This window comes from Agrobacterium sp. 22-214-1, from assembly GCF_053522465.1.
Window position 1 is genome coordinate 115,344 of the sequence record NZ_JBNWCK010000004.1, and the last position, 113,250, is coordinate 228,593.

Genomic DNA, 113,250 nt, shown 5'->3' on the forward strand with positions numbered 1-113,250 from the left:
CGTCACCCCGTCGGACAGCCTCGCCATCATCGCGGCCAATGCCAGACTGGCCCCCGGTTATGCCGCCGGCATTTCCGGCATTGCCCGTTCGATGCCGACGAGTGCGGCAGCGGACCGTGTGGCCGAAAAGCTTGGCCTTGGCATGTATGAAACGCCGACCGGCTGGAAATTCTTCGGCAATCTCATGGATGCCGGCAAGGTGACGATCTGCGGCGAAGAAAGCTTCGGCACAGGCTCCAACCATGTGCGCGAAAAGGACGGCCTGTGGGCCGTGCTTTACTGGCTGAACATTGTCGCCGCGCGCAAGGAAAGCGTGAAGGACATCGTCACAAAGCACTGGGCCGAATATGGCCGCAACTATTATTCCCGCCATGACTATGAGGAAGTGGATTCGGACGCCGCCAACACGCTGGTCGCCACCCTGCGCGAAAAACTCGCCACGCTTCCCGGCACCAGTTATGGCAATCTGAAGGTCGCGGCGGCGGATGATTTTGCCTATCACGATCCGGTCGACCAGTCGGTCAGCAAAAATCAGGGCATCCGCATCCTGTTCGAAGGCGGTTCGCGCATCGTGCTGCGCCTTTCCGGCACGGGTACTGCGGGCGCCACGCTTCGCCTCTATGTCGAGCGTTACGAGCCGGATGCGGCGCGTCACGGCATCGAAACGCAGGAGGCGCTCGCCGACCTGATTTCCGTTGCCGATACGATCGCCGGCATCAAGGCCCATACCGGCCGTAGCGAGCCGAGCGTTATTACCTGAGGGTTTTGTTCAGTTGCATCCGCCGTTGCTGGAGAGGCGCAGAATCGAAAAGACGGGAGGCGGCCACAAGGCCGTCTGAGAGTAGTAACAGACCTCTCGCCAAATTCGACGTCATCCTCGGCCTTGTGCCGAGGATCTGCCAACGTATCGTCCAATCAATGCGTAGCAGATGCTCGGGACAGGCCCGAGCATGACGGAGGAGAGGTTTTGGGTTCGCCATCGATCACAGGCGGACGTATACCGCCTTCCATTACCGGCCACCTTCTACCCTTACGAAGAAGAAACAACTATCCCCCGGAGAGACAGACCATGCAGACACCTTCCGTTTTCCCCAAAGGTGCAATCCACACGGAAAACGGAACGGAATTCACGGTCTATTCCCGGCACGCCTCCCAGATCGATCTCTGCCTTTTCGATACCAAGGGCGAAAAAGAAACGGCCCGTTTGCCGATGACGCGCGGTGAAGATGACGTTCACCGGTTGACCGTCTCCGACGCCGGCCCTAGCACGCGATACGGCTTTCGCGCTCACGGCATTTACGCTCCTGAACACGGCCTCTGGTTCGATCCTGCAAAGCTGCTGCTCGACCCCTATGCCACAGAGATCGACCGCCCCTTCCGGCACGACCCCGCACTTTACGCCTTTGGTTCGGAGACCGGCGGGATCATGCCGAAGGCGATCCTTTCGCAGCATGAGCCGGTCCGGCGTCAACCGCCGCTTTTTGCCGAAGGCGGGCTGATTTACGAACTCGCCGTCAAATCCTTCACCCGGCTGCATCCTGAAGTGCCGGAAGAGATCAGGGGCACCGTTGCCGCACTTGCCCATCCCGCCATTGTCGCGCACCTGAAAAAGATCGGCGTCGATGCGGTGGAATTGATGCCGATCACCGCCTGGATCGATGAGCGCCACCTGCCGCCGCTCGGCCTTTCCAACGCCTGGGGTTATAATCCCGTCGGCTTCATGGCGCTCGATCCGCGCCTCTGCCCCGGCGGCGTGCGGGAATTGCGGGATACGGTTGCGGCGCTGCATGCGGAGGGCATCGGCGTCATTCTCGATCTGGTCTTCAACCATACCGGCGAAAGCGATATCGAAGGTTCGATCCTGTCGTTGCGCGGGCTCGATAACCTCACCGCCTTTCGCCATCCGCCGGGAAAACCGGGCGTGCTGGTCAACGATACCGGCACCGGCAACACGGTTGCCTGCGATCATCCCTATATTCGCCAGCTCATCATCGATTCCCTCCGGCATTTCGTTCTGAATGCCGGGGTGGACGGCTTCCGTTTCGACCTCGCGCCCGTGCTCGGGCGAACGGCCAATGGCTTCGACATGGCGAGCGAAACGCTCGCGGCCATGCATTCGGACCCCTTGCTTTACGACCGCCTGCTGATCGCCGAACCATGGGATATCGGACCCGGCGGATATCAGCTCGGCAATTTCCCCGAAAGCTTTCTGGAGTGGAACGACCGCGCCCGCGACGATGTGCGCCGCTTCTGGCGCGGCGACGCCCGCACCACCGGGGCGCTGGCAGATGCGCTTTCCGGGTCTTCGCCGATCTTTTCCCGCCATGGCCGCTTGAACAGCCGCAGCGTCAACTTTCTCGCCGCCCATGACGGCTTCACCCTGTTCGATCTCGTCAGCCACGAACACAAGCACAATGAGAAAAACGGCGAGAACAATCGCGACGGCCACAATGAAAACCACTCCTGGAACAATGGTTTCGAAGGCCCGACGGATGACCCTGCCATTGTCGCCGCCCGCATTGCGGATGTGAAGGCGCTGCTTTCCACCCTGTTCGTCAGCCGCGGCGTCTTGATGCTGACCGCCGGCGATGAGGGCGGCCGCAGCCAGCATGGCAACAACAACGCCTATTGTCAGGACAATGACATCACCTGGGTCGACTGGTCTTCGCTTGTCCCCGAACTGATCGATCACACGGCATTTCTCGCAGCGCTTCGCAAACGCTTCAGCGTCTTTTCCGAGACCGGCTTCTTTTCCGGCAGCGGCGATGTGACATGGCTTGCCCCGGGCGGGGAACCCATGGCGGTTACGGACTGGGAAAGCCCGAATGGACCCGCCTTCGCCATGGTGCTTTCAACGTCGGACCGCGAAACGGGCGACGAGGTCGAGCTTGCGGTTCTCATCAATCGCGGTCGCGAGGTCGTTCCTTTCACGCTGCCCGGCGATGGGTGGTATGCGATCGGCACGGATTTCGGCAATCCCGCCTTCCTGCCCGCCCGTTCCGTGGTGTTTTATCTGCGCAGTTGATCCCTTCGCGTCGCCAGCCGTATAAGTCCCTGGAAACAATGCGGACGAGGTAACATGACAAAAGAAATTGCGCTGGCGGAGATGAAAAATCTGGTCGGCACGGAAATGGGCGTCTCCGACTGGATCACCGTCGATCAGGCGATGATTGACGCCTTCGGAAAGGCGACGCTGGACGAACAGTTCATCCACACCGACCCGGAACGCGCCAAAGCGGAAAGCCCCTTTGGCGGCACCATCGCGCATGGATTCCTGACGCTGTCTCTGCTTTCGGCGCTGAATTACGATGCCCTGCCCCGCATTCGCGAACAGACCATGGGCATCAATTACGGCTTCGATGCCGTTCGTTTCGTTACGCCGGTCAAAAGCAGTGCGCGGGTGCGCGGCCGCTTCACACTGGCGGAGGCGCGTTTTCGCGGCGCGGCCATGTTGATGACGACCTATGACGTGACGGTGGAAATCGAAAACGAGAAAAAGCCGGCACTTACCGCCCGTTGGACCACCATCAGCCAGTTCAACCCGGAGGACAGGCCGGAAGACGCCTGAAACCGCCGCAAGGGAGAGACCGCATGCATGACGAAGCCGTAAGGAATGCGTTTCTCGTGCAGGCAAGAGCCTGCGACAGCCTCGGCTCGCCCTTTACCGCGCGGCTCTGCCGCACCATGGCAGCAAGGCTCGACCGCCATACCGAGGTGGGCGAGCGGATCTTGTCCTGGCCCGGCGATGTCGGCCCCTCGGGCGATTCCGTTCCCCTGCGGCTGGCGGGCGCCCTGCATGCGCTCGCCATCGAGGAAAAGATCGCGCCGCTTGCCGATATCCCGCCGGAAGACGAAGTAGCGCTCTGGCAGGCCTGCGGCAGCGCCCTGCGTTTTCATTCCGCCTTCATCCTCGAAAGGTTGAAATCACCGCCGCAGACCAACGAGGTTCGCCGTTCCGCCGTTCTGCTGCCGGGCTTTCTTTCGATTGCGGCACTGACCGGCAAGCCGCTGGTGCTTTCCGAAGTTGGAGCCAGCGCTGGCCTCAACCTGCAATTCGACCGTTACCGATATCACCTCGGCGATCTCGCCTGGGGTGAGCAATCCGATGTTTTCCTGTCACCGGAATGGCGCGGCGACACACCCGCCCATGAGCGGATCGAGGTTATCGAGCGCGCCGGCTGCGATCTCAACCCGCTCGACCCGTCATCCGCCGAAGATCGCCTGCGGCTGATGTCCTATGTCTGGGCCGACCAGACAGACAGGCTGGAGCGAACCGCCGCCGCCCTGCGGATAGCGGTGGAACATGGTCTGCATGTCGAGAAGGCAGACGCGGTCGACTGGCTGAAACGCCGCCTTGCCACGCAATATCCGGGCGCCACCCACGTCGTCTATCACTCAGTCGCCTGGCAATATCTGCCCGATGGATTGAAACAGGCCGGCGAGGATGTGATTGCCGAAGCCGGAACCCGCGCCACGTCGGATGCCCCGCTTGCCCGGCTGCAAATGGAAGCGGATGCGACGCCGGGCGGTGCCGCCATTACCCTGCAGATCTGGCCGACCGGCGAGAAACAGGAAATCGGCCGGGCCGATTTCCATGGGCGATGGGTGGAATGGCGAGACTGGATGGCGGGTTAAACCGCCACGTCCTCAGCCGCCTCCTGCAGCAGCCCGCCGACATATTCCGCAAAGGAGCGCCAGCATTCCACCCGGAACGTATCGTCCGCCGTGCGCAGCAGCACCACTTCCGCCTTGCCGAAAACGGTGCGCGAGCACGCGCCGACCGGGAACTTTGCGAGAGAAAGATCCTGCGGGCAGCCGGCATTGAGTGCCGCTTCCGCACCGGCACCGGAGACGATGACGGCCGTATTGCGGTGGGAAACATCGGTTGCAGAAAACAGGCCGGAAACGCCGGCGAGAGCCGCCATCAGGTTGCTCTCGCCCTGATCGATCACCAGCCATTCATCCGGGCCGAGCCACAAAGCGGACCGCAGGCCCGAGGTGACGGAGCTTTTCGGGCGGGCCGGCAGGGCTAGACCGAGCGCTTCCGAAAGTGCCGGCAGGGCGCTTTCCCGGGCGCGCAGCGAGAGCCGCGAGGCGGAAGCAGCGGGTTTCAGCGAAACGAAGGGAGAGCCGCCGTGAAAATCCTCGAGCACGGATTTGCGTTTTGCGTGAAGTTTGTCAGCCATTGAGACGGGCTCCTTCCTTGTCGAGGAAGACCATGTCGGTCACTTCGACGGCAATGGTTTTATCGGCGAGCGGAATATAGAGCGTTTCGCCCATGCGCGCCCTGCCATCCGCCACCAGCGCGAAAGCGATGGAATGGCCGAGATTTTCCGACCAGTAGGCGGAGGTGACATGGCCGAGCATGGTCATGGGTTTCGGCTGGTTTGGATCGACAACGATCTGGCCGCCCTCGTCCGGAACGGTCAGCCGGTCTTTCGTCTTCAGGCCGACAAGCTGTTTGCGGCCGGAGCGCGTGAGATCGGGGCGTTTCAGACCGCGAATGCCGACGAAATCCGTCTTCTTCTTGGAAACGGCCCAGGCAAGCCCGGCATCGTCAGGCGTCACCGTGCCGTCCGTATCCTGCCCGACGATGATATAGCCCTTTTCCGCACGCAGGATATGCATGGTCTCGGTGCCATAAAGGCAGCCGCCGACGGCTTCCGCCCTTTCGCGGATCGCCGACCAGACGGCTGCGCCATAATCGGCCGGAACGTTGATTTCGAAACCGAGTTCGCCGGTGAATGACACGCGGAAGAGCCGTGTCGGCACGCCGCAGAAGGTGCCTTCGGCCACCGCCATATGCGGGAAGGCTTCCGGAGAGAGATCGATGCCCTCGACGAAGGGAGCGATAACCTCGCGCGCCTTCGGCCCCTGCACGGCAATCACGGCCCATTGTTCGGTGGCCGAGGTGAGCCAAACATTGAGATCGGGGAATTCGGTCTGGAGATAATCTTCCATATGCTGGAGAACGCGCGGCGCACCGCCCGTGGTCGTCGTCACGTGGAAACGGTCTTCGGCAAGGCGGCCGACGACGCCGTCGTCGTAAACGAAGCCGTCTTCGCGGGTCATGATGCCGTAACGGCAGCGGCCGGGTTTCAGCGTGTCCCAGGCATTGGTGTAGATGAGGTTCAGGAACTTCGCCGCATCAGGGCCGACCACCTCGATCTTGCCGAGTGTGGAGGCATCGAACACGCCGACGCTTGTCCGAACCGTCTTGCATTCGCGGTTGATCGCCTCATGCATGTCCTCGCCCGCCCGCGGGAAGAACCAGGCGCGTTTCCAGTTGCCAACATCCTCGAACACCGCACCGGCCGCAAGCTCTTCCTCGTGCATCGGCGTCTTGCGGGCCGGATCGAACAGCGCGCCGCGCGAATGGTTGATGAGCGTGCCGAAGGTGACCGGCGTATAGGGCTGGCGGAAGGTGGTGAGACCGACCTTGGGCAAATCCCGGCCGAGCGCCTCCGATGCGATGGCAAGGCCGTGCATATTGGACATCTTGCCCTGATCGGACGCCATGCCATTGGTGGTGAAGCGCTTTATATGCTCGACGGAATGCATGCCTTCGCGCACGGCGAGGCGGATATCCTTGGCGCAGACATCGTGCTGGAAATCGATGAAGGCCTTGACGCCGGTGCCCTCACCCGCGCCTTCGGCCGTACCGATCATGCCGCCTGTCCAGGTCCGCGCATTCTCACCGGAAAACTCCACGCCGCCGCCACCGGCAGCCGCAGCCTCGGCAATCAGCGCGGAAAGATCGTCCGTGCCGTTGCAGGCGCCGATGGAAACACCGTTCTGCACATGGATATCCGGCAGGAAACGCTGGTTAGCCGCGTCAAACTTCAGTTTGCCGCGCGATTGCGAGAAGAGATGCACCGAAGGCGTCCAGCCGGCCGAAACCACAAGCGCATCGATGGCGATCTTGCGCTTGTTGGAGCCGCCATTGCGGCCAACGGTCATCGAGGAGACGCGCAGGCGGCCGGCGGTGTTGTAAACGCTATGGCCCGCCAGCACTTCGATGCCGAGCGCCCGCGCCTCATCCAGCAGGCGCTGATCCGGGTTCTCGCGGCAATCGACGATGGCGGCGATTTTCACCCCGGCCTTTTTCAGATCGAAGGCCGTCTCATAGGCCGAATCATGGGCGGTGTAGACCCCGACATTTTGGCCCACGGCGACGCCGTAATGGTTGAGATAGGTGCGTGCGGCCGAGGCCAGCATGATGCCGGGGCGGTCATTATTGGCAAAGACCATGTGGCGTTCGATCGCACCCGCCGCCAGCACGACCTTTTTGGCGCGCACCTGCCACAGCCGCTCACGCGGCTGGTGTCTGGCGGGCGTGGCGAGATGATCGGTCACCCGCTCGGCCAGCGCCACGAAATTGTGGTTGTAATAACCAAAAGCGGTGGTGCGGGTCAGAACCCGCACATTGGGCAGGGACTTCAGTTCGGCAAGAACCTTCTGCGCCCATTCGTAACCGGGCAGACCGTCGATGACCGTGCCAGTGTCGAAACGCAGCGTGCCGCCGACCTCCGCATTTTCATCGACCAGAATGACGCTGGCGCCGGTTTTCGCGGCAGCAAGCGCCGCCGTCAGACCGGCAACGCCGGCGCCGGCCACCAGCACGTCGCAATGGGCATAACGACCGGAATAATGATCCGCATCCGGCTCGCTCGGCGCCTTGCCGAGACCGGCGGCGCGGCGGATCAGCGGTTCGTAAATCCTGTGCCAGGCGGCCTTCGGCCACATGAAGGTCTTATAATAAAAACCGGCCGCGAACATCGGCGAAAGGAGATCGTTGATGGCGCTCAGATCGAAGGACAGCGACGGGAAACGGTTCTGCGAGGCGATGATCGCGCCGTCGAACACTTCCTGCACCGTGGCGCGCACATTGGGCTGCTTGCGCAGGCTGTCGCGGGAAACGTCGATCAGCGCATTCGGCTCTTCCGGCCCGGCGGAAAGGAAGCCGCGCGGCCGGTGATATTTGAACGAGCGGCCGATCAGATGCACGCCATTGGCCAGAAGCGCGGAGGCGACCGTGTCCCCCTCCAGCGCCTGATAAATCTTGCCATCGAAGGTGAAGCGCGCGGTTCTGGCCGGGGTGAGACGACCGGCCCCCTTGATACGATAATCGCCACTCATTGCCCGGCTCCCTTTTCTGCGGAAAGGACCGTCTCAGTATCGGGTTTCGGCTCACCCGCCTTGTAGGTCATCAGGAATTTGTCGCTGACCGAATCGCGGGCGGCGTTGAAGAAGCGGCCGCAGCCGTGAATGTGACGCCAGCGCTCAAAAACGAGGCCCTTGTCATTGTCGCGAATGAAGAAATATTCGGCGAAGGCCTCGTCGGAAATATCGGCGATGTTTTCCGGCCGGGCGATATGGGCTTCGCCCGCCCAGCGGAATTCCAGTTCGGAACGGTCTTCCCCGCAATAGGGGCAATGGATCAGAAGCATCGTCGCTCCACCTAGAGAGAATTTTCCGGAAGCGCTGTTCCGGCGGGTTGGTCACACAGCCGCTTTCCCATGGCTACGAAAGGGGAAAGCCGCTTTAAAAGCTGCTCGAAATTATCGAAAGGGCGTAGCGCCGAGGCCCGGCCCATATTGACGATGGCAACCGCCATCATGTCGGTGTCGATTGCGAAGGGGTAATCCTGCTCGCCATCCTCCTTCTCGCCGACAAAATAAACCATCTTGTTCGCGAGACTCGGAGCGCAGAGAAGCAGGCCTTTTTCCGCCATGAATGGCCAGTCTTTCTCACCCTGCATCTTCGCAATCTTCTGGCTGCGAAAATCCCTGGCCTCCGGAATGACGCTGCCGACGGGCACGGCCAAGGCCGCGCCTGATATGGTGATCGCAAGCATGGCCGCCGCCAGCATCAATGTGCCACCGCGGCAGCGGCAGCCTCATCGATAAGACGGCCGGTACGGAATCGGTCGAGCGTCAGCCCCGCCGCCAGACGATGCGGTTCACCCCGCGCGATGAGATGCGCGAAAAGATTGGCCGAACCCGGCGTCGCCTTGAAGCCGCCCGTGCCCCAGCCGCAATTGACGAAGAGGTTCTGCACCGGCGTCACGCTCTGGATCGCCGAGCGGTCGGGCGTATTGTCGGTAATGCCGCCCCATTGGCGCATCATCTTGACGCGGCGGAAGATCGGGAAAAGCTCGCAGATCGCGTCGAGCGTGTGGGTGATGATCTGCAGGCCGCCGGTCTGGGAATAGGAGTTATATTGATCGGTGCCCGCGCCGATGACCAGCTCGCCCTTGTCGGATTGCGAAATATAGGCGTGGACCGTGTTGGACATCACCACGCAGGGGAAAATCGGCTTCAGCGGCTCCGAAACCAGCGCCTGCAGCGGGTTGGAATGCAGCGGAACGCGCACATCCGCCATTTTCATGATGACGGAGGAATGACCGGCAGCGGAAACGCCGATCTTCTTCGCACCGATGAAACCGCGATTGGTCTCCACACCCGTCACCGCCCCGTCCGGCCCACGGCGAATGCCCGTAACCTCGCAGTTCTGGATGATGTGCACGCCGCGATCGGAAGCCGCGCGGGCATAACCCCAGGCCACCGCATCGTGGCGCGCCGTGCCGCCGCGGCGCTGGAGTGCTGCGCCATTGATCGGATACCGCGCATTGCCTGATATATCGAGCGGCGGGCAATAGGCTTTCGCCTGCTCCGGCGTCAGCCACTCATTGTCTATGCCGTAAAGACGGTTGGCATTGATATGGCGGCTGAAGGACTGCCGGTCATGAATATTGTGCGACAGCATCATCACGCCACGCGCCGAATACATGACGTTGTAATTGAGATCCTGGCTCAGGCCTTCCCACAATTTCAGGGAATGCTCGTAAATATCCATGCTCTCTTCATAGAGATAGTTGGAGCGGATGATGGTGGTGTTGCGGCCGGTATTGCCGCCGCCAAGCCAGCCTTTTTCCAGAACTGCGACATTGGTAATGCCGTGTTCCTTGGCAAGATAATAGGCAGCTCCCAGCCCGTGGCCGCCGCCGCCGATGATGATGACATCGTAATCCTTGCGCGGCTCGGGCGAGGCCCATTGCGCATCCCACCCCTTATGACCCCTGAGCGCCTCACGCGCCACGGCAAAAACGGAATATTTGCGCATTCGCAATCTGCTCCTCAAGAACCGGCCAGAGGCCGGAAACATGGCTCCGGCCCTTATCATACACATGGCAAATCGGGATGGGAGGCAATATCCATTTTGCGACGCCGCAATGATTTTGTTTCGACATCGCAGGCAGAAATCCGGACAAGCCGCATTTTGCTGGGTGATTATGCGCTACCGGCTGGACTTGCTGCAAATGATCTGTTATTGCACGTCACCAATCGCCCGGCTCGACAGCCGAACGAACGATTTTTCATTTGCGTGCGAATGCCTTATTCACATAGCAAATTAACCAAACCAAAGGAACGGGATTCACGTGCAGGTACTAGTCCGCGACAATAACGTTGATCAGGCGCTCCGCGCCCTGAAGAAAAAGATGCAGCGCGAAGGCATTTTCCGTGAAATGAAAATGCGCGATTACTACGAAAAGCCCTCCCAGAAGCGCGCTCGCGAAAAGGCTGAAGCCGTTCGCCGCGTTCGCAAGCTGGCACGCAAGCGTGCACAGCGCGAAGGTCTGGTTGCAGGCCCCCGCGCAGGCCGTTAATAGGCCGTCTTTTGGACGTTTTTGAATGCTTGTTGGGCGGGGGCGATCAATTCGCCGCCGCTCTTTGTGTTTGTGGCCGGAGAACGCTCTTGAAAACGACCGTGAGACCGGCCTGCGAGGGAACCCACACCGAATGATCGCTGTCGACGCCTGTGTTGTGAAAAACTCCGATGCCTCCACGCGCCGGGTGCCATTGAAAAACAACAGAGGGTTCCGCGCTTCTCTGGTCGTCTGTACCGTCCTTGCCGGTCTTTCCGGCTGCGCGACATCCAACCAGACGGAAGATGTGTTCAGGATCGACCGTGCCCAGGGTTCGCAGGAAAACATCGCCTCGCTCACCTCGGTCATCAACGCCAATCCGCAGGATCCAGAAGGCTATAACGTCCGTGGTTCGGCTTACGGCCGCGCCGGCGATTCGCGCCGCGCCATCGAGGATTTCAACAAGGCGCTGCAGCTCAACCCGCGCTTTTATCAGGCCTATGCCAACCGCGCGCTGGTCTATCGCAACTCCGGGCAGCAGCAGCAGGCCCTGCAGGACTACAACGCCGCCCTGCAGATCAATCCGAGCTACGATGTAGCGCTGATCGGCCGCGGCAATCTTTACCGCCAGTCCGGGCGTGTGAACGAAGCCTTCAACGATTTCTCACGCGCCATCGAGCTTGAAACCACCGACGGACGCGCCTGGCACAATCGCGGCCTGATCTACCAGCTGCGCAACCAGCATGCCCAGGCCATCGAGGACTTCTCCAAGGCAATCTCGCTGTCGTCGACCTCGCCGGAACCCTATAACGGCCGCGGCCTTTCCTATGTCGCCTTGAACGACGATGAAAACGCCTTCGCCGATTTCAACCACGCCATTTCTCTGGATGGCAATGTGGCGGAATCCTGGGCCAACCAGGCGCTTGTTTATGAGCGTCGCGGCGAGATGGCCAAGGCCGCCAAGTCCTATGGCCATGCGGCCCGGCTCGACCCGAAATACAAGCCCGCACTCGACGGCGTTGCCCGCACACGCGGCGCCGGCGCTTCCTGATCAAACGGGCATGAACAAAAAAGCCGGCAGGTTTGATACCTGCCGGCTTTTTTTATGGAAAACGCTGAGGCCTCAATGGCTGTCGCGGCGCGCCTCTGGCGTGGCGTCGCCCGCCCACAATTCCGCCTGCACGGCGTTTTGAAATTCCATGACCTCGCGCCGCATGGCGGCGTCCTCATAGCCAAGCGCCATCAGACGAGCAGCCAGCTCACGGCACTCCCTGCGCCAGAAATCATTCGCCTCCACACCATGCAGCCGGTCGAGCATGGTTGCACATCTTTTTACGTCGGCAATACGGTTCTTTGCCGGAAAGGCGATTACTTCTGAACTCGTTGTCACGCGGGCACCTTGCTCTTGCTGAGGAATCAATACCGACTTTTTAAAGGCGAGATGGTTAACGAAGTCTGCAGAGGGCGTAAGACAGCCAACAATGGCCGCAAGAGAACGATTTTACGCCTCTCAAAAGCAGAAAATCGCCTGGTAAGGCAGCCCCGATTGGGGGAAGTCATCGATTACCGAGGAATTTACCAATCAAGATTACCGAAATTTCATGCCGCAACCGTTAGAAGAAGTATATGTGTGTTGAAACAGCACCGGTCTCATCGTATATTTCTTGCAAAGAAGAAAAATGCCGCAGCGCAGTCAAAAATGGAGAAATCGTTCTCGGGAGGAGAGCACCATGTATGCACCTCGTGTTTTTTTCAGCATGATCGGTGCATTGCTTACCTTTGCGGTTGCGACATATTTCATCCACGGCTCGTTCTATACGGCGTTCATCCAGACCTTCATCTGCGCGGTCATTCTGCAAGTCGGTTATTTTGTTGGGATTCTCGTTCTGGTCGCCCGGGAAAAGCGGCGCATGCGCGAAACCTTCGCGCGGGATCGTGGCGCCGAGGCAATGCAGGCGGACGCCGTAAAAAGCCCGCCGCCGCACGGTGCAAAACTGACCGATATGTGAGCTTTCACGCAGCTTCATTTATTGCGTCGCAAAAAAATCGCTTGCATCCATACCCGTGACACTTTCTGCTGGCCAAATCCTGACGGTTGGTCAAAGCAGAAGGACAATACATGGTGAGCGGTTCACAGCCCATTTGCGTCATCATCGCTGCGAAAAATGCATCCGAAACAATCGATATCGCCATACGTTCCGCCCTTGTGGAGCCGGAGGTCGGCGAAGTCGTGGTGATCGACGATGGTTCCACCGACACGACGAGCGATGTGGCGCATGCGGCGGATGACGGCACGGGACGTCTGCGGGTCGTGCGATTCGAGGTCAATCGAGGCCCTTCGGCTGCGCGCAACCACGCCATCTCGATTTCATCGGCGCCACTCATCAGCGTTCTCGATGCGGACGACTTCTTTTTCAGGGGCCGTTTCGCCGCCATGCTGGCCGATGACGACTGGGATTTGGTGGCCGACAATATCGCCTTCATCCAGCAATCGGTCCCCGGCGCATCCTCCATGCAGCCGGCCCGCTTCGAACCGCAGGCACGATTTCTGTCGCTGACGGAATTCGTGGAAGGCAATATTTCCAGGCCCGGCGTCGAACGCGGAGAAACCGGGTTTCTGAAGCCGGTCATACGCCGCGCTTTTCTCGACAAACATGCACTGCGTTACGATGACGGCCTGCGGCTCGGTGAAGATTACGAGCTTTACGTGCGGGCGCTGGCCGCCGGCGCGCGCTACAAGGTCATCCGTCATTGCGGTTACGGCGCGATCGTGCGCGGCAACTCGCTGAGCGGCCGCCACCGCACCGAAGATCTTCGCCGCTTATATGAGGCGGACAAGGCCATTCTCGCCGGCTGCCGGCTTTCGGCAGAGGAAACGGCGATCCTGCGCGAACACGAAAAACACATCCGCGCCAAATTCGAGCTTCGCCATTTTCTCGATGCGAAAAAGCAGAAGGGAATGGGCGGCGCGCTGAGCCATGCCCTTGCGCGGCTCCCCGCCCTGCCCGCCATCACGCGCGGCATCTGGAGCGACAAGACCGCCCGATTCCGTAAATCGCCACCGGTGCGGGATGTGCGTTATCTGCTGGACGGTACGCCGGTTTCGTAGGGGAAAAGGCGACCTCCGCCAATTTCTCGCCGTCATCCTCGGGCTTGGCTTGTCCCGAGGATCTACTGACGTATCGTATGATCGGTCGGTTGCAGATGCTCGGGACAGGCCCGAGCATGACGATAGAGACCCTAGAGGATGGCATCCCCAAGCGAAGGCGGCAGAAAATTCTCTGCCGCATCCACTCTTCGCCCTCAGAGATAATCCCGCTTCACCGTTTCCAGAACGGCGGCGAAACGCTCCTTGCGCTCTTCCAGCCGGCCATCCGGGCTGAGACGCGGCTCCGCGCGGCTTGCCTGCCAGAGCGCCAGTGTGGAAGGCGCGGCCAGCACCTGCTTGGCCAATTTGCGCAATGACCGGGGCTGCGTTTCCTGCGGCCGCACCAGCACGTCACCCTCATGCGCCGGGCCTTCATGCGCCGGAACGGAACCGGCCTCGGCAATGACGGGGCCGGGCGGCGGCGGGAAGCTCATGCCCCAGAAGCGCGAGCCCTTTTTCGCCGCCTCGGCGCGGGTCGAAACCGGCACATAGCGCGGCTGATATTCGACACCCACGCTGCCGGCCCAGTCGCTCCATTTGAAGCTGTTGATCGACGGCGAGGTGCTGACCGCCACCCATGGCACGCGGAAGGCATCGGCAAGGATTGCGCCATGCATGGATTCGGCCACGATGAATTCCGACTGGGCGATGGCGCGGATCACCGCTTTCGCCTCGCCGCGCGGGTCGAGATAGGTCAGTCCCGCCGGTTCGCAGACGGTTTCCCACATGCCGAATTCCGCCGATTCCCAGTGCGGAACGAAGGTCTTTTTGTAGAGCTTCGGCAGGCCTTTGAAATCGGGCATCTCGGTGACCATAACGGCCGGGTCGACAATGCCCTTTTCGGGCGCGAGCCCGAGCTTGGCGGCGGTTTTTTCGCCGCGCACGCAGCGAATATCCCAGAACTCGGTGCTGGTATCCGGCACAGCGCCATAACCATAACCGCTGCCGATCACCAGCTTGCGCTGCTTTGCGGGCAAAAGAACGTCGTTCAGCACGGTACCGACGCCGACGAGCATGACATCGTCATGCACATCGCGCAGGCCCGGAAGCAGAAAATCCCACAGCCACAGGTTGAGGTCGTCACCGAAATTTCCGTGATGAGATTCCCAGTGGTAAGGTTTCATGAGGTCACTCCTGGGTGAAAAAACATATAAATTCTTGCGGGCGAGAATTCGCTCATCGCGAGCGGACGATTTTTCCAGCACCGAGCTCGAAAGCGGCGCGCAGCAGTGCCGGATCGCGCATCGCCCATTTCAGGAGCAGCCCGAATTCGGGCGCCTTGCGCCGTTTCAGATTGCCCGCCTGGCTCCACAGCGCCTGTTTGCGCGCCGTGTTTTTATAGGAAGCGATGGAGGCGACATCGTCCGGCCGGCGTGAAAAACGCCCCTCCAGCGTATCGAGCGCCACCCAGGTATTGAACTGCTGGCGCAGGAATTCCGGCGAGGTATTGTCGATGCTGTGGAAGATATTGACCCCCATTCCGCGCATCGCGCCAGCGTCGTCACAGAGCAGTGTCCGCTTCGATGCCAGGATGGAATCGCAGAAAAACAGCACGTCTTCCGCCGCCAGACGAAGCGCCGGGTCAAAGCGGATTTTCTCAAAAAGAGGACGGCCGATCACCATGCAGGAGAGATGCAGGAAGCTCCAGTTGCGCAGCATCACACTTGCCAGATCCGGCAGTTCGATCACCAGCGGCCTCTCGGAAAGCCTTGCCGCACCCTCATTCTTCTCCAGCTCGGAAATGGCGAAATGATAATAAAATTCGTCACTTGCCTGCATGGATGCCCAGTAGCACTCGCCGCCATAGGTCTGAAGCGCAAAGGCCGCATTCTGCAGATGATCGGGTGCCCAGATATCGTCGGAATCAAGAAAGGCGACATAGTCGGTGCCGTCAGGCACATTGTCCAGACCGGTGTTGCGAGCGCCGCCAGGGCCGGCATTGGCCTGTTTAATGACGAGAATCCGGTCTTTCTCACCCTGCGAAAGTTCCGCAAGTTCCTGATCGATCGGGTATGGCGATTCGTCATCGACGATGACAAGATCGAAATCCTGGTAGGTCTGCGCAAAAACCGATGCGAGTGCACGTCCCAGAACACCGTGCTGCTTTTGGTAGTAGGGAATGACGACAGTAAATCTTGCCATTGTTTCGCCCCTTGCGTTGATCAAGAAGTGTCGGGCCCGATCCTAAAAGCGGCCCCGATGGTATCGGCAACTCCCAACCGGCTTCCTCCCGCCGGCCTCCAGAAACAGGATGCTTGTATGCCCCCAGCGCCAAATGTAAAGACCATCACCACGAATGTCGGCTGGAGCGTTTTATCAAAAACAGGGACATTCGGGCTTAAATTTGTCACGGTCCCAATTCTCGCAAGACTGCTTTCCCCGGAGGAATTCGGGGTGGTTGCGGTAGGACTAACGGTTGTACAGTTTCTGACCATGATCGCCGGCGCGGGGCTCACCTCTGCCCTGATCGTCGAAAAGGAAGAGGATATGGAAACGATCCATACCGTCTTCTGGGCCAATCTTGCCATCTCCTGCACCATGGCCGCCGTCCTCTACATCTTCGCGGAATTTTTCGGCCGGCTGCTGGGCGCGGTGGAAAGCGCTTACCTGCTGCGCATCATGGCGTTCCTCATTCCGCTGCAGCTTGCCGGCGATGTCGCCTATTCGCTGCTGGCGCGACGGATGAATTTCAGCAAGGACGCGCTGTGGAGCATGGCGTCGGAAAGCATTGCGGCCATCGTCGCGGTCGCGCTCGCCTTCATGGGCTTCGGCGTCTGGGCGCTGATCATCCAGCTTTTTGCCGCGGCCTTCATCCGGCTTGTCGGGCTTTATGCCGTTTCCCGCTATTGCCCGCGTTTCGTCATGAAACCGCGCCGGCTGGTGCCGCTTCTCGGCTTCAGCTCGGGGCTGATGGGCTCGGAAATCGCCAATTTCGTCACCTTCCAGTCGCCGATGGTGGTCATTGCCCGGCATCTTGGGCTGGCGGATGCCGGCGCCTATTCCGCCTCCAACCGCTTTGCCAGCATTCCCAACCAGGTGGTTCTGTCAGCCGTCATGGGTGTCCTGTTTCCCGCCTTCAGCCGTATGATGGACGACCCGCAACGCCGGCGCGATGCGCTGATGTTCAGTACGCAGGTGCTGACCGTGCTCCTGGCACCGATGATGTTCGGCCTCTGGGCCGTGGCGGAGCCGGCCATGCTTGTCATCTTCGGGCAGAACTGGGCCTATGCCTGGCCGGTCCTCGGTCTGCTCGCCCTGTCCAAGGCCATTTTGACGCCGTGCAGCACCTTCATCCCGTATTTGAAGGGAGCAGGTTACGGCCGCGTGCTGTTCTGGTCGGCAACGATCCGCGCCATCGTCACCACCGTCGCGGTCTGGCTTGCCGCGCTTTATGGAACCCTGATCGACGCGATGGTGTGGCTCTGCATCGTCAATGCGGTAACGCTGGTCGCCTATTCCTGGGCGGTGTTCAAGGCAAGCGATACGCCCTTCTTCCGCGGCCTTTATGTCAGCAGCCGGCCGATGATCGCGGCGCTGGTGATGGCCGTTTCGGTGCGTTATCTGCTTCACCTTCTGGCTGAGCGCGTTCCCAATGCCACGCTTCAGGTTCTCATCGGCGCTGCCGTCGGCGGTGTCATCTATGCGGTGCTGATCCTGCTGACCGAACGGGCGCTGCTCGGGAAAATTCTCGGAATGGTCAAATCGCGGCGTATGCGGGATACCGCAACTCAGGGTTAGTTCAACCGCAGAAAAACGCGCCTCATTTCCGCCGTTAACCGGCCTTTTCCGCGGTGATTTTCCTCACCGCGGCAGGGCGGGATGGCGGTTCTTTTTGCAGCGCAATATCACGACAAATGACAATTTCACACGGTTGGGCGATTTTTAACGATGGCCATATTTATAAAAATTCCAGTAATTTCAGATATTTGAATTTTTACAGCGACAGGAATGACCGGAACGCCAGACATTCACCCGCAAAATCTAAGCTTGTGTTTTTCCCGCGTCGCCACATTTTATCCCAAAGTCGAAACCAGACTTTCCAGTGCGGGCTTAAGTTCGCTCTGGTTGCAACGCGGCGTGGGTGGACGCCGCCCAATAGGGGTGACTGATGTGACTGTCGATCAGAACCTATCCTCCCGTATCAATTTGATGCGCATATTGCTGATCTCCGGGATCGTGTTCGTCCATGTGCCGCACGATGCCGAAACCAGCCCTTTTCTCGGCCTTTACGGCTTCTTCGACTGGCTGCGGGTTTTTCTGGGCGATGCGCTGTTTCGCATCGGCGTGCCCTGTCTCAGCGCCATTTCCGGTTACCTGCTGTTTCGCCGCGGCATGAGCGGTTTCGATTATCCGGCGACGATCCGCTCCAAGTCGAAAACCGTGCTGCTGCCCTTCCTTCTGTGGAACGGCGCGCTGTTTGCGGCCGTATTGCTGATCCAGCTCTTCGATGTCGGCGTGGGGTATTTCCCCGATCTGTGGAATGCGAGCCCCCGTGAAATCATCAGCCACGGAACGGCGCTTGAGGAACTGCCGGTGAATGTGCCGCTTTATTTCCTGCGCGACCTTTTCGTCTGCATCCTGCTGTCGCCGGTGCTCGCCTTTCTGATGCGCCGTTTCGCCCTGCCGACGCTCGCCATTCTGCTCTTCATCACCGCCATGCCAGACCTGACGATTTTCATCGTCCAGAAGAAATCCATTCTTTTCAGCTTCTCGCTCGGCATTGCGCTCGCGCTTCATCGTATCGACGTCAAGGCGCTGGACCCCTATGCCGTGCCGATCATGGCGCTGACCTTTGCCGCCTCGGCCATATTGGCGACCGGACTTTATTTCACCGGCCCGGAATTCACCTTCTGGCTCAACATGTCGCGCAATCTGCTTGCCGTCTTCGGCGCGCTCGGTTTCTGGGCGTCTTCCGCCCTGTTGATCCGCAGTCGGCTTGGCCAGCGGCTTGCCGAAACCGGCAGCCTGAGCTTCTGGATTTTCTGCGCCCATTATCCGCTGCTCGTCATCATGTGGATGGTGTGGAACAAGGGCGGGCCGGATTTCTACCCCGCCTTCTATATCAGCGCGACGCTCTCCGCCTTCGTCATTCTGGTGATCAGCAATGCCCAGACCCGCAAATACCTGCCGGCCGTCTATGCCGTGCTGACCGGAAGCCGCAGCGGCAAAGGCAAGACGAAGGCCGACTTTGCGGCAAAACGGGCCGCCATGATCGGCCCGCCCACATCCGAAACGCTTTATTCGCAACGACAGAGGTGAACCAATGACAACATTTGTCACCCGCGTTCAGACACGCATTCTTCTCGCCGCAGCCCTTCTGGCCGCTCCCTTTGCGACGCCGGGCCACGCACAGGAAGGCAATGGCGCATCCTTCATCGAGAACTTCGATTCCATGGACAGAAGCTTCTGGTACGTGTCCGACGGCTGGAACAATGGTGCGCATCAGAACTGCACCTGGTCGAAGAAACTGGCGACGGTGGAAAACGGCCAGCTGACACTCGGTTTCGAAGAAGCCAAGGCCGGAGACCGCAAATTCGCCTGCGGTGAAATCCAGACCAAGGGGCGTTATCGCTACGGCACCTATGAGGCACGCATGAAGGCCGCCACCGGCTCGGGCCTGAACTCCGCCTTCTTCACCTATATCGGCCCGACCGACAAGAAGCCGCACGATGAAATCGACTTCGAGGTTCTGGGCAAAAACACGGGCAAGGTGCAACTGAACCAGTATATTTCCGCCAAGGGCGGCAATGAGAAGCTGGTGCCGGTGGAAGGCGGAGCCGATGCCGGCTTCAACGATTACGCCTTCGTCTGGGAGCCGCAGCGCCTGCGTTATTACGTCAACGGCAAGCTCGTCCATGAAGTGACGGACGAGTCGAAAATTCCCCAGAATGCTCAGAAGATCTTCTTCAGCCTGTGGGGCACCGACACGCTGAAGGACTGGATGGGCCGGTTTTCTTATGCAGGACCATCGCAAATGATCGTTGACCGGTTTGCCTTCACGGCGCTCGGCGACAAATGCCAGTTTCCGGAATCCATCGCCTGCGCCCTCAACTGATTTTTTTGAACCAAACCGTCATCCGCGGCGTCTCTGACGCATGAACCAACCGGACCCTTGCATGACCCATGTTCTATATCTCGCGCATGATCTGTCGGACCCCGCCATTCGTCGGCGGGTGCTGACCCTGCTTGCGGGCGGGGCGCGGGTGACGCTGGCGGGTTTCCGGCGCGGACAGAACCGACTGGCGGAGATCGAAGGCGTCGTGCCGGTCGTACTCGGGGAAACCGCCGACGGGCAGTTTCTACAGCGCATGGCGGCGGTGGCGAAAGCCAGCCTTTCGCTCGGCAAGACATTGAGCGGCATCCCCGCCCCCGACGTCATTCTTGCCAGAAACCTGGAAATGCTGGCTCTGGCAAAGCGAGCCATGTCTATCTATGCCGGGCAGCCGGCGCTGGTTTATGAATGTCTCGACATTCACCGCCTGCTTCTCAACACGGGCAAGCCCGGACAGATGCTGAATGCCGCGCAGCGTTATTTCGCACGCAACGCAAAGCTGCTGATCACCAGCTCTCCGGCCTTTGTGGAGCATTATTTCAAGCCCGTGTCGGGCCTCGACCTTCCCCTCCTGCTGCAGGAAAACAAGGTGCTGGCGCTCGACGCCACCGTTGCCGCCACGCCGCAGCCACGCGCCCCCGCCCCCGGCGAACCGTGGAAAATCGGCTGGTTCGGCGCGCTTCGTTGCCGCAAGTCGCTGGAAATCCTTGCCGAATTTGCCCGTCGAATGGAGGGCAAGGTAGAAATCATCCTGCGCGGCCGGCCGGCCTATTCGGAATTTGCCGATTTCGACGGCTTCGTGGCCGCCGCCCCGCATGTGCATTTCCATGGGCCTTACAAGAACCCCGAAGACCTTGCCGCCATCTATAACGAGGTGCAGTTCACCTGGGCGATAGACTTTTTCGAGGAAGGCCAGAATTCCAGCTGGCTGCTGCCCAACCGGCTTTACGAGGGCTGCCTTTATGGCACCCTGCCGATTGCACTTGCCGGCACGGAAACCGCCCGCTTCATCGAAAAGCGCGATATCGGCTTTATCCTGCAAAATGCGGGCGCTGGCGATCTCGCCGCACTGTTTAATCGGATGAACCCGCAAACCTATGCGGATGCCTTCAACACCCTCTCGGCACTCGACAGGAAACAATGGCTGACCGACCGCGACGATTGCCGTCTGCTGGTGCAGCAATTGTCCTCTCTCGCCAAATCCGCTTCCGGCCATGCCCGTGAAGCGCAGTTTTCACCCGTGTAGTGCGTAGGGGGTAAATCATGGAAGGTCTTGGTCATTCCGGCATCAGAACGCTGATCGTCATTCCCTGCCTCAATGAGGCGAAGACGATCGAGGGGCTGCTTGTCAAATTCACCGGCGCGATGCAGGGGCGTCTTTTCCGCATCGTGGTTGCCGATGGCGGCAGCACGGATGGAACCCCCAATATCGTTTCCGCCTTCGCGGCGGCGGATGACCGCGTGACGCTTCTTCCCAATCCGAAGCGCATCCAGAGCGCCGGCATCAATCTTGCCGTCGCCACCTTCGGCGAGGATTTCGACTACCTCATCCGCATCGACGCCCATGGCGATTATCCCGATGATTATTGCCAGCGGCTGATCGAGGATGCCGAGCGCACCGGCGCGGATTCCGTCGTCGTCGCCATGGATACGGTCGGCCACGGCCTGTTTCAGAAGGCGACGGCCATCGCCCAGAATTCCAAGCTCGGCAATGGCGGCTCCAAGCACCGCGAAGGCGCGAAAGGCCACTGGATAGACCATGGCCACCACGCGCTGATGCGGATCGCCGCTTTCGACGCGGTCGGCGGTTATGATGAAAGCTTCAGCCATAATGAGGATGCCGAGCTGGATTTTCGCTTGCGCAAATCCGGTTTCCGCATCTGGATGACCGACAAGACCCGCATGACCTATTATCCGCGCGCGAGCGTCATGCCGCTCTTCAGGCAATATCTCGCCTATGGCCGCGGCCGGGCGAAGAACCTCCTGAAACATCGCTCGATCCCGAAAATCCGCCAGATGATCCCGCTCGCCGTACTGCCGGTTTTCATCCTCGCGCTGCTGTCGCTTGTGCATTGGGCGGCACTTATTCCGCTCGGCCTCTGGATCGCCGCATGTGTGGGTTATGGCTTGTGGATGGCAATAGGTCAGAAAAACCCATACGGCCCGCTCGCCGCCTTTTCGGCGATGGTGATGCATCTGGCCTGGTCCACCGGCTTCTGGCTGGAGCTCCTGAAATTCCGGGGAAGAAAGGCTGTCTCATGACCGACAACACCGTCACCCGCACAGATGATTCGAAAACCGTCGATATCGGCATCTGCACCTACAGACGCCCGGCACTTATCGCCACACTTCTGTCACTCTTCGAGCTGGAGGCGCCGGAAGGCGTGAGAGTTCGGCTGATTGTTGCCGATAATGACGAGGAGCCAAGCGCCAGGGCGAGCGTCGATCGCCTGCGCGAAACCGCCCCCTTCGAGATCACCTATGTGCATTGCCCGAAATCGAATATTTCGATTGCCCGCAATGCCTGCCTGTCGGAATGCAAGGCGGATTATCTGGCCTTTATCGACGATGACGAGACCGCCCCGCCGCATTGGCTCTCCGCCCTTCTGGAAAAGGCCGACGAGACCGGCGCGGAAGCCGTCCTCGGCCCGGTGACGGCGGTTTACCGGGACAATGCGCCGGGCTGGATGAAACGCGGCGATTTCCACTCGACCGTTCCGGTCTGGGTCAATGGCGAGATCATCACCGGCTATACCTGCAACACATTGCTCAAGATGGATGCGCCCTCAGTGAAGGGTCGGCGCTTCGCGCTGGCGCTCGGCCAGAGCGGTGGCGAAGACACCCATTTCTTCTCGCATCTTCACGCCGCCGGCGGCCGCATCGTTTTTGCAGAAGACGCCATGCTGTCCGAACCGGTGCCGGAAAATCGCGCAAGCTTCATGTGGCTTGCCAAACGCCGCTTCCGCTCCGGCCAGACCCACGGCCGCGTGCTGGCGGACAGGAAACCCGGTATACGCCGCGTGGTGCAGGTGCTGAAAGCGGGATCGAAGGTGCTGTATTGCGCCGTCTTCGCCGCCTTGAACGGTTTCAACGCCGTGCGCCGCAACCGTTATGCGTTGCGTGGCGCATTGCATATGGGCTCGATGAGTGGCGCTTTCGGCGTGCGTGAAATCCGCCAGTATGGCGCGGTGGAGGCGATCTGATGGAGAACCTTGCCTCGCCGCCGGATATCAGCTTCGTCATCGCCGCCTATAATGCCGCCGATACGATTGAAGCCGCCATTCAAAGCGCACTCGACCAGCAGGGTGTGACGCTGGAAGTGATCGTCGTCGACGACCGCTCCGCCGATGACACCATTGCGCTCGTGGAAGGTATCGCCATCATCGATCCGCGCGTCCGCCTGCTTGCTCTTGCCGAAAACCTCGGTCCGGGCGGTGCACGCAATGCCGGCATCGAAGCCGCGACCGGACGCTGGATCGCTGTGCTCGATTCCGACGATGTCATTCGCCCGGAGCGCTCCGCCTGCATGATGTGCCGGGCGGAAGCCGCCAATGCGGCGATTGCGGTCGATAATCTCGATGTCGTCTATACCGACGGCAGGGCCACGGAGACGATGTTTCCGGAAGAATTTCTGGAGGAACGGCCGGTTCTCACGCTCGAGGATTTCATTTCCTCCAACATCCTGTTCCGCGCCACCTTCAATTTCGGCTATATGAAACCGATGTTCCGGCGCGATTTCCTGAATGTCGAGGGACTGCGTTTTCGCGAGGATATCCGCATCGGCGAGGATTATATCCTGCTCGCCTCGGCGCTCGCCGCCGGCGGTCTCTGCGTCATCGAACCGAAGCCGGGTTATGTCTACAATATCCGCGAAGGCTCGATTTCGCGCGTGCTCGAACTGCACCACGTCGAAGCGATGATGCGGGCGGATCAGGAATTCCTGAGCCATTACACTTTGCTGCCCGCCGCCATGGATGCGCAGCAGGCGAGAGCCCGCAGCCTGCGGCTGGCGCATAATTTTTTGACATTGGTGGAAAACATCAAGAGCCGCTCGGTACTCGGCGCCTTGAAGACCACGATAAGGGATCCTGCCGTGCTGGGGCACTTAAGAATGCCGATAGCGGTGCGGCTGAGGAGGCTGCGGGACGCCATGTTTGCGCCCGCAGCGAATACAGGGGTGAAAAGACAGATTTCGTGAAAGTGACGCGTGGACGAAATCTGCGCGGGGACTGGGGACAGATCAAACCTTGATGAAGGAGAACGCGATGGACCTGAACAAAACTGTCAGAAAAGCCGTCATTCCCGTAGCTGGCAACGGCACACGGTTTTTGCCCGCCACCAAGGCGATGCCGAAGGAAATGCTGACGATCGTGGATCGTCCGGTCGTGCAATATGCCGTTGACGAGGCCATGCAGGCGGGCATCGAGCACATTATTTTCGTGACGAGCCGCAACAAGACCGCCATCGAGGACTATTTCGACAGCGCGCCGGAACTCATCAATACGCTCACCCGCTCCGGCAAGACCGTGCAGGTATTGCAGCTTGAAAAGATGCTGCCGGTTGCCGGCACCGTCAGCTATACGCGCCAGCAGGTGCCGCTCGGTCTCGGCCACGCCGTCTGGTGTGCGCGCGAACTGGTGGGCAAGGAGCCTTTCGCCCTGCTTCTGCCTGACATGGTGTCCTATGGCGCACGCGGCTGCATCGCCGGGCTGATGGAGCTTTACGATGAAGTCGGCGGCAATATTCTCGGCGTCGAGGAATGCCTGCCGGAAGAAGTCTCGTCCTATGGCGTCGTCGGCGTCGGCCAGAAGGTCAATCACGGCTTCGCCGTCACCGAAATGGTCGAAAAGCCGGAACCATCCAAGGCGCCTTCGAATTATTACCTGAATGGCCGTTACATCCTGCAGCCGGAAATCTTCGATATTCTCGCCAAACAGGAACGTGGCGCGGGCAATGAAATCCAGCTGACCGACGGCATGAAGCGGCTTGCCGAAAAGCAGTCTTTCCATGCGCAGAAATATAGCGGCCGCACTTTCGACTGCGGCAGCAAGCAGGGCTTCATCGCCGCCAACGTCGCCTTTTCGCTGATGCGCGCCGACATGGAAGCCCAGGTTCTCGCTTCGGTGAAGGAACTGGTGGCGAACCACGAAAGCCGCGTCCAGGCGGCCTGACTTTAATCGCGCCGCCGGGGGAGGCGGCCGGCGCACCAATAACGGGAGGCGGGAAGGCGAGCATTTGTTCGGCTTCCCGCGTACCAATTTAATTCACAAGGTAGGTCCATGCACCACAAGACCTTTAAATCCAACATCGGTTTTCCGGAGTCCGGCAAGGATTCCGATACGTTCATCGACCTCGACCGCCTGTGGGCCGCCGTGGTGCGTCGTGCCAATGTCATTGCCGCTTCGGTCATCGCCGCCGTGGTTCTGGCCGGCCTTTATCTGGTGCTTGCGACCCCCGTTTACACCGCGATGACGCAGGTGCTCCTGGATGAAAGCCTTTCCCGTTATGCGGAAGAGGAATCGCCGGTACCCGCCGCGCAGATCGTCGACAACCGCATCGCCAGCGCCGTGGAAATTTTGAAATCCAAGGAAATGGCGCTGACGGTGGTCGACAAGGCCAGGCTCGATGAGAACGACACCATCGTCAATCCGCCGATGTCGCCGGTCGAACTCGTCAAATCCTCCGTGCGCGGCATTCTCGATCTCGTCCTGCCGGGCGATCCGCCGGTCTCCGAAGCCGCAATCCGCGCCGGACGCCGCGAAAAGGCCGCCGCCGTTCTGCAGCAGTCGCTGACGGTTGAACGTGTCGGCCGCAGCTCGGTCATCGCCATCTCCACCCGCTCGACCGACCGCCAGCTTGCCGCGCAGATCGCCAAAACCTATGCCCAAGCTTACCTTACCGAACAGCTGAACGCCAATTTCGACGCCAGCGAGCGCGCCTCGGTATGGTTGCAGGAACGCATGACGGACCTCAACCAGCGCGCCCAGGCGGCTGAACTGGCTGTGCAGAAATTCAAATCGGACAACAACATCGTCTCCTCGCGCGGCGAGCTGATGTCCGAAGGCCAGCTTGCCGACCTGAACGGCCAGCTGATCGCCGCGCAGGCCGATGCCGCGACGGCCTCTGCCCGTTACAACCAGTATAAATCGATCATCGACCGCGGACCGGATGCGGCCGTCGACAATGCCGTCGTTTCCGCCCGTGACACCGACAATTCGGTCATTCAGGATCTGCGCAAACGCTACATCACCATTTCCGACCGGCAGCAGGGCATCGTCCAGCAATTCGGCGCCGACCATCCGCAGGCGGTTGCGCTGGACGCCGAGAAGAAAGAGGTTTCGCGGCAGATCTATCAGGAACTGCAGCAGCTTACCGGCAGCCTGAAGAACGAATACGACGTCACCAATTCCCGCGTACAGTCGCTGCGCGACAATATCGACCGGGTGGCAGGCCGCAATTCTGAAGCCAACATCACCATGGTCCAGCTGCGCGAACTCGAGCAGCGGGCAACGGCGCTGCGCACCCTCTACCAGTCCTATCTCGGCCGCTTCGAGGAGGCTTCGCAGAAGCAGTCGCTGCCCATCGCCAAGGCGCGCATCATTTCCGAAGCGGGCCTGCCGACATCGCCTTCCAGCCCGAAAAAGACCATGACCATGGCGCTTTCGGTCGTTCTCGGCCTGATGCTCGGCGGCGGTATCGCAGCGCTTCTCGAGTTCCGGGATCGCTTCTTCCACACCGGCAATGACGTGCGTGACAATCTGCGCATGCGTTTTCTCGGTTATCTGCCCTTCATCGGTGAAAGGGGCGTCGAAAACGCCAAGGCGGGCAACAGCGCCGCCACCCCCGGCGGCGAGAACGCGACGCTTGACGAAAGCGGGCAGGTCTCGTTCCAGAAAATGCTGCGCCTTGCCGTCGACAGCCCGCGTTCCAGCTTTGCGGAAACGCTGCGCAACGTGAAACTCACGGCAGATGTCGTCATTCAGGAGCGCCAGTGCCGGGTCATCGGCGTCATTTCCTGCCTGCCGAACGAAGGCAAGTCGGTCGTGGCGCTCAATCTCGCCGGGCTGATCGCCTCCACCGGCAAGCGCACGCTGGTGGTGGATGCTGATATCCGCAATCCCGGCCTCAGCCGCATGTTGACGACACGGCAATCCGCCGGCCTCGTCGAAGTGGTGCTCGATGAAGTTCCATGGACGCAGGCGGTGAAGGTGGATACGCGCACGAAAATGGGCATCCTGCCGGTTTCCACCAGCAACCAGTTCGCCCATTCGAGCGAGCTGCTCTCCTCCTCCGGCATGCGCAAGTTCATCGACTCCGCGCGCGAGGCCTGCGATTACATCATCGTCGACCTTGCACCCGTGGTTCCCGTCATCGACGCCAAGGCCTTTGCGCCGCAGGTGGACGGTTTCGTCTTCGTAACCGAATGGGGCAAGACGCCGATCCAGATGGTGCAGAACCTGATGGCCAACGAACCGCAGATCGCCAACAAGACGCTCGGCATCGTGCTGAACAAGACCGACATGACGGAATTGCAGCGTTATGCCGGCCCCGGCGGTTCGGAGCATTATCACGAGAAATTCTCGGCCTATTACGGCGATGCGAAGCCGCCGGTAAAGGAAGATGCCTGATCGTGAAGATTTAACAGGCCGGTTGCATCTACACTCCGTCACCCCGGCCCCGAGCCGGGGTACAGCCAGCCCAAGTCGTTGGGCTGAAAAGAAGTCTTGGCGCCGCGCAGACGCGCGGCGGCTGGATGCCGGATCTAGTCCGGCATGACGGAAGAATCACAAATTCCCCCATTACACCCATGGTATTGCCCGCCGAAATTACGCATTGATGGCGTAAAGCTAAAATCGCAAGCAGGATCAGTCCCATGCCATCACCCATCGCCTTTGTTTCACGGATGAATGCGGAAACGGAAGCCGTCTGGAAACAGGCGCTGCGCGCCGCAATGCCCCAGGAAGAAATCCTTTCCTTCGCCGAATTGACAGGCGAACAGCGCCGGGCAGTGGATTTCGCCATCGTCGCAAATCCCGATCCGGCCGATATCGCGGCACTTCCGGGCCTCAAATGGATCCACAGCCTGTGGGCGGGTGTCGAGCGGCTGGTGCTGGAACTGGGCGATAAGGCACCCCCCATCGTTCGGCTGAAGGACCCGGAGCTTTCCCGCGTGATGGCCGAAGCCGTGCTGGCATGGACCTATTATCTGCAGCGCGACATGCCCGCCTATCGCGAAAACCAAAAAAAGGCGCTCTGGCAGGAGCTGGACTATCGCCACCCCGGTGAGATGACCGTCGGTCTCCTCGGCCTCGGAGCCCTCGGCACGGCTGCGGCGGAGCGCCTCACCCATGCCGGTTTCAACGTTGCAGGCTGGAGCCGTTCGGCCAAGGCGATAGAGGGCGTAGAAACGCTGACCGGCGATGCCGGGCTGCAGGCATTGCTGAAAAAGAGCGACATTCTCGTCTGCCTCGTGCCCCTTACCGACGCGACGCGCGGTCTTCTTGATGCCGGCAGCCTTGCCGCAATGAAACAGGGCGCGGCACTCATCAATTTCGCCCGCGGCGCGGTCATTGTCGCCGACGACCTGATTGCGGCGCTTGATTCCGGCGGGCTTTCGCACGCCGTTCTCGATGTCTTCGAGCAGGAGCCGCTGCCCGCCGCTTCCGCCTTCTGGCAACACCCCAGAGTTACCGTCCTGCCGCATATTTCCGCGCCGACAAGCCGGGAAAGTTCGGCCCGGATCGTCGCCGGCAATGTCCGCACATGGCGGGAAACGGGCGGGCTGCCGGAGACGGTCGACATGGCCCGCGGTTACTGAGCCGGCGGCAAGGCGGCCTATTCGGCCGCCACCGACTTGGCCGTATGGGCCTGTTCAACGGCGGAGACGATCTGCTGTTCGTCATAGGGTTTGGTCAAGAGAACCGCGCTTGCCGGCGCTCCTTCCGGCAAATGGCTGTCTCCCGTCGCAAACACAATGGCAAGCCCCGGCTTGCGGCGCAGGGCCTCCACCGCCAGTTCGCCACCCTTCATGTCCGGCAGGCCGATGTCGGTGACGAGAACATCGATCTGATCCGCTTCGATAGCCTTTAGCGCCTGCGCCGCATTTCCGGCCTCGACGACGGCAAAGCCACTCTCCGAGAGCATCTCCGTTGAATTCATCCGGATCAACTCGTCATCCTCGACCAGAAGAACGCGTATGGACCGGTTTTGATTTTCGACCGCCCTGACCGGCTCGGAAAGTTTGGACGAACCCGGAGCCGATGTCGGCCGCGCTCTCGACAGCGAAACCTGCTTGCGGTTGGCGATGACGTGGCGAATGCGCCGCGCCAGCGATTCGCGCGTATAGGGTTTGGAGAGAAGCTCTACCCCAGCATCCAGCTTGCCGCCATGCACGATGGAGTTTTCGGTGTAACCCGAGGTGAAGAGAACGGCGAGGTTTGGCAGCCGTTCCTGCGCGCGGCGCGCCATTTCCCGGCTTTTCAACGGTCCGGGCATCACCACGTCAGTGAAGATGACATCGATCGGAATGCCGCTTTCCACCACCGTCAAACCGGCCTGCGCATCGCGGGCAGTCAGCACGCGGTAGCCGAGATCGCTCAAGGTCTCGACGACGGTGTTGCGCACTTCCTCGTCATCTTCCACCACAAGAATGGTTTCCGTGCCGCCCTCCACGGGGCCGGTCGGCATCACCACTTCCCTGTCCTCATCGGCGGCGGAGCGCGGCAGATACATCTTCACCGTCGTGCCCTGCCCCACCTCGCTATAGATGTTGACGTGGCCGCTGGACTGTTTTGCAAAACCGTAAACCATCGAAAGCCCGAGGCCCGTGCCCTTGCCTTCCGGTTTTGTCGAGAAGAACGGCTCGAAGACCTTTTCGAGAATTTCCGGCGACATGCCCGAACCCGTATCGGTGACGGCGAGCATCACATATTGCCCCGCAGAAACTTCCGAGTGCTTGCGGGCATAATCGCGGTCGAGAACCGCATTTCCGACCTCGATGGTCAGCTTGCCCTGTCCTTCCATGGCGTCGCGCGCATTGATGGCCAGATTGAGAAGAGCATTCTCCACCTGGTTGGGGTCGGCATAGGTGTTCCACAGACCACCCGAGGTGATGACCTCCACCTCGATCGCCTCGCCGAGCGAGCGGCGAAGCAGATCGTCCATGCCGGTTACGAAACGGGCGATGTTGATGACGCGCGGCTCCAGCGCCTGGCGGCGGCCGAAGGCCAGAAGCTGGCTGGCCAGCTTTGCGCCGCGATGAACGCCGGCAAGCGCGTTTTCCAGCCGCCGCTCCGCACGTTCATTGCCGATCACATCCTTCGACAGCAATTGCAGATTGCCGGCGATCACCTGCAGCAGATTGTTGAAATCATGCGCCACGCCGCCGGTGAGCTGGCCGATGGATTCCATTTTCTGCGCCTGCTGTAGCGCCTTTTCGGTCTGGCGACGCTCGGCCATTTCCGCCTCGACACGCGCCTCGAGGCTCTCGTTCAATTGCCGAAGCTGCTCTTCTGCCCGGATGCGGTGACGAATTTCGCGCTCGAGATTGCTCGCATGTTCCTTGAGGGTGTTTTCGGCCCGCCGCTGTTCGGTGACATCCGTATGGACGCCGACCCATTCGGCAATGGCGCCGGCCTTGTCGAAAATCGGCACGCCACGGATCGCGAAAGTGCGGTAGACGCCGTCATGGCGGCGCACCCGATGTTCCCAGATATAGGTCGACTTTTCCGCAACCGCTTTGTTCCAGCTGTCGACAGACCCCTGCCTGTCGTCGGGATGAACCGCGTCCGCCCAGCCAAAACCCTGATAGTCTTCCGGAGTCTGACCCGTCAAAGCGCTCCAGGCGGGCTGTTCGCCCAGCATCATTCCTTCGGCGCTGTTGGTCCACAGCACGCCGTGCACGGCATCCACCGCAGCACGGAAACGATTGTTGCTGATGAGGATTTCCCGCTCCGAGCGCTTGCGCTCCTCGATATCGATGATCAGCACATAGATGCCGTCGATGGAACCATCGGCAATGTAACGCGGAACATAGCGGATTTCGGCGGCGCGCGTGCTGCCGTCCGGTCTGCTGATCACAGTATCCGAAACGATCTTCTCGCCGCTGAGTGCGCGGTCGAGATAGGTCCTGCGGGCCTCGAAAAACGCCTCGCCGACGATTTCGGGAACGCTGCGGCCGATCACCTCCTCGGCGCGGCGACCGAACCATTCCAGATAGCCGTCATTGGCGAATTTATAAACGTAGTCACGGTCGACATATCCGACCAGAATGGGCAGGGCATTGGTAAGCCGGCTCAGTTCCTTGCGGCTCTGTTCCAGCGCCTCCACGGCTTTCACCTTGTCGGTATTTTCAAGCACGGTGCATAAAACGCCGTCTACCGCGCCGCCCTCGTTGTAGATCGGCGTGTAGAACAGATCGAAGATCACCTCTTCCGGCAGGCCATGCCGCATCAGCGTCATCGGCTGGTCGCGATAGGCCATGACCTCACCGCGAAAACCGGCTTCGAGAATGCGGCTGTTCCAGTCCCATATTTCCGGCCAGATGCCGGGCACGGTTCCGCCCAGCGCCTGCGGGTGATAATTGCCGGCGATCTCCGCATAGCCGTCATTATAGATCATCACATGATCCCTGCCCCACATCAGCACCTGCGGAATGGGGGAATTGACGACGGAATTGGCTTTTTGCCTCAGATTTTGCGGCCATTCGCAAATAGGACCGAGCGATGTCTTCGACCAGTCGAAGCGGCGCACAAGCTCACCCGTTTCACCACCACCGATCGGCCATACCGGGGCAGCACGAAGATTGGTCATTCAACATCACCACAAAAACCGAGAGGAAATCTCCCGTAATACAGAACAAGATAAAAGTCCAAGAAAACAGAAACTTCCGTTTATTGTTCCCCCGGGTTTCTTCAAATACTGAAAAAGTTCCACTCTTCCGAAATATTGGGATGCGCCAGCGCAGGGGCGCGGCGAATTCGGTGTCTCCACACCACAGATTTCAGGCTCGCATTCGCGGGACCGGATAATTGATTGATAATTGCCATCCTCAATACGCCAGAATCTGCCGCAAACGGAACGGCCAGAAAGCAATTATTAAGCCTCAATAAAGGCGCTGGCGGTCGCGGTGCCGTCAGCACCCGGGTCTTCGCCACACCGCGACCAGAGGGAACAAAAATGAAAATACTTTTGGGTGCCACAATTCTTTCCGCCGGCTTCGCCTTTTCAGGCGGCGCAGCCTATGCTGCCGACTGCGGAAACGTGACAATCGCCAGCATGAACTGGCAATCCGCCGAAGTTGCCGCCAACCTGGACAAGTTCATTCTTGAAAAGGGCTATGGATGCTCCGCCGAAATCGTGACCGGCGACACCGTGCCGACACTGACCTCCATGGCCGAAAAAGGCCAGCCGGATATTGCCCCCGAGGCATGGGTCAGCCTGCAGCCGGAAATCGTCAAGCAGGGTCTGGAAGGCGGCAAAGTGGTCGCGGCCGCAAAAATCCTTTCCGATGGCGCTGTTCAGGGCTGGTGGATCCCGAAATACCTCGCAGATGCCAATCCCGATCTCAAGACCATTCCGGACCTCTTCAAACATCCCGAGCTCTTCCCGTCGCCGGAAGACAAGTCGAAGGGCGCCGTGTTCAACGGCCCGCAGGGCTGGGGCGGCACTGTCGTCACCGCGCAGCTGTTCAAGGCTTTCGGCGGTGAAAAGGCCGGCTTCACCCTCGTCGACACCGGCTCCGCCGCAGGTCTCGACGGTTCCATCGCCAAGGCTTACGAAGCCAAGCAGCCATGGGTCGGCTATTATTGGGCGCCCACCTCGCTGCTCGGCAAATATGAGATGGTGAAGCTCGGCTTCGGCGCCGACTATGATGCCGCTGAATGGAAGCGCTGCACATCCGTCGCCGACTGCGCCGACCCGAAGCCGAACGCATGGCAGGTGGACGACGTGCAGACGCTGGTCAGCAAGTCCTTTGCCGATCGTGCCGGCCCGGCCATGGACTATCTGAACAAGCGCGCCTGGACCAACGACACCGTCAACAAGCTGATCGCCTGGATGACGGATAACCAGGCGACCGGTGAAGACGGCGCCAAGCACTTCCTGAAGGAAAACGAAGCGCTGTGGACAGGCTGGGTATCTCCTGACGTCGCGGAAAAGGTAAAGGCCGCCCTTTAAAAGCCGGTCCCTGCATATCTGCCCGGCAAACGGCGTCCGCCAGCGGCGACGCCGCGCCCGCATCGGCCCTGGAATGCCTCCCGGCTTTCCGGTGACGATGCGCCGGTTCAACAGAGCGTTCCGCCCTGCGTCCTGACGGATGCGCGGCGCTCTGACGATTTTACTCCCGGAGCGCGGAGGATATCCATCCCCGCCTCCGGTTCGTCATGGAGAACAGGATATGGAATGGCTTTTCAAATTTCCGACCATGAATGACGATGCTCTGCGCGCGCTGAAAAAAGTCATCGACGAGGGGTTCCGGGCTTTCACCCGAACCTATGGCGGCGCAATCGAGGGGTTGTTTACTCCCCTTCAGAGCTTCCTCATCTGGGCGGAAAGGCTTTTGATCGGTGCACCCTGGCCGGTCGTTATTCTTATTGTCGGCGCGCTTGCCTGGTTCGGCAGCCGCAGCGCCACCATTGTTTCGCTCTGTTGCGGCATTCTCTTCGCCATCGGCTGGTTCGGCATGTGGGAAGACACGATGAAGACGGTCTCGATGATCTTCGTCTGCGCCGTGTTGTCCATCGTCGTCGGCCTGCCCATCGGCATCGCCATGGCGCGCTCCAACCGCCTGCAGAGCGTGGTCAATCCCGTTCTCGACGTGATGCAGACGATGCCGAGTTTCGTCTATCTCATTCCCGTCGTCATGCTGCTCGGCATCGGCCGCGTGCCCGGTGTCATCGCCGTCGTCATCTATGCCATTCCGCCGATGATCCGGCTTACCAACCTCGGCATCCGCATGGTCGACCGCGACGTGCTGGAGGCGGCCGATGCCTTCGGCTCTTCGAAGCGCCAGAAGCTTTTCAAGGTGCAGCTGCCGCTCGCACTGCCCACCATCATGGCCGGCATCAACCAGACCATCATGATGGCGCTCGCCATGGTCGTCATCGCCTCCATGATCGGCGTTCAGGGCCTCGGTCAGCCGGTGCTGAAGGCCATTGCCAACCAGTATTTCACGCTCGGCGTGTTCAACGGGCTTGCCATCGTCGGCATCGCCATCATCTTCGACCGCATCAGCCAGGCCTATGGCCTTCGCCTGCAAAAACACCGGGAAGTGGCGCATGGCTAGTCAATCGATCGAAATTCGCAGCCTCTACAAGATTTTCGGCCCCAAGGCGGCCGACTATGTCGAACCCGTCAAGGCCGGCATGTCCAAGTCCGATCTCAACGCCAAACATGGCCATGTGCTCGGCCTGCGCGATATCAACATCACCATGCCGGGCGGGCAGATCACCGTTATCATGGGCCTTTCCGGTTCCGGCAAATCGACACTGATCCGCCACGTCAACCGGCTGATCGACCCGACCGCCGGCGAAATCCTCTATGGCGGCACGGACGTGTGTCGCCTCAACGAAGCGGATCTGCTGGAGTTTCGCCGCCACAAGACGGCGATGGTGTTCCAGAAATTCGGCCTGCTGCCACACCGCAACGTGCTGCAGAATGTCGTCTACGGCCTCGAAGTGCAGGGCGTCGACAAGCGCGAGCGGGAGGAAAGGGCGGAAGTCTGGATCAGGCGCGTCGGGCTGGAAGGCTTCTCCAGCCATTATCCAAACCAGCTTTCCGGCGGCATGCAGCAGCGTGTGGGCCTGGCGCGGGCGCTCACTAACAATGCCGAAATCCTGTTGATGGACGAAGCCTATTCGGCGCTCGATCCGCTCATTCGCGTCGATATGCAGACGGTGCTGCTGGAACTGCAGAAGGAACTGAAAAAAACCGTGGTCTTCATCACCCACGATCTCGATGAGGCCCTGCGGCTGGGCGACAAGATCGCCATTCTGCGCGACGGCGAAATCATCCAGCAGGGCACGGCTGCCGAAATCGTCATGTCACCGGCTGACAGCTATATCGAGGCCTTCGTGGAGGAGGTCAATCGCGGCAGGGTCATTCGTCTCGGCGCCATCGTCCAGCCGGAATTTTCCGGCCAGTCGCGGCTTCAGCTCGATGCCGATATGACGGTTGAAGAGGGCCTGCGCGCGCTCGTCCGGGAAAATGTCAGCAGCGCGACGGTCGTCGGAGAAAACGGCAAATCGCTCGGCGCCGTCACCACCGATGCCATCATGCGCTGCCTCGTCAGGACCGCACATGGTGAGGAAGCAGGCGCGGCTGAACGCTTGTCAGGCTGAGCCTTCAAGCCACACGGCCATGCCCTTTGCGGCGGCCCTGCCGGTGGCGAAACAGGCGGTCAGGAGATAACCGCCGGTCGGCGCTTCCCAATCCAGCATTTCCCCGGCAGCAAATATGCCGGGGAGCTTTTCCAGCATGTAGTTCTCATCAAGACCGCTCCACGCGATACCGCCGGCGGACGAAATCGCCTCGGCAATCGGTCTCGTCCGCAAAAGCGATATCTCGGCATGTTTTATTCTCGCGGCGACGAACTCATCCGGCATGGCCGCTATATCGGGAAAGATTTCCCGCAGAAGCCCGACCTTCACTGCCGATAAGCCGGCCGCCTTGCGCATGCGGTTTGCAAAACTCTCCTTCCGCCCGAGCTTCGCCAGATCGCGGCTGAGGCGTTCGACCGTACGTCCCGGCGCAAGATCGATTGCAAGCGACACTTTGCCCGCCTCTTCCAGCCGGTCACGCAGCGCGGCGGAATGGGCATAGATCACGCTGCCCTCAATACCATGCTTCGTGATGACGAATTCGCCCTGAAAGGCTCCGGCCGGCGAAATGGTGATGGTGGATTTCACCGCTTCACCGGCAAAACGCGCGCGGAAGACATTGCTCCAGTCAACGTCGAAACCGCAATTGGCGGGGCGGAACGGGGAAAGCGCCACGCCTTTCTCCGCCAGCGCCGGAACCCACGCGGCATCGGAGCCCAGACGCGGCCAGCTCGCGCCACCGAGCGCCAGAAGAACGGCATCGGCCTTGATGGTGATCTCGCCCTCCGGTGTCGCGAAAACCAGATGTTCGCCGGAAAAACCCGTCCAGCGATGCCGCGTCCTGATGGTTACCCCCTGCGCCTCCAGCCGGGCGAGCCATGCCCGCAGCAGCGGCGAGGCCTTCATGACGGTGGGAAACACCCGGCCCGAGGTGCCGACGAACGTTTCCTGCCCCAGCCCCTGCGCCCAGTCGCGCAGCATATCCGGCGTAAAATCATCGAGAGCGGCGCGCAGTCTCCGTTCCGCATCGCCGAACCGGTGACGGAAGCTGTCATAGTCTTCGGCATGGGTGATGTTGAGGCCGGATTTTCCAGCCATCAGCAATTTGCGCGCCACGGTCGGCATCGCCTCGAACACCGTCACGGCATGGCCTGCGGCCGAAAGCATCTCGGCCGCCATCAGCCCCGCCGGTCCGCCGCCGATAATCGCGACCTGCCTCGCCTCGCTCAAAACCTTCTCCATCGCCATCTTCGCCATTCCGAGCCTTATACCGATTTCCGCATGCGAATATATGCGATATTGAAGCGCCCATGTTCACGCTCGACCGACCCGTCACCTTTTCGCAGGATATCAAGAAAAGCCGCTTCATCGCCTTTGCCGCGCCGGTGACGGGCGAAGAGGATGCGAAAAACTTTCTTGCGGCGCATTCCGATCCCGACGCGAACCATAATTGCTGGGCCTGGCGAAGCGGCCAGACCTATCGTTTCAGCGATGACGGCGAACCTTCGGGCACGGCCGGGAAACCGATCCTTCAGGCCATAGACGGTCAGGCGCTGGACAATGTCGCCGTTCTCGTCATCCGCTGGTTCGGCGGCATTCTCCTCGGCAGCGGCGGGCTGATGCGCGCCTATGGTGGCACGGCGGCCGCCTGCCTGCGGCTTGGCGAAACCTCGCCGGTCATCGCCTATGTCAGCGCGACGCTCAGTTGCCCCTTCTCCGATCTGGCGCTGGTGAAATCGCGCCTTTCCGCCACACAGAACCTGCGTGTGGAAAAGGAAGATTTCACCGGCACCGGCGCGGATATGCTGCTTTCGGTTCCGGCGGAGGAAGCCGAACGGCTCACCCGGCTTTTAAGCGACCTGACCAGCGGTCGCGTCAATCTCCACATTCCCGACTAGAGTTTTTTCGCTTTTCTTCGAAGCGCGAAAACACTCTAACTCTTTGTTTTGGCGCATTTCCGGACGGAAACCGGGGTCCACTTTTCCTGGAAATGCTCTAGCGCCTGTCCGAAGGCGCAATTCGTGCTAAGGAAGCGACATGTCATCCGAGCTTTCCAACCCCGTCTATCATCCGCCACTCGACCCCTGGCTCACCATCGTGCACCGCGACGACGACCTGCTGGTGCTGGACAAGCCGAGCGGACTTCTCTCGGTGCCGGGGCGCGATCCGGCGCTTTCGGACAGCCTGATGACGCGGGTGCAGAAACAGTTCCCGAAAGCGCTGATGATCAACCGTCTGGACAAGGACACCTCCGGCATCGTGCTGATGTCCCTGAACCGCAAGGCGCATGCGGCGATTGCGTCGCAGTTTGAAAGCCGCCAGACACGCAAATCCTATGTCGCCATTGTCTGGGGAGAGGTTGCCGGAGAAGCAGGGGAAGTCGACCTGCCGCTCGCCATCGATCCCGAAAACAAGCCACGCCACCGGGTCGACCGCGAGAACGGCAAGCCGGCGCAGAGCCTCTGGCGGGTGCTGGAGCGATTGCCGCTTCCGGCAACGCGGCTGGCGCTGACCCCCCTTACCGGCCGCACCCACCAATTGCGGGTGCATATGAAGGCACTTGGCCATCCGATCCTCGGCGATGAATTTTATGCCGAAGGCGAAGCGCTCGCCGCCGCGCAGCGCCTGATGCTGCATGCGCAGGAGGTCGGGTTCCGCCATCCAGATGGCCGTGACGTCACCTATACCGTGCCCTGCCCGTTCTGAGGCCTGCGATGAAAGAAAAAGACGAAAGCTTCGTGGTAGATTTTGTCGGCGGTGCAGTCGGACACCGTTTCCGCTCCGGCGAGGGGCGCGGACAGGCTCTGCCGAAAGCCGCGGGTTTCACAAAGGGCCGCACGCCAAAAATCGTGGATGCGACCGCAGGCCTCGGGCGCGACGCCTTTCTGCTGGCTTCACTCGGAGCAGAAGTAACGCTGATCGAACGCTCGCCGGGAATGCATGCCCATCTTGCGGACGGCATTCGCCGCGCGTTGGAGGCTGGCGGCGCCTATGCCGAGGCGGCGGCGCGCATGACGCTGCTTCACGGAGATTCACGTCAGTTGCTGAAAGAGCTTTCACCGGAGGTGGTGATTGTCGACCCCATGCATCCGCCGCGCCACAACACGGCGCTGGTGAAAAAGGAGATGCGGGTGCTCAGAGAACTGGTTGGCTCCGACCCGGATCAGGTGGAGTTGATGGAGGCTGCACTGGAGAATGCGACGAAACGGGTGGTTCTGAAATGGCCGCTCCGCGCCGAGCCGATGCCGGGCATTCGCAAGCCTTCGCATCAGATAATGGGCAAGAACACCCGTTATGATGTCTTCATGATCTTCGGGAAATCTCTCGACCCGGAGGAATGATCAGCGGAAGCTCGGCTTGCGCTGCGCATTCATCAAAAGCTCGTGCCGCGAGGCGAACTCGCCGAACAGCTTTCTGAGCCGGGTTTCCTCGGCCTTGTCCAGCCGGTAACGCCGGCAGAATTCCGCAACGTTGAGGATCGGCTTGGTTCTGTTCCCGTCAATGGTCTTGTTGTCGATGATCTGCATGGCGCCCTCCGTATAACAGAGGCCAAACGTCGCTTGCGCCTTGCGGTTCCTTATGAATTCGCATGGATGAGAAAAGAGCGTGCCACCTGCACACGGCGTGATCAAGTTTTCTTGAAACTATCGCAGGAAACGAAATCCTCCCCAAATGGTTCTCTGCCTGATGTAAACGACGGAAGGGAGACCCATGTTCCATAACAACCGATTTCTGAGTTCGACGATCCTGTGTGCGCTGCTCGCCGTGCCGCTTGCCGGTGTTGCGCAGGCCCAGGCCCCGGCCGCCGAAACGAAACGTCCGAATGCGCCGGATCAGAAACCGGCTTTTGAGGGCCAGACCCGCGCGCCGCAGGCCGCCACCCAGCCACGCGTCGAAAAAACCGTGATCGCGGACGGCCTGCCGCATCTGTGGTCGATGGAGTTTCTGCCCGATGGCCGCATGATCGTCGCGGCCAAGGAAGGCGCGATCCATATCGTCGCCGACGGCAAGGCCGGCCCGGCGATCGCGGGCGTGCCTGAGGTGGCATCCGACGGACAGGGCGGCCTTCTCGACATCGCGCTGGCTCCCGATTTCGAAACATCGCGTACCATCTTCTTCTCCTTCTCCGAACCGCGCGATGGCGGCAACGGCACGTCGGTAGCCTCGGCGAAACTGACCGAGGAGGGCGGCGCGGCAAAGCTGGACAATGTCTCGGTGATTTTCCGCCAGATGCCGACCTATGATGGCGACAAACATTTCGGCTCCCGCCTCGTTTTCGGGCCGAACAACGAGCTTTATGTCACCGTCGGAGAACGTTCGGATTCAAAACCGCGGGTGCAGGCGCAGGACCTGTCGAGCGGGCTCGGCAAGGTCTTCCGCATCGATACGCAGGGCAAGGCCTTTGAAGGCAATCCCTTCGCCAGCCAGAAGAACGCCCTCCCCGAAATCTGGAGCTATGGCCACCGCAACCTGCAGGCTGCGGCACTTGATGGTGAGGGCAGGCTCTGGACGGTAGAGCACGGGCCAAAGGGCGGCGATGAGCTGAACCTGCCGAAAGCCGGCCTGAACTACGGTTGGCCAGTCATCACCTATGGCGTCGAATATAGCGGAAGGTCGGTTGGCGAAGGCGTTACCGCAAAGGAAGGCATGGAACAGCCGGTCTATTATTGGGACCCGGTCATCGGCCCCTCCGGCATGGCCTATTATGACGGCGACCAGATTCCCGAATGGAAGGGCGCCTTCATCGTCGGCGGTCTGGTGAGCCAGGGTCTCGTCATCCTGCATATCGATGGCGACAGGGTTGCCACCGAAAGCCGGCTGCCGCTGGAAGCGCGCATTCGCGACGTAAAGATCGGTCCGGATGGCGCGATCTATGCCGTGACCGAAGAGCGCGGCGGCGGGAACTCGCAGATTCTGCGGATCGCCAAGGCCGGCTGATTAAAAGGCCGGCTGAGAAAACTCACGATTGGAGCGACAGGCCGCCGGAACGAAGGCGGCCTGTTTTTCGTTTGCCGCAGCGTGAAACCTGCCGGAAAAAACCATGCCACAACCGCCCACCCGCCTTCTTGCCAAAATCGGACTTGCCTATGTCAACGATCAGGAGCCGGGTATTACCCGCGAAAAACGCGGACGCGGTTTCTGTTACCGCCTTCCGGGCGGCGAACTTCTCTCCGACAGCGTCGAACTGAAGCGCATCAAGGCGCTCGGCGTGCCGCCCGCCTATAAAGACGTCTGGATATGCATCGACCCATCAGGGCATCTCCAGGCTACGGGTTTCGATGCCCGCGGGCGAAAACAATATCGTTATCATCCCGACTGGCACGCGCTCCGGGGCGAGACGAAATTCTTCCAGCTCAAAAGCTTCGGCAGGGCTCTGCCCGCCATTCGCCGCCGCGCCATCGCCGATATAGAAAAACAGGATCATGGGCCGGAAATGACGCTCGCGGCGCTCACGCTGCTGCTCGATGCCGCCTATCTGCGCGTCGGCAACCGCTCCTATCTCGAAACCAACGGCACCTATGGCGCAACGACATTGCTCAAGCGGCACGTCTCCTTCGGTGAAACAATCGAGCTGCGGTTTGCCGCCAAGGGCGGACAGAAGGTGAAACGGCAATTGCGCCACCCGCGCCTGCAGAAAATCCTCGAGGAGATCGCCGATCTGCCCGGCAAGGAACTCTTCGTCTGGCAGGATAGTGAAAACCGGGTGCATTCGGTCGATTCCAGCGACCTTAACGCTTACCTCTCCCGCATCGGCGGGCAAGGCATTTCCGCCAAGACCTTTCGTACCTGGGGCGGAACGCTCGCCGCCTTCTGCAACGCCATGGAACATGTGGCGGCGGGCGACAAACCGAGCATAAAGGGCATGTGCGAGGCAGCGGCGGCGGAGCTTTCCAACACACCCGCCATCTGCCGCAAGAGCTATGTGCACCCGGCCGTCCTCGATATCGCCACGGAAGAGAAAGCGCAGAAAAAACTCGGCCGCATCTTGAAGGTCGGGGCAAAGCCCGTCTCCGGCCTCAGGGCGGATGAAAGACGGCTGCTTGCCTTTCTGCCCTGAGGATCAGCGGCTGCCGGCCCATTCCGCCAGCTCCCGCTCGGCCCTTTCCAGCGCGCTGTAATTCAGCAACTTGCGCAGGAAAGCGACGGTAACCGCGCGGGTTCTGAGATTATACCGGCCTTCCGCCTCGTCATCGCCGGCGGCCTGATGCACGTTCAGCTTCTCATAGAGACTTTGCAGCCGGTTCTGCACGCTGCGCAGCGACAGATTGCGGCGGCGGGCAATCGCCTTGTCGGTGAGGCCGAGAGCGACATCGACAAGGATTTCATATTCGGAATCGGTAAAGCCATGGGCCTTGCCGAGGCTCTTTTCCTGCAGGCCGCGCACTTCCCGGTCGATCACGCATTGCGCCTCGATGAAGATGCTGCGCAGCGCCAGCCGCAGGCGGTCGTCGGAGGCGGATTTCAGCACGTAACCATAGGCGGCCCCTTCCGGCACAATGCGGGAGACACCGCGCACATAAGCCTCGTCGGAATAGTTGGACCAGAACAGGATGCGGGTATCCGGCCTTTCCTTCCAGATGGTGCGTGCCGCCTCGATGCCGTTGCGCTCGTTCATCTGCAAATCCATGACGATATGGGCGGCCCGGTTTTCCCGCGCGAGCTTTTCGCCGGTTCTTCCGTTTGCCGCCTCCAGCACCTTGTCGCATTCCGGCAGGGCGGCACGCACCGCCTCGTTCAGATAGGCGCGGTGCAGCGCGTCGTCTTCGACGATCAGCACATCCATGTCACAACTCCTCCCGCCGGTCGAAAGCGCCTGCCGGCAAGGTGACGGTGATGCGGGTTCCCGCTCCCGTGCCATTGCCGCCAATATCGAATTTCGCCGAAATCAGCCGCGCTCGCGTCTTCATATTGCCGATGCCGAGGCCGCCGGAAGCCTCGCCTTCGCCACCACCGCTGCCGTCATCGCTGACCGTCACCCGCAAGCCGCCGTCGATTGCGGTCAATTTCACGGCAATCGCTTCGGGCTGGGCATGGCGAATGGCGTTATTGACCGCCTCCTGCACGATGCGGAACAGCGAGATGGCCACCGTCTTGTCCAGCCTTTCCACCAGCCCGTCCGTCTCATCCGTCACCGACCAGTCGATTGCCGATCCGCTATCGCGCACGGAACGGTCCACATAGGTCTCGATGGCTTCAACGACGCCGAACAATTGCAGGATCGAAGGTTTCGCCTCCTCGATGATCTCGCGCAGATCCTGCATGCAATGCTGCAGGCTGCGCACCACCGGCTCCAGCATCTCGCCTGACAGGTCGGGGGTATGGCTCATGCGCTCGATGCGCCGCGCCAGCCGCGTCAAGTCCGCCAGCGTCTGGTCGTGCAGATCCATGCCGATCCGCTGCCGTTCGGCCTCCAGCGCCTCGGTCAATTGCAGCGCGCCTAAACGCAGGCCCTCCTCACGGGCATTGGCGCGCGCCTCCTCGATGGCGGAGCGTTTGGCCTGCTCGGCGGCGCGGATGGCGTAGAAATAGGGCGCCAGCAAATCGGCGACGGCGCGGGCATTCGCCACATCCTCCATCGTATAGGCGTCCGACTGGTGCGAGGAGCAACTCAGCGCGCCGATAATGTCGCCATGCACCTTCATCGGCACATGCAGGCGGCTATGCAGGTTGAGTTCGATGATCGGGCTTGAAAACGACCCTTCGAAATGAAAGCGCGGATCGGAACAGGCGTCGCCGCTTAAGAGATATTCGACCTCGCCTGACAGCAGCGAACGGATCGGGCTGCCGGTCAAAAGGGCGGGCGGCTGCCGGCTCCAGGCGCTGACGAGACCGCTCTCATAGGCGATGTGATATTTGTCATCCAGCTGCTTGATGCAGACATCCATATGGTCATGCGGGATGATATGGCTGATCTCGGTGGCGACCGCCTGGATGATGGCATTAAATTCCAGCTGCCCGGCAAGCAGCCGCGAAATGCCCATATAATGATGAAAAAGAGCGCTTTTCGGCGTATCCAGCATGTGCGGACGCCCTCCCAAGCGCCTGCCTTCGACCATCGCGGCGAAGATTCAATCCCTTGGGCGCCGCATCATCCATTCTGCGCCCGGCAGTGGCGTTTCGTCCTGCGGGTTCCCGCATGCTTTCTGCGGAAACCCGCAGGAAGATTGCCGCGATCCGCCTATACAAGCCAAATCTTCTTGGTCATTCTCGCTTCTACTGGGGAAAGGAGCTCCAGTGCAAAGGAATTCCACCTGCCGCCGAGGAGATTTGCGGCGTGCGAGAATTCCGGGCTCGAAAAGGGCAAGCCACGAGGGAGGAAATCAAATGGCTTTCAGGAAGATGCTTCTGGCATCGGCCGCTGTCGCATGCGCAGCTTTGCCGATCACCGCTCATGCCGATACGTCGGCCAAAAAAATCGCGCTTTCAAACAATTATGCCGGCAATTCCTGGCGTCAGGCAATGCTGACGAGTTGGGACAAGATCACCAAGCAGGCAGTTGCCGACAAGCAGGTCGCCGCCGCTGACGCCTTCACCACAGCCGAAAACCAGGCGACCGAACAGGCCGCGCAGATCCAGAACCTCATTCTTCAGGGTTACGACGCCATCGTCATCAATGCCGCTTCGCCCACCGCCCTTAACGGCGCGGTAAAGGAAGCCTGCGATGCCGGCATCACCGTCGTATCCTTCGACGGCATCGTCACCGAGCCCTGCGCATGGCGCATCGCGGTCGATTTCAAGGCGATGGGCGAAAGCCAGATCGATTATCTCGCCAAGGCCATGCCGAAGGGCGGCAACCTGCTTGAAATCCGTGGCCTCGCCGGCGTTTCGGTGGATGATGAAATCCACGCCGGCATCGCCGCCGGCGTCGCCAAGAACCCGCAGTTCAAGATCGTCGGTTCCGTCAATGGCGACTGGGCGCAGGACGTTGCGCAGCGCGCCGTCGCCGGCATTCTGCCGAGCCTTCCGGAAGTCGCGGCTGTCGTGACGCAGGGCGGCGACGGTTATGGCGCGGCACAGGCTTTCGCCGCCGCCAAGCGCCCGACACCCACCATCGTCATGGGCAACCGCGAAGACGAGCTGCAATGGTGGAAGCAGCAGAAGGACGCAAGCGGTTACGAGACCATGTCCGTCTCCATCGCGCCCGGCGTCTCGACGCTCGCTTTCTGGGTGGCCCAGCAAATCCTCGACGGCAAGGATGTGAAGAAGGACCTGACCGTGCCCTTCCTGCGCATCGACCAGGCCAATCTCGAGGAAAACCTGAAGACGACCCAGAAGGGCGGCGTGGCGAATGTGGAATATTCGCAGGAAGACGCCCAGAAGGCCATCGCATCGGCCAAATAGGCCGGATCGGCCCAGAGCCTGGCTATTGCGGCGCTCCCGGAACGGGCGCCGCAATAGTCACACATTATCCGATTTTCACATCACTGGCGTAGTTGCTCATGAATGACATCATCGAGGCGGAAGAGGTCGTCGCTGCGCGCGGCGTGAAGGTCGTGTTCGGCGCGGTAAGAGCGCTGGATGGGGCCGATCTCGTCATCCGCACAGGGGAATGCCTCGGGCTCGTCGGCCATAACGGCGCGGGAAAGTCCACCATCGTCAACGTCATCAATGGCGGGCTGACGCCGCATGAGGGTTCCGTTTCCTATGGCGGCAACGAAAACCGCCATGGCATTGCCGCCGCGCGCGCGAACGGCGTTCGCTGCGTGTTTCAGGAACTGTCGCTCTGCCCGAACCTGACGATCAGCGAAAATGTCCGCATCATGCATGCCGCCACGGGTGGGCGAAACTGGCGCGGCCGTGCACTGACGACGATCCGCCAGACACTGGATGAAATTTTCCCCGGCCACGGCATCGATTGCGAGCTGACCATCGCTGAACTTTCCATCGCCGAACGGCAAATGGTGGAAATCGCCATCAATTTCTGCCGCATACCGCACGCGCCGAGACTGGTGATCCTCGATGAGCCAACGTCCTCCCTCGATGCCGGTCTTGCCGAGCAGCTGATGGATTATGTCCGCCGTTTCGTGCGTGATGGCGGCTCGGTTCTGCTGATCTCGCATATTCTCGGCGAAATTCTTTCGACGGCCACCCGTATCGTGGTGATGAAGGATGGCCGGGTGGTTGCTGACCGGAAGGCAGCCGACTTCACCACCCGCTCGCTGGTCGAAGCCATGGGCAGCGTCGTCAAGGAACAGGACAGGCGGCGGGGTGAAAGCCGCAAGGCGGGCGAGAAGGTGCTTTCCATGCCGGCACGCCGGGGCGAAGGCCTTGCCTTCGAGGCCTTTCGCGGCGAGATCGTCGGCCTTGCCGGTCTCGGCGGCCATGGCCAGACCGAAGCGCTTCTCGATCTTTATCTCGCGCAGAACAGCAGTTGGATACCCGCGCGCAAGACCGATATCGCCTTTGTCGCTGGCGACCGTAGCCTGAACGGCACCTTCCCGCTGTGGAGCATCCTCAAAAACCTGTCCATCGCCTCGCTCAGGGATATTTCAGCCGCAGGCATGGTGGACAGAGCCAAGGAAACCGAGCTTGGGGCGCAATGGAAAAAGCGCATCGAAATCCGCACGCCCGACATGGGCAACAAGATCCTCTCCCTTTCCGGCGGCAACCAGCAGAAGGTGCTTTTCGCCCGCGCGCTCGCCACCACCGCCAGCACCGTCCTGATGGACGACCCGATGCGCGGCGTCGATATCGGCACCAAACAGGAGGTCTACGACATCTTGAGAACCGAAGCCTCCCACGGCCGCACCTTCATCTGGTACTCCACCGAAATGGACGAAATCCGTCTCTGCGACCGGGTCTACGTGTTCCGCGACGGCGCCATCCAGGCGGAACTCGTCGGCGACGATATTACCGAGCAGAATGTGCTGGCGGCCTCCTTTGCCGGAGAAGACCACGCATGAAACTCTCGGCAAACGCGCTCCGCCTCATCATTCCCGCCGCCTCGCTCGCCTTCCTGCTCGCCGCCGTCTTCTACATGCAGCCACGCGCCATGAGCTATACGGGCATGAACCTGCTGTTCAATCTGGCGGTGCCGATTGCGCTCGCCACCATTGCGCAGATGCTGATCATGTCGGTCAACGATCTCGATCTGTCGATGGGCACCTTCGTCAGTTTCTGCGCCTGTGTGACCGCCACTTTCCTGCAAACCACGCCCATCCTCGGAATTGCGATTTTTGCCGGTGCGATTGCGGTCTATGCACTGCTTGGCGCCATCATCCATATCCGCGCCCTGCCCTCCATCGTCGTCACGCTCGGCATGAGCTTTGTCTGGGGCGGCCTCGCCGTTCTCATTCTCCCCTCGCCCGGCGGCCAGGCGCCCGCCTTCATTCGCACGCTGATGACGGCGAAACCGCCCTTCGTGCCAATCGCCATCGTCGCCAGCATCCTGATCGCGGTCGTCGCCCATTACATCGTCATGCGCTCTTCTTTCGGCGTGCTGATGCGCGGTGTCGGTGGCAATTTCCGCTCGGTCGAACGCTCCGGCTGGTCGGTCGTCGGCATTCGCGCCGGCACCTTTGCGCTGGCCGGTTTCTTCGCGGTGCTGTCCGGTATCGCCCTTGTCGGGCTGACGACATCGGCCGACGCCAATATCGCGCTGCGTTACACGCTGCTCTCGATTGCCGGCGTCATTCTCGGCGGCGGCGAATTCGTCGGCGGAAGGGTATCGCCCATAGGCGCGGTCATCGGCGCGCTGACGCTGACGCTCGCCGGTTCGTTCCTCTCCTTCATGCGCATTTCACCCGACTGGCAGATCGGCGCGCAGGGGGCGATCCTCATCATCGTACTGGCGCTGCGCATCCTGCTCAACCGTCTTGAAAAGCGGGAGAAAAACCAATGAACGGGCTGTCTTCCCTCACCAGAAAACCATGGATCTGGTCGTTTGCCGCAACGGCGGTCGTCTGGATCGTCACCGTGCTTTTCACCGGCGGCGCAAGCTCCTTCGGCCTGTCGCATGCCGCACTCACCTTCGCAGCCTTTTCGGTCATCGTCGGCATCGGCCAGATGTTCGTCATCACGCTCGGACCGGGCAATATCGACCTCTGCGTTCCTGCCACGATGACGCTGTCAGGCACGCTGGCGCTCAAATTCATGGATGTGTCCGACGGACTTATCCTGCCCGGACTGCTGATCGCCATCCTGATCGGCATCGCCATCGGCATCGGCAATTATGCGCTGATCAAGCTCCTGCGCATCCCGCCGATCATCGCGACGCTCTCCATGAGCTTCATCGTGCAATCAATCGCCATCTGGTCGAACCGCGGCCTGCGCATCAAGCCGCCGGAAACATTGGCCACGTTCACCACATCAAGTTTCTTCGGCATTCCGAATGTCGCCCTCGTGGCCCTGCTGCTCTCGGTCATCGCCTGGCTGCTGCTCGACCGCTCGTTTTACGGCCGCTGGATTTCCGCCATCGGCCAGAGCACCTTCGCCGCCCGCATGACCGGCATTCCGGTGGACGGCGCACGTTTCGTCACCTATGTGCTCTGCGCGGTGCTGGCGGCGATTGCCGGTTATCTGCTCGCCAGCTTCTCCGGCGGGGCGGCGCTCAATATGGGCTCGGAATATCTGCTGATGTCCATCGCCGTCGTCGTTATCGGCGGAACGGCGGTGGCGGGCGGCGATTCCAATGTGCCCGGCATCTGGGGCGCTTCGCTCTTCATGTTCCTGGTGGTATCGATGCTGAATACCTATGGTTTCGGCGCCGGCATCCGCCTCATCCTTACCGGCCTCATCATCATCTCCGTCATTCTTCTGGCAAGCGGCCCCAAGGCCACGCGCTGAACCCATAACGACAAGCCCCAAGCGGACCACGCTCATGACCACAGAAAAGACCTCCCCTTACGAAATCCACGATGACCGCTTCCGCCATCTGATCGTCGGCAATGCCGAGCTGGAAGAGCTTTATTCCGGCTGCCGCTGGGCCGAAGGCCCGGTGTGGTTTGCCGATCTGAACTGCCTGCTGTTCAGCGATATTCCGAATGAGCGCATGTTACGCTGGGTGCCGGACGGCGGGATCTCGGTATTCCGCCAGCCCTCCAACTTCACCAACGGCAATACCCGCGACCGGCAGGGGCGGCTCGTTTCCTGCGAGCATGGCGGCCGCCGCGTCACCCGCACCGAAGTCGACGGCTCGATCACGGTTCTTGCCGACAGCTACGGCGGCAAGCGGCTGAACTCGCCCAATGACGTGGTGGTCAAATCCGATGGCAGCGTCTGGTTCACCGACCCCACCTACGGCATTCTGTCCGATTACGAGGGCTACAAGGCGGAACCTGAACAGAAGACGCGCAATGTCTACCGGCTCGATCCCGCGACAGGAGAGGTAACGGTCGCTATCGACGACTTCATGCAGCCGAACGGCCTTGCGTTTTCGCCTGATGAGACGAAGCTCTACGTCGCGGACAGTTCCTACAGCCACGATGTCTCCCGCCCGCGCCATATCCGCGTCTTCGATGTGGTGGATGGCGTAAAGCTCACCAACGGCCGGGAATTCTGCAACCTCGACAATGGCCTGCCGGACGGTTTCCGTCTGGATACGGCCGGTAACCTGTGGACCAGCGCCGGCGATGGCGTTCACTGCTTTTCCCCCGAAGGTACGCTCCTCGGCAAGATCAAGGTGCCGCAGACGGTCGCAAACCTCACTTTCGGCGGCCCGAAAAGGAACCGCCTGTTCATCACCGCGACGAAATCGCTCTATTCAGTCTATGTCGCCGCAACCGGCGCGCAAACGCCCTGAGCTACTGAAAAACCGGAGGAAACGGGCCGGGAAGGAACTGGCAAGACGGCTTCACCGCGCTATAAAAGCGGAATGAATGACGATTCCAGCCCCTTCCTGACCGACGACATGGCCGAGGACGGCGACACGCCGGCAGTCGAGCCCACCAGCCGCATGCTTTCCTGGGCGCGCAATTCCGCTCTTTACCGGCTGGAACAGCGCATGATGACGGAAAAGCAGCTGCGCGACGCCATCATGCGCAAGGCGCGGGAAAAATTCGAGGATATCAGCCCGGCGCAGGTCAGGGCGCTCGGGGAATTTGCCGTAACTTTCGCTTATGGCATCAAGGCGCTCGACGACACAGCTTTCGCGGAAATCGCTGTGCGGAGCGGCCAGCGCAGCGGCAAGTCGAAACGCGGGCTCGCGCAGAAACTTCAGATCAAGGGCATCGCCCGGGAAACGGCTACGGTCGCGTTGCAGGAAACAAACGATCTCGTCGCGGCCGTCATCTTCGCCCGCAAGCGCGCCTTCGGGCCGTTTCGCCGTGTCGAACTGGACGAGAAACGCAAGGCCAAGGAATTCTCCGCTTTCGCCCGTAACGGCTTCGGCTTCGAGATCGGCGCGAAGGTCATGGCGATGACCTTCGAAGAGGCGGAAGAGATTATCGCTGAAGCACCGCTCTGACCGCTATTGCGGCATGGGATGCGTTTTCAGATAGGCGATCAGATCCGCAATATCGGTTTCGCTCCACAGCCCGAAAAAGCGCATCGCATTTCCCGGTATCGCCTTTTTCGGGCTGGCGATGAATTTTTGCAGTTCCTCCTCCGACCACACCCGGCCAGCCGCGCCGGCATCCTTGAGCGCCTGAGAATAGTGGCCGTAATCGGCCACGGAAGCCATCGGCCTGCCGACGACACCCATCAGATGCGGCCCCATGCGGGTGCGTGGCGTGTCGATGCTGTGACAGGTGGAACAGCGGCTGAAGACTTTCTCCCCATGGGCCGCATCGCCCTCGGCAAAAGCGGCTGTCGCCAAAAGGAAAGAACAGGCGGTCACTGCCGCCACACTTCTGAAAGTGGACATCATGGCCCGGATAATACAACGCCCTCTCCGTCTGACAACGAAGAGGGCGTTTTTTGATATGCGACAGAATGCCCGACCGAGGCCGGGCACTTTGCCGATCAGTTCATGGCCGTGAGCGTCACGGAGGTGCCGGTGGCGGCGAGGTTGAGACCAACCTGACCCGTCACGCTGACCGTCTGCAGCTGGATGGAGCCGGACGTGCCGCCAACGAGAACGTTGGTGCCGACGCCGAGACCGACGGTGACTTCAGCCGTTGCGCCCTGATAAAGGCCGCCGAGCGAACCGCGGTGGTAACCGGCAGTCGGGGCGAAAACGGCCCAGACCAGACGGCCCTGCGTGGTGAAGCCGAGGTCGACACCCATCTTGCGGATGGCGCCGGTGTAATGGTCGGTGCGACGGGCGCCCATGGTGGACTGGAAGGTGCAATCCAGTTCCTTGGCCGAGCCGAGAACGTAACCGACGCCGCCGCCGATATCGCAGGTGAGGTAACCGATCTTGACGCCGTTGCGATCGTCCTGCTCCTGCGGAGCCGGCTCATATCTTGCAAGGTCGGCAGCGAGGGCGGATGCGGTTCCGCCGAGGCCCATCGTCAATGCGGCAAAAGTTACGGCAACAGCCTTTTTCATCTGATTTTCTCCTGTTTTATTCCTACCCGCAGCAGCCCTTCTTGCCCTCTCCGGATATTGAATTCCGCACTGTTAACGTTTGTTCCCTGAAATCGATCCAAAACAACTTAATTGGAGGCGATGAAAGCGGAACGGTTAACAATGTCTAATGGCGGTAGGATGCCATTAAGACATTGTTAGGGCGGGAAATGCGTGCGGAATCGCCATCAACAGCCAGCGTTGCCGGCCGTTGTTTTGCTGCAACAACCTCAAAGCGGCAGGGCGACGGGAAAGCCGGTGGCGGCATGGGTCATGACATCCATGCGAACGCCATAGATGCGCTGCAGCGTCTCCGGCGTCATGATCTCCTGCGGCGTTCCCCGTGCAATCAGCTGGCCGGAATGAAGCGCGACGATCTCATCGCAGAAGCGTGCCGCCATGTTGACGTCGTGCAGCACGACGATGACGCCGAGACCCTTTTCGCGCGACAGTCTCTGCACCAGCGAAAGCACCTCGATCTGGTGCGCCATGTCGAGTGCGGAGATGGGTTCGTCGAGAAGCAGGCTTTCGGCGTTCTGGGCCACCAGCATGGCGAGCCATACGCGCTGGCGCTCGCCGCCCGAAAGCGTATCCACCAGCCGGTCGCGGAAGGCGACGGTGTCGGTGAGTTCGATGGCTTCGTCCACTTTCTCCTGATCGGCTTTGGTGAACTGCCCAAGCGCGCCGTGCCAGGGATAACGGCCGAGCGCCACCAGTTCCTTGGCCAGCATGCCGGAGGCGGCCGGCGTATATTGCGGCAGATAGGCGAGCTTTCGCGCAAATTCACGATTGCCCCAGGCGCCGAGCGCCTTACCCTCGAATGAGACCCTGCCCGCCGTCGGCTCCTGAATCCGTGCGAGAATCTTGAGCAACGTGGACTTTCCCGAACCGTTATGACCGATCAGGCCGATGGTCTTGCCGGTCGCAAAACTGGCCGTCAGCGGCTGCAGCAATGTCCTGCCCGGCACTTCCATCGTCACGCCGTCGAGAGAAAAAAGCGGAATATCGTCATAATCGACGGCAAGTGCTGCCTGACCCATGGTTCTCATCTCCGTACATCGTTCAAAAAATTCATCATCGCTTGCCTGAAAGCCAGATCAGATAGGGCGCGCCGGCAAGCGCCGCAAAAAGCCCGAGCGGCAGCTCATAGGGAAAGGTGACTGTCCGTGCGCCGAGATCGGAAAGCGCCATCAACACCGCGCCGAAGAGGAAGGAGGCGAAGAGATGATCGCGCGGCGTGGTGAAACCGGCGCGAAGCGCAATATGCGGCGCCATCAATCCGACGAAACTCAAGGGACCGACGAGCAGCGAGGCAGCCCCGGTGGCAATGCCCGCCACCGCGATGACGGTGATGCGCGCCGCGCCGAGCGGCAGGCCGAGGGAGAGCGGCACATCGCGCCCGAGCGGCAGGATCGTCAGCCAACGCGTGGCCGATAGCGCGCCCGCCAGCAGCACGATGGAAAGAATGGCGAGAAAGATCGCCGAAGCCGGTGTCGCCGTCGAACCCGAGCCGCTGAGCCAGGCGAGGATCTGCCATGCCCGCTGGTCGCCAATGGCAAGCAGCGCCGAGAGAACGGCCGAGCAGAGCGAACTGATGGCAATGCCCGCGAGCAGGATTTTTTCCGGCGCGAGGTGCCGGCGCATGGAAAACAGCAGGACGAGGATCATGACGGCCGCAGAGCCGATGCCGGCGCCGCAAAACAGTTCGAAAAGACCGGCGGCCGGAAAAATCGTGATGGCGGCGGCAAAACCGAGGCCTGCACCGCCGCTGACGCCGATCACTTCCGGGCTTGCCATGGGATTGCCGGTAAGCCGCTGGAGAAGCGCTCCCGCCATGGCCAGAAGACCGCCTGCGGCCACGGCCGCCACCAGCCGCGGCCAGCGGAACGGCAGCAGGCTTTGCAGATCGTCAGCCTTCAGCACCGTCCAGCCATCGGGCCCCTTGCCGATGGCGAGCGCTGCAAAAACCAGCCCCGCCATGACGGCCAGTACCGGCAGCAGGGCCGTAAGCCGGCGTCTTGTCGCCAGCTCGACGCCTTCACCGCGATGCACATCGGTCGGCCGGATTTTCGGCAGCAGCCACAGAAGCAGCGGGCCGCCGATCAGGGCCGTTACCGCGCCGGTCGGAAAAACTTCGGCCGTCGTGCTTGCCAGAAGCTGCACGAGACCGTCGCAGAACCACAGCAGCAAACCGCCCAGAAGCGGGGAAACCAGGAGCACCGAAGACGAACGCCGCACACCGAGCGCCCGGGTGAGCGCAGGTGCTGCAAGGCCGATAAAGCTGACGAGACCGACCGCCGAGGCAACGAAGGCGGCCAGCATGACCGCGACGGCGGCGACCGCCAGCCTGATCGAAAACAGCGAGACGCCGAGCGATCGCGCACCGGCATCGCCGAGACCGAGGACCGTCAGCGGCTTAATCAGCAGGCCGGTCAGAACGAGCCCGGCAACAAGCTGAAACGCGAGGGACAAGGCGTTCGACCAGTCCTGCTGGCTGAGCGAGCCGCCGTTCCAGACGACCAGCGACATCAGATATTCGCCCTGTGCCAGCGTCAGCGCGGCGGAAACGGACGCGGCGGTGATGCCGACCAGCAGCCCCGACACCACCATGGTCACCGGCTGGAAGGAGCGTCGCCAGCCGAGAAGAAACACGATGCCGGCCGCACCGGCAGCGCCAACGAGCGCAACAAAAGCGCGGTTGCCATCCAGCATCCACGGAAAGAACAGGGTGGCGATGACGATGGCCAGTTGCGCGCCGGCCGAGATGCCGAGCGTCGAAGGATCGGCAATCGGATTGCGCAGCAATTGCTGGAACAACGCGCCCGACAGGCCGAGCATCGCCCCCGCCAGAATGGCGACCGCCACGCGCGGCATCAGGCTGAAGGCGAAAATCACCTGATCCATCGACATGGTGGCGGCATCGAACGGCAGGCCGGGCCATGCACCGAAAGGCAGCCGCAGCAGCCCGGCATGCAGGGACAGCCCGCAGGCCAGAACGAACAGCAGCCCGAAGAAAAGCTGGAGAGGCCGCGCCGTCACAGGGCTTCTCCCTGCGCCGAGAGCGCTTCGGTCAGAAGCCGCGCAAAGCGCATGCCGGCGGTGATGCCGCCATAGGGGCCGACATTGCCGAGCGTGACCACCCGGTTTTCCCGCACGGCAAGCAGCGCGCGCCATATGGCGCTGCTGCGCAGGGTTTCCCGCGCCTCGACCGGGATATCGGAGACGATGACGATGCGCGCATCGGGCGAAGCGGCGAGGTTTTCAAGCGGCACCGGGGCCGCGAAGGTGAATTGCGAACGATCCACCCAGGCATTGGCGAGCCCCAGCCGGCCAAGAACATCCCCGAACATGCTATCCGCACCGAAAGCGCGAAAATGCCGGGCGTCGCCGATATTGATCACATAAGTCGGCCGCGCCGCAAAACCGGCAAGGCGGGTCCGCATGGCTTGCAGCGCCGCTTCCGTTTCGTCCAGAACCCTGCGCGCCTCATCGACCCTGCCAAGCTTGTCGCCAAGGGCTGAGACCGCCGCCAGCGCCTTTGCGAAAGGCGGCTCGCCCTTCACGTAAAAGGGCAGCGAGAAGACCGGGGCAATCGCTTCCAGCCTGCCGGTATAACGGGTGTAGAAGGGCGAAATCAGAATGAGATCGGGTCGGCTCAGTTGCAGAAGCTCGAAATTCGGCGCACCGCGCAGGCCGAGATCGGCGACGGTTGCAGGGATTTCCGGCTCGACCGCATCCACCCGGAACTGGATGAGCTCGGTCGCCGCCACTGGCATGACGCCGAGCGCAATGGCGGTTTCCAGCATGGCCCAGTCGATGGCGGCGAGGCGTGGCGTGACCGCCGCCTGCGCCTTGCCAGCAAGAGCCGAAGCAGCGAGCAGGCCTAAAAATTCCCGCCGCCCCCAAAGGGGGGACATCCATCGATCCTTGCGCGTCATGCCCCTGCTGCTTCACTTTGATATGGCGTCACCAACGATAGGTCAGCTTGCCCATAACCGTTCTTCCGTCACCGTAATAGCATCCGAAAGTGGAGCAACTAGAAATATATTCTTTATCAGTCAAGTTTTGCACCAGAAGCGAGGCGCGGTAGCCGTTCTTCTCGTAATGCACGCCGAGATCGAGCAGGGCGAGGCCCTTCATCTCGAAGGTATTGGCGGCGTCGCCATAGCGTTTTCCGACATAACGCACACCGCCGCCGATGCCAAAACCCTCAAGGGCGGTATCTTCCGGGAAAGTGTAATCCAGCCAGAGGCTTGCGGCGTGCCGGGGCGTGCTGTCCAGCTCCTTGCCGTTATTCACGCGGCCGGAGACCTCGCTGTCCATGTAGGTATAGGCCGCGCGCAGGTCGAGCCCGTCGGCAAGGCTTGCGACGCCTTCAAGCTCGAGGCCTTTCACATGCGCCTCGTCCATCTGCTGCGTCACGCCGCCCACCGTCGTCGTGACGTTTTTCTGTGTCAGATCGTAGACCGCGGCGGAAAAGAAACCGTCGAAACCCTCGGGCTGGTATTTGACGCCCGCCTCCCATTGTTCGCCGGTGGTCGGTTTCGGCGCATCGCCGACAGCCGGCTGCGGCACCGGTTCGAAGGAGGTCGCGTAGCTGACATAGGGCGCGATGCCGCCATCGAACAGATAGCTGACCCCGACGCGGCCGGTCAGCTTGTGATCGTCCTTGTCGAGCGAGCGGTAGGTGGTGCCGTTGAAGGTCGTGCCGCTGGTGCTTGCCCAGTCCTGCCGCAGGCCGGCGGTGACGCGCCAGTTCTCGAAGGCGATCTCGTCCTGCGCATAAAGGCCGATCTGGGAAATATCCGTCTTCACATCGGCATAAAGCGTGCGCGAGGTGAGGCTGATCGGCCCGCCATAGACCGGATTGACGGGATTGAGCGGCGTCGCGGCCCAGAATTCGGTTTTGACGTTATTGTCGAAATAACGGTAGTCCAGCCCCACAAGCAGGGTGTGGTCGATCGGCCCCGTGGAGAACTCCGCCTGCAGGCTGTTGTCGATGTTGAAAGTGTTCAGCAGCTCGTCCTGGAACGTCGCATTGCGGCGGATGAGATTGCCGATCATGCCGCCGCTGGTCGAGGACATGCCGAGCGCGCGGTAGGACCAGTCGAAATTGGAATAACGCGCATTCTGCCGGAAGGTGAAGGTCTCGTCGAAACGGTGCTCGAATTCATAGCCGATATTGGTGAATTTGCGGCTCGACGTATCGAAGGACGGATCGCCGACATAAAAGCTGCGATCCAGCATATTGCCGGGTCTGAGATAGGTCAGCGCCGGCGGCAAGCCGGAGGGCGAACTCGGATTGTCGTGCTGATAGGAGGCAAGAACCGTCAGCTTCGTATCCTCGTCCGGCTGCCAGGTCAACGCAGGCGCGATGAAATAACGGTCGTTCTGCAAATTGTCCGTCTGGGCATGGGCGTTGCGCGCAAGGCCGGTCAGGCGATAGGCGAAACTGTCGCTATCCGCCACCGGGCCGCCAATATCGAACATCGACTGGTAATAGTCGAAGCTGCCGATCTGCACACCGACTTCGCCGAACCGTTCGAAGGTCGGCCGCTTGCTGATGAGATTGATGAGGCCGCCGGGATTGCCCTGACCGAAAAGAACGGAAGCAGGCCCGCGAATGACTTCCACGCGCTCCAGACCGTAGATCTCATAGGAGGGCGCACCGGCGGTGCGCATCAGCCGCAGACCGTTCAGGAACTGCAACTGGTTTCCCTGAAACCCGCGAATGCGCGGCGCATCGAAACGCGGATCCGCCCCAAACGGCTGCGCGACGACACCCGGAACATAATTCAGCGCCTCGCTGAGATTGCGAACGTTCTGAGCATCCATCTGGTCCTTGGTGATGACGGATACGGATTGCGGCGTCTCGATCAGGGATCGCCCGGTCTTGGTGGCGCTGGCGCTGGTTTTCGCCACGTAGCCCTTCACCGGCGCCTTGGGATCCTGATTTTTGGCGCCCTCCACGGTGATGGTCTGCAGCACCGTCGTACCGGCCTCCTGCGCAAGGGCGGAAGCCGGGGCCAAAATGGCCACATATGCGATGACGGCGCAACCGCCAGCCAGAATGGAAATGTGTTTGGTTTTTCCCTGCACCCCAAGACCCTTCATCACCCGCGCCACCATAAGGCGGTATTTTTCTGGAGAATTTAAGTCATCTTATTACGCAAGGGACGGATTGTGATCCAATAAGCGCAGCCGGTTTTTTTCAGAACTATTGATTATGAAAATTCACGACGATAATAGCTTGAAATTATTCAAATCTGCCGGAAAGGCCGTGACGATGGGCAGGAAACCGGCAAGCCGGGCAGAAACATTCGAATTGCGCCACCTGCGCTATTTCACCACGCTGGTGGATGAGCGCAATTTCGAGCGCGCCGCCGCCCGCCTCGGCATTGCCCAGCCGGGCTTGAGCCAGCAGATCATGGCGCTCGAGCAGATTGTCGGCATGCCGCTTCTCGACCGGACGCGCCGCTCGGTGAAGCTGACCACGCCCGGGCAGCTTCTCTACGAGGATGCCCGGAAGATCCTCGCCAATGCCGAGGCGACGCTTGCGGCGCTCAAACGCGTCGACCGCGGCGAAACCGGGCGCATTTCCATCGGTTATGTCGCCTCGGCCGCCTATTCCGGCCTGATGATCCGGTCCATCGCCAGTTTCCGCGCTTCCCATCCCGATGTGGAGCTGCAATTGATCGAAATGGAGATGCGGCTGCAACTGGCCAAGATTGCCGACGGCAATCTGGACTTCGCCTTCATCCGCCCGCCCGCGCCCGTTCCGGAAGGTGTGACGACCCATGTGGTGCTGCGCGAACCGCTGATGGCCGCACTTCCTGAAAACCATCCCCTGGCCTTTGCGCTGCAGGTCGATCTGAAAAACCTTGCCGGCGAAACCTTCATTACCCCGCGGCAACCGCCGGATGTCGGCTTTCACTACAATACGATAGAGGCCTGCAATGAAGCCGGGTTCCAGCCGGCGATCACGCCGGAAGGCAGGGACTACACCACGATTGCCAGCATGGTGGCCATCGGCCTCGGCGTCGCGCTGGTGCCGCGCTCGCTTAATTGCCTGAGGTTGCCCGGTGTGCGCTACGTGCCGCTTGCCGCCAGTTCCACGACCTCGGACCTCGCCATCGCCCACCGGAAAACGGAAGCCTCTCCCGCCGTCAGGGCCTTCATTCTCCATATGCGCAATTGAAGCGGGCAGCAGCAGCCCGTCTGCCGATCCCGTGGACGAAAAATCCGCCATCACCCGTTTGCGCCGCGTCGGCGGCAACAGGCGGGGGCGGCGTAACCGTATGGGATTGCGAAAAGAATGACGCTCTTGCGGGCAGGCCCAACACGAGGCCGAAATTCTGTCCGGATATTTCCTGTCCCCGCTTTTCCCCGTGGCCGGAGCGCACCCCATAATCGCGGCAGATTTCGATTTACGGGAGACAGCAATGGCTGAGACTTACGAACACCACGCCGCCGGCCTCGAATCCCCGGCATCCCACGCTTTCGATGTGGTTCCGGACGATACGAGCCCGCTTCCTTCCCCCACCCGCGCCATCTATGTGGGCAATGGCGGCCATCTCTGCCTGACCCTGCTTTCCGGGGCGACGGTGACCTTCCAGAACCTGCCCGCAGGCAGCCTGCTGCCGGTCAGGGCCACGCGCATATTTGCAACGCGCACCACCGCCACAGGCATCGTAGGCCTCAATTAAGGGCTCTATCGTCTCGACTATCTGAAACACCACCACCGAGCGGCCACGACGGAGTGTGACACTTTCATGACAAGCTTTCAGGTTGATGTCAGCAAAATGACGCATCCGCCATTGATCGGCCCATGCGGCAGCCTGGACGGCGGTGTTTTCGCCCCGTCTCCGTTGCCGCCGGCCTATTGGAAATCTGGTGGATCTGACAGTGGCTCTTTTTACCGCGAAAGCGACGGGAACAGTAACATATCGTCCGGAAATCGGCAGCGTGCCGCTCAGCCTGCTGACGGCGGCCTATCTGCTGTTTTTCACGAACCGGACATTCTGGTCGAAGGTTCACACCTATCTTTCCGCCTATCCGGTCGCCATCGTCGCGCTTTATGCCGCCATGGCCGCCTTTCTCGGCGCCCTCATCATCATTTTTTCCGCCAAATATCTCATCAAGCCGTTTTTGATCTTCGTGATCTTCGCGGCGGCGGCCGCTTCCTGGTTCATGGATCGCTACGGCATCGTCATCGACAGCGACATGATCCGCAACGCCATGGAGACAACGCAGGCGGAAGCCGGCAATCTGATCACGCCCGGCTTTCTCTGGCACATGGCGATTTACGGACTGGTGCCGTCCCTCCTCATCGCCGCCGTCCGCATCAGACACCGGCCGATCCTCGACAAGCTTTTGTGGAACACGATCAGCATCCTGATCTGTCTTTCCATCGCCGGCATCATCAGCTTCGCCAATTCCAAGACCTTCACCACCGCCGTGCGCCAGCACAAGGATATCGTCAAAAGCGTCAATCCCCTGTCGCCGATCATGTCGGCCATTCATTATTTCACGCTGGCGGGCAAGGAAGTCGATATTCAGGTCAGCCCGGTCGGCGGGGATGCGAAAATTCTGCCTTCATTGGGCGGCGTCCGCAAACCCCGCATCACCGTCATCGTCGCGGGCGAGACCGCGCGGGCCGCGAACTTTTCCCTGAACGGCTATGGGCGCGATACCAATCCCGAACTCGCAAAACGCAGCGTGATCTATTTTCCGAACACGACCAGCTGCGGCACCGCGACGGCGATTTCCATTCCCTGCATGTTCTCGAAGTTCCCGCGCTCGCAATATAGCCACAAAAAGGCGCTCGCCAATGAAAACGTCATGGATGTTCTCGTCCATGCCGGGGTCAGCGCGACATGGCTGGACAACAATACCGGCAGCAAGAACGTGGCCGACCGCATTCCCTATTTCGACCTACCCTCCACCAATGACAGCCGCTTCTGCACCGGCGGGGAATGCCGCGACGATATCTTCTTCGACAAGCTCGACTCCTGGCTCAATAACGTCACCAGGGACAGCGTCATCGTGCTGCACCAGATGGGCAGCCACGGGCCGACCTATTATCTGCGCTATACCGACGAATTCCGTAAATTCACCCCGGATTGCCGCACGGCCGAGCTTGGCAACTGCTCCGACGCGGAGATCGTCAACTCCTATGACAACACGCTTCTTTATACCGACCATTTCCTCTCCACCGTGATCGACAAGCTGAAGGCCCGCTCCGACAGGCTGGCGACGGGCATGATCTACGCGTCCGATCACGGCGAGTCGCTCGGCGAGAACGGCGTCTACCTGCATGGTGCGCCCTATCTGCTGGCGCCCGACCAGCAGACCCATGTGCCGTTTCTCGTCTGGTTCGACGACGACTTTGCGAAATCCATGGGGCTCAACAAAGCCTGCCTCGTAAAAACCGCGGCGGAGGGCGGGCGCTCGCACGACAATTATTTCCACAGCATCCTCGGCATGATGAACGTCTCCACATCGGTCTACGATCCCTCGCTCGATGTGTTCGGCGGCTGCACCCAGCGCCAGAACAGCTGAAACACCGTGCTTGACGCTTATCCGGAGAAAGAGATACGCAGGACGAAGCGATAGAGGGAGCTGTCTTGCGGGTTCTGCTTGTTGAAGACGATCATGTGCTGGGCGAAGCGCTGCGGGACCATGTCGCGGCGGCGGGTCATGCTGTCGACTGGTTCAAGACACTGGGCGACGCCATGGCGGCGACGCTGACGATGGGTTATGGCCTCATCCTGCTCGACATGCGCCTGCCGGATGGCGAGGGCATCACCCTTCTGCAAAGCCTGCGCCAGCGCGATGACGCGACGCCGGTGATCATTCTGACGGCCCATGACCAGGTCTCCGACCGGATTGCCGGGCTGAACGCCGGTGCGGACGATTATCTGGTCAAACCTTTCGATCTCAACGAGCTTTCGGCCCGCATGCTGGCGGTTTCGCGCCGTTACGAAGGGCGCTCCGCTCCCGTCATCCGCCTACCCGGCATCGAGATCAACCAGGTGGCGCGCAATATCACGGTCGATGGAACGGCGCAGACGCTGAGCGCCCGGGAATGGGCCGTGCTGGAAAAACTCGTCGAACATCCCGGCGCGGTCGTCTCGAAAGCGCAATTGCACGACACGCTTTACGAATTCGGCGCGGAAATAGAAAGCAACACGGTCGAGGTCTATATCAGCCGGCTGCGCAAGAAAATCGGCCATGACCGCGTCGAAACCGTGCGCGGCGTCGGCTACACCATCCGATAGTCAGAACTACAAGCAGGCAGAAATGGCCAGACCGACCAGCATGACCCGCAAGCTCGTGACGGCGCTGACCAGCGTTGTCGCCATATCCTGGCTTCTCGCCTGCGGGCTGGGCGTCATGGTGATGCAGGACGAATTCGCCGAGATTTTCGACGCCGGCGTTGAGGAAACCGCCGAAAGACTGCTGCCGCTATTGGTGGACGATCTCAGGGAAAACAACACCGCGCCTGCCGCGCAAAAGCTCAACCGGACGTCGGAACGGGCGGAATATCTGACCTATCAGGTGCGCGACCGGGAAGGACAGGTGGTGCTGCATTCGCATGACAGTTCGACGGAGCCTTTCGAGGTCTCGCTCGAACCCGGTTTTTCCGAAACCGCGACCCAGCGCATCTTTACGGTTGCGACACCGGACGGAAACTATTTCCTGCAGGTCGCCGATGCCTTCGCCAATCGCCGCGAGGCGATCGAAGAGGCGGGCACCGCGCTGCTGCTTCCCGTTCTCATCCTCATTCCCGCCAGCATTTTCGCCGTCATCGTCGTGGTGCGCAGAACGCTGCGACCGATACAGACCCTGCGCGACGACATCGGCAAAAAGGACGGCGGCAATCTCGCGCCGCTGCCGACGCAACCCTTTCCGGGCGAACTCCATCCCATTGCCCGTTCGGTCAATCTGCTGCTCGGACGATTGCGATCGGCAATCGAGGCGGAACGGGAATTCACCGCCAACAGCGCCCACGAATTGCGCACGCCGATTGCCGGCGCGCTGGCGCAGGCGCAGCGGCTGCATGCCGACATTCCGCCGGAGCTTGCGCCGCGCGTGGAAAACATCGAAAAATCCCTGCAGCATCTCGCCCACCTGGCCGAAAAACTGCTTCAGATGTCGCGCGCGGAAGCGAGGATCGGGGTCACCGACACGGCAAACGATCTCATTCCCGTTCTCGAACTGGTTATCGATGACATGATGAGAACGGCCATCGGTTCATCCCGCATCCGCTTCACCAATCGCTGTGAAGGCGGCCTCTCCTGCAGGATCGGCGCGGATGCCTTCGGTATCATCGTCCGTAACCTCCTCGAAAACGCGCTGATCCACAGCCCGGCGGAAAGCCCGGTGCAGGTCGTCGCCGAAGCGGACGGCACGATCCGCATCGTCAATTCCGGGGCGACAATCGATGCGGCACTCCTGCCCAAGCTGACGACACGTTTTACCAGGGGCCAGACCACGGCGGACGGAACCGGGCTTGGCCTTGCCATCGTCAAGAGCCTGGTGGAGCAGGCCGGCGGAGAGCTGGTGCTTTCCTCGCCGGCGCCGGGCCGGCAGGACGGTTTTGAGGCCCGCATCGTCCTTCCCGCCGAAGCCGCCTGAATGCCGAAAACAAAAAGCCCCGTCGGAAGGACGGGGCTTTTTCCGGTCTGGATGGCGGTCGCTCAATCCTCGTGGATATGGCTGTGATCCCGCGTATCGCGCATCTTCACATAAACCACCAGCGACAGGGCGATCATGATCGTCACATACCAGAAGAACCAGTTTTCGTGGCCGATCTGCTTGAATTTCAGGGCCACGAATTCCGCCGTTCCGCCGAATATGGTGTTCGCCAGCGCATAGGGCAGAGCCACGCCAAGCGCGCGGATATGGGCGGGGAACATTTCCGCCTTCACCACCGCATTGATGGAGGTATAGCCGGTAACGATCAACAGGCCGACCAGAACGAGAGCGAAAGCCATGACGGGATCGGTCGTCGTCGCAAGCGTGCTGAAGATCGCATAGGTGAACAGCGTTCCGAGAATACCGAAGCCGACCATAAGCGGCTTGCGGCCGATCTTGTCGGACAGCGCACCCGCAATCGGCTGGCACAGCATGAAGACGAAGAGCGCCGCCGTGGTGATTTCCGTGGCGCTTTCCTTGCTGAAGCCGGAGGTGTTGACGAGGAATTTCTGCAGATAGGTCGTATAGGCATAAAAGGCGAGCGTGCCGCCGGAGGTGAGCGCCATAACCATCAGCGCTTCCCTTGGATAATGCTTGAACAGCGCCCATCCGCTGGACTTCGGCTTGTCGACAGCGCCGGTCTTGGCGTTTTCGAAGGACTGCGTCTCGACAAGGCCACGGCGGATATAAAACACCGCAATCGCCAGAAGGCCGCCAATGAAGAAGGGAATGCGCCAGCCCCAGGAGCCGAGCTGTTCCGGCGTCAGGACCCGCTGCAGCACCAGAAGCACCGCCAGCGCCAGAAGCTGACCGGAAATAAGCGTCACATACTGGAAACTGGAGAAGAAACCGCGGCGGTTCTTGCCGGCCATTTCGCTGAGATAGGTTGCGCTGGCGCCATATTCACCGCCGACGCTGATGCCCTGCAGAAGCCTTGCGAAAACCAGAATGGCCGGCGCGGCAATGCCGATCGCCTCATGGCCGGGCGTAATCGCGATCAGCAGCGAACCGAGACACATCAGCGTGACGGACAAGGTAAGACCGGCCTTGCGGCCCTTGCGGTCGGCATAGGTGCCCATGAACCAGGCCCCGATGGGCCGCATCAGAAATCCGACGGCGAAAACGGCGGCCGCGCTCAAAAGTTCGGCGGTCTGGTTTCCGGAAGGGAAAAACACCGGCGCGAAATAAAGGGTGAAGGCCGAATAGACATACCAGTCGTACCATTCGACGAGATTGCCCGCCGATCCGCCGATAATGGATTTCAAACGGGTTTTCTGGTCCGGCGCGGTGGCGGGACCATTTGCCATAATATTCACGGGTAAACTCCAATTCATCTTCGTCTGGAGATGGAAGGGCGAACGGAAGGTGTGATAATTTGTCGCTCTCGGTGGGGTATATACCCGTCATGTTGCAGTGCGCAAGTTTATACCGCACCGCGATATTGCCGAAAAACCAGCCATGGCGGCTTAAGCCCTCCCGATTCCCGGCCTTCCGCCACCCTTTTTTCAGCGGATTTTCGGGTGGAAACCTCAAAAGTAAAACCGCCCGACTGTGATCCGCCTTGTAAGCCGCCCGCGCTCAAACTAAAAAATATCAATGATTTACGATATATCGGACGTCCAGATCGAAAAGCTCCTCATTGCCGCCGCCCGTGCCGGCGAGGCGCTGGCGCGGCTGGACGAGCGGATCGACCGGTCACCGATGAAACACGGCTTCATCGAAAGACAGGATTTCACCGATGCGATTTCCTCCATGTGGGTGGATGGCGAACTCGTTCACATGGAAGATCTGGTGCTGCATGACGCGCATATGGATGTGCGAGCGCCAACCCATGAAATGACGGCGGCGCACCGGATTCTCCGCTCGAGACGGCTGATCTTTTCCAATGCCCCCGGCTGGGCCTTTACCGCGCCAGGCCTTTCAAGGCTACGCGGCAGGGCGGCACTTGCCGAAGAGCCTACGCCTCCCAGACAAACGCTCGACCACTCCCGCGATGAAGACACCGACGCGGAGGAGGAGGAAACATCGCTGGATGGCGCTTTTTCCGAGTTGGACGCGCTTCTGGCGCGAAGCGCCGCAACGCTCGATGCGATCACCACCGGCAGCGCGCTTCCGCCAATGCACAGGGAGGAAAGCCATGCGATCATCAACGAACCCGACTGGGACGAGGATGAGCGGCTGAAAGAATGGTGGGACGTCCATGCGCGGACGGAGGAACTGCCGGCGATTCTTCGCACCGCCATCCTTCTCGATGCCTGGAACATGATCGAGGTGCTTCAACGCAGCCCCTGGCTCGGCCGGCTTCTGGCCTCCGCCTTTCTGCGCGACGGCGCCGTCACGCCCGATCACCTGCCGGCCCTCAGCGCCGGTCTCCGCGCGGTCCCACGGGAGCGCCGGCACGGCCGAAACCAGACGCAGCGCGTTCTCGCACTTCTCGACAGCTTTTACGAAGCGGCGCAGGCCGGCATGAAGGAACACGACCGGCTGGCCCATGCGCGTGAACGCATGATGCGCAAGCTGGCAGGCCGGCGTTCCTCCTCGCGCCTGCCGGAACTCGTGGAGCTTGTCGTCTCCCGACCGGTGGTTTCGGCGGCGATGATCGTCAAGGAACTCGGCACCACGCCGCAGGGCGCGATAGGGCTCGCCAACCAGCTGGAACTGCGGGAAGTGACGGGTCGCGGCCGGTTTCGCGCCTGGGGCATGCTGTAGCGAAAGCTGCCCCGCCCCTCGCAAGAGCCCGGAAAAACGGCGGTATCTCGGCCTTTTTCCGGCAACGACGTGCCGCAGGAATGCAGCGATCACGAATCTTAACAAAATTTAACTATTGCGTAGGTCGGTGAAGCCGCTATGTTCCTCGCTGCGTTGCAGCACCGATTTTCTTCTCCGGCAACGCGGTCGCATTCGGCCCCGGCAACTTTTCTTTGCCGCCCGCATTTAAGTGTCCATTCTGAGGGAGATGCAATAATGACAATTTCAATCTCACAACCCGATTCCGATCACGAAACCGATGCTCCTTTTGCCAAAAAGGTTCTCACCGCGCGCAATCTCGCCGGATATACGGTCGAACAGCTTGCCGTGACCTGCGGCCTGACGACCAGCGAAATACGCGCGCTCGAAGACGGCACGGACAGCGATCCGCTGCGCATCAGACGCGTTGCCGCAGCCCTTCATATTCCTGTCGAAACCGTTATCTGATCCGCCTTAGCGATCATCAAAAATCTCAGCGCCGCCGGGGACGATGTTCCCGGGAACATCCGGGCGGCGCGCGTGGCCCGATGCCGCCAGTCCCTTCCGGAACATTTTCCGCGCCCCTCTCTTAACATTTTCGTTATCCGGCACCACATGGGGTTCACGAGCGACCATGTTCGGCCGAGTGCGACATGCGCCCCGCTTGTGCGAGAGCAGCAATAACCTCCGGAATCCTGCCATGACACTAAGTCTCGACACCGAAGAACGGGTTTCTTCAGCATTGGATGAATTGTGGCCAGCGGAAAAGACGGAAATTCTCGACTGGCTGATCACCGGCACCAAGGACGAACGCTTTATCGACGAGATATTCGTCGAGCTCTGCAACAGGCTGCGGGCGAGCGGAATTTCCGTGGCCCGGGGCGTGCTCGCTTTCCGCATTCGCCATCCGCAATGGCTTGGCGCTCGCATTCTGTGGAAAGCCGGCCTGTCCACCGCCGAGATCGCCACCTATGGCTATGGGTCTGAAAATACACCCGAATATTTGAACAGCCCCATCAACGACATTCATCAGGGCGCCACCGAAGTCCGCCACCGGCTGAACGGAGAGGACATTGATGAGCCCGGCTATACGATCTACGAAGACCTGCGGGCCGAGGGGCTGACGGATTATTGCGCCTGGCCGATCGAGCACACTTTCGGCAAGCGCCACGTCGCCACCTTCTCCAGCGACCGGCCCGGCGGTTTTTCTGACAGCGAAATCCTCGCCTTGAAAAACCTGCTTCCGGCGCTGGCGCTCGTCAGCGAAATACGCCTGAAGAACCGCATGACGCGCACCCTTCTGGAGACCTATGTGGGGCCGCATGCGGGCGAAAAAATCCTCAATGGCGCCACCACGCGCGGCAGCGGCATGACGGTGGGTGCGGCCATCCTGATCTGCGACCTGCGCAATTTCACCCATATTTCCGACCTTTGGCCGCGTGACGATGTCATCGAGCTTCTCAACGGTTATTTCGACGCCATGTGCGATCCCATCGAGGAATTCGGCGGCGAAATCCTGAAATTCATGGGCGACGGGCTGCTGGCGATTTTCCCGCTCAGCGACCCGCAGGCCTGCGAAAACCTGCTTAAAGCCATCGCCAGCGCGCAGAAGAGCCTCGTTGCGCTGAATGAAATCAATTGCCGCAAGGGTCACGATCCCCTGGGTTACGGCATCGGCGTGCATGTCGGCGATGTCATGTATGGCAATATCGGCTCGAAAACCCGCCTCGATTTCACCGTCATCGGCCCTGCCGTCAATATCGCCTCGCGGCTGGAAACGCTGACCAAAGAGACCGGGCGCAACGTGCTTTTCTCAGAAGAATTCGTGCGCATGGCCGGATATCAGGAAAAGCTTGAAAATCTCGGCCCATGGCTGCTGCGCGGCCTCGAAAGCCCGGTCGAAGTATATGCCCTGCCCCACAATGCGGCCCTGACAGCTTCGGCCGATTGATTATCGCGAGGGGCTTTTAACGACACCGGCCATCCGCGCCGCATGACCTTTCCGAAGAGTGATTTCGGCCGTCTGGATCATCGTCAAAACGCTTGACACGTCTGCGATGTCGATCTAGCAAAATGGAACATATATTCCATATCGAAACATTGCTTGCATTCATATTCTGTCTTTCCGGGAGTGAGGGACGGGTGTGAGAAACCGGAGGAAAGATGGTTACGAAATTGGCACTGCTCGGCGCTGGACGGATCGGCAAGGTCCACGCCAAGGCGATCACCACCGACAGCCGTGCGCAGCTGGTGGCCGTTGTGGACGCCATGGCCGGTGCTGCGGAAGCAATCGCCCGCGAGGCGCAGTGCAAGGTCAGCACGATCGATGAGGTTCTGGCCGACAAGACGATCGATGCCGTCATCATCTGCACCCCGACCAACACCCATGCCGACCTGATCGAGCGTTTCGCCCGCGCCGGCAAGGCGATCTTCTGCGAAAAGCCCGTCGATCTCGATGTCGCCCGCGCGGAAGCCTGCGCCAAGGTGGTCGAGGAAACCGGCGCGAAGGTGATGCTCGGTTTCAACCGCCGTTTCGACCCGCATTTCCAGGCCGTTCACAAGGCAATCGACGATGGCCGCATCGGCAAGGTGGAAATGGTGACCATCACCAGCCGCGACCCCGGCCCGCCGCCGGCCGAATATATCAAGGTCTCCGGCGGCATTTTCCGCGACATGACCATTCATGATTTCGATATGGCCCGTTTCCTGCTCGGCGAGGAAGTGGAAAGCGTATTCGCCACCGGTTCCGTTCTCGTCAATCCGGAGATCGGCGCGCTGGGTGATTTCGACAGCGCCAGCATCATCCTGACGACGAAAAGCGGCAGGCAGGCGATCATTTCGAATTCACGCCGCGCGACCTATGGTTACGACCAGCGCATCGAAGTGCACGGTTCGCTCGGTTCGGCAGCGGCCGAAAACCAGCGTCCGGTTTCCATCGAAATCGCCAATGCGGATGGCTACACCCGCCCGCCGCTGCATGATTTCTTCATGACGCGCTACACGGCGGCCTATGCCGCGGAAATCACCGCTTTCATCGACAGCATCGAAAACAATGTCGCGCCGTCGCCCTCCATCAAGGACGGTCTGATCGCGCTGAAACTGGCCGACGCCGCGCTGAAATCCGCGACCTCGAAGACGGCCGTGAAGATCGGCTGAAGCCACAACCGGGACGCCGAGCGTCTTGCTGAACCTTCTGTCCGCCGCGCAATTGTTGACGGCGGACAGCACTGCCTGTCCAAAAGCCCTCGGCAGCAGGCTCACATCATCCGAGCTCCCTGCAGGGCGGCGCCCACCGCCCTCATTCCTGTGCTCGTCACAGGAATCCAGCCGACGCGCGTCTGCGCGGCGGGAGAGACTCCTTTCAGTCCAATGACTTGGACTGGCTGGATCCCTGTGACAAGCACAGGGATGAGGGAAAGCACCGCAAAACTACGTTCCAGCAATCGCCCCTTTAAAAGGCAGCTTCCGCACTTGCATGGCAGCTATTCGGAAAATAAGGTTGTCTGACAAGGTACGGCCGTAACATATGGCTATTACCCACCTCATTCACCCCGAATACTCTTTTGCCGGCGGCAGTCGGATAGCGGTTTTTTCATGCCATCACCCAGGACCGGCTTTCTTTATGCGCTTGTCGCTTTCACGATCTTTGCGGCGCAGGATGGCATATCGAAACATCTGGGCAGCGCTTATCCGCCGGTTTTTATCGCCATGCTGCGATACTGGGCCTTTGCCATCTTCGTTCTTTTGATGGCCGCAAGGTCGGCGGGCGGCATTCGGGGCGCCGTCATGGCCAACCGTCCCTGGCTGCAGATCGGCCGCGGCGTGCTTCTCGCCGTACAGATCGTCATTTCGATCTTCTCCTTCGCCGTTGTCGGGCTGGCGCACAGCCATTCCATCCTTGCCTCCGCACCGCTGATCGTTGCGGCGCTGTCCATGCCTTTGCTGGGAGAACATGTGGGCTGGCGGCGCTGGAGCGCCATTTTTGTCGGCTTCATCGGCGTTCTCGTCATCCTCAAGCCTGAGGGCAACGGTTTCGATAACCGGCTGATGATCACCTTCGTGGCGACCTTCATGCTGGCGCTCTATAGCGTCCTGACCCGCCTCGGCAGCAAAAGCGATTCGGCGATGACAAGCTTCTTCTACACCGGCGTGGCCGGTGCGGCGGCCCTGACGCTGGTCGGTCCGTTTTATTGGGTCAGCATCGAGCCGCAGGATTGGGGCTGGATGCTGGCGCTGTGCATTACCGGCATGAGTGGCCATTATTGTCTGATAAAGGCGTTCGAACTGGCGGATGCAGCCTCCGTGCAGCCCTTTTCCTATTATCAGCTGGTGCTCGTCTCCATCATCGGTGTCACCGTCTATGGCGAAGTGGTGACGTCCAATATGGTCATCGGTGCGGCGATCGTCATTGCCGCCGGCCTCTTCACCATCTGGCGGGAGCATGTGGTTTCCCGCAAGAACCGCCGGGAGACGAAATAGGCAGCCGGCGCTGGAAAGACCCTAGACGAGAGCCGCCTCACACCGCAGCAGCATACCGAACAGATCGCGCGGCTCATCCGGATCGGCCAGCAGATCGAGCTCCGTATAAAGCCCGGTGGATGGCAGCTTCGAGCGCACGTAACGCAACGCCGAAAAATCTTCCGTCGCGAAGCCGACGCTGTCGAACAGCGTGATCTGTCGCTCACTTGCCCGCCCCTGCTTTTCACCGGTTATGACCTGCCAAAGCTCGATGACGGGATAATCCGCCGGCAATTGCTGGATTTCACCTTCAATACGCGTCTGCGGCGGATATTCGACGAAAATATCGGATCGAAGCAGAATATCCCGATGCAACTCCGTCTTGCCGGGACAATCGCCGCCAACGGCATTGATGTGAATGCCGGGGCCGACCATGTTGTCGGTCAGGATCGTCGCATATTGCTTGTCGGCGGTGACAGTGGTGATGATATCCGCCCCTTCGACCGCTTCCTGTGCGCTCTCACAGATCTTGATGGCAAAACCCTGCCCGGCGAGATTGCGGGCGCATTTTTCGCTAGCGGACGGATCGATATCGAATAGCCGCAGCGTGTCTATGCCGAGAATCGCCTTGAAGGCGCGCGCCTGGAATTCGCTCTGGGCGCCATTGCCGATGATGGCCATGGAGCGGGAATTCTTGCGGGCGAGATATTTCGCCGCGACGGCCGATGTTGCGGCGGTGCGCAGCGCCGTCAGGATGGTCATCTCGGTCAGAAGCAGCGGATAACCATTGCCGACATCGGAAAGCACGCCGAAAGCAGTCACCGTCTGGCGGCCTTCCTTCATGTTCTTCGGATGGCCGTTGACATATTTGAAGCCGTAAAGCGTGCCATCGCTGGTCGGCATCAGTTCAATGACGCCTTCCTTCGAATGCGAGGCGATGCGCGGCGTCTTGTCGAAGCTTTCCCAGCGGCGGAAATCCTCTTCCACCGCATCCGCAAGCTCGCGCAGGAACGTATCGATGCCCACGCGCAGCACGAGTTTCATCATGTGATCGACGCTGACGAAGGGCACGATATTAAGGTTCGGTATCACGGTCATCGCATCACCCCTTTCAGCCGGCCCGTGTCGGGCGGTCCATGACCCGCTTGCCCATCAGGCTGGCGGCGAGATCGACCATCAGCGTCGCGGTTCTGCCGCGCTCGTCAAGAAACGGGTTGAGCTCCACCAGATCGAGACTGCAGACCAGCCCGCTATCATGCAGCATTTCCATGACCAGATGCGCCTCGCGGAACGTCGCGCCGCCCGGAACCGTGGTGCCGACGGCCGGCGCGATGGACGGCTCGAGAAAATCGACATCGAGACTGACATGCAAAAGCCCGTTTGCCGCCTGAACCCGCGCCAGAAACGCCCGCAGCAGAACGGCGACGCCATGCTCGTCGATCGAGCGCATGTCGTGCACGGTGATGCCGCTCTTTTCCAGTGCGGCCCTCTCCGCCGGATCCACACTGCGGATGCCGATCATGCCGATATTGTCTTCCGGAACCGCATGGGAAAGCGGCGGGAAATAACCGGCAAATCCCTCACGACCACTGAAATAGGCGACCGGCGTGCCGTGCAGATTGCCGCTGCGCGTCGTCTCAAGCGTATGGTAATCGGTATGGGCATCGAGCCAGAGCACGAAAAACGGCCGGCCGGTCTCTGCCACCCGGCGCGCCATGCCTGCGACCGTGCCCGCGGAAATCGCATGGTCGCCGCCGAGAAAGATCGGCACGGCATCCGCGCTCTCACGATAGGCAGCCTCCGTCAGCGCCTCGGTCCAGGCCACGGTTTCGGACAGATGGTGCACGGCGGGATTGGGATGGTTAAATTCGCGGAAGGTCGCCGGCGTCACATTGTCGGTATCGACAACGCGATGCCCCAGTTCTTCAAGGGCATGAGCAAGCCCCGCGACGCGATAGGCGCTCGGCCCCATCTCGCATCCCAATTGCCCGGCCCCGATCTGCAGCGGCGCACCGATCAACCTGATTTCCATTCCCGTCCTCGCTTTCCTGCCAATAAGCCCAGTTCACCATAGTGATCTGGCGAAATGAACATCAAATATTGGCAATATTATCGAAATAAGCTATCGATCTGGTAAAATTGATTTATCGAATTGGTCATCATGGATAATCTAGACGAACGGCTCATCACCCTTTTGCGACACAATGGCAGGCGCAGCATTTCCGATCTCGCAATCGAGACGGAAACCTCTCGCGCCACGGTGCGCTCACGCATCGAAAGAATGGAGAATGACGGCACCATCATCGGTTACACCGTCATTTTGCGCGCCGATGCGGTGGAGGCCGCGATCCGCGGCATCATGATGATCGAGATTGAAGGCCATGTGACGGACCGCGTCATCCGCACCCTTGGCGGTTTTCCGGAAATATCGGAAATCCACAGCACCAATGGCCGCTGGGACCTGATCGTGGAACTCAACGCCGCCACGCTCAGCGATTTCGACGCGGTGCTCCGCCGCATCCGCCTGGTGCCCGGCATCACCGGCAGCGAGACCAGCCTTTTGCTCTCCACCCCGCGCTCCACCCGGGCACGGCTCTGAACCGGGGAGCAAAACGCAAAACAGGGATAAAACGCATTTTTCGATTTTTTCGACTTGCGCCCCGGAATAAATCATCTATATGACGACCCACCAAAGCGAACGCGCCACGCGCTTTAAAGCTTTTGGGGAATAGTTCAATGGTAGAACAGCGGACTCTGACTCCGTCGATCTTGGTTCGAATCCAGGTTCCCCAGCCAAATTTCTCTAAATGAAATCAGCTTCTTGAGTTTTGAATATCGCATGGCATCGCGACGTCCCGTGCCCGGCATCGTTCACCCGCGATAAACCACCGCTCCACCCGTCATACCGGCACCGGCGGCCGTCAAAAGCAGGGTTTCGCCTTCCGCGAGAGGCCTTTCGGCATTGGTGACGGAGAGCGAAAGCGGAATGGTGGCGGCGGAGGAATTGCCGAAGCTTTCTATGGTGCGCACCGTCTTTTGCCTGTCAATGCCGAGATTGCCGCAGACGGCGTCGAACATGCGGGAATTGGCCTGATGGGGCACGAAACGGTCGATATCGGCTGCCGTCGTTCCGGCTTGATGCAGCACCCTTTGCGAGGTCTCGGTCATCAGCGTCACGGCACGGGAGAAGACTTCGCGGCCGTCACGCATCGTCATCAGCGCCTCCTCAGTGGATGTATCGGCAGAGAAGGGCTGGCTGCTGCCTCCCGCCGCTATCTGGATCAGATCGTAACCGCCGCCATCCGCAACGAGATCGGCTGACAAAAGCCCGCGTTGCGCCTCGCGGCAAGGCTTGAGGACGACGGCGCCGGCGGCATCGGCGAACAGGACCGCGCTTGCCCTTTCCGCCGGATTGATACGGCGGCTCAATATATTGGCGGCAACGATGAGGACGGCGCGGCCGTGGGTGCGGACAAAGCCATCCGCAAGGGTGAGCGCATAAAGAAAGCCGGAACAGGCCCCGGCGAGATCGATCGCGCCGGATCGGGCAAGGCCCAGCCTGTGGGCGAGCAGCGGCGCCGAGGGCGGCAGAAGGTGATCCGGCGTGGAAGTCGCAAGCAGCGTCAGAGCGATCTCGTCGGAGCCGATTTCGGCATCTTCCAGCGCCATGCGGCCGGCTCTCGCCGCAAGACCGCTCAGAGTGTCGCCCTCTTGCGCCCAATAACGCGTGCGGATGCCGGTGCGCCGCTCGATCCAGCCGGCTTCCAGCCCGAGACTGGTCTCTATCTCGGCATTGTCGACGCATCGTGACGGAACGGCATGACCAAAACCGGCCATGCGGGAAGAACGGTTCTGCATTGTCAGGACTTTCGGAGACGGTTCCGGAACAGGCTGAACATGGCCGCACCCCGTTTTCACGCGATGCCGAGCGCGCGCGATTTTAGCGAAGCGGTTTCGGTGACGATCCCGGCCACCTCATCGATGGCGTCAAAGGCGCTGGCCAGATCTTCCGCCGTCGAACAATAGGGCGGCATCAGGTAAAGCACATTGCCGAGCGGGCGAATGACGAACCCGCGCTCGCGGAACAATTGCCGCATGCGCGGCCCCGCCTCGGCGAGATACCCGCCGGCAGGCACCACGAGATCGAGGGCCGCGATGGTCCCCATCTGCCGGATGCCGGTGAAACGCCGGTCATCCGCAAATCGCCGGAGATTGTCACGCAGCACCTGTTGCAATTGCCCGATACGTTGAAGCACGGGCTCATCCCGCCAGACCTGAAGATTGGCAACGGCCGCAGCGCAGGCAATCGGATTGGCCGTATAGGAACTGGAATGGAAAAAGGTCTTGCGGCGATCCGTCGAAAAATGCGCGTCGAAAATCTCCGCACTGCACAGCGTTGCTGCCAGCGGCAGGGAGCCGCCGGTCAGGCCCTTGGAGGTGCAGAGAATATCCGGCGAAATGCCGGCCTGTTCGCAGGCGAACATGGTTCCGGTTCTGCCCCAGCCCGTCATCACCTCGTCTGCAATGACGAGGCAGCCATGGCGTTCGGCGATCTGTTTCATCCCGGCCAGAACATCCGCGCCGTAAATTCTCATGCCGCCCGCCCCAAGCACGAGCGGCTCGACCAACAGGGCGGCGATGCGGCCTGAACGGCAGACGTTTTCGAACATGTCCAGCGTGTGCTGTTCGCTGCCCGCTTCCGGAAAAGCCAGCCGGTCGACGCCAAAGAGCAGCGGTTCGTAAGCGGCATTGAAGACACCGCGCTCACCGGTCGACATGGTGCCGATAGTGTCGCCGTGATAGCCATGCTCCATCACCACGATACGGTCGCGCTTTTCTCCGCGATTGTGGAAATATCCCAGCGCCATTTTCAGCGCCACCTCAACCGCCGTCGAGCCGCTATCGGAATAAAACACATGGCTTAGCCCGACGGGCGCAAGCTCGATCAGCCCGCGCGCCAACGTTTCGGCGGGTTCATGGGAGAACTCGGCGAAAATGACCTGGTCGAAGGCCTCTGTCGCGGCGCGGATGGCTGCCATGATCGCGGGATGCCGGTGCCCGTGGGTGATGACCCACCAGGAGGAAATGGCATCGAACAGGCGATTGCCGTCCTCATCGACGAGAAATGCGCCTTCCGCTGATACGACGCGTCTCATCGGCGGTTCCAGCCCATGCTGGGTGAAGGGATGCCAGACAGGGGAACGGCTCATGCCGGCGCCTCCAGAAAATCAGCGAGATTGAAGTGTCGGGCAAATGCCCGATGCAGCGCCTCTGATGTCATCTCCGGCAGGCGCGGCAGGCGGCCGAGCGGGCGAACGGCGCCGATATTGGCGATGACGCGCTCATTTTCCCGGTTCTCGTCGCCGATGAAGACCACGCCCTGCACGGGAATGGCGCGATGCCGCAACGCCTCGAGCGAGAGCAGCGTGTGGTTGATGGTGCCAAGTGACGTCCTTGCGCACAGCACAAGCGGAATTTGCCAGCGGGCGAAGATATCGGCGAAGAGCACCGTGTCCGTCAGCGGCACCAGAAGCCCGCCCGCCCCCTCGATCACCAGCGGTCCATCCGTTTGCGGCGGCAGCAGCAGCGTGGGGTCGATCGTTACATTCTCGAGGCGGGCCGATAGATGCGGCGAAGCCGGCATTTTCAGGCGATAGGCCTCCGGCAGAATGCGCGCGCGCGGCACGCCACCCAGCCGTTCCACCGTCTCGCTGTCTGTTTCTTCCTCCAGCCCGGATTGCACGGGTTTCCAGTAACAAGCCTGCAGGGCATGGGTGAGCGCTGCGGAAAAAACCGTCTTGCCGATGCCCGTATCGGTGCCAGAGATGACAAAACGAGGGGTCATTTCCGCTCCTGCGCCAGCGAAAGGGCAAGCAGCCCGATCATATCGGCGATCTGGCTCTCATCCACATTGAGCGTGATGGCGATGCGCAGGCGCGCCGTGCCCTCTGGCACCGTCGGCGGGCGGATCGCGCGTACATCGAAACCGCCCTCCCGCAGATGCGCGGCGATACGAAGCGAACGGGCATTGTCGCCAATCATCACCGGCAGGATCTGCGAACCGCTGGGCTCAACGCCGAGCCGGGAGCGAAGCTCCTCGCCGGCAAAATTTACCAGCTCCGCCAGCCGCAGGCGTCGCCATGGTTCATCGGCGACAATGCGCAGGGCTTCCCGCACCGCCGCCGCCATCAGCGGCGAAGGCGCGGTCGAATAGATGAAACCGCGGGCGCGGTTGACGAGGTAATCGGCAAGCACCACCGGCAGGCTCAAAAGCGCGCCGGAGAGACCGAGCGCCTTGCCGCAGGTATGCAATGCCAACACATTGCCCCGGCCTTCCAGCTCCGCGGCAAGGCCATGCCCGCCGGGGCCGAAAACACCGGTGGCATGGGCCTCATCGACGACAAGGAAGCCTCCGTGTTGCCCGGCAAGATCAGCCAGGGCCGAAAGGGGCGCACGGTCGCCATCCATGGAATAAAGGCTTTCGACGGCGATCCACGGACGGCCCCGGCCGCCCTCCTGCCGCCAGCGGATTATCTCCCGTTCGAATGCCTCGACCTGATTATGCGGCACGGCGATCGCCTTCGCCTTGCCGGCTGCAATGCCGTCATGGACGCTGGCATGGATCAGGGCGTCGTGAAGAACGAGGTCTTCACGCAGCGGCAATGTGGAGAACAGCGCGACATTGGCGGCAAAACCGCTGCCGAAATAGATCGCTTTTTCCGCACCGAAAAGCGTCGCCGCTTCCGCTTCCAGCGCCTCATGTTCGCGGTGGTTGCCGCGCAGCAGCCGCGAACCGCCGGCCCCCACCGGCACGCCCCTTCCGATGGCGTCGGCAATAGCCGCCTTCAGCCGGGGTGAATCGGCAAGGCCAAGATAGTCGTTGGAGGTGAAATCGATCCCCTGTTGAGGAGCGAGCGCGCGCAGCCGCGATTTGCGCTCCAGGCCGGCAAGCTTCGCCTCATAGGGGGAGAACGCCGCGAGGTTCAACGGCACCCTCCCGCCTCCCCAGACTGCAATTCCGTGGACTGCAGTTCCATCGGCTTCAGGCCCAGACGGCGGAAAAGCGCCGTGTCGTGGTCCTCACCCGGATTATCCGCCGTCAGCAGGGTTTCGCCGATGAAGATGGAGTTGGCGCCGGCCAGGAAACAGAGCGCCTGCGTCTCATCGCTCATCTCCGTGCGCCCGGCCGAAAGCCTCACATGCGAACGCGGCATGAGGATGCGCGCCAGCGCGATGGTGCGGACGAAATCGATCGGATCGACGGGATCGGCCTTGGCCAGCTTCGAGCCGGGGATCGGGATCAGCATGTTGATCGGCACACTTTCCGGCGGCGCCGGCAGGTTGGCGAGCGTCACCAGCATCGAAATCCGGTCTTCCACCGTTTCCCCCATGCCGAGAATGCCGCCGGCGCAGACCTTGATGCCGGCATCGCGGACATTGGCAAGCGTTTCCAGCCGGTCCTCGAAGGTGCGGGTGGTGATGATCTGCGAATAGAACCGCTCGGAAGTGTCGACGTTGTGGTTGTAGTAGTCGAGACCGGCATCGGCCAGCCGCTCGGATTGCTCCGGCGTCAGCATGCCGAGCGTCATGCAGGTTTCCATGCCGAGCGCCTTCACGCCCTCGACCATGGCCACAACGGCCTCCATGTCGCGCTCCTTGGGATTGCGCCAGGCAGCACCCATGCAATAACGCGTCGCGCCGCCTTCCTTCGCCTTGCGCGCCTCAGCCAGCACCCGCTCCACTTCCATGAGTTTGGAGGCCTTGAGGCCGGTGGGGTTGCGGGCGGACTGGCTGCAATAACCGCAATCCTCCGGGCAGCCGCCGGTCTTGATGGATAAAAGCCGGCTCATCTGGATGGCATTGGGATCGAAATGACAGCGATGCACCTGCTGGGCGCGAAACAGAAGATCGTTAAAAGGCAAATTATAGATAATTTTGGCTTCTTCAAGCGACAAGCCGTTGCCGAAACCCGCAATCGGAGCTGGATTTCTGTCGATTTGCGTGACGATCTGGTCCATCCGTCGATCTTTCCCTCAAAATAAATAGATAGAAGTTCTTTTTATCTATTTTTTTTGTGCCGCTTTTTGCAAGCACTTTTTCGAGAAAATTTTGTCGGCAGGAGAGATGACGGCATATGCGGGGATCGGAATCGCCGGCTTTAAACGCCGAAATTCATTGAATACGCACGTGCTCACGGAAAAGATCGGACCGGCCCATGGCGTGAAAAGTCCGCACTTGCTAAGGGTGAGGCATGATCACACTTCGTCCCTCCGAGAGCCGCGACGCTTCCCGCATCCTCGACATATGGAGCAAAGCAGTCGACGCCACCCACGGGTTCCTTCTGCCGGCGGATCGCGTCGCGATCGGGGAGGAAGTCGAAGCTTTTCTGCCGCAGGCGCCGCTGACGCTGGCGGTCGATGTTTCTGACCGCCCCCTCGGTTTCATGTTTCTGCATGAAGGGCACATGGAGGCGCTTTTCATCGATCCGGACCATCATGGCCAGGGTATCGGCAAGGTTCTGGTCCAGCGGGCGCTTGCGCTCCACCCCGCATTGACCACGGACGTCAACGAACAGAACGCCGGGGCCATGGGTTTTTACCGCCGGCTGGGATTCGAGCCGACGGGACGCTCCGATCTCGACGGACAGGGACGACCCTATCCGCTCGTTCATCTTCGATTTCGCGCAACGGAAAAATAGGCCGCCGGGATCGTCGGGGAGGATCAAGCCACGAACACCATAGTCCGCTTCGCAACCGACGATTTTCTGCCCGAACACCGCTTCGACCAATGGCGCGAAGTGCGTGGCAAAAGCCTGTTTGGCGTCACGATCGAGCTTGCGCGGGATCTCCGCCACAGCTTCAGGGGTTCGTTTCAGGCGCGCGCCGTCGCCGGCGCCGTGGTAACCGAAATGCGCGCTTCCTCTTACCGGGTGAACCGCACCGAAGCCGATATTGCCCGCATTGCCGGCGACAGCCTCTGCATCGGCCTGCAGGTCAGGGGCTCCGGCTTTCTGCATGCCGGCAAAAATCAGGTTCACGCGGTCGGCGGCGGCGATATCACCATCAACTATTCCGACTTGCCCTATGATGCGATACCGGGAAACGAGGCGGATTTTCACTACAGGATGCTGAAGATTCCCGTGGACTACGAGGTCATGCTCGGTCAGGCCACCGATGACCTGTTTGCGACGCGTTATGCGGAAAACAACAGTTTCTCCCTGCCCTTCCGGGCCCTTTTCAACGCGCTGAACGCCGACCCCGGCAGGCTCATCGATCCCGCCCGCGATGTCACGCATATCGCCCGACTTGCCATGACGGCGCGCGGGCGGCTTTCGCCCGCCATGCCGGAGGTGCGCGCCGCGCTCAGGACCGGGCTCTGTTATGCGGCACAGGACATCATGATACGGAAAAAATCCCGGCAGAACCTCACCCCTGCCGCCGTCGCAAGCGAACTGGGCATTTCCCTTCGGCAATTGCACGTGGTTTTCGAGGGTGCGGAACTGTCGTTTTCCCGCACACTCTCCTCCATGCGGATCGAGGAGGCGAGACGGCTGCTGCTGGCATTCCCCGCCTTGCCGGTCACGCAGATCGCCTATGGCTGCGGCTTCGACAGCCTCGCTACTTTCTACAGGGTATTTGCCGGCACCTATGGCATGACGCCCGGCGACGCCCGCGCTGCGGATATGCCGCCGGCTTAAAATTTCACCTCTGCGCGCAATGAGAAGACGCGCCATTTCAGCTCCTGTAAGGCCGATTGGATCACCCCATCCCGGAGCGCGGCCCATGACCAATTTTTTCGACTTTGCGATTTCCCGGTTGCCGACCGCGACAGCCGATTGCCGCAGGCCAGCGCCCGGCGAAATAGAGGCGATGCTGCAAAAAGAACCCTTCGCGGCGGCGCTGCGTCTGCTGGCGGGAAGTTTCATCGCCCTTTACGAAGGTTCGCCCGAGATGACCGCGCTTTTTGCGACGCGCCAGAGCCGGCTTCTGTGTCACGCGCTTCTGGCGCTGTATTTTCAGAAATGCAGCGCCCGTGAAACAGGAGAGGGAGAAGCCGTGCTGACGCGGGAAGATTTCGGCCATCTGGCGCTCCGGCATGGGCTCGCCAGCCATAGTGTCGCTTATGCCTTCTTCAAAGAGGCGCTGCAACGCGGAATGACACGCCCGGCAGACCGGTCCAGCGACGGGCCTGGCAATGGGCCCGGCAAAGAGGTCGTGCCTTCAGCCCCGGCGCTGGCGATGCTCGCCCAATGGTACGACGTGCATTTTCAGGCGCTGGATCTGCTCGATGAGGGCTTCAGGGCATCACGTTTCATCAAGCGGTCGGAGGCCATGCTTCCCCATATCCACCCCCGCGTATCGCAGGCGTTTCTGTCGCATCCGGAGGTGCGCTGCCCCGGCCCGCTTTCCATCATCTTCAACTGGTTCGATGCGGGGGGACTGCTGATGGACCGCCTTATCGCCGGCATCGACTGGGAAAGGCCGACCGAACACGGCAGGCGCCTGACCGATGTGGAAACCGTGACGCAACTGGCGACATCCCTCTCCCTGTCGCGTATCCATATCGGCCGCAAGCTAGCGGCGGCCGAACTGATCGGCGGCATCGGCTGGAGCGGACGACGCGGCCGTTCCGCGCTCTGGATTTCGCAGGGTTTTTACGAGGAATATGCCCGCATGCAGGCCCGCAAACTCCTTATTCTCGATGAAGCCTTCATCGACTTCGTGTGAGGTGCGGGCAGGCTGCAGGCCCTGCCATTCCGCTTACCCGCCTCGCTCCGCGTGAATGCGACATAACGGCTTTCGTCGATGGTTATGAGGGATATCCATTGACAAATCACAGGACTACAGCTTTTCTACGCAACATGCGTGAGATGTTGCGAGCATCGAAATTGCTGGCCCTGTTGTTTAGACTGGTGATGATACTGTCACTGGCTGGCTATAGTGTTTCCACCGTCAATGCCGCAATGCATCCTGCCGAAGCCGGTGGAATGCAGCACGATCAGTCCGCCATGATGGATCACGGCGCGACGATGGACCATGGCGCCTCAGCCATGATGTCCGACAGTCATGATCACAACGATATGGCCGAACAGGACGGCGGCGTCAAAAAGCCCGTCAAGCCGCAATGCTGCGGTGATTTCTGTCTCGGCATGGCGGTTCTGATCAGCCACGACACCATTGGCAGACCCGTCGTCAACAGCATCCGTTCCTTCCTCGACGACAGCAAGGCGCTGGGCCAGACCCCGCTCCTTCACCGCCCCCCGAATATCTGAACAGGCAAAGCCCGCCTTTGGGCAATGACCGTGCGTGAGCGGCTTTAGCGCCGTCGCGCCGTTGCATCTCCTGTTCGGAAAATACCCATGAACCCAATTTACATTGTGGTTGCGGCGCCCCTGCTTCTGGGCGGCTGCACAGCCACATCCCTGATGAACGACGCCGCCTCCTATGACGACGCGGCAAACCCGTCGCTCGGCGCGGCCCCCATCCGCTATCAGACCCCGGTCGCGGGTTACACGCACCGCGCGCCGGTGGACCCGAAGCCCTGGCGTAACCAGAACGATGCGCAGGCTCCGAAAGGAGACGCATCATGACGACACTTACCTTCAAACTCGGAGCGAGACTCGCGACCACCCTTTGCCTGCCGTTTCTTCTCGGCGGCTGTGTCACGGCCGCCCAATATGCGTCGCGTGACGCCGGTTTCACCAATGTTTCGGCCAGGACGTCCGAGGCGACAGGCAAGCAGGCGGTCTGGGTGCAGAACCGGGCCGAGGCGCAGGCGACGCAGGCCCGCGTCAAATCGCTGATGGCCGCCGGCAAAAGTCTCGATGTCGAGACGGCGGTGCAGGTTGCGCTCCTGAACAACAAGGGCCTTCAGGCAGCCTATGCCGATCTCGGCGAATCCGCCGCCACCGCATGGCAATCGACCATGCTGGTCAATCCGCGGGTCGGCATCGGGCTGACGGGGATCGGCACCCCGGGGCTCAGGGCCTATCAGGCGATCGAGGGTGTCGTCGTCACCAATATTCTGGCGCTGGCTACCCTCAAGAAAAATGTCGAGATCGCCGATACCGGCTTCCGCAAGGCGCAGTTAGGCGCCGCGCTGAAGACGCTGCAACTGGCGGCCGATACCCGCCGCGCCTGGATTACCGCGGTGGCGGCATGGGAAAATGTCGGCCAGCTGGCGCAGGCGCAGACCGCGGCGGATGCCGCCTCCGAACTTGCCGTGAAACTCGGCGAGGCGGGTTCGCTCAACAAGGAGGGCCAGGCCCGCGAGCAGGTCTTTTACGCCGAGTTGACGGGCCAGATTGCCCGAGCGCGGCTTGAGGCCCGTCTTGCCAAGGAGGAACTGACCCGGCTGATGGGACTGTGGGGAGCGGATATCGAATACACCATTCCCAACCGCCTGCCCCCGCTTCCGAAAGCGCTTACCAAACGGGACATGATCGAGGCCGAGGCGCTGCAGCGCCGCGTGGATCTGCAGATGGCAAAGCTCGATCTGGAGGCGACCGCCCGGTCGTTCAAGCTCACCGAAGCCACCCGATACGTGACCGATCTCGAAATCCGTTCCGGCTTCGAGACCGAGCGTGAGGTGGAAGACGGCGAAATCCACAAGCAGACCACCGGCAATGCCGAGCTGGAATTCGTCATTCCGATCTTCGATTCCGGTCAGGCGCGCATGCGGGAATCCGAACTCGCCTATATGCGCGCGGCGAACCTGCTGGCGGAAAAGGCGGTCAATGTCCGCTCGGAAGCCCGCTCCGCCTATCAGGCCTATCGCTCGAACTATGACATCGCCCGGCATTACCGCAACAGCGTGGTGCCGCTGCGCACCAAAATCGAGGAGCAGTCGCTGCTGACCTATAACGGCATGATCACCAACACCTTCGAGCTTCTGGCCGACAGCCGGGAAAAGGTCAATTCAAGCCTGCTTGCCATCAATGCGAAACGTGACTTCTGGCTCGCCGAGGCCAGCCTCGCTCCCGCCATTTACGGCGGCGGCACGGGTGCTGCGGCGGGCGCGGAGACCGAAGTTGCCGCCGCTGGCGGCGGCGGTGGCGGACACTGAGAAAGGAAACGACCATGTTTAACAGAAGAAACTTTCTGGGTGTCGGCGCCGCAATGGTCTCCTCGGCGGCCTGGGCGAAAACATCCAACACCAGCCTGCCGGAAGCGGCCGCGATGGAAACGGCTGCGACCCAGGCCCCGGTCAAGCCCACCACCGGCCCGGATTACAACCCCGTCGTCACCCTCAACGGCTGGACCCTGCCCTTCCGGATGAACAACGGCGTCAAGGAATTCCACCTTGTCGCCGAGCCGGTGGAGCGCGAAATGGCGGAGGGCATGACCGCCCGCCTCTGGGGTTATAACGGCCAGTCGCCCGGTCCGACCATCGAGGCCGTCGAAGGCGACCGGGTACGTATTTTCGTCACCAACAAGCTGCCGGAACATACGACGATCCACTGGCACGGCATGATCCTCCCATCCGGCATGGACGGCGTCGGCGGGTTGTCGCAGCCGCATATCCCGGTTGGCAAAACCTTCGTCTACGAGTTCGACCTCGTGAAATCCGGCACCTTCATGTACCACCCGCATTCGGACGAGATGGTGCAGATGGCGATGGGCATGATGGGCTTCTTCGTGATCCATCCGAAGGACCCGGCCTTCATGCCGGTGGACCGCGACTTCGTGTTCCTCATCAATGCCTTCGACATCGATCCCGGCTCCTATGTGCCGAAGATCATGACCATGACCGACTTCAATCTGTGGTCATGGAACAGCCGGGTGTTTCCGGGCATCGATCCGCTGGTGGTTTCCAAGGACGACCGGGTGCGCGTGCGCGTCGGCAACCTGACCATGACCAACCATCCGATCCACATGCACGGTTACGATTTCGAAGTGACCTGCACGGACGGCGGCTGGGTGCGGCCCGAGGCGCGCTGGCCGGAGGTGAGCATCGATATCCCCGTGGGTGCGATGCGGGCCTATGAATTCGACGCCAAATATGTCGGCGACTGGGCGATCCATTGCCACAAGTCGCACCATACGATGAATGCGATGGGACATGACGTTCCGACCTTCATCGGCGTCGACAAGAAGAGCGTCGCGGAGAAAATCCGCAAGGTGCGGCCGGAATATATGCCGATGGGCACCGCCGGCATGGCCGATATGGGCGCGATGGAAATGGAAATCCCTGAGAATACCGTACCCATGATGACGGGTTGGGGTCCGCACGGCCCCATCGAGATGGGCGGCATGTTCTCCGTGGTGAAGGTCCGCGAAGGCATCTCCGCGGGCGATTACTCAGATCCCGGCTGGTACGAAAACCCGCCCGGAACCCAGGCCTGGGAATGGACCGGCGAGTTGCCGGATACGACCAAGACCAATGACCCCAAAACGCAGATCACGCCGAAACCGATGAAACACGGCTGATCGCGCAGACCCCAACCCCCACAAGAACCCCCATCAAAATCAAGGAACATACAGAATGACCAAACTGAAAATTGCACTGCTTCTCACCGCTCTCGCCACGCCCGCCCTTGCATCGGGCACCCACGGCGGCGGCCATGAAGCGATGGCGATCGGCGAACCGGGCGACAAGGCCAAGGTGACCCAGACCATTCAGGTGACGATGAAGGAAACGCCTGACGGCAAGATGGTGTTCACGCCCGCCAAGTTCGACTTCAAGAAGGGCAAGACGGTTCGCTTTGTCGTGAAGAATGTCGGCGAGCTGGACCATGAATTCATTCTCGACGAACAGAAGGCCAATCTGGAGCACAAGGCCGCCATGGAGAAGGCTCCGGAGATGGAGCACGACAATCCGAACGCGATCAGCCTCGCGCCCGGCGAAAGCGGCGAAATCATCTGGAAATTCACCAATGACGGCATGTTCGAATTCGCCTGCCTGAAACCCGGGCACTACGAGGCCGGCATGCGCGGCGATCTCAAAGTTTCTGCAAAGTAACCCGGCAACAAAGGAATCTGACCATGAAGACCATCGTTAAAATCACCGTTGCAGCGGCACTCCTGCTCACCGCTCCCCTCAGTGCATTCGCAGAGGAATTCACCAAGGGAACGGTAAAGAAGGTCGATGCCGCCGCCAAGAAGGTCACCATCATCCATGAAGAACTGAAGAACCTCGACATGCCGGCCATGACGATGGTGTTCCGCGTCAAGGACGATGCGATCCTCGCCAAGCTCAAGGAAGGCGCCAATATCGAGTTCGTCGCCGAACGCGCCGACGGCAAGCTGGTCGTCGCCCAGGTGAAATAAGGCCTCCGGTCGCTCGGCAAGAAACAGCAAGGGCAGCGGTTTTCCGCTGCCCTTTTGATATTGGGCGGATGGGATTCCCCTCGGCCTTATTGTTCCGCAAATGGTCTTATTTCCGCGACAGGCCGCGTCCCGTCGACCCTGCGCGAGAAGGCGGCGTCTATCGCCTGTCGGTTGTTCATGAACGGTCGCTGGAGCAGAAGGAACACCGCGAGCATCAAGGGCCATGCAATCAGGACATCGGAGAGGAAGTGAGCGCCCATTGCCACCCTGTTCAGGGAGACAATCACGATGAATGGCGCCAGTATCGCGATGCCGATCAGGCGAAATTTCTCTGGCAGGAGAATGGTGAAGGCCAGAAGGGCGGCTGCGGAAGCGCTTTCACCGGAAGGAAAAGAGCAATTTCGGGCGCAGCCACCGTCAAGGGAAAGAACCGGTGTAAACAACAGGTCTCCCCCGAACTCGCCAAGATGGCGCGGTCTTGCCCTGCCAAACGCATTCTTCAGTATATGAACCGAGGCGCCCGGTCCCAGAGCAAAAAAGACGCCAATAAGCAGCAGCTTGTGCGGTGGAAAAACCCGGGGGAGACTGCCCGAAAATGGCATGAGGACAAGCATGCACACCAGCCCCGACAATAAAACCGGCGGAAGCATGCGGTTCAGATCTCGGACGGAAATCAGGAACTCATCCTCGCCAAGGTGGAAACGGTCCGTCCAGAATTGCCGGCTCACCTCAAGATCGATATCCGACCTGATCGTGAAGACGATCATCATCGCAAGAGCGACCAGAAGAGCCAGCAGGGAGGAACTGCCGGAAGCACGCAAAAAAGCCTGACGGGCGACATGGATGGCGCCTGCGCGAAATTTCGACCTCTGGGTCCAATTCCGCTTTTTCCGGTCGGTTTTACTGGCGAGAGGCTGTTGCATGGCCAGTTCTCTTCCGCAGAAATGTCAAGGCTTTGCGGAGAAAGAGACAAGACTGCGAGGAAAGCGGCACCGATAGTGTTTATTCGGGGATGAAGGCTCTTGCCCGATGTTTCGCATCCGCTTAGCGTCCCGGCGTTACCACGGCTTACAGAAGCAGATTTGCGGATCGAGTATGGACAAAGGGCTTATTCTGATCGTCGAAGACGACCCCGATATTATTCAGATTCTGGACGCCTATCTCATTCGCGAAGGATACAGAACCGTCAGGGCGAGCGACGGAGAAATAGCGCTGACGCATTTCTCCATGTTGAGACCGGATCTGGTTCTCCTCGACATTCGCCTGCCGAAGTTCGATGGCATCGAGGTGTTGAACCGCATCCGGCGGGAACGGGATACGCCTGTCATCATGGTCACCTCCCTTGCGGAGGATATGGACAAGCTGACCGGCCTTCGCCTTGGCGCTGACGATTACATCGTCAAACCTTTCAATCCCCACGAATTGATCGCGCGGGTGAATGCCGTGCTGAAACGCACGCGACAGCCGGCCGCCGGTGGGGTCTTGCGCTTCGGGGCCATCGAAGTGGACACCGAAGCCTATGTCGCGGCCGTTTGCGGCGATGGGGGACGGACCGTTCTGCCCCTGACGCTGAGCGAGTTCAGGATACTCGCCCATATGACGCGCCGCCCCACCCACGCCTTTCAGCGCGCCGATATTCTGGATGCCTGCCTGCCGGAAAGCGATGCGCTGGCGCGCACCATCGACACGCACATCGCCAATCTGCGCAAGAAACTGGCCGATCATGGCGCCTGCGGTTATCTGATCTCGGTGCGCAGCGTCGGTTATCGGCTGGCCGGGGAGCAGAAACCATGAAGTTATGGCGACTGCGTCTGCGCACGATGACGGCGATCACGATCACCACGATGCTCATCTTTGCCGTCGCGTTGGTCTATTTCGGCGTTTCCTGGTATGCGGACAATATTGAAGAACGCATCATCGCCCAGCTGTCGCCCGATGCCTCCAAGGCCTTCTCGGATATCGACCGGGGCGTGATGCCGGATCAGCGCCAGCTTCAGGCCCTTGTCGAGGTTTTGCCGGGCCTGGAGGATGAGGCGGATAACGAGCTTATCAAATCGGTGTTCGTCTTCGGATTGCTCGGTGTCCTTCTGTGCAGCCTGCTCGGTTACTTCATCTCGCGGCGCATTGCGGCACCTCTCGGCGAACTTGCAGATGCTGCGCGGCGCATGGCGACCGGCGATTTCAGCGGAGGCGCAAAGATCAAGGCGAACCCCATCACCGAAGTCGCATTTCTGGTCGACAGTTTCGAGAGTCTGACGCGGGAGCTTCAGATGATGGAGCGCCGGCTGAAGTTCAACACGATGGCGGTGGCCCATGAATTGCGTACCCCGCTTACGATCCTGCAGGGTCGTTTGCACGGCATCGCGGATGACGTCTTTCCCCTCGACAAGCAAGCCATTCGCCACCTCATCGTCCATGTGGAGGGGCTGGCGCGTCTTGTTGATGATTTGCGCACACTTTCCCTGGCGGAAACCAACAGCCTCGTCAAAGACACACAGCCGCTTGATCTTGCCGCCGAATGCGCGGCCGTGGCTGAAGCGGCGCGGCCGCTGATGGATGAGGCCGGCATCGATATCGATATGTCGCTGGAGCCCGCTCCCATTTGCGGCGACCGCCAACGCCTTCGGCAGCTATTGCTGATCCTGATGGACAATGTGCGCCGCTATGCGGCGAGCGGCAAGTTTCTGCGCTGTTCGACCGGTCTTCAGGATGGGCGACCCTTCGTCACGATCGAGGATAAAGGGCCGGGCTTTCCCCCCGGCGTCGAGGCGCACGGCATCGAACTCTTCTGGCGGATGGAACCGTCACGCGCACGCAAAACCGGTGGCACGGGGCTCGGCCTGTCGATTGCCCGCGCAATCGCACGGGCGCATGACAGCGATCTGCAGATAAAGACGCGACCGGACGGCGGAGCCATCGTGACTGTTCTCTTCGCGCAAACGCCCTGAAAGATTTCCGCGGGCAATCCGTTGCGGCAACGAACCGGTCTTCATGGAAGACAGGCTGTTTCTCGACAGAATCTCGACAATTCCCGCGCATGCCCCCGGCTGAACGCTCATGTTCTGCCGGAAGCCCACGTATGTCGCGCATTCAAGATGCTGCCGTTCTGGCAGAGAAACGCCCGGTCACCGATAAGGTGGTCCAGACGGTTTCGGAAACACCTCATTTTTTGCTGTTCCGGAGAATTATGACCTTTGCCGGACGTGCCCACTGGAAGCGGGCAGTCCTTTTCTGGATGCGCTTTGCAGCCAATCCATTGGTCACCTTTCGATGGTGGTGGTTTCTGGCCGGGTTTTCAGCGGAGCGAGAATTGCCGCTCCCGCATGACGACCTTCTCCAAAAACCGCTTTCGAAATTCCTGATCAATAAAGTTTCCCGGAAGAGGCGGCTGGCTTTTCTCATGGACAATTTCGCAATTGCGGACCGGCATTTTCACAGGAGCACCACGGCCGGGCTGTGGGCGGGAAAAACCATGGACATGGGCACCGTTCGCGGCCGGAACGATGAATATCGATGCATCCTGGCGTTGGCGGATCGTTGCGGCGGCCGGCACGAGGGCGCTTTGGCTGTCAGGCTCGTGCGCGACCACGACAACGCCGTTTTGTGGACGGCGACTTTTACTTTTCTGGCAGGATGCGAAACGCAGCACCACACGATTGTCGTTGGAGGCATGCAGGGTCCGCGCGCCGCAAAAGAGCAAATGGTGTCGGTGACGCGCGATCTCTCGGGACTTCGCCCCAAGGAAGCAGCGCTGATGGTTCTGCAAGGTCTCGCCTGCGAGGGTGCGCTCAGCTACTTCGCTGTCGCCCAATCCAGACACCCCATTCGCTACCGTCGCGCCCGGCGGCAAAAAATGATGGTTTCAGACATCGATGCCTTCTGGCGGGAACGCTCCGGCGAACCGGACAAGACATTCGGTTTCAAAGTGCCATTCTCCAGCCTCGAGGGGAGAGACAAGCGCAGCCACATGAAATTGTCTTTTTTCAACCTCGGCAAACGCTTCTGCGAGAGCAAGGCAACCGAAAGCGCCTAGGGATATCGTGGAGAAAGTCTTGCGGGGAAGGGTCGGGAGGCTCCGCCCGTGCCCATATTTTCGCGCCGCGTCGTGGTGCGAAAGTTACAGCTAATAAATATGATAAAAAAAATCATCTTTATCGGCCCGGCCGTCTTGCTGCGCGCGGATGGCCGGTGTTATCCAGAGACCATGCAGCAAATTGACAGCCCGGATCTTCTGGACGCGTTTTTGAATGTGAAGAGCAAGCTTGCCGCGGCGATCTATCACCGCGTGCGTTGCCACGCGACCACCTTCGATCTCGTGCAGGACACGTTCCTGCGATTGTGGGAGCGGCGGAAGCTGCTGGGCCTCACCGGCGATCTTTGCGGTTATGTCATCATCACCGGCAGAAACCTTGCCATAGACCATGAGCGGCGCAAGCGCATCGCCCCGGTCTTTACCGGCATCGAACATCTTGCTTTCGTCGCCGATCCCTCGCCCACGCAGGAAACCTGCATGATCGGGCGGCAGGAGCTGGAACGCCTGCAAATGCTCGTCGATGCCCTGCCGCCGCGATGCCGGGACGTGTTTCTGCTTTCGCGCATCGAAGGCCTGACCTTCGTGGAAATCGGCCAGCGGCTGCATATTTCGCCGAAAACCGCTTTCGGCCATATGGTCACCGCTCTTGAAAAGCTAAAGACCGGCATGACGCCGCCGGGCGAGAGATGAAGGTGGCCGCGGACAAGGATGTGACCGCGGAGACGCCGGCCGGCAGCGAAACCGCAGCCCAAGGTGACGAAGCCGCAATAGCGCATGCGGCGGCAAGCTGGTTTGCGCATTTTCTGGAACCCGGCGCCACCGCGGCCGACGAAAGCGAATTCCGGCGCTGGATCGAGGCCGACGAGCGGCATGCCCGCGCCTATGCCGATATCGAGCGCATATGGCTCGGCGCCGGCATGGCGCCGCAGCTTGCACAGGCGCAGCCGCTTGGCCGCCGTCGGTTGCTGAAAAACGGCGCGGCGGGACTTCTGCTGATAGGCGGCGTCGGAGCCGCAGCCTGGCAGGCGACGCGCCCGGCGGGTGACTATGAAACCGCGATTGGCGAGACCCGCAGCATCGCACTTTCCGACGGTTCGACCGTCGAGCTTTCCACATCGAGCGCCATTTCCGTGAATTTCACCCCGCAGCGGCGGCAGATCACGCTGCTGTCGGGTGAGGCGTTCTTCCGGGTCGCGCCGGATCGGAACCGGCCATTTTCCGTCATTGCGGAAGACCTGGTGACCACGGCGCTCGGCACCGCCTTTTCCGTCTGTCGCGCAGGTTCCTCCGTCTCGGTTTCGGTGGCCGAACATGCCGTCGAGGTCGCCGCCAGACAGTCGCGGCAGGCGGTGGAGGCCGGTTACAGCATCTCCTACCGGGACGGTGTTCTCTCGCGACCCGAAGCAACCGATATCGAAACGCGGCTTGCGTGGCGGCAGGGCAAGCTGGTCTTCATCTCGACGCCCCTCAAAGAGGTGGTCGCGCGACTGGAGCAATGGCGTCGCGGCCGCATGATCGTTCTGGGCGATGCGCTCGGCAGACAGCCGGTGACGATGATCGTCGATGTCAGACGCCGGGAAAAAATCGGGCAAATCCTCGAAGAGGGCCTGCCCGTCACGGTCACCGATTATTCCCCCTGGCTGTCGGTCATCCGCCAGCGCTAGAGCATTTCAAGGAAAAGCGGCGCGCGGGCATCCGTCCGGAAATGCGAAAACACTCCAGGGGCATTGCCTGCACAGGCGCTTAAAAAATTTTGTCCGGGGACCGAGGTTTTGCGCAAACGGAATCGTACTCGTGTTTTGAGGCCGTCATTGCGGCAACAGGAGCAGGGGAAGGTATATTACCGTGTCTAAGCGTAAAAATCATTTCAGCCACCGTCATTCAGCAACCGGATCATTTCGTATCCTGCTTCTCGCCACCGTCGCCGGCCTTGCCCTGACCGGCCCTCTGCCGGCGGCCGCGCAGACGGCGACGCAGGCAAGCGCGCTGCAATTTTCAATCGCGCCGCAGCCGCTCTCGAGCGCGCTGGTGCGTTATTCCTCCATCACCGGCGTCGATGTCGTGTTCAACGGCGAAATTCCGGCGACGGTGAGGACGGCGGGTGTCACAGGCGCGTTCAGCCGCAAGGATGCTCTCACGCGCCTGCTTGCCGGAACCGGCCTTTCCTATACCTTCACCAGCGCCAACACCGTGCGGCTCAGCAACCCTGGCACCGCCGCAGCGCCGGTTGCGGGCTCCACCCTGCTCCAGCCCATCGAACTGACGGGCAACAGGGGCGGCGGTGACAACGCCACCGTGGCGGCCAAGAACAGCTCCGGCGCCACCAAGCTCGATACGCCGCTCATCGAGACGCCCCGCTCGGTTGCGGTCGTCACCAAAAAGGAAATGCAGCAGCGCGGCGTGCAGGACATCATCGAGGCCGTGCGTTATTCCGCCGGCGTCACCACCGGCACCGCCGCCGGCTTCGACCCGCGCTTCGACCAGATCTATATTCGCGGCTACGACGCCACCACCATGGGCGACTACAAGGACGGGCTGCGTCAGCCCTATTTGAACTACGGCATGTTCCGCACCGATCCCTATTCGCTGGAGCGTGTGGAAATCGTCCGTGGCCCGATCTCGGTGCTTTATGGCGCAGGCACGCCCGCCGGCATCGTCAACAAGACGTCGAAGCTCGCAAACGGCACGCGCATTCGCGAGGTCGAGGCGCTTTACGGCACGGAAACCCGCAAGCAGGCCGCCTTCGATATCGGTGACACGATAGACGCTGACGGTACATTGTCATACCGCGTGGTCGGACTGGCGCGCGCCGGCGACACCAATTTCGATATTGCCGACGACCGTTATTTCCTTCAGCCGTCCTTTACCTGGAAGCCGTCCGACCAGACCAGCCTCACCGTTTACGGGCTCATCCAGTCCACCGAAACCGACGCTTCGGTCGCCGCGCTGACCGATCCCGCCGGCAATGTCCTGCGGCTGCGTGGAAGCGATCCCGACTACGATTATCAGAAGATCCGCCAGCAGCAGGTGGGCTATAATTTCGAGCACGAATTCAACGATACACTGACCTTCAGGCAGAATCTGCGTTATTCGCATATGGATCTACGCAGCCGTTATCTCAGCGTATCGAGCTGGACCGGCACCGTCGCCCATCGCGATCCCTGGGCGATCCGCGACGACATGAAGGCCTTCCAGGCCGACAACCAGCTTGAGTGGAGCTTCGACACCGGCCCCGTTTCCCATACGCTGCTGACCGGCCTCGACTACAGCAATGTGAAGTCTTCATTCGCCTATGGTTATGCATCCGGCGGCTCCGCCTTCGATTTCGATATCGCCAATCCGCGCTACGGTTTCTCCGGACCCACGCCCGCCTACAGCGCCTATCAGTCGGAAGCCGATCTGCGGCAGGTCGGGCTTTATGCCCTCGACCAGATGGAACTGGACAAATGGCGTTTTACCCTCGGCGGACGGCAGACCTGGGTGGACCAGACCCGGCAGGGACCGGTGACGGAAGACGTGCAGAAGGACGCCTTCACCGTTCAGGCAGGCGCACTCTATGCCTTTGACAACGGCGTTTCGCCCTTCTTCAGCTATGCCACCTCCTTCGATCCGGTTACCAAGCTTTCCGCCACCGGCGAAACGCTGAAGCCCACCGAAGGCGAACAGTTCGAACTGGGCGTGAAATATCAGCCGCCCGGAACAGACATCATGCTTTCGGCGGTCGCCTATCATCTGGCGGAGAAGAACAAGCCCGTGGCGATCGATCCCGCCGGCCTGATATTCCGCTCGCTCGGCGAGGTGACCAACAAGGGCTTCGAACTGGAGGCGAAGGCCAATATCGCCGCCGGCTGGGATGTGATCGCCGCCTATAGCTACACCCACTCCAGGATCACGGCGGGCGACGACGCCGGCAATACACCGTCCTCGGTGCCGACCCATGTGGCCTCTCTCTGGGCGAACTATACCTTCCAGGAAGATACGCCTCTCCATGGCCTCTCGGCCGGAGCGGGCCTGCGCTATGTCGGTGAAAGCTATACCAGCACCAAAAACATCGCGAAGAACGATGCCGCCATCTATCTCGACGCCGCTCTTTCCTACGATTTCGGCGCGCTCGACAAGGATTATGACGGCCTCGTCGCGTCCTTCAACGTCCGCAACATCGCCGACGACCGCAATGTCGCCTGCACGGACGGTTATTGCTATCTCGGACAGGGCAGGAACATCACGGCGTCCCTGAAATATCGCTGGTAACCGTGGCGACCGCAGGCGGCAACCCGGTGGCGGGGCGCATGGCGAAGACCATGGCGCCCTGCCCGCAATCGGCGCATGAAGAGCTGCCGGACTTCGCGTCCGTCGGCTCTTTCGGCTATTGTACGGACAAGTTCCTGCTTGCACCGCCCTGCGGTGCGGAGGTTCTGCCCTGCCGGCAGCTTGCCTGCGAAGATGTTTTTTGCGGCTTGATGTCCCGCCACAACGCTGCCCATCCGGACGCCGACCCGAGAGCCGCGGCGTCGCTCTGGACACTTTATTATTTCAGCCTGCTGACCATCACGCCCACCGTCTGCCGCCTCGTGCACGGCCGTCGCCTGCCTCTGGCTCTCGGCGATCTGAGCGTGATCATCGATCCGGAAAACGCCCTGCCGGTCGCATTCCTGCTCCCCCATGCCGGCGATCAGGCCGGCAAGGCATCCGCACCCGAAGATCTGCATGGGCTTTTGCGCGATCACCTCGCGGCACTCATCCCCTCCATCGCCAGGGCTTCGAAACTTGCTCCCAAATTGCTGTGGAACAATGCCGCCGTCTATCTGTCGTGGATCATCGGGGAAATCGAAACGCAGGCCGATCCGGCGCTCGCACGCGCCTGCCGGGCGGTTATCGACGATGCCCTGTGGCCGGATGGCAGCCGCAATCCCATGTCCGGCATGGTGGTTAAGGGCAACAGGCGCGTTTGCTGCCTGCGATACATGATCCCCACCATTGGCGGATGCGGCGCAAGCTGTCCTCTGCCCTGCGGACAAAACCGGGACACGCATGATGCCTGACCATTCGCCCACTCGCCGCCTGCTGATGGCCGCAGCGCTGACCCTGCCATGGCAGAGCGGTGCGAAAGCAGCGATGCCGAAGGGTGGCATCGTCTCGCTCGATTACGGGCTTGCTTCCACCCTGCTCGCGCTCGGCACCGCGCCGGCGGCCATCGCCGCACGCGCGGACTGGGACACATGGATGGTGGAGCCTGCCATGCCGGAAGGCGTGGCCGACCTCGGCTTGACCGCCGAAATCAATTTCGAAGTGCTGGCGAGGCTGAAACCCGACATCATCCTGTCAACGCCTTTCCTTGCCTCGCTTACCCCGAAATTACAGTCGATCGCTCCGGTGATGGAATTTCCCATCTATACACCGGAAAGCGACGCCCTGACGGCGTCCTACGCCGCGACCCGCAAGCTTGCCGCGGCCCTTGGCAGGGAACAGCGGGGAGAGGATTTCCTCTCACGGGCCGAAGCCTGCTTTGCCGATTGCCGCCGCCGGCTTGAAAAATTGCGGCCGCCGCCGGTCGCCGTCATCAATTTCATGGATGAGCGCCATGCGCGGGTCTATGGCGGCTCCGGTCTTTATCAGGGCGCCATGGAAAAGATCGGTCTTGCCAATGCCTGGCCGGGAAAGACCAATTATTGGGGGTTCGAAACCATTGCGCTGGAGGCGCTGGCCATCCTTTCGGCGGATGCCCGGCTCATCGCCTTCGAACCGCTGACACCGCCCGACATTCTCTCGCGGCTCGATCAAAGCCCGCTCTGGAGCAATCTGCCCTTCGTCCGGGCGGGCCGGGTCTCCACCCTTCCCGGCGTGCTGATGTTCGGCATGGTGCAGGAAGCCATGCGGTTTGCCCGTCTGGTGACCGAGCATCTGGAAAGCCACGCCTGATGCCGCCGGTCCTCCTGCGCCTCCTCACCCCCGCCGGTGTTGCCGCCAGCCTCTTCTTCCTCGGCGCCATCTTTGCCGTCAGCGATATCTGGCCGGATCTGCATCGATTGAGCGGCGGCGGTGCGCAATATGATGTTGAGCGGCTCATGCTGCTCTATTCCACCCTGCCGCGCATGGCGACGGCGCTTCTGGCGGGTGCTGCACTGGCGCTGGCCGGCGCATTGTTGCAGCAGGCCTTGCGCAACCCCCTCGCCTCGCCCTCAACGCTCGGCATTTCAGCGGGCGCCAATCTTGCCGTTGCCGCAACCATGTTCGCCTTTCCCACCCTGGAAAGCATCAGCCGCGATGTGGTGGCGATGGCAGGCAGCGCATTGGCCGCCCTTGCAGTGTTTTCCATCGGCGCAAGACGCGGATTTTCACCGCTGTCGCTCGTCCTCGCCGGTCTGATGATCGGCATCTGGTGCGCCGCCGCCTCGGCCATTCTCGTCCTCCTCAACGACCGGTATCTGAGCGGCCTGTTCATCTGGGGTGCGGGGTCGCTGTCTCTGCAAAGCTGGGCCGTTCCCGTCACCCTCTTTCCGAAAATTCTGGTCTTGGCCGCGCTTGCCGGGCTGATCATGCGGCCTTTATCGCTGATGGAACTGGGAGATGTCAGCGCCGGAGCGCTCGGCCTTTCCGTCGTGCGGCTGCGGGTTCTTGCGGTATCGATCGCGGTTGCATTGGCCGCGCTTGTCACCAGCGCCGTCGGCGTCATCGGTTTCGTCGGCCTTGTCGCACCCGCCATAGCGCGGCTTGCGGGTGCCCGCCGCATCGCCCAGCAAATCCTCTGGTCTCCGCTCATCGGCGCAGGGCTGCTGCTTCTGACGGATGAAATCGTCAAACGCCTTTCGGATATCACCGGCGGGCTGATACCGACCGGCGCCATGACGGCCCTGTTCGGCGCGCCGCTGGTGCTGTTTCTGCTGCCCCGCCTGAAAGCCATGCAGAGGGAATTGCCCGCTCCGCCGCCGGGCATCGTTAAACAGCGTCGCCTTTCCCCCATCATGGTCCTGTCTTTCGTTGGCCTGCTGGTTGCGGGCGTAACGGCCGCCATTCTTTTCGGCCGCGCGCCGGATGGAAGCTGGGGTTTGCTGCCCGTCGGTGAGTGGAGCGAAATCCTGCCCTATCGCTGGCCGCGGGTCGTCGCGGCCTTCGCAGCCGGGAGCCTGCTTGGTGCAGCCGGCGCCATTCTCCAGCGCCTGACCGGCAACGAGATAGCAAGTCCGGAAGTGCTTGGCGTTTCAGCCGGTGCGACGCTGGGCATGGCCGTCGCGCTTTTTGCCTTCACCGCCTCCGGGCCGATGCTGCAACTGGGTTTTGCGAGCGCCGGCGCCGCCGTGGTTCTTTTCGCCATCCTGTCGCTCGGCCTCAGGTCAGGCTTCACGCCCGAGCGTGTTCTTCTGACCGGCGTGGTGCTGACGGCCATGCTCGACGCGGTGATCGGCGTGCTGGCGGCCGGCGGCGACCCGCGCGCCATGATGATCATTCGCTGGATGGGAGGCTCGACCTATCTCGTCGATGGTTTCACCGCCCGGATCGCGGTCGCCTGCGCGGTGGTTTTCGCAACCATGGCCATTCTGGCGCACCGGTGGCTTACCCTGCTGCCGCTCGGCGCGGGTGCTGCGCGGGAACTCGGCGTCCATGTTGCTTCGGCACGGGCCGCACTGTTCATTCTCGCGGCCGCCATGACGGCGACGGCGACGCTCATCATCGGCCCCTTGAGTTTTGCCGGGCTGATGGGGCCGCACCTTGCCCGTGAAACCGGATTTCGCCGCGCCGGCCCGCATCTCATCGCCGCGGCACTCGCCGCCGGCTGCCTGATGGTGCTTGCCGACTGGGTGGGGCGAATGGCAGCCTTTCCCTACCAATTGCCCGCCGGCCTGGTTTCCGCTCTCGTCGGCGCACCGCTGCTCATGGTCCTGCTGGGGCGGAGGAAATAGCCTTCCCTTTGCGACCGTCGCCTAACCTTGGGCAGGCTTTCGCGCCGGGCCGAAGATCATGAAGCTGATGGCGGCGAGCAGCCAGACGCTGATGCCGGCATAGAGCATGACGAGGCCGAAGCCATCCGCAAGCGCCCGATGGACAAGTTCTTCCGAAACGCCCCGCGCCGAGGCGCCGGCAGTTCCCGCCGCGATCTTTTCCGCCAGCGACTGCAATTCATGCACATCCGCACCGGACGACAGATTCGCCCGAAGCGAAGCCCGGACGCCCTCCACCAGAATAAAGCCCATGATCGGGATGTTGATGGCGAGCGAAATCATCCGTGCGCTCATGTCGATGCCCGAGGCCATGCCGGAACGGGCGGGGGAAACCGCTCCCGTGGTGGTGTTGGTAACAGGCGTATTGGTCAGCCCGAGCCCGATACCGGCGAGGATGCAGCCGGGCAGCATGGTGAGCCAGCTCGCATTTTCGATGCCGCTTCCCAATTTCATCAGCATGAAACCGAGGCCGATGGTGAACAGCCCGGCCGGAATGACGAGGCGCGGCTGATAGCGCAGCGACAGGCGCTCCGCCAGCGGCGGCATCACCAGCGCCGGCAGCGTATAGGCAAGCAGGCCGAGGCCGGCGGTGACGCTGTCATAACCGAGGCCCGCCTGAAACCAGATCGGCAGATAGATCATGAACGGCCAGAAGCTGATATTCATCGCCGCCGAACCGATGATCGCCCCGGAAAAAGGCCTGATGCGGAACACGGAGAAGTCGAACATCGGTCTTGAACTAAGCTTTTCAGCAATCACGAAGGCAATGAAGCTAGCAGCCGCGACGCCGAGGATCAGAAGCGCCGCCGGGCTCACAAAACCGAGCGCGGGTCCCTGGGTGATGAAAAAGGCAAGGCAAAAAACGGCGACCGAAAGGGTGAGCATGCCGGCAAGATCGAGACGCGCCGCTTCCGGATCGCGCGATTCTCCGACGCCGCCCACGGCAAGCAGCCATGTTCCCGCGCCAAGCACGACGTGAACGAGGAACACCCATTCCCAGCGCCACAGCGCAACGATGGCGCCGCCGATGATCGGGCCGAAGCCCAGCCCCACGCCCGAGACGATGCCCCACCAGCCGAACGCCATGCCGCGTTCGCGGGCCGTGCGAAACTGATGCGACAGTATGGCGATCTGGCACACCAGCATTGCCCCGCCGCTCAGCCCCTGAAGGAAGCGGGCGCCGATCAGCACCGAGACGTTTTCCGTCATTCCGCAGGCCAGAGAGGAAAGCGCGAAAGCGACGATGCTGGCGATAAAGACACGTTTGCGGCCGAAGCGATCTGCCAGCGCCCCCGTCGCCATCAGCACCATCGTCACGCCGATGGTATAGGCGTTCATGATCCACTGAAGCTGGCGGAAATCCGCATGCAGCACCTGTTCGAGTGTTGGCAGGATCGCCGGAACGCTGGAAATTTCCAGTCCGAACATCAGGGCGGAGAGACAAACGGCAGCGAGCGCCATGGCGCTTCTGCTGCCCGCTGGGGCGGTAACGGCAAGGGTCATTCTTCAGCCTTTCATGGGTCGGCCCGCAATGCGAAAACCGATCTGTGGAGGAGGCACGCTAGACAAAGCTTGACCATAACTGAATTGGATGATTGTCTATTTCAGAGACAACAAATTGGAATAATGGATATGAGCACGCTGGATGTGGAGGCCGTCGAAGCCTTCGTTACCATCGCCGATATGCAGAGCTTCACCCGCGCTGCCGAAGCGCTCGGAACCACCCAGGGCGCCATCAGCGTCAAGCTCAAGCGGCTGGAAGACAGGCTTGGCCAGCGGCTGCTCGAACGCACACCGCGCTCAGTGCGGCTCTCAGCGCAGGGCGCGGTGTTTCTGGCGCCCGCCCGCGAGTTTCTCGCTGCGCATGACCGGGCGCTGGCGGGTCTTTCCTCCCCGCGCCGCCGCTTCGGCCTTGGCATCGCCGCCCATGTGGCGGGACCGGAGGTTCCGACCCTGCTTGCACGTCTCAACGACCACGACCCCGGGCTTACGATCGAAGTGCGCATGGATCATTCCCGATCCCTGCTGGACGCCTTCGACCGTGGCGAGATCGATGCGGCAATCATCCGGCGCGAGGACGACCGGCGCGACGGCGAGGTGCTCGGGCCGGAACATTTCGGCTGGTATGCAACCCCGCAATTCGAACACCGTCAGGGTGAACCGCTGCGGCTGGCGGCGCTCTCGCCCGCCTGTGGCGTGCGTGACATCGCCACCCGTGCCCTGGACGCGGCTGCGATTGCGTGGACGGAGGTGTTTCTTGGCGGCACATCGTCGATGGTGACCGCTGCCGTCTCGGCCGGGCTTGCGGTTTCCGCCTTCTCTTCACGCCTCGCACCGCCCGGCACAGTGGAGGTCAGCCAGCGTTTTGGCCTGCCGCCCCTGCCCTCCACGGAAATCATCATGTTCTCCACCCTGACGGACAGCAGATCCCGGGAAGCCTTACGCACGCTCGCCGCCGCCTTTCGCGAACATCGGCCGGGATCGTGACGCAATCCCGCCTGACACCGGCTAAACGCCGAACGCTTCCGGCCTCAGTTTCCCGCCCCTCAGCAGATGTTGCAGCGTATGGGAAACCGAAAGCGCATCATCGAGCGCATCGTGCCCCTGCAATGGCGGATGCTCGACGCCGTAATAATCAGCCAGCCTGTTGCTCGGCGTTTTTGCCAGGTCCTCCACCGGCATTCCCGCTGCAAGCAGAAGTTTGACGGCATTGTCGAAGCGCCCGGCAGGGATGGGCGGCTGTATGCCGGCGACATAACAGCTGATCGCCACCATATTCAGCTCGTCCTTGCCCCATGACCAGCATTGGGCACCTTCCGAGAAACTGTCGAAGCTTGAAAGGGCCTCCTGCAAGGGAACGCCTTCCGCTTCGATGATCTCCCCCGTGATACCCGTCAGCCGGGTGAAGAACGGATCGATCGCATATCTTCCGCCATGACGGTCGACCGGACATATATAGGCCTTATAGGTCCCCAGAAGCGGAAAATCGCCCTCCAGCCCAAGCCTGACGGCGCCAATCTGCGCAATGACCGGATCGGGATCATGAGCCGCACACCAGAACCTGCGCTGGGAACCTTCCAGGCAGAGGAACTCGCAGTCGAATATGATTGCTTTTTTCATCGATGATTCCCCTGTCCTTGAGCAACGACAACAAGCACGATCAGTCTAAGGTAGCCGTGCTTTTCATCCGCTTCCCGGCCTTCAGCAACCGGGACCACCCATGGCTCCAATCAGGCCTCCGCGTGAAAACGCACCGGCATACGCCTAGGCAGACTGAAGCAGGCTGCTCTCCAGCGTTTCGAACGATGTCAGGTTCTGACGGGCCAGTGAAACAACCCACGCGCCCTGCAGCCCGATCACCAGTCTTTCGGCATCGGTCTGCGGATCGTGACTGCCCAGGCGCCTTGCCTGAGCTGCGATCCTTGCGGTCCAGTCGTTGAGAACATCCGCACCGATCTGGCGCAAATCGGGCTTTTCATCGCCGGCCTGAATGATGCTGAGCACCGGGCAACCCATGATACGGCCATTTTCCTGCGAGAGGCGGGCTATCGCACGGCACAGCGCCACCGAGCCCGAAGCGAAGCTCTCCGCGCCCTCGAAACTCGCATCGATCAGCTCTGCCACCTTCCGGCCCGCCCATCGCGTCGCCTCGGCGGCAAGCTGCTCCTTGCCACCGGGAAAATGATAATAGAGAGAGCCTTTCGGCAGGCCCGTCTCCGCGAGAATTTCAGCCAGTCCCACACCCGCATAACCGCGCCGCCGAAACAGCGCGGAGGTGGCCCGTATCAGAGCGTGGCGGTTCTTGCTTTCGTCCATTCACCTGTTTTAAGCGCTGTAGACCGTTTGGTCCAGAGATGTTATTAGACCAAACGGTCCAGGAGGAGGAAGGGATGGATGACTGATATTGCAGAGAGCCGGGAGATCGACATTGTTTCAGAAGGGCACAGGCTCGCCGGCCGGTTCTTTCCGCCCAGGGGACCAGCCCGCGCGCATCTTGTCCTTCACGGCGCAACGGGTGTTCCGGCGCGCTATTACCGCGCCTTCGCCACATGGGCGGCCGCTCAGGGCATCGGTGTCCTGACCTATGATTATCGCGATTTCGGCGCATCCCGACAACGCTCCGTCCGCGAAAGCCGGGCCACGATGGCCGACTGGGGAATTGCCGATCAGACGGCAGCCGAGGCCGCACTTTGCCAGATCGCACCGGAAGGCCCCCTCTGGCTGCTCGGCCATTCCCTCGGCGGGCTGACATTTCCTTTTCGACGCCATGACGAACGGCTTGAGCGTGTCATCACCATCGGTTCGGGCTTTGCCCATGTCAGCGACCATCCATGGACCTATCGGCCCACGGTCATCGCCTTCTGGTATCTGCTCGGGCCTGTCAGCACGACACTCGCGGGCTACCTTCCAGGCCGAAGGCTGCTGCTGGGTGCGGATCTACCCGCCGGAATCTACTGGCAATGGCGGCGCTGGTGCACGAGCCGGGATTTCTTCCGGCGCGATATCGGCAAATCGCTGCCAGAACCGGATTTTTCCGCCACCCGCTTCGATCTGCGCATGATGACGATGGCGGACGATGTGGTGGTGCCGCCCGCCGCCGTCTGGCGTTATGCCGACGTTTTCCCGCAGGGAAGCGTCAACCGCAGAACCCTGCGCCCGGAAGAATTCGGTCTCACCTCGCTGCGCCATATCGAGGTCATGTCGGAGCGTGCAGCACCGGCATGGCCGGCGATATTGGGGCTGGAAGAAACGCCCACCGGGAAGGATGCGCATTGATTTTACGGCGCCCGATTGGCCGTGTTCCGGTCCGTGACCGTATCGATCAGCCGGCATAAACCGGGTGCGGCTCCGCCTCGACCGCAAATTTCCCCCTCTGCTTGTCGACAATTCCGGACGGAAAAATTAGCATCACGCGAAACGCCGCAGCGGAGCAATCATGTCACTTCCCCAGAAAATCGGTTTTATCGGAACGGGAGCCATCACCGATGCGATGGTCAGGGGCCTGCTCGCCAGACCTGCCGCCGTGCCGCATGTCATGGTGTCCCAGCGCAGTGCCGATATCTCCGCGAGACTTGCCGCCGATTTCCCGCAGGTGATCGTCTCCGGCGATAATCAGGCAATCGTCGACGGCTGCGATACCGTCATGCTGGCTATCCGGCCGCAGATCGCTGAAGAAGTCATCCGGCCCCTGCGGTTCCGGGACGGGCAGAAGATCGTCAGCGTCGTTGCCGCAACCGGCCGTGAGGCGCTTCTGGACTGGATCGGCGCGGATGTGCGTCTCAGCCAGGCGATCCCGCTGCCCTTCGTTGCCCGGCGCAAGGGCGTCACCGCCATTTATCCTGCCGATACGGATACGGCTGCTATTTTCAACGTGCTCGGCAATGCGGTGGAATGCGAAACCAAGGCGGAATACGATCTTCTGGCCGCCGCCAGCGCTTTGATGGCCACCTATTTCGGCATCATGCAAACGACGACGGAATGGCTTGCCGAGAACGGTCTGCCGGAAGAAAAGGGGCGAGCTTATCTCGCACCCCTCTTTGCCGGCCTCTCCGAGGTGGCCCTGCTTGCCGGCAGCAGGACGGATTTCATCGATCTCAGCCGTGAATTCGCCACCAAAGGCGGCCTCAACGAGCAGGTGCTGCTGGATTTCGACGGCAAGGGCGGTTCGGGGGCGCTGAAAGATGCGCTGAGCCGTGTGCTGGAGCGGATTACGCAATAATCGGACAATCGCATGGCAACAACGAAAAAGGGGCCTTTTCGGCCCCTTTCCGTTTTACGCCTTTCCCGGACGGTTGATTGTGAGGAAGTGCCGCACCACCGGCTTTTCCAGCCCGGAATGATAAGCCAGCACCTTGCCCTGCAAATCCGCATCGGCATGGGAAACGCGCTTGTGCTGGCGCAGATGCTCGGCCCAGGATTCCACCATGAACCATTCGACGATCTTCTGCGGATCGGCGGAGTCTTCCGTCACACCCCAGCCATAGGCGCCATCGCGCCGGCGTTCCTGCGAAAGCTCATCCAGTGCATGCAGGAAAGCGGAGCGGTGATGCTTTTCGACATTATATTCGATGAGGATCAGAACCGGGCCGCGATCATGGGCCACCGGCTCGGCAACGAGCGGTTCGGGCCAATGGTTGGACGGCACCATATCCGCATCGCCCGCAGGCAGTTTCAGGCGGTGCATGACGAGACCGGCAATGAAAAGGCCGGCCGCACCGATGAGCAGCGTGCCCGGCACGCCCGCCGCCTCGCCCACCGCACCCCAGCCGATGCTGCCCGCTGTCATCGCACCGTTGAAGACGGTGAGATAGACGGCGAGACCGCGGCCGCGTACCCAGTTCGGCAAGATCGCCTGGGCTGCGCCATTAAGCGTTGTCAGCGCCGTGATCCAGGCACCGCCGAGAAACAGCAGGATGACGATGGCAAGCCATTTTGGCGGCGCGAAGGACAGGCCGGCCATGACGAGCGCGGTGGTGAGAGCCGCACCCAGCAGCAGGGCATCGGCATCGAACCGGTCGCGCAGCTTCGGCATGACCAGCGCACCGCCGATGGCGCCGGCCCCGACAGCACCGAGCAGGATACCGTAGAAGCTTGCATTTCCGCCGAGCAATTGCCGGGCGACCAGAGGCAGCAGCGCCCAGACGGCACTGGCAAAAGCAAAGAAGATTGCTGCCCGCAACAGGACGACATGCAGCGGCCGGCTGGCGCGGGTGTAACGAAGGCCTGCCCGGAATGCGCCGAAGAAACCTTCGGCCAGTGCATCATTGGCGTTCTTTGCCCGCGGCCACCATAGAAGCGCGGCGATGACCACGAAATAGCTTGCGACATCGGCGCCATAGGTGAAGGCCGCCCCGAAGGCCGCAAGAAGGATGCCGCCGGCGGCGGGACCGATGGAACGGGCGATGTTGATGCCCAGCGAGTTCAGCGCCACGGCGCTTTTGATATCCTCACGTTTCACCAGTTCCGGCACGATGGCCTGCCAGGTCGGCCCCATCAGCGCCGCACCGATGCCGCCGAGGAAGGTGAGCCCGATCAGCGCGCTGACGGACAACAGGCCGGTATGGGAAAGAACCATGAGGGTGACGCTGACCGAGGCCAGCAGAAGCTGCACGGCGATCAGGAATTTGCGGCGGTCGAGAATATCGGTCAGCACGCCGGCCGGGATCGCCAGAAGAAAGATCGGCAGGGTTCCGGCCGCCTGAACCATGGCGACGGCCGCCGGCGAGGCGGAAAGATCGGTCATCAACCATGAACTGGCGACATCACGCATGAAACTGCCGGTATTGCCGAGCACCGTCGCCGCCCAGAGGACCGCGAAAACCGGTTGTGCAAGGGGAGCAAAGCTGCTCGCGGAGGATTTTGCGGCACTCATTTGCCTGTTCCTTTCGTGAGATCGATTGCGGCGACGATGATGAAGGCGCCGGCAAGGCCAAGATGTTCGAAGAAGGCGTTGGTGGCCATCATGCGGTCCATGCCGGGCGCCATTTCCCAGAAGCGGAGAGCGATGAAGGTGGCGAGAAGCGTGAAGCCTGCAAGCGCCAGCGCACCGGCCCAGCGCAGGAAGCCCGACACCACCAGAGCGGAGGCGGTGAGCTCGAACAGGATGACGACGACAGCGAATGCGACCGCCGGCTGAAGGCCAAAATGGTTCATCTCCGCAATCGCACCGGGAAAGTCGAAGATCTTGGTCAGCGGCCCCTGAATATAGGCCGAGCAGAGCGCCAGAAGCGCTAGGGTTTTTGTGGCGGGTGCGGCAACGATATCCGCGAGAAGCCCGCGAAGGCGAAGGGTTGAAGACGGCTCGGTCATTTTCTGCTCCTGCGATCTGGCCGGTCGGTTCGAGCGGCGCTGCGTTCATCTGATGGAGCGATATTGGCGCAAAGGATTACCGCCAACAATTGCATCAATAGTTTCGATATAATTGCGTAATTTGCAACATTATCCCATTCACGCCAGGCCGGGCAGCAGCTATCCGCTGCCCGGTGGATTTTTGTGTTGGCCGGGCTCAGACTGCCCAGCAGGAGCAGCCCAGCGCTCCGAAAAAGCCCTTCAGATCGGCAATCGGCAATTTCGACGTCCATGCGCCGGCGTGGTCGTGGCCGTGAACGCCGCAATCATTGGCACAGCCGCAGGAGGAGATGGCTGCGCGTCTGAGCGAATTCTTTCCAGCGCCCTGCGGCTCTCCCCAGGCGGCATAACCGCCGAAGGTTCGCACAGGCGACCAGTCGGGCATGGCCGGCGGAATATTGCTTTCATCCAGCTTTCTGAAGTCACCGGCGCCATAAACGATCTTGCCGCCCACCATGGTCAGTTCCGAGGTGAGAAAGGAAATCTCATCTTCCGCGCAGGAGAAATAATCCTTGTCCGGCACCACGAGATCGGCGAACTGGCCTTTTTCGATGCGGCCCTTCTTGCCCTCCTCGTTCGAGAACCAGGTGACTTTTTCGGTCCACATGCGCAGCGCCGTCTCGCGGTCGAGGCAATTGGCGCGCGGATAAAGCTGCATGCCGCCGACCGTCTTGCCCGTCACCATCCAGAACAGCGACACCCAGGGATTATAGGAGGCGACGCGCGTTGCATCCGTACCGGCCGAAACGTTCACGCCCTTTTCCAGCATCCGCGCAATCGGCGGCGTGGCTTCCGCCACGCCCTGACCATAACGCTCGACGAAATATTCGCCCTGATAGGCCATGCGGTGCTGGGTGGCGATGCCACCGCCAAGGGCTGCGATACGGTCGATGGAGCGGTCGGAGATGGTTTCGGCATGATCGAAGAACCAGTTCAGGCCTTCGAGCGGGATATCCCGGTTGACCTTTTCGAAGACATCGAGCGCCCGCGAAATCGTCTCGTCATAGGTGGCGTGCAGACGCCACGGCCAGCGGTTTTCCGCCAGAATGCGGACGACGTCTTCGAGCTCGCCTTCCATTTCCGGCGGCATGTCCGGGCGCGGCTGGCGGAAATCCTCGAAATCGGCAGCGGAAAAGACCAGCATTTCGCCTGCGCCATTGTGCCGGAAATAGTCGTTGCCCTGCTTGTATTTGACCGACGAAGTCCAGTTGAGGAAATCTTCCTTCTCCTGTTTCGGCTTCTGCGTGAAGAGGTTGTAGGCCAGCCGAACCGTCATCTGGTTCTCATCCGACAGTTTCTGGATCACCTCGTAATCGTCAGGGTAATTCTGGAAGCCGCCGCCCGCATCGATCACGCCGGTCACGCCCAGCCGGTTCAGCTCGCGCATGAAGTGGCGGGTGGAATTGACCTGATAATCGAGCGGCAGCTTCGGCCCCTTGGCAAGCGTCGAATAGAGGATGCCGGCATTCGGCTTGGCGAGCAGCAGGCCGGTCGGATTGCCGTTCGCGTCGCGAGTGATCTCGCCGCCGGGCGGGTTCGGCGTATCCTTGGTGTAACCGACGGCGCGAAGCGCTGCGCCGTTCAGCAGCGCCCGGTCGTAAAGATGCAGCAGGAAGACCGGCGTATCCGGCGCCACCGCATTGATTTCCTCGATGGTCGGCAGGCGCTTTTCGACGAATTGATGCTCGGTGAAACCGCCCACGACGCGCACCCATTGCGGGGCTGGCGTGATCGCCACCTGACGCTTCAGCATGTCCATGGCATCGGCAAGCGAGCGCACGCCGTCCCAGCGCAGTTCCATATTGAAGTTCAGGCCACCGCGCACGACGTGGGTGTGGTTGTCGATCAGGCCGGGCAGAACCCGCTTGCCCTTCAGGTCGATGATCTTCGTATCCGGCCCGGCAAGGGCCATGACCTCGGCGTCGCTTCCCACCTCCAGAAACAGGCCGTCCTTGATGGCGACTGCCGTTGCATTCGGATTGCCGCGGTCGAGCGTCGTGACGCGGCCGTTGTGAAGGATCGTATCTGGATGCATGGAAGAACCTCCGGTCTTGATGGGATCAGCGGCCTTAGCCGGTGAAAACAGATTCGGAAAGGCAAGGCTCGAGGCCGCGCCAAGAAAGGTGCGTCGTGTCGGCATCAGCTTCTCTCCCGCTCGGTCGGCTGTTTAACTTCGGCGAGACCCGTGGTTTCAGCGCCACCCTTCGGCATATGGCCGAACATGTGCGGCTTGATCTGGTTGATCCACGAAACGACGGCCGGTTCCTTGCCGGCAATCGTCTTCGCGAAGGGAATGATCTGCTCTCCAACCAGGATGCCGAGCAGGCCGACGAGGGCGATGACGGGCGGTGCGGGAGAACGCACATTGAGCAGGCTGTAGACGATGCCGACCAGCAGGCCGGCGCCAAGGGACAGAAGATAGACTTTCATGGGAACCTCCTGATGGGTGAAAGCCGCACCGGGCTGGATGACGATCCTGCCGGCGCGGCGTGGTTGAAAGCTTATTTCTTGGCCGGGTTGGGGCCGATGCGCTTGCCGTGCTTGACGCGTTCTTCACCGCCATGGACATGGGTGACGGCATAATCGATGCCCATGCCGTAGGCGCCGGAATGTTCCTTCACCAGTGCAGTGACGGCGTCATAGGTTTCCTTGCGTGCCCAGTCGCGCTGCCATTCGAGCAGCACCTGCTGCCAGGTCACGGGAATGATGCCGGCCTGCACCATGCGGTCCATGGCATATTTATGCGCATCGACGGAGGTGCCGCCGGAGGCGTCCGCCACCATGTAGATTTCGTAATCCGCGACATCGTGGAGTGCGGAGAGCGCGAAGGTGGTGTTGCACACTTCCGTCCAGAGGCCGGAGACGACGATCTTCCTGCGGCCGGCCGCCGCATTCTTCGCCAGCGCATCGCGGACATTCTGGTCGTCCCAGGAGTTCATCGAGGTGCGCTCGAGAATGTCGTTTTCCGGGAAGACCGCGAGCAGCTCCGGAAAGGTGTTGCCGGAGAAGCTTTCCGTTTCGACCGTGGTGATGGTCGTCGGGATATTGAAAATCTTTGCCGCCTTGGCGAGGCCGACGACATTGTTCTTCAGGGTCTGGCGGTCGATCGACTGCACACCGAAAGCCATCTGCGGCTGCTGGTCGATGAAGATGAGCTGGCTGTTGGCGGGGGTAAGGACTTCGAGCTTGGACATTTTCAGTTCTCCGTTCAGGTGGTGGTTGCCGGTCTGCGGCGGTGGAAATTGAGAAGGCTTCGCCGGCCGGCTGCCCGGCGGGGGCAGCCGTCTTGAAAAGCGAGGATCTATCTTGGTCAGTGGATGCGGATCAGAGACCCGCTTTATGCTGCAAGCGGAGCGAGGTTCGCCTCGATCTGGTTGCGGAAAGGCTCGTAGCGGTTCGGCAGCTTGAGCGCTTCGCCCAGATGCGCGGTATCCTCGTCGCGGTCGAAACCGGGTTCATTGGTGGCGATCTCGAACAGGATGCCGCCCGGCGTGCGGAAATAGATCGCCCAGAAATAATCGCGGTCGATGACGGGCGTGACCTGATAGCCCGTATCCATCAGCGCCTTGCGCACTTCCAGCTGCTTCTCGCGGTTTTCGACTGCGAAGGCGATATGGTGGACCGAGCCCGCTCCCGAACGGGCAAAGGGTGTCTTGGGCAGGGCCGCAAGATCGATCGTATCTGCCCCGTTGCCGCCGGGAATGACGAAACGCGTCACATTGCCTTCAACATCAGTCCGCTCATAACCCATGAAACGCAGCAGTTCTTCGGTTGCGGCAGTGTCATGCAAATTGAACCGTGCGCCGGTGAAACCGCGTATGGCGTTGTCTTCGGAAATTCCCTCGGCCAGCCAGGCAGCACGGGCGTCGTCGCCTGTTTCGATCAGAGCAAGACCATCGCCATCGGGGCCGGTGAAGCGCAGGCGATTGGCGCCGAAGACCGTGTCGGCCTGAACGCCGGCAGCGCCTTTGGCAAGGAGACGCTCTTTCCAGAAACCCAGCGAACCCTTCGGAATGGAAAACTGCGTCTCGCCCACTTCGCCGACGCCGGGACGGCCGGCCATCATGTTGGCGAAGGGAAAATAGGTCATGACCGTGCCGGGCGTTCCCTTTTCGTCGCCGTAATAAAGGTGATAGACGCTGGGTTCGTCGAAGTTGACGGTTTTCTTCACCCGGCGCAGGCCGAGCGTATCGGTGAAGAAACTGTTGTTCTGCCGCGCATCCGACGCCATGGAGGTGACGTGGTGCAGGCCCTTGATATCCTTGATCATCGTCGGCGCCTTTCGTCTTTGGTGTGTCCGTTTCGATGGACAAAGATGTAACCCGCTTGATTGCATCGCGGAATTGCAATATTTTTCTCGAATGAATTGCGATTTTTGAAATAATGGCGATGAACGATCATAAAGCTCTCAAAACCTTTCTGATGGCGGCCGAAAAGCGCAACTTCGCGCAGGTCGCCCGCGAACTGGGCATGACGGCAGCTGCCGTCACCCGTGCGATTGCCGCGCTTGAAGACGATCTGGGTGTGCAATTATTCGTCCGCACTACCCGGCAGGTTTCCTTGACGACGGACGGGGCCGTCTTCGCCGCACAGATCCAGCCGGCGGTCGAGGCCCTGGAGAATGCCCGGCGCGATGTCCGCAACGCCCATAAGGCCGATGAGGGGCGTCTGAGGATCAGCGCGCCGACATGGCTCGGCAAGACGGTGCTGCCGCCGATTCTGTCCGGCTTTCGGGAACGCTATCCGAAGATGTGCTTCGAGATTTCGCTCTCGGACGGCTTGGTCAATATCGTGGATGACGACTACGATCTGGCGATCCGCATTTCGTCGGCTCCATCGGACAAATTCACCATCTGGCGCAAGATCAGGGCCGTGCCGAGAATATTGGTGGCGGCCCCAGGCAGCCGGTTCACGCAGATGGAACATCCGGGCGAGCTGACCCCTGACGATTGCCTTGCCTATAGCGGTGAAAGCCGGCGGGAGAACTGGGTCCTGTCAGATGGCGGATCGAGCATCGCCATCTCGGCCGGCCGCGCATTCAGCGCCAATAGCGGTGAGGTTCTGGCCGATATGGCAGCGGAAGGTGCCGGTGTGGCCCTGCTGCCGGGATTTAATATCGCCGAACATATCCATAGCGGCCGGCTCGTTCATGTGCTGCCCGGCTGGGCGCCGCCCGAACTCTGGCTGACGCTTTATTATCCGCCCTATCAGGCGCTGCCACCCCGCATTGCGACTTTCTCGAAATTTTTCGAAGAGCAGTTGCCGGCGCATATGGTGATGCTGGACTAGAGCCGGCAGCCTCACACTGCCGACGCGCACGAGCGCGCCGGCCTGCGCCTGGTATAATGTGGCGGCAGCTGATAGCCTGGGCTGCCGCACATTTTCATGATCGGCTTCTACGCCAGATGCTGATTGAAGAAGGCGGCGATCCGGTCGAACGGGATCTTGTCGGCGCGATCATAAAGGTCCGTATGGTTGGCGTCCGGAATGATCACGAGTTCCTTCGGTTCGGCAGCCGCAGCGAAAGCGGTCTCGCTGAAATAGCGGGAATGCGCTTTCTCCCCATGGATGAACATCACCGGGCGCGGCGATATTTCGGCAATGTAAGTCAGGATCGGCATGTTCATGAACGACAATGGCGTCGTCTGCGTCCAGGAATTGCCCGAGTTGACGGCACGCGCATGGTAACCGCGCGGTGTCCGGTAATAGTCGTGATAATCAATCAGGAACTGCGCTTCGCCACCCTTGAGATCGTTATAAGGGGGTTGATAGGCCGGGCTTCCCTTTTCCGCATCCTGCCAGCGCTGCCGGCTCATCTGCTCCAGCGCCTGCGTGCGCTGTTCGAGGGTAACGCTGTCGTTGTAGCCTTTGGACATCACCCGCGTCATGTCATACATGGTGCTGGCCACGACTGCCTTCACGCGCTTGTCCACTGCGACGGCATTCAGCGCCATGCCGCCCCAGCCGCAGATGCCGATGACGCCGATACGCTCGCGATCCACATAGGATTGCAGCCCGATATAGTCGACCGCGGCACTGAAGTCCTCGGTATTGATATCCGGCGACGCGACGTTCCGGGGCTCACCGCCGCTTTCTCCGGTATAGGACGGATCGAACGCCAGCGTGGCAAATCCGCGCTCTGCCATGGTCTGTGCATAAAGGCCGGACGACTGTTCCTTCACGGCACCAAAGGGACCGCTGATGACAAGAGCAGCCAAAGGCGCAGCTCCGCGGTTCTTTGGCAGGTAAAGATCGCCTACGAGAGTGATGCCGTAGCGGTTCCTGAACGAGACCTTCTGGTGGTCGACATCGTCGCTCTTCGGGAAGACCTTGTCCCACGTCGAGGTTTGGGCGAAGGCCTGTGTCGTACCCGCCATCGGCACCATGCCCATTGCGGCGACGGCGATGCCCGTTGCCTTCATCAGGTTGCGCCTGCCGGTATTGCAGGTTTCACTCGTTTCGATTGGCTTGCTCATGCTGGGAACTCCTGTGGTTCGGTTCATTGGACGCGTTCAATGCGCAGCGGAAATTCCCCGGGGATATGGAGCGCTTCATAACCTTCATCGAAGCGTCCCAGCCGGATGAGGCCGGGATGCCTGTAGTCGGCATAGAACATCGCGAGATTGCCCCAGGGCATGTAATAACAAAGGTCGTAAGGCCGCTCGTTGTCGAACGGACCATGGCCTTCGACTGTCAACTTTCGAGGGAGATAGGCGATCTTCTCGTTGGAGCCGAAGTCGACGATCTTGAGATCGAGCGGAAGCATGGATGCAAAATCGCGCGCCGACGGATTGTCGTAGAGCGTCGCCATCATCGTGTTTTCTCCGAAGGTCAGTTTGATCTTCACGTCGCTCCACTCCTGATCGTTAGGGCTGTTTTTGCTCAAAGCCCGCACGGGCAAAATGAACGCGACGGCCATCGCCAGCAGGACGCGTCTGGAGGAAGAGGTGAGGCGAACATTCATGATGGCCTCCGCGCCAGCCGCCAGGCGACAAAAGACGCAAGCGAGGAGCCGCAGAGCAGCAATGCGCTCAACGTGAAGGCGGACCACCAGCCGAAACTGTCGAATAAAATTCCGCCGACAGAGGCCCCCGCCGTGATCGCCAGTTGAATGACCGCAACCTGCAGCCCGCCGCCGGCCTCGGCATCATCGGGCAGAATGCGGCTCAGCCAGGTGCCCCAGCCAACCGGTGCGGCGGTTCCAAGAAAACCCCAGCCGACAAGGGCGGCGACGACTGGACGTTCCGCTTCGCCAAAGACGACCATGGAGAGCGCGATACCGGCCATCATCATCGGAATGACCACAAGAATGCTGAAGAGACGGCGTTGCAGCAGCCGACCGATGACCCATGTTCCCACCGCTCCGGCCAATCCCATCACCAGCAGAAGCAGCGACAGCACCGTGATTTCGACCCGCGTGACCTGTTCGAGAAAGGGCCGCAGATAGGTGAAAAGTGCGAACTGCCCCATGAATAACAGCAGGATCGCGATCATGCCCGCTGCGACGGCTGGACGTCCAAGCAGCCTGAAGACATTCGTGGATGCGCAGTCGCGCCGCGGCGGGAGTTCCGGCAGGACGATCCATTGCCACAGGAGCGCAAGCAGGCCGATCGGCACGACAAGAAAGAAGGCGCCGCGCCAGCCGATATAGGCGCCCAGCAGGCTGCCGAGCGGGGCGGAAACCGTTGCCGCGACCGCATTGCCGGCATTCAGCAGGGCAAGCGCTTTCGGCACCTGGGCATGGGAGACAAGACGCATCACGATGGCGGTGGACATCGACCAGAAGCCGCCGATCGAAATGCCGAGCAAGGCGCGGCCAAGCATCAGAACCGGGAAAGACGGTGCAAGGGTGACCACTATGCCGGACAACATCAGCAGCGCCGTCAGGCCGAGCACGACAACACGCCGGTCGAGCCGCCGGGTCAGGCCGGCAATGAACAGGCTGGTGATGACCGCAAAGATGCCGGAGACGGAGATCGCCTGCCCCGTATTGCCTTCCGAAACACCGAGATCGGCGGCGATCGGCGTCAGCAGGCTGACGGGCATGAATTCCGAAGCGATCAATACGAAGGCGCAGAGCGTCATGCAAAGCACGGCGCTCCATGCCGCGCGCCTGCTGCCCATCTCTTCGTCATAAGTGAGTGTCATTCGCCCAGATCCCACTAAAATCCCGGTTTCTTTCAATGGCGGCAAGATATTGCCGGGCGACTTTGCGGACAATCCATGCTAATTCGCATGGACTTATCGAAATTCAATATTAATTGGTGAGGTTTGATGCAGCGAGAGGACATGAAGGATCTCCTCTGGTTCATGGAGGTTGCGAAGGAGCGGAGCTTCACAAAGGCTGCGGCGACGCTTGGAACATCGCAGTCGACATTGAGCTACACAATCAAGCAGCTGGAAGCCCGGCTGGGCGTGCGGCTCCTGACGCGGACGACACGCAGCGTGGCCACCACGGAAGCCGGCGAGCGCCTGTTTTGGTCCATCGCTCCGCGATTTCAGGGGATCGAGGCGGATCTGGCGGACCTCGTCGCCTTTCGTGAAAAACCCTCAGGCACCGTGCGCCTCACATTGTCCGATCACGCCCTGCAAACGACCGTCTGGCCGAAGCTGAGCCGCGTGCTCACCAACTATCCTGACATCCATGTCGAACTCTATAGCGACAA

At 61.0% G+C, this 113,250-nt stretch carries 107 protein-coding genes and 1 tRNA gene (2 of these 108 running past the window's edge); 67 read left to right on the forward strand and 41 right to left on the reverse strand.

The window, feature by feature from the left end; all coding sequences use genetic code 11:
• The 4 genes from ACQZ5G_RS16650 to ACQZ5G_RS16665 all read left to right on the forward strand — a co-directional run.
• Positions 1–760, forward strand: the end of a protein-coding gene (locus ACQZ5G_RS16650; RefSeq protein WP_448738325.1) for an alpha-D-glucose phosphate-specific phosphoglucomutase. 869 nt of this gene lie to the left of the window's left edge; the window shows 760 of its 1,629 coding nt (coding positions 870–1,629); its start codon lies beyond the left edge, outside the window; it ends in the stop codon at positions 758–760.
• Positions 761–1,069: 309 nt separating this feature from the next.
• Positions 1,070–3,025, forward strand: coding sequence for a glycogen debranching protein GlgX (glgX, locus tag ACQZ5G_RS16655; RefSeq protein ID WP_448738326.1), 1,956 nt, complete (start codon positions 1,070–1,072; stop codon positions 3,023–3,025).
• A gap of 54 nt (positions 3,026–3,079) precedes the next feature.
• Positions 3,080–3,568, forward strand: coding sequence for a MaoC family dehydratase (locus tag ACQZ5G_RS16660; protein WP_448738327.1), 489 nt, complete (start codon positions 3,080–3,082; stop codon positions 3,566–3,568).
• A gap of 23 nt (positions 3,569–3,591) precedes the next feature.
• On the forward strand, positions 3,592–4,635 hold the full coding sequence (locus tag ACQZ5G_RS16665; RefSeq protein ID WP_448738328.1) for a DUF2332 domain-containing protein: 1,044 nt from the start codon (positions 3,592–3,594) through the stop codon (positions 4,633–4,635).
• On the opposite strand, the gene ACQZ5G_RS16670 is transcribed toward ACQZ5G_RS16665, so the two are convergent.
• From ACQZ5G_RS16670 to ACQZ5G_RS16690, 5 genes are read right to left on the reverse strand one after another with little or no spacing between them, the layout of a single operon-like run.
• Positions 4,632–5,186, reverse strand: coding sequence for a sarcosine oxidase subunit gamma (locus ACQZ5G_RS16670; RefSeq protein ID WP_003522144.1), 555 nt, complete (start codon positions 5,184–5,186; stop codon positions 4,632–4,634). The genes ACQZ5G_RS16665 and ACQZ5G_RS16670 overlap by 4 nt on opposite strands.
• Complete coding sequence (locus ACQZ5G_RS16675) at positions 5,179–8,139, reverse strand: sarcosine oxidase subunit alpha (RefSeq protein ID WP_448738329.1); 2,961 nt, start codon at positions 8,137–8,139, stop codon at positions 5,179–5,181. The genes ACQZ5G_RS16670 and ACQZ5G_RS16675 overlap by 8 nt, the downstream gene beginning before the upstream one ends.
• On the reverse strand, positions 8,136–8,450 hold the full coding sequence (locus ACQZ5G_RS16680) for a sarcosine oxidase subunit delta (protein WP_003508553.1): 315 nt from the start codon (positions 8,448–8,450) through the stop codon (positions 8,136–8,138). Before ACQZ5G_RS16680 ends, ACQZ5G_RS16675 begins: the two co-directional genes overlap by 4 nt.
• An 11-nt stretch (positions 8,451–8,461) precedes the next feature.
• Positions 8,462–8,872, reverse strand: coding sequence for a hypothetical protein (locus tag ACQZ5G_RS16685; protein WP_448738330.1), 411 nt, complete (start codon positions 8,870–8,872; stop codon positions 8,462–8,464).
• The gene (locus tag ACQZ5G_RS16690) at positions 8,872–10,125 is read right to left on the reverse strand and encodes a sarcosine oxidase subunit beta family protein (protein ID WP_059756984.1); all 1,254 of its coding nucleotides are present in this window, start codon (positions 10,123–10,125) and stop codon (positions 8,872–8,874) included. Before ACQZ5G_RS16690 ends, ACQZ5G_RS16685 begins: the two co-directional genes overlap by 1 nt.
• A 316-nt stretch (positions 10,126–10,441) precedes the next feature.
• Here ACQZ5G_RS16690 and rpsU point away from each other — a divergent pair, with 316 nt between their 5' ends.
• Entirely contained in the window at positions 10,442–10,669 is a 228-nt protein-coding gene (rpsU, locus tag ACQZ5G_RS16695; RefSeq protein WP_003508541.1) for a 30S ribosomal protein S21, read from the forward strand.
• A gap of 133 nt (positions 10,670–10,802) precedes the next feature.
• Entirely contained in the window at positions 10,803–11,699 is an 897-nt protein-coding gene (locus ACQZ5G_RS16700; protein WP_003508539.1) for a tetratricopeptide repeat protein, read from the forward strand.
• Between the two features lie 72 nt (positions 11,700–11,771).
• Here the strand turns inward: ACQZ5G_RS16700 and ACQZ5G_RS16705 are convergent, their stop codons facing one another.
• Complete coding sequence (locus ACQZ5G_RS16705; RefSeq protein ID WP_035239160.1) at positions 11,772–12,038, reverse strand: DUF6074 family protein; 267 nt, start codon at positions 12,036–12,038, stop codon at positions 11,772–11,774.
• Between the two features lie 340 nt (positions 12,039–12,378).
• Between ACQZ5G_RS16705 and ACQZ5G_RS16710 the strand changes: the two genes are divergently transcribed.
• Positions 12,379–12,657, forward strand: coding sequence for an exopolysaccharide production repressor protein (locus ACQZ5G_RS16710; RefSeq protein ID WP_448738455.1), 279 nt, complete (start codon positions 12,379–12,381; stop codon positions 12,655–12,657).
• Positions 12,658–12,767: 110 nt separating this feature from the next.
• Complete coding sequence (locus ACQZ5G_RS16715) at positions 12,768–13,757, forward strand: glycosyltransferase family 2 protein (RefSeq protein WP_448738331.1); 990 nt, start codon at positions 12,768–12,770, stop codon at positions 13,755–13,757.
• Between the two features lie 194 nt (positions 13,758–13,951).
• On the opposite strand, the gene ACQZ5G_RS16720 is transcribed toward ACQZ5G_RS16715, so the two are convergent.
• Together ACQZ5G_RS16720 and ACQZ5G_RS16725 are read right to left on the reverse strand one after the other, a co-directional pair.
• Positions 13,952–14,920 carry a polysaccharide pyruvyl transferase family protein gene (locus tag ACQZ5G_RS16720; RefSeq protein WP_269829367.1) on the reverse strand — a complete coding sequence of 323 codons (969 nt, stop codon included), beginning with the start codon at positions 14,918–14,920 and terminating at the stop codon, positions 13,952–13,954.
• A gap of 52 nt (positions 14,921–14,972) precedes the next feature.
• Positions 14,973–15,938 (reverse strand): glycosyltransferase family A protein, encoded by a 966-nt coding sequence (locus ACQZ5G_RS16725; RefSeq protein WP_448738332.1) that lies wholly within the window; start codon positions 15,936–15,938, stop codon positions 14,973–14,975.
• A 117-nt stretch (positions 15,939–16,055) separates the two neighbouring features.
• Between ACQZ5G_RS16725 and ACQZ5G_RS16730 the strand changes: the two genes are divergently transcribed.
• From ACQZ5G_RS16730 to ACQZ5G_RS16775, 10 genes are all read left to right on the forward strand, one after another.
• On the forward strand, positions 16,056–17,534 hold the full coding sequence (locus ACQZ5G_RS16730; protein WP_448738333.1) for a lipopolysaccharide biosynthesis protein: 1,479 nt from the start codon (positions 16,056–16,058) through the stop codon (positions 17,532–17,534).
• A 372-nt stretch (positions 17,535–17,906) separates the two neighbouring features.
• The gene (locus tag ACQZ5G_RS16735; protein WP_135398636.1) at positions 17,907–19,055 is read left to right on the forward strand and encodes an acyltransferase family protein; all 1,149 of its coding nucleotides are present in this window, start codon (positions 17,907–17,909) and stop codon (positions 19,053–19,055) included.
• Positions 19,056–19,059: 4 nt separating this feature from the next.
• Positions 19,060–19,851, forward strand: a complete 792-nt coding sequence (gene exoK / locus ACQZ5G_RS16740) for an endo-1,3-1,4-beta-glycanase ExoK (RefSeq protein WP_448738334.1) — start codon at positions 19,060–19,062, stop codon at positions 19,849–19,851.
• Positions 19,852–19,912: 61 nt separating this feature from the next.
• Positions 19,913–21,094 (forward strand): glycosyl transferase family 1, encoded by a 1,182-nt coding sequence (locus ACQZ5G_RS16745; protein ID WP_448738335.1) that lies wholly within the window; start codon positions 19,913–19,915, stop codon positions 21,092–21,094.
• Between the two features lie 17 nt (positions 21,095–21,111).
• Complete coding sequence (locus tag ACQZ5G_RS16750; RefSeq protein ID WP_065657389.1) at positions 21,112–22,110, forward strand: glycosyltransferase family 2 protein; 999 nt, start codon at positions 21,112–21,114, stop codon at positions 22,108–22,110.
• Complete coding sequence (locus ACQZ5G_RS16755; protein ID WP_448738336.1) at positions 22,107–23,051, forward strand: glycosyltransferase; 945 nt, start codon at positions 22,107–22,109, stop codon at positions 23,049–23,051. Before ACQZ5G_RS16750 ends, ACQZ5G_RS16755 begins: the two co-directional genes overlap by 4 nt.
• Positions 23,051–24,046, forward strand: coding sequence for a glycosyltransferase family 2 protein (locus ACQZ5G_RS16760; RefSeq protein WP_448738337.1), 996 nt, complete (start codon positions 23,051–23,053; stop codon positions 24,044–24,046). The genes ACQZ5G_RS16755 and ACQZ5G_RS16760 overlap by 1 nt, the downstream gene beginning before the upstream one ends.
• A 67-nt stretch (positions 24,047–24,113) precedes the next feature.
• Complete coding sequence (locus ACQZ5G_RS16765) at positions 24,114–25,019, forward strand: UTP--glucose-1-phosphate uridylyltransferase (protein WP_003522128.1); 906 nt, start codon at positions 24,114–24,116, stop codon at positions 25,017–25,019.
• Positions 25,020–25,127: 108 nt separating this feature from the next.
• Complete coding sequence (locus ACQZ5G_RS16770; RefSeq protein WP_059755898.1) at positions 25,128–27,476, forward strand: polysaccharide biosynthesis tyrosine autokinase; 2,349 nt, start codon at positions 25,128–25,130, stop codon at positions 27,474–27,476.
• A 245-nt stretch (positions 27,477–27,721) separates the two neighbouring features.
• A complete protein-coding gene (locus ACQZ5G_RS16775; RefSeq protein ID WP_448738338.1) occupies positions 27,722–28,666 on the forward strand; it encodes a 2-hydroxyacid dehydrogenase in 945 nt (314 codons plus the stop codon).
• Between the two features lie 17 nt (positions 28,667–28,683).
• Here ACQZ5G_RS16775 and ACQZ5G_RS16780 read toward each other — a convergent pair whose 3' ends face one another.
• Both ACQZ5G_RS16780 and ACQZ5G_RS16785 read right to left on the reverse strand, forming a co-directional pair.
• Positions 28,684–31,659 carry a PAS domain-containing protein gene (locus tag ACQZ5G_RS16780; RefSeq protein ID WP_448738339.1) on the reverse strand — a complete coding sequence of 992 codons (2,976 nt, stop codon included), beginning with the start codon at positions 31,657–31,659 and terminating at the stop codon, positions 28,684–28,686.
• Between the two features lie 101 nt (positions 31,660–31,760).
• The gene (locus ACQZ5G_RS16785) at positions 31,761–32,048 is read right to left on the reverse strand and encodes a hypothetical protein (RefSeq protein ID WP_128286937.1); all 288 of its coding nucleotides are present in this window, start codon (positions 32,046–32,048) and stop codon (positions 31,761–31,763) included.
• Between ACQZ5G_RS16785 and ACQZ5G_RS16790 the strand changes: the two genes are divergently transcribed.
• The 3 genes from ACQZ5G_RS16790 (at position 32,026) to ACQZ5G_RS16800 (ending at position 35,186) form a co-directional block, all read left to right on the forward strand.
• Entirely contained in the window at positions 32,026–33,024 is a 999-nt protein-coding gene (locus tag ACQZ5G_RS16790; protein ID WP_448738340.1) for an ABC transporter substrate-binding protein, read from the forward strand. The genes ACQZ5G_RS16785 and ACQZ5G_RS16790 overlap by 23 nt on opposite strands.
• A gap of 220 nt (positions 33,025–33,244) precedes the next feature.
• Positions 33,245–34,132 (forward strand): ABC transporter permease, encoded by an 888-nt coding sequence (locus ACQZ5G_RS16795; RefSeq protein ID WP_035263623.1) that lies wholly within the window; start codon positions 33,245–33,247, stop codon positions 34,130–34,132.
• Positions 34,125–35,186: a quaternary amine ABC transporter ATP-binding protein gene (locus tag ACQZ5G_RS16800; RefSeq protein ID WP_448738341.1), complete on the forward strand. Its 1,062-nt coding sequence runs from the start codon at positions 34,125–34,127 to the stop codon at positions 35,184–35,186. The genes ACQZ5G_RS16795 and ACQZ5G_RS16800 overlap by 8 nt, the downstream gene beginning before the upstream one ends.
• On the opposite strand, the gene ACQZ5G_RS16805 is transcribed toward ACQZ5G_RS16800, so the two are convergent.
• Positions 35,178–36,422 (reverse strand): TIGR03862 family flavoprotein, encoded by a 1,245-nt coding sequence (locus ACQZ5G_RS16805; RefSeq protein WP_448738342.1) that lies wholly within the window; start codon positions 36,420–36,422, stop codon positions 35,178–35,180. The two genes, ACQZ5G_RS16800 and ACQZ5G_RS16805, sit on opposite strands and share 9 nt — an antisense overlap.
• Before the next feature lie 53 nt (positions 36,423–36,475).
• On the opposite strand from ACQZ5G_RS16805, the gene ACQZ5G_RS16810 reads away from it, so the two are divergent.
• From ACQZ5G_RS16810 to ACQZ5G_RS16820, 3 genes are all read left to right on the forward strand, one after another.
• On the forward strand, positions 36,476–37,063 hold the full coding sequence (locus tag ACQZ5G_RS16810) for an IMPACT family protein (protein ID WP_059755910.1): 588 nt from the start codon (positions 36,476–36,478) through the stop codon (positions 37,061–37,063).
• 139 nt (positions 37,064–37,202) lie between these two features.
• Entirely contained in the window at positions 37,203–37,871 is a 669-nt protein-coding gene (locus ACQZ5G_RS16815) for a pseudouridine synthase (protein WP_448738343.1), read from the forward strand.
• Positions 37,872–37,879: 8 nt separating this feature from the next.
• Positions 37,880–38,506: a class I SAM-dependent methyltransferase gene (locus ACQZ5G_RS16820; protein WP_003522119.1), complete on the forward strand. Its 627-nt coding sequence runs from the start codon at positions 37,880–37,882 to the stop codon at positions 38,504–38,506.
• Here the strand turns inward: ACQZ5G_RS16820 and ACQZ5G_RS16825 are convergent, their stop codons facing one another.
• Complete coding sequence (locus tag ACQZ5G_RS16825) at positions 38,507–38,692, reverse strand: hypothetical protein (RefSeq protein WP_003508485.1); 186 nt, start codon at positions 38,690–38,692, stop codon at positions 38,507–38,509.
• Between the two features lie 184 nt (positions 38,693–38,876).
• Between ACQZ5G_RS16825 and ACQZ5G_RS16830 the strand changes: the two genes are divergently transcribed.
• Together ACQZ5G_RS16830 and ACQZ5G_RS16835 are read left to right on the forward strand one after the other, a co-directional pair.
• On the forward strand, positions 38,877–40,103 hold the full coding sequence (locus ACQZ5G_RS16830; protein ID WP_448738344.1) for a PQQ-dependent sugar dehydrogenase: 1,227 nt from the start codon (positions 38,877–38,879) through the stop codon (positions 40,101–40,103).
• Positions 40,104–40,206: 103 nt separating this feature from the next.
• Positions 40,207–41,223, forward strand: a complete 1,017-nt coding sequence (locus tag ACQZ5G_RS16835) for a DNA topoisomerase IB (protein ID WP_448738345.1) — start codon at positions 40,207–40,209, stop codon at positions 41,221–41,223.
• A gap of 3 nt (positions 41,224–41,226) precedes the next feature.
• On the opposite strand, the gene ACQZ5G_RS16840 is transcribed toward ACQZ5G_RS16835, so the two are convergent.
• The gene (locus tag ACQZ5G_RS16840) at positions 41,227–41,949 is read right to left on the reverse strand and encodes a response regulator transcription factor (protein ID WP_003522116.1); all 723 of its coding nucleotides are present in this window, start codon (positions 41,947–41,949) and stop codon (positions 41,227–41,229) included.
• Position 41,950: 1 nt separating this feature from the next.
• Complete coding sequence (locus tag ACQZ5G_RS16845; RefSeq protein ID WP_448738346.1) at positions 41,951–43,186, reverse strand: GAF domain-containing sensor histidine kinase; 1,236 nt, start codon at positions 43,184–43,186, stop codon at positions 41,951–41,953.
• 304 nt (positions 43,187–43,490) lie between these two features.
• On the opposite strand from ACQZ5G_RS16845, the gene ACQZ5G_RS16850 reads away from it, so the two are divergent.
• The 6 genes from ACQZ5G_RS16850 (at position 43,491) to recX (ending at position 49,569) form a co-directional block, all read left to right on the forward strand.
• The gene (locus tag ACQZ5G_RS16850; protein ID WP_003522114.1) at positions 43,491–44,507 is read left to right on the forward strand and encodes an ABC transporter substrate-binding protein; all 1,017 of its coding nucleotides are present in this window, start codon (positions 43,491–43,493) and stop codon (positions 44,505–44,507) included.
• 98 nt (positions 44,508–44,605) lie between these two features.
• The gene (locus tag ACQZ5G_RS16855; protein ID WP_448738347.1) at positions 44,606–46,069 is read left to right on the forward strand and encodes an ATP-binding cassette domain-containing protein; all 1,464 of its coding nucleotides are present in this window, start codon (positions 44,606–44,608) and stop codon (positions 46,067–46,069) included.
• Positions 46,066–47,007, forward strand: a complete 942-nt coding sequence (locus ACQZ5G_RS16860; RefSeq protein ID WP_448738348.1) for an ABC transporter permease — start codon at positions 46,066–46,068, stop codon at positions 47,005–47,007. The genes ACQZ5G_RS16855 and ACQZ5G_RS16860 overlap by 4 nt, the downstream gene beginning before the upstream one ends.
• On the forward strand, positions 47,004–47,951 hold the full coding sequence (locus tag ACQZ5G_RS16865) for an ABC transporter permease (protein WP_080857657.1): 948 nt from the start codon (positions 47,004–47,006) through the stop codon (positions 47,949–47,951). The genes ACQZ5G_RS16860 and ACQZ5G_RS16865 overlap by 4 nt, the downstream gene beginning before the upstream one ends.
• A 34-nt stretch (positions 47,952–47,985) precedes the next feature.
• Entirely contained in the window at positions 47,986–48,906 is a 921-nt protein-coding gene (locus ACQZ5G_RS16870; protein WP_448738349.1) for an SMP-30/gluconolactonase/LRE family protein, read from the forward strand.
• A 72-nt stretch (positions 48,907–48,978) separates the two neighbouring features.
• Positions 48,979–49,569 carry a recombination regulator RecX gene (recX, locus tag ACQZ5G_RS16875; protein ID WP_448738350.1) on the forward strand — a complete coding sequence of 197 codons (591 nt, stop codon included), beginning with the start codon at positions 48,979–48,981 and terminating at the stop codon, positions 49,567–49,569.
• Positions 49,570–49,572: 3 nt separating this feature from the next.
• Here recX and ACQZ5G_RS16880 read toward each other — a convergent pair whose 3' ends face one another.
• The 6 genes from ACQZ5G_RS16880 to ACQZ5G_RS16905 all read right to left on the reverse strand — a co-directional run bounded on the left by ACQZ5G_RS16880 (position 49,573) and on the right by ACQZ5G_RS16905 (position 56,741).
• Positions 49,573–49,971 carry a c-type cytochrome gene (locus tag ACQZ5G_RS16880; RefSeq protein WP_448738351.1) on the reverse strand — a complete coding sequence of 133 codons (399 nt, stop codon included), beginning with the start codon at positions 49,969–49,971 and terminating at the stop codon, positions 49,573–49,575.
• Positions 49,972–50,066: 95 nt separating this feature from the next.
• A complete protein-coding gene (locus tag ACQZ5G_RS16885) occupies positions 50,067–50,594 on the reverse strand; it encodes a DUF992 domain-containing protein (RefSeq protein ID WP_003522107.1) in 528 nt (175 codons plus the stop codon).
• Between the two features lie 248 nt (positions 50,595–50,842).
• A complete protein-coding gene (locus tag ACQZ5G_RS16890; RefSeq protein WP_035263594.1) occupies positions 50,843–51,652 on the reverse strand; it encodes an ATP-binding cassette domain-containing protein in 810 nt (269 codons plus the stop codon).
• 34 nt (positions 51,653–51,686) lie between these two features.
• Positions 51,687–53,651 (reverse strand): Fe(3+)-hydroxamate ABC transporter permease FhuB, encoded by a 1,965-nt coding sequence (gene fhuB, locus ACQZ5G_RS16895; protein ID WP_448738352.1) that lies wholly within the window; start codon positions 53,649–53,651, stop codon positions 51,687–51,689.
• Positions 53,648–54,550, reverse strand: a complete 903-nt coding sequence (locus tag ACQZ5G_RS16900; RefSeq protein ID WP_448738353.1) for an iron-siderophore ABC transporter substrate-binding protein — start codon at positions 54,548–54,550, stop codon at positions 53,648–53,650. Before ACQZ5G_RS16900 ends, fhuB (ACQZ5G_RS16895) begins: the two co-directional genes overlap by 4 nt.
• A 28-nt stretch (positions 54,551–54,578) precedes the next feature.
• A complete protein-coding gene (locus tag ACQZ5G_RS16905; RefSeq protein WP_448738354.1) occupies positions 54,579–56,741 on the reverse strand; it encodes a TonB-dependent siderophore receptor in 2,163 nt (720 codons plus the stop codon).
• A gap of 157 nt (positions 56,742–56,898) precedes the next feature.
• Between ACQZ5G_RS16905 and ACQZ5G_RS16910 the strand changes: the two genes are divergently transcribed.
• From ACQZ5G_RS16910 to ACQZ5G_RS16930, 5 genes are all read left to right on the forward strand, one after another.
• A complete protein-coding gene (locus ACQZ5G_RS16910; RefSeq protein WP_059756184.1) occupies positions 56,899–57,810 on the forward strand; it encodes a LysR family transcriptional regulator in 912 nt (303 codons plus the stop codon).
• A gap of 244 nt (positions 57,811–58,054) precedes the next feature.
• Positions 58,055–58,318, forward strand: coding sequence for a spike base protein, RCAP_Rcc01079 family (locus tag ACQZ5G_RS16915; protein WP_059755951.1), 264 nt, complete (start codon positions 58,055–58,057; stop codon positions 58,316–58,318).
• 187 nt (positions 58,319–58,505) lie between these two features.
• Positions 58,506–60,173, forward strand: coding sequence for a phosphoethanolamine transferase (locus ACQZ5G_RS16920; protein ID WP_448738355.1), 1,668 nt, complete (start codon positions 58,506–58,508; stop codon positions 60,171–60,173).
• A gap of 65 nt (positions 60,174–60,238) precedes the next feature.
• On the forward strand, positions 60,239–60,892 hold the full coding sequence (locus ACQZ5G_RS16925; protein WP_020010073.1) for a response regulator transcription factor: 654 nt from the start codon (positions 60,239–60,241) through the stop codon (positions 60,890–60,892).
• 22 nt (positions 60,893–60,914) lie between these two features.
• Positions 60,915–62,252 (forward strand): sensor histidine kinase, encoded by a 1,338-nt coding sequence (locus ACQZ5G_RS16930; protein ID WP_448738356.1) that lies wholly within the window; start codon positions 60,915–60,917, stop codon positions 62,250–62,252.
• Between the two features lie 62 nt (positions 62,253–62,314).
• Here the strand turns inward: ACQZ5G_RS16930 and ACQZ5G_RS16935 are convergent, their stop codons facing one another.
• On the reverse strand, positions 62,315–63,619 hold the full coding sequence (locus ACQZ5G_RS16935) for an MFS transporter (protein ID WP_448738456.1): 1,305 nt from the start codon (positions 63,617–63,619) through the stop codon (positions 62,315–62,317).
• A gap of 289 nt (positions 63,620–63,908) precedes the next feature.
• On the opposite strand from ACQZ5G_RS16935, the gene ACQZ5G_RS16940 reads away from it, so the two are divergent.
• The 5 genes from ACQZ5G_RS16940 to ACQZ5G_RS16960 all read left to right on the forward strand — a co-directional run bounded on the left by ACQZ5G_RS16940 (position 63,909) and on the right by ACQZ5G_RS16960 (position 69,518).
• The gene (locus ACQZ5G_RS16940; RefSeq protein WP_448738357.1) at positions 63,909–65,021 is read left to right on the forward strand and encodes an RHE_PE00001 family protein; all 1,113 of its coding nucleotides are present in this window, start codon (positions 63,909–63,911) and stop codon (positions 65,019–65,021) included.
• 255 nt (positions 65,022–65,276) lie between these two features.
• Complete coding sequence (locus ACQZ5G_RS16945) at positions 65,277–65,507, forward strand: helix-turn-helix domain-containing protein (protein WP_003522093.1); 231 nt, start codon at positions 65,277–65,279, stop codon at positions 65,505–65,507.
• Positions 65,508–65,739: 232 nt separating this feature from the next.
• Positions 65,740–66,990 carry an adenylate/guanylate cyclase domain-containing protein gene (locus tag ACQZ5G_RS16950; RefSeq protein WP_448738358.1) on the forward strand — a complete coding sequence of 417 codons (1,251 nt, stop codon included), beginning with the start codon at positions 65,740–65,742 and terminating at the stop codon, positions 66,988–66,990.
• Positions 66,991–67,202: 212 nt separating this feature from the next.
• On the forward strand, positions 67,203–68,195 hold the full coding sequence (iolG, locus tag ACQZ5G_RS16955; RefSeq protein WP_003522091.1) for an inositol 2-dehydrogenase: 993 nt from the start codon (positions 67,203–67,205) through the stop codon (positions 68,193–68,195).
• A gap of 438 nt (positions 68,196–68,633) precedes the next feature.
• A complete protein-coding gene (locus ACQZ5G_RS16960; protein ID WP_448738359.1) occupies positions 68,634–69,518 on the forward strand; it encodes a DMT family transporter in 885 nt (294 codons plus the stop codon).
• A gap of 21 nt (positions 69,519–69,539) precedes the next feature.
• Here the strand turns inward: ACQZ5G_RS16960 and ACQZ5G_RS16965 are convergent, their stop codons facing one another.
• Together ACQZ5G_RS16965 and rocF are read right to left on the reverse strand one after the other, a co-directional pair.
• A complete protein-coding gene (locus ACQZ5G_RS16965) occupies positions 69,540–70,595 on the reverse strand; it encodes an ornithine cyclodeaminase (RefSeq protein WP_448738360.1) in 1,056 nt (351 codons plus the stop codon).
• Positions 70,596–70,608: 13 nt separating this feature from the next.
• The gene (rocF, locus tag ACQZ5G_RS16970; RefSeq protein ID WP_448738361.1) at positions 70,609–71,529 is read right to left on the reverse strand and encodes an arginase; all 921 of its coding nucleotides are present in this window, start codon (positions 71,527–71,529) and stop codon (positions 70,609–70,611) included.
• A 129-nt stretch (positions 71,530–71,658) separates the two neighbouring features.
• On the opposite strand from rocF, the gene ACQZ5G_RS16975 reads away from it, so the two are divergent.
• Both ACQZ5G_RS16975 and ACQZ5G_RS16980 read left to right on the forward strand, forming a co-directional pair.
• Entirely contained in the window at positions 71,659–72,096 is a 438-nt protein-coding gene (locus ACQZ5G_RS16975) for an Lrp/AsnC family transcriptional regulator (RefSeq protein WP_003508428.1), read from the forward strand.
• A gap of 123 nt (positions 72,097–72,219) precedes the next feature.
• Positions 72,220–72,293: transfer RNA gene (locus ACQZ5G_RS16980), tRNA-Gln, on the forward strand.
• A gap of 75 nt (positions 72,294–72,368) precedes the next feature.
• Here the strand turns inward: ACQZ5G_RS16980 and ACQZ5G_RS16985 are convergent.
• The 5 genes from ACQZ5G_RS16985 to bioB are packed head-to-tail and all read right to left on the reverse strand — an operon-like array spanning position 72,369 to position 77,515.
• Entirely contained in the window at positions 72,369–73,355 is a 987-nt protein-coding gene (locus ACQZ5G_RS16985; protein ID WP_448738362.1) for a beta-ketoacyl-ACP synthase III, read from the reverse strand.
• 56 nt (positions 73,356–73,411) lie between these two features.
• On the reverse strand, positions 73,412–74,707 hold the full coding sequence (locus ACQZ5G_RS16990; RefSeq protein ID WP_448738363.1) for an adenosylmethionine--8-amino-7-oxononanoate transaminase: 1,296 nt from the start codon (positions 74,705–74,707) through the stop codon (positions 73,412–73,414).
• Positions 74,704–75,342, reverse strand: coding sequence for a dethiobiotin synthase (bioD, locus tag ACQZ5G_RS16995; RefSeq protein WP_448738364.1), 639 nt, complete (start codon positions 75,340–75,342; stop codon positions 74,704–74,706). Before bioD ends, ACQZ5G_RS16990 begins: the two co-directional genes overlap by 4 nt.
• The gene (locus tag ACQZ5G_RS17000; RefSeq protein WP_448738457.1) at positions 75,339–76,484 is read right to left on the reverse strand and encodes an 8-amino-7-oxononanoate synthase; all 1,146 of its coding nucleotides are present in this window, start codon (positions 76,482–76,484) and stop codon (positions 75,339–75,341) included. The genes bioD and ACQZ5G_RS17000 overlap by 4 nt, the downstream gene beginning before the upstream one ends.
• Positions 76,481–77,515, reverse strand: a complete 1,035-nt coding sequence (gene bioB, locus ACQZ5G_RS17005; RefSeq protein ID WP_448738365.1) for a biotin synthase BioB — start codon at positions 77,513–77,515, stop codon at positions 76,481–76,483. The genes ACQZ5G_RS17000 and bioB overlap by 4 nt, the downstream gene beginning before the upstream one ends.
• A gap of 233 nt (positions 77,516–77,748) precedes the next feature.
• Between bioB and ACQZ5G_RS17010 the strand changes: the two genes are divergently transcribed.
• The 9 genes from ACQZ5G_RS17010 (at position 77,749) to ACQZ5G_RS17050 (ending at position 84,766) form a co-directional block, all read left to right on the forward strand.
• The gene (locus ACQZ5G_RS17010) at positions 77,749–78,195 is read left to right on the forward strand and encodes an acetyltransferase (protein ID WP_220318294.1); all 447 of its coding nucleotides are present in this window, start codon (positions 77,749–77,751) and stop codon (positions 78,193–78,195) included.
• A gap of 99 nt (positions 78,196–78,294) precedes the next feature.
• A complete protein-coding gene (locus ACQZ5G_RS17015) occupies positions 78,295–79,194 on the forward strand; it encodes an AraC family transcriptional regulator (RefSeq protein ID WP_448738366.1) in 900 nt (299 codons plus the stop codon).
• An 85-nt stretch (positions 79,195–79,279) separates the two neighbouring features.
• On the forward strand, positions 79,280–80,224 hold the full coding sequence (locus ACQZ5G_RS17020) for a hypothetical protein (RefSeq protein ID WP_448738367.1): 945 nt from the start codon (positions 79,280–79,282) through the stop codon (positions 80,222–80,224).
• Positions 80,225–80,358: 134 nt separating this feature from the next.
• Positions 80,359–80,769 carry a hypothetical protein gene (locus tag ACQZ5G_RS17025; protein WP_078053696.1) on the forward strand — a complete coding sequence of 137 codons (411 nt, stop codon included), beginning with the start codon at positions 80,359–80,361 and terminating at the stop codon, positions 80,767–80,769.
• A gap of 87 nt (positions 80,770–80,856) precedes the next feature.
• Positions 80,857–81,087 (forward strand): hypothetical protein, encoded by a 231-nt coding sequence (locus ACQZ5G_RS17030; RefSeq protein WP_080853909.1) that lies wholly within the window; start codon positions 80,857–80,859, stop codon positions 81,085–81,087.
• A complete protein-coding gene (locus tag ACQZ5G_RS17035; protein ID WP_448738368.1) occupies positions 81,084–82,562 on the forward strand; it encodes a TolC family protein in 1,479 nt (492 codons plus the stop codon). Before ACQZ5G_RS17030 ends, ACQZ5G_RS17035 begins: the two co-directional genes overlap by 4 nt.
• Before the next feature lie 14 nt (positions 82,563–82,576).
• Positions 82,577–83,926: a multicopper oxidase family protein gene (locus ACQZ5G_RS17040; RefSeq protein ID WP_448738369.1), complete on the forward strand. Its 1,350-nt coding sequence runs from the start codon at positions 82,577–82,579 to the stop codon at positions 83,924–83,926.
• 55 nt (positions 83,927–83,981) lie between these two features.
• A complete protein-coding gene (locus ACQZ5G_RS17045) occupies positions 83,982–84,458 on the forward strand; it encodes a cupredoxin domain-containing protein (protein ID WP_003522074.1) in 477 nt (158 codons plus the stop codon).
• A 23-nt stretch (positions 84,459–84,481) separates the two neighbouring features.
• Positions 84,482–84,766: a copper-binding protein gene (locus ACQZ5G_RS17050; protein WP_003522073.1), complete on the forward strand. Its 285-nt coding sequence runs from the start codon at positions 84,482–84,484 to the stop codon at positions 84,764–84,766.
• Between the two features lie 86 nt (positions 84,767–84,852).
• Here ACQZ5G_RS17050 and ACQZ5G_RS17055 read toward each other — a convergent pair whose 3' ends face one another.
• Positions 84,853–85,494: a phosphatase PAP2 family protein gene (locus ACQZ5G_RS17055; protein ID WP_448742673.1), complete on the reverse strand. Its 642-nt coding sequence runs from the start codon at positions 85,492–85,494 to the stop codon at positions 84,853–84,855.
• Positions 85,495–85,861: 367 nt separating this feature from the next.
• Here ACQZ5G_RS17055 and ACQZ5G_RS17060 point away from each other — a divergent pair, with 367 nt between their 5' ends.
• The 9 genes from ACQZ5G_RS17060 (at position 85,862) to fhuB (ACQZ5G_RS17100) (ending at position 96,697) form a co-directional block, all read left to right on the forward strand.
• Complete coding sequence (locus ACQZ5G_RS17060; protein ID WP_448738371.1) at positions 85,862–86,560, forward strand: response regulator; 699 nt, start codon at positions 85,862–85,864, stop codon at positions 86,558–86,560.
• On the forward strand, positions 86,557–87,714 hold the full coding sequence (locus tag ACQZ5G_RS17065) for an ATP-binding protein (RefSeq protein ID WP_448738372.1): 1,158 nt from the start codon (positions 86,557–86,559) through the stop codon (positions 87,712–87,714). Before ACQZ5G_RS17060 ends, ACQZ5G_RS17065 begins: the two co-directional genes overlap by 4 nt.
• Positions 87,715–87,845: 131 nt before the next feature.
• Complete coding sequence (locus ACQZ5G_RS17070; protein WP_448738373.1) at positions 87,846–88,799, forward strand: DUF535 family protein; 954 nt, start codon at positions 87,846–87,848, stop codon at positions 88,797–88,799.
• Between the two features lie 171 nt (positions 88,800–88,970).
• Positions 88,971–89,489, forward strand: coding sequence for an RNA polymerase sigma factor (locus ACQZ5G_RS17075; protein ID WP_035264557.1), 519 nt, complete (start codon positions 88,971–88,973; stop codon positions 89,487–89,489).
• A complete protein-coding gene (locus tag ACQZ5G_RS17080) occupies positions 89,486–90,463 on the forward strand; it encodes a FecR family protein (RefSeq protein WP_448738374.1) in 978 nt (325 codons plus the stop codon). The genes ACQZ5G_RS17075 and ACQZ5G_RS17080 overlap by 4 nt, the downstream gene beginning before the upstream one ends.
• A gap of 181 nt (positions 90,464–90,644) precedes the next feature.
• Positions 90,645–93,050, forward strand: coding sequence for a TonB-dependent siderophore receptor (locus ACQZ5G_RS17085; protein ID WP_448738375.1), 2,406 nt, complete (start codon positions 90,645–90,647; stop codon positions 93,048–93,050).
• 2 nt (positions 93,051–93,052) lie between these two features.
• On the forward strand, positions 93,053–93,841 hold the full coding sequence (gene fhuF / locus ACQZ5G_RS17090) for a siderophore-iron reductase FhuF (RefSeq protein WP_448742674.1): 789 nt from the start codon (positions 93,053–93,055) through the stop codon (positions 93,839–93,841).
• Positions 93,834–94,718 (forward strand): iron-siderophore ABC transporter substrate-binding protein, encoded by an 885-nt coding sequence (locus ACQZ5G_RS17095; RefSeq protein WP_448738458.1) that lies wholly within the window; start codon positions 93,834–93,836, stop codon positions 94,716–94,718. Before fhuF ends, ACQZ5G_RS17095 begins: the two co-directional genes overlap by 8 nt.
• Positions 94,718–96,697: a Fe(3+)-hydroxamate ABC transporter permease FhuB gene (fhuB, locus tag ACQZ5G_RS17100; RefSeq protein ID WP_448738377.1), complete on the forward strand. Its 1,980-nt coding sequence runs from the start codon at positions 94,718–94,720 to the stop codon at positions 96,695–96,697. Before ACQZ5G_RS17095 ends, fhuB (ACQZ5G_RS17100) begins: the two co-directional genes overlap by 1 nt.
• 21 nt (positions 96,698–96,718) lie before the next feature.
• On the opposite strand, the gene ACQZ5G_RS17105 is transcribed toward fhuB (ACQZ5G_RS17100), so the two are convergent.
• Positions 96,719–98,239 (reverse strand): MFS transporter, encoded by a 1,521-nt coding sequence (locus ACQZ5G_RS17105; protein ID WP_448738378.1) that lies wholly within the window; start codon positions 98,237–98,239, stop codon positions 96,719–96,721.
• Positions 98,240–98,368: 129 nt separating this feature from the next.
• Between ACQZ5G_RS17105 and ACQZ5G_RS17110 the strand changes: the two genes are divergently transcribed.
• Complete coding sequence (locus tag ACQZ5G_RS17110) at positions 98,369–99,223, forward strand: LysR family transcriptional regulator (protein WP_003522061.1); 855 nt, start codon at positions 98,369–98,371, stop codon at positions 99,221–99,223.
• Positions 99,224–99,244: 21 nt separating this feature from the next.
• Here ACQZ5G_RS17110 and ACQZ5G_RS17115 read toward each other — a convergent pair whose 3' ends face one another.
• The gene (locus ACQZ5G_RS17115) at positions 99,245–99,856 is read right to left on the reverse strand and encodes a 3'-5' exonuclease (RefSeq protein WP_448738379.1); all 612 of its coding nucleotides are present in this window, start codon (positions 99,854–99,856) and stop codon (positions 99,245–99,247) included.
• A 144-nt stretch (positions 99,857–100,000) separates the two neighbouring features.
• Positions 100,001–100,552, reverse strand: coding sequence for a TetR/AcrR family transcriptional regulator (locus ACQZ5G_RS17120; protein WP_448738380.1), 552 nt, complete (start codon positions 100,550–100,552; stop codon positions 100,001–100,003).
• A 78-nt stretch (positions 100,553–100,630) separates the two neighbouring features.
• Between ACQZ5G_RS17120 and ACQZ5G_RS17125 the strand changes: the two genes are divergently transcribed.
• Positions 100,631–101,512, forward strand: a complete 882-nt coding sequence (locus tag ACQZ5G_RS17125; RefSeq protein ID WP_448738381.1) for an alpha/beta hydrolase family protein — start codon at positions 100,631–100,633, stop codon at positions 101,510–101,512.
• Positions 101,513–101,672: 160 nt separating this feature from the next.
• Positions 101,673–102,455 (forward strand): pyrroline-5-carboxylate reductase, encoded by a 783-nt coding sequence (locus tag ACQZ5G_RS17130; protein ID WP_196378858.1) that lies wholly within the window; start codon positions 101,673–101,675, stop codon positions 102,453–102,455.
• A 54-nt stretch (positions 102,456–102,509) separates the two neighbouring features.
• Here ACQZ5G_RS17130 and ACQZ5G_RS17135 read toward each other — a convergent pair whose 3' ends face one another.
• From ACQZ5G_RS17135 to ACQZ5G_RS17160, 6 genes are all read right to left on the reverse strand, one after another.
• The gene (locus ACQZ5G_RS17135) at positions 102,510–104,108 is read right to left on the reverse strand and encodes an MFS transporter (RefSeq protein ID WP_448738382.1); all 1,599 of its coding nucleotides are present in this window, start codon (positions 104,106–104,108) and stop codon (positions 102,510–102,512) included.
• Complete coding sequence (locus ACQZ5G_RS17140; RefSeq protein ID WP_127758126.1) at positions 104,105–104,545, reverse strand: DoxX family protein; 441 nt, start codon at positions 104,543–104,545, stop codon at positions 104,105–104,107. The genes ACQZ5G_RS17135 and ACQZ5G_RS17140 overlap by 4 nt, the downstream gene beginning before the upstream one ends.
• 196 nt (positions 104,546–104,741) lie before the next feature.
• Positions 104,742–106,724, reverse strand: a complete 1,983-nt coding sequence (locus ACQZ5G_RS17145) for an amidohydrolase family protein (protein ID WP_448738383.1) — start codon at positions 106,722–106,724, stop codon at positions 104,742–104,744.
• Positions 106,724–107,014, reverse strand: a complete 291-nt coding sequence (locus ACQZ5G_RS17150; protein WP_003523921.1) for a XapX domain-containing protein — start codon at positions 107,012–107,014, stop codon at positions 106,724–106,726. The genes ACQZ5G_RS17145 and ACQZ5G_RS17150 overlap by 1 nt, the downstream gene beginning before the upstream one ends.
• 71 nt (positions 107,015–107,085) lie before the next feature.
• Complete coding sequence (locus ACQZ5G_RS17155; RefSeq protein WP_448738384.1) at positions 107,086–107,778, reverse strand: hydrolase; 693 nt, start codon at positions 107,776–107,778, stop codon at positions 107,086–107,088.
• Positions 107,779–107,921: 143 nt separating this feature from the next.
• Positions 107,922–108,854, reverse strand: a complete 933-nt coding sequence (locus ACQZ5G_RS17160; RefSeq protein WP_448738385.1) for a VOC family protein — start codon at positions 108,852–108,854, stop codon at positions 107,922–107,924.
• 119 nt (positions 108,855–108,973) lie between these two features.
• On the opposite strand from ACQZ5G_RS17160, the gene ACQZ5G_RS17165 reads away from it, so the two are divergent.
• Positions 108,974–109,873, forward strand: coding sequence for a LysR family transcriptional regulator (locus ACQZ5G_RS17165; protein ID WP_448738386.1), 900 nt, complete (start codon positions 108,974–108,976; stop codon positions 109,871–109,873).
• 107 nt (positions 109,874–109,980) lie between these two features.
• Here ACQZ5G_RS17165 and ACQZ5G_RS17170 read toward each other — a convergent pair whose 3' ends face one another.
• From ACQZ5G_RS17170 to ACQZ5G_RS17180, 3 genes are read right to left on the reverse strand one after another with little or no spacing between them, the layout of a single operon-like run.
• Positions 109,981–111,060 (reverse strand): alpha/beta hydrolase, encoded by a 1,080-nt coding sequence (locus ACQZ5G_RS17170; RefSeq protein ID WP_448738387.1) that lies wholly within the window; start codon positions 111,058–111,060, stop codon positions 109,981–109,983.
• 23 nt (positions 111,061–111,083) lie between these two features.
• Complete coding sequence (locus ACQZ5G_RS17175) at positions 111,084–111,548, reverse strand: cyclophilin-like fold protein (RefSeq protein ID WP_448738388.1); 465 nt, start codon at positions 111,546–111,548, stop codon at positions 111,084–111,086.
• On the reverse strand, positions 111,545–112,732 hold the full coding sequence (locus tag ACQZ5G_RS17180; protein ID WP_448738389.1) for an MFS transporter: 1,188 nt from the start codon (positions 112,730–112,732) through the stop codon (positions 111,545–111,547). The genes ACQZ5G_RS17175 and ACQZ5G_RS17180 overlap by 4 nt, the downstream gene beginning before the upstream one ends.
• A 126-nt stretch (positions 112,733–112,858) precedes the next feature.
• On the opposite strand from ACQZ5G_RS17180, the gene ACQZ5G_RS17185 reads away from it, so the two are divergent.
• Positions 112,859–113,250: the 5' portion of a LysR family transcriptional regulator gene (locus ACQZ5G_RS17185; RefSeq protein ID WP_448738390.1), read on the forward strand. Its footprint extends 502 nt past the window's final position; only the first 392 of its 894 coding nucleotides appear in the window; it begins with the start codon at positions 112,859–112,861; the stop codon falls past the right edge of the window.

What these genes read in the sequence shown, in the direction of transcription:
- glgX (WP_448738326.1), top strand. Translation starts at nt 1,070, where the DNA reads ATGCAGACACCTTCCGTTTTCCCCAAAGGTGCAATCCACACGGAAAAC.
- ACQZ5G_RS16660 (WP_448738327.1), top strand. Translation starts at nt 3,080, where the DNA reads ATGACAAAAGAAATTGCGCTGGCGGAGATGAAAAATCTGGTCGGCACG.
- ACQZ5G_RS16665 (WP_448738328.1), top strand. Translation starts at nt 3,592, where the DNA reads ATGCATGACGAAGCCGTAAGGAATGCGTTTCTCGTGCAGGCAAGAGCC.
- ACQZ5G_RS16670 (WP_003522144.1), bottom strand. Translation starts at nt 5,186, where the DNA reads ATGGCTGACAAACTTCACGCAAAACGCAAATCCGTGCTCGAGGATTTT.
- ACQZ5G_RS16675 (WP_448738329.1), bottom strand. Translation starts at nt 8,139, where the DNA reads ATGAGTGGCGATTATCGTATCAAGGGGGCCGGTCGTCTCACCCCGGCC.
- ACQZ5G_RS16680 (WP_003508553.1), bottom strand. Translation starts at nt 8,450, where the DNA reads ATGCTTCTGATCCATTGCCCCTATTGCGGGGAAGACCGTTCCGAACTG.
- ACQZ5G_RS16685 (WP_448738330.1), bottom strand. Translation starts at nt 8,872, where the DNA reads ATGCTGGCGGCGGCCATGCTTGCGATCACCATATCAGGCGCGGCCTTG.
- ACQZ5G_RS16690 (WP_059756984.1), bottom strand. Translation starts at nt 10,125, where the DNA reads ATGCGCAAATATTCCGTTTTTGCCGTGGCGCGTGAGGCGCTCAGGGGT.
- ACQZ5G_RS16700 (WP_003508539.1), top strand. Translation starts at nt 10,803, where the DNA reads ATGATCGCTGTCGACGCCTGTGTTGTGAAAAACTCCGATGCCTCCACG.
- ACQZ5G_RS16710 (WP_448738455.1), top strand. Translation starts at nt 12,379, where the DNA reads ATGTATGCACCTCGTGTTTTTTTCAGCATGATCGGTGCATTGCTTACC.
- ACQZ5G_RS16715 (WP_448738331.1), top strand. Translation starts at nt 12,768, where the DNA reads ATGGTGAGCGGTTCACAGCCCATTTGCGTCATCATCGCTGCGAAAAAT.
- ACQZ5G_RS16720 (WP_269829367.1), bottom strand. Translation starts at nt 14,920, where the DNA reads ATGAAACCTTACCACTGGGAATCTCATCACGGAAATTTCGGTGACGAC.
- ACQZ5G_RS16725 (WP_448738332.1), bottom strand. Translation starts at nt 15,938, where the DNA reads ATGGCAAGATTTACTGTCGTCATTCCCTACTACCAAAAGCAGCACGGT.
- ACQZ5G_RS16730 (WP_448738333.1), top strand. Translation starts at nt 16,056, where the DNA reads ATGCCCCCAGCGCCAAATGTAAAGACCATCACCACGAATGTCGGCTGG.
- exoK (WP_448738334.1), top strand. Translation starts at nt 19,060, where the DNA reads ATGACAACATTTGTCACCCGCGTTCAGACACGCATTCTTCTCGCCGCA.
- ACQZ5G_RS16745 (WP_448738335.1), top strand. Translation starts at nt 19,913, where the DNA reads ATGACCCATGTTCTATATCTCGCGCATGATCTGTCGGACCCCGCCATT.
- ACQZ5G_RS16750 (WP_065657389.1), top strand. Translation starts at nt 21,112, where the DNA reads ATGGAAGGTCTTGGTCATTCCGGCATCAGAACGCTGATCGTCATTCCC.
- ACQZ5G_RS16755 (WP_448738336.1), top strand. Translation starts at nt 22,107, where the DNA reads ATGACCGACAACACCGTCACCCGCACAGATGATTCGAAAACCGTCGAT.
- ACQZ5G_RS16760 (WP_448738337.1), top strand. Translation starts at nt 23,051, where the DNA reads ATGGAGAACCTTGCCTCGCCGCCGGATATCAGCTTCGTCATCGCCGCC.
- ACQZ5G_RS16765 (WP_003522128.1), top strand. Translation starts at nt 24,114, where the DNA reads ATGGACCTGAACAAAACTGTCAGAAAAGCCGTCATTCCCGTAGCTGGC.
- ACQZ5G_RS16770 (WP_059755898.1), top strand. Translation starts at nt 25,128, where the DNA reads ATGCACCACAAGACCTTTAAATCCAACATCGGTTTTCCGGAGTCCGGC.
- ACQZ5G_RS16775 (WP_448738338.1), top strand. Translation starts at nt 27,722, where the DNA reads ATGCCATCACCCATCGCCTTTGTTTCACGGATGAATGCGGAAACGGAA.
- ACQZ5G_RS16780 (WP_448738339.1), bottom strand. Translation starts at nt 31,659, where the DNA reads ATGACCAATCTTCGTGCTGCCCCGGTATGGCCGATCGGTGGTGGTGAA.
- ACQZ5G_RS16790 (WP_448738340.1), top strand. Translation starts at nt 32,026, where the DNA reads ATGAAAATACTTTTGGGTGCCACAATTCTTTCCGCCGGCTTCGCCTTT.
- ACQZ5G_RS16795 (WP_035263623.1), top strand. Translation starts at nt 33,245, where the DNA reads ATGGAATGGCTTTTCAAATTTCCGACCATGAATGACGATGCTCTGCGC.
- ACQZ5G_RS16800 (WP_448738341.1), top strand. Translation starts at nt 34,125, where the DNA reads ATGGCTAGTCAATCGATCGAAATTCGCAGCCTCTACAAGATTTTCGGC.
- ACQZ5G_RS16805 (WP_448738342.1), bottom strand. Translation starts at nt 36,422, where the DNA reads ATGGCGAAGATGGCGATGGAGAAGGTTTTGAGCGAGGCGAGGCAGGTC.
- ACQZ5G_RS16810 (WP_059755910.1), top strand. Translation starts at nt 36,476, where the DNA reads ATGTTCACGCTCGACCGACCCGTCACCTTTTCGCAGGATATCAAGAAA.
- ACQZ5G_RS16815 (WP_448738343.1), top strand. Translation starts at nt 37,203, where the DNA reads ATGTCATCCGAGCTTTCCAACCCCGTCTATCATCCGCCACTCGACCCC.
- ACQZ5G_RS16820 (WP_003522119.1), top strand. Translation starts at nt 37,880, where the DNA reads ATGAAAGAAAAAGACGAAAGCTTCGTGGTAGATTTTGTCGGCGGTGCA.
- ACQZ5G_RS16825 (WP_003508485.1), bottom strand. Translation starts at nt 38,692, where the DNA reads ATGCAGATCATCGACAACAAGACCATTGACGGGAACAGAACCAAGCCG.
- ACQZ5G_RS16830 (WP_448738344.1), top strand. Translation starts at nt 38,877, where the DNA reads ATGTTCCATAACAACCGATTTCTGAGTTCGACGATCCTGTGTGCGCTG.
- ACQZ5G_RS16835 (WP_448738345.1), top strand. Translation starts at nt 40,207, where the DNA reads ATGCCACAACCGCCCACCCGCCTTCTTGCCAAAATCGGACTTGCCTAT.
- ACQZ5G_RS16840 (WP_003522116.1), bottom strand. Translation starts at nt 41,949, where the DNA reads ATGGATGTGCTGATCGTCGAAGACGACGCGCTGCACCGCGCCTATCTG.
- ACQZ5G_RS16845 (WP_448738346.1), bottom strand. Translation starts at nt 43,186, where the DNA reads ATGCTGGATACGCCGAAAAGCGCTCTTTTTCATCATTATATGGGCATT.
- ACQZ5G_RS16850 (WP_003522114.1), top strand. Translation starts at nt 43,491, where the DNA reads ATGGCTTTCAGGAAGATGCTTCTGGCATCGGCCGCTGTCGCATGCGCA.
- ACQZ5G_RS16855 (WP_448738347.1), top strand. Translation starts at nt 44,606, where the DNA reads ATGAATGACATCATCGAGGCGGAAGAGGTCGTCGCTGCGCGCGGCGTG.
- ACQZ5G_RS16860 (WP_448738348.1), top strand. Translation starts at nt 46,066, where the DNA reads ATGAAACTCTCGGCAAACGCGCTCCGCCTCATCATTCCCGCCGCCTCG.
- ACQZ5G_RS16865 (WP_080857657.1), top strand. Translation starts at nt 47,004, where the DNA reads ATGAACGGGCTGTCTTCCCTCACCAGAAAACCATGGATCTGGTCGTTT.
- ACQZ5G_RS16870 (WP_448738349.1), top strand. Translation starts at nt 47,986, where the DNA reads ATGACCACAGAAAAGACCTCCCCTTACGAAATCCACGATGACCGCTTC.
- recX (WP_448738350.1), top strand. Translation starts at nt 48,979, where the DNA reads ATGAATGACGATTCCAGCCCCTTCCTGACCGACGACATGGCCGAGGAC.
- ACQZ5G_RS16880 (WP_448738351.1), bottom strand. Translation starts at nt 49,971, where the DNA reads ATGATGTCCACTTTCAGAAGTGTGGCGGCAGTGACCGCCTGTTCTTTC.
- ACQZ5G_RS16885 (WP_003522107.1), bottom strand. Translation starts at nt 50,594, where the DNA reads ATGAAAAAGGCTGTTGCCGTAACTTTTGCCGCATTGACGATGGGCCTC.
- ACQZ5G_RS16890 (WP_035263594.1), bottom strand. Translation starts at nt 51,652, where the DNA reads ATGGGTCAGGCAGCACTTGCCGTCGATTATGACGATATTCCGCTTTTT.
- ACQZ5G_RS16900 (WP_448738353.1), bottom strand. Translation starts at nt 54,550, where the DNA reads ATGACGCGCAAGGATCGATGGATGTCCCCCCTTTGGGGGCGGCGGGAA.
- ACQZ5G_RS16905 (WP_448738354.1), bottom strand. Translation starts at nt 56,741, where the DNA reads ATGGTGGCGCGGGTGATGAAGGGTCTTGGGGTGCAGGGAAAAACCAAA.
- ACQZ5G_RS16910 (WP_059756184.1), top strand. Translation starts at nt 56,899, where the DNA reads ATGGGCAGGAAACCGGCAAGCCGGGCAGAAACATTCGAATTGCGCCAC.
- ACQZ5G_RS16915 (WP_059755951.1), top strand. Translation starts at nt 58,055, where the DNA reads ATGGCTGAGACTTACGAACACCACGCCGCCGGCCTCGAATCCCCGGCA.
- ACQZ5G_RS16930 (WP_448738356.1), top strand. Translation starts at nt 60,915, where the DNA reads ATGGCCAGACCGACCAGCATGACCCGCAAGCTCGTGACGGCGCTGACC.
- ACQZ5G_RS16935 (WP_448738456.1), bottom strand. Translation starts at nt 63,619, where the DNA reads ATGGCAAATGGTCCCGCCACCGCGCCGGACCAGAAAACCCGTTTGAAA.
- ACQZ5G_RS16940 (WP_448738357.1), top strand. Translation starts at nt 63,909, where the DNA reads ATGATTTACGATATATCGGACGTCCAGATCGAAAAGCTCCTCATTGCC.
- ACQZ5G_RS16945 (WP_003522093.1), top strand. Translation starts at nt 65,277, where the DNA reads ATGACAATTTCAATCTCACAACCCGATTCCGATCACGAAACCGATGCT.
- ACQZ5G_RS16950 (WP_448738358.1), top strand. Translation starts at nt 65,740, where the DNA reads ATGACACTAAGTCTCGACACCGAAGAACGGGTTTCTTCAGCATTGGAT.
- iolG (WP_003522091.1), top strand. Translation starts at nt 67,203, where the DNA reads ATGGTTACGAAATTGGCACTGCTCGGCGCTGGACGGATCGGCAAGGTC.
- ACQZ5G_RS16960 (WP_448738359.1), top strand. Translation starts at nt 68,634, where the DNA reads ATGCCATCACCCAGGACCGGCTTTCTTTATGCGCTTGTCGCTTTCACG.
- ACQZ5G_RS16965 (WP_448738360.1), bottom strand. Translation starts at nt 70,595, where the DNA reads ATGACCGTGATACCGAACCTTAATATCGTGCCCTTCGTCAGCGTCGAT.
- rocF (WP_448738361.1), bottom strand. Translation starts at nt 71,529, where the DNA reads ATGGAAATCAGGTTGATCGGTGCGCCGCTGCAGATCGGGGCCGGGCAA.
- ACQZ5G_RS16975 (WP_003508428.1), top strand. Translation starts at nt 71,659, where the DNA reads ATGGATAATCTAGACGAACGGCTCATCACCCTTTTGCGACACAATGGC.
- ACQZ5G_RS16985 (WP_448738362.1), bottom strand. Translation starts at nt 73,355, where the DNA reads ATGCAGAACCGTTCTTCCCGCATGGCCGGTTTTGGTCATGCCGTTCCG.
- ACQZ5G_RS16990 (WP_448738363.1), bottom strand. Translation starts at nt 74,707, where the DNA reads ATGAGCCGTTCCCCTGTCTGGCATCCCTTCACCCAGCATGGGCTGGAA.
- bioD (WP_448738364.1), bottom strand. Translation starts at nt 75,342, where the DNA reads ATGACCCCTCGTTTTGTCATCTCTGGCACCGATACGGGCATCGGCAAG.
- bioB (WP_448738365.1), bottom strand. Translation starts at nt 77,515, where the DNA reads ATGGACCAGATCGTCACGCAAATCGACAGAAATCCAGCTCCGATTGCG.
- ACQZ5G_RS17010 (WP_220318294.1), top strand. Translation starts at nt 77,749, where the DNA reads ATGATCACACTTCGTCCCTCCGAGAGCCGCGACGCTTCCCGCATCCTC.
- ACQZ5G_RS17020 (WP_448738367.1), top strand. Translation starts at nt 79,280, where the DNA reads ATGACCAATTTTTTCGACTTTGCGATTTCCCGGTTGCCGACCGCGACA.
- ACQZ5G_RS17025 (WP_078053696.1), top strand. Translation starts at nt 80,359, where the DNA reads ATGCGTGAGATGTTGCGAGCATCGAAATTGCTGGCCCTGTTGTTTAGA.
- ACQZ5G_RS17030 (WP_080853909.1), top strand. Translation starts at nt 80,857, where the DNA reads ATGAACCCAATTTACATTGTGGTTGCGGCGCCCCTGCTTCTGGGCGGC.
- ACQZ5G_RS17035 (WP_448738368.1), top strand. Translation starts at nt 81,084, where the DNA reads ATGACGACACTTACCTTCAAACTCGGAGCGAGACTCGCGACCACCCTT.
- ACQZ5G_RS17040 (WP_448738369.1), top strand. Translation starts at nt 82,577, where the DNA reads ATGTTTAACAGAAGAAACTTTCTGGGTGTCGGCGCCGCAATGGTCTCC.
- ACQZ5G_RS17045 (WP_003522074.1), top strand. Translation starts at nt 83,982, where the DNA reads ATGACCAAACTGAAAATTGCACTGCTTCTCACCGCTCTCGCCACGCCC.
- ACQZ5G_RS17050 (WP_003522073.1), top strand. Translation starts at nt 84,482, where the DNA reads ATGAAGACCATCGTTAAAATCACCGTTGCAGCGGCACTCCTGCTCACC.
- ACQZ5G_RS17060 (WP_448738371.1), top strand. Translation starts at nt 85,862, where the DNA reads ATGGACAAAGGGCTTATTCTGATCGTCGAAGACGACCCCGATATTATT.
- ACQZ5G_RS17065 (WP_448738372.1), top strand. Translation starts at nt 86,557, where the DNA reads ATGAAGTTATGGCGACTGCGTCTGCGCACGATGACGGCGATCACGATC.
- ACQZ5G_RS17070 (WP_448738373.1), top strand. Translation starts at nt 87,846, where the DNA reads ATGTCGCGCATTCAAGATGCTGCCGTTCTGGCAGAGAAACGCCCGGTC.
- ACQZ5G_RS17075 (WP_035264557.1), top strand. Translation starts at nt 88,971, where the DNA reads ATGCAGCAAATTGACAGCCCGGATCTTCTGGACGCGTTTTTGAATGTG.
- ACQZ5G_RS17080 (WP_448738374.1), top strand. Translation starts at nt 89,486, where the DNA reads ATGAAGGTGGCCGCGGACAAGGATGTGACCGCGGAGACGCCGGCCGGC.
- ACQZ5G_RS17095 (WP_448738458.1), top strand. Translation starts at nt 93,834, where the DNA reads ATGCCTGACCATTCGCCCACTCGCCGCCTGCTGATGGCCGCAGCGCTG.
- fhuB (WP_448738377.1), top strand. Translation starts at nt 94,718, where the DNA reads ATGCCGCCGGTCCTCCTGCGCCTCCTCACCCCCGCCGGTGTTGCCGCC.
- ACQZ5G_RS17105 (WP_448738378.1), bottom strand. Translation starts at nt 98,239, where the DNA reads ATGACCCTTGCCGTTACCGCCCCAGCGGGCAGCAGAAGCGCCATGGCG.
- ACQZ5G_RS17110 (WP_003522061.1), top strand. Translation starts at nt 98,369, where the DNA reads ATGAGCACGCTGGATGTGGAGGCCGTCGAAGCCTTCGTTACCATCGCC.
- ACQZ5G_RS17115 (WP_448738379.1), bottom strand. Translation starts at nt 99,856, where the DNA reads ATGAAAAAAGCAATCATATTCGACTGCGAGTTCCTCTGCCTGGAAGGT.
- ACQZ5G_RS17120 (WP_448738380.1), bottom strand. Translation starts at nt 100,552, where the DNA reads ATGGACGAAAGCAAGAACCGCCACGCTCTGATACGGGCCACCTCCGCG.
- ACQZ5G_RS17125 (WP_448738381.1), top strand. Translation starts at nt 100,631, where the DNA reads ATGACTGATATTGCAGAGAGCCGGGAGATCGACATTGTTTCAGAAGGG.
- ACQZ5G_RS17130 (WP_196378858.1), top strand. Translation starts at nt 101,673, where the DNA reads ATGTCACTTCCCCAGAAAATCGGTTTTATCGGAACGGGAGCCATCACC.
- ACQZ5G_RS17135 (WP_448738382.1), bottom strand. Translation starts at nt 104,108, where the DNA reads ATGAGTGCCGCAAAATCCTCCGCGAGCAGCTTTGCTCCCCTTGCACAA.
- ACQZ5G_RS17140 (WP_127758126.1), bottom strand. Translation starts at nt 104,545, where the DNA reads ATGACCGAGCCGTCTTCAACCCTTCGCCTTCGCGGGCTTCTCGCGGAT.
- ACQZ5G_RS17145 (WP_448738383.1), bottom strand. Translation starts at nt 106,724, where the DNA reads ATGCCGACACGACGCACCTTTCTTGGCGCGGCCTCGAGCCTTGCCTTT.
- ACQZ5G_RS17150 (WP_003523921.1), bottom strand. Translation starts at nt 107,014, where the DNA reads ATGAAAGTCTATCTTCTGTCCCTTGGCGCCGGCCTGCTGGTCGGCATC.
- ACQZ5G_RS17155 (WP_448738384.1), bottom strand. Translation starts at nt 107,778, where the DNA reads ATGTCCAAGCTCGAAGTCCTTACCCCCGCCAACAGCCAGCTCATCTTC.
- ACQZ5G_RS17160 (WP_448738385.1), bottom strand. Translation starts at nt 108,854, where the DNA reads ATGATCAAGGATATCAAGGGCCTGCACCACGTCACCTCCATGGCGTCG.
- ACQZ5G_RS17165 (WP_448738386.1), top strand. Translation starts at nt 108,974, where the DNA reads ATGAACGATCATAAAGCTCTCAAAACCTTTCTGATGGCGGCCGAAAAG.
- ACQZ5G_RS17170 (WP_448738387.1), bottom strand. Translation starts at nt 111,060, where the DNA reads ATGAGCAAGCCAATCGAAACGAGTGAAACCTGCAATACCGGCAGGCGC.
- ACQZ5G_RS17175 (WP_448738388.1), bottom strand. Translation starts at nt 111,548, where the DNA reads ATGAATGTTCGCCTCACCTCTTCCTCCAGACGCGTCCTGCTGGCGATG.
- ACQZ5G_RS17180 (WP_448738389.1), bottom strand. Translation starts at nt 112,732, where the DNA reads ATGACACTCACTTATGACGAAGAGATGGGCAGCAGGCGCGCGGCATGG.